This is a genomic window from Pseudomonas sp. DSP3-2-3 (genome assembly GCF_049898225.1).
GTDB lineage: Bacteria > Pseudomonadota > Gammaproteobacteria > Pseudomonadales > Pseudomonadaceae > Aquipseudomonas.
Map to the genome: position 1 here is coordinate 57,058 of NZ_JAFCXH010000014.1, position 114,615 is coordinate 171,672.

At 58.4% G+C, this 114,615-nt stretch carries 108 protein-coding genes (2 of these 108 cut by a window edge); 58 read left to right on the top strand and 50 right to left on the bottom strand.

What is annotated here, in order from left to right; genetic code table 11:
• Together pyrE and ACP7E4_RS17265 are read left to right on the top strand one after the other, a co-directional pair.
• Positions 1-97: the end of an orotate phosphoribosyltransferase gene (gene pyrE / locus ACP7E4_RS17260; RefSeq protein WP_426116677.1), read on the top strand. 545 nt of this gene lie to the left of the window's left edge; 97 of the gene's 642 nt are visible here — the last part of the coding sequence; its start codon lies beyond the left edge, outside the window; the stop codon is at positions 95-97.
• Positions 98-152: 55 nt separating this feature from the next.
• Positions 153-758 (top strand): DUF4124 domain-containing protein, encoded by a 606-nt coding sequence (locus tag ACP7E4_RS17265; RefSeq protein WP_426116675.1) that lies wholly within the window; start codon positions 153-155, stop codon positions 756-758.
• An 11-nt stretch (positions 759-769) separates the two neighbouring features.
• On the opposite strand, the gene ACP7E4_RS17270 is transcribed toward ACP7E4_RS17265, so the two are convergent.
• The 5 genes from ACP7E4_RS17270 to coaBC all read right to left on the bottom strand — a co-directional run bounded on the left by ACP7E4_RS17270 (position 770) and on the right by coaBC (position 8,812).
• Complete coding sequence (locus ACP7E4_RS17270; protein ID WP_426116673.1) at positions 770-3,316, bottom strand: hypothetical protein; 2,547 nt, start codon at positions 3,314-3,316, stop codon at positions 770-772.
• Positions 3,317-3,528: 212 nt separating this feature from the next.
• Entirely contained in the window at positions 3,529-4,434 is a 906-nt protein-coding gene (argB, locus tag ACP7E4_RS17275; RefSeq protein WP_426116671.1) for an acetylglutamate kinase, read from the bottom strand.
• Positions 4,435-4,462: 28 nt separating this feature from the next.
• A complete protein-coding gene (locus tag ACP7E4_RS17280) occupies positions 4,463-7,042 on the bottom strand; it encodes a phosphomannomutase/phosphoglucomutase (RefSeq protein ID WP_426116669.1) in 2,580 nt (859 codons plus the stop codon).
• 99 nt (positions 7,043-7,141) lie between these two features.
• Positions 7,142-7,597 carry a dUTP diphosphatase gene (dut, locus tag ACP7E4_RS17285; protein WP_426116667.1) on the bottom strand — a complete coding sequence of 152 codons (456 nt, stop codon included), beginning with the start codon at positions 7,595-7,597 and terminating at the stop codon, positions 7,142-7,144.
• Between the two features lie 6 nt (positions 7,598-7,603).
• Positions 7,604-8,812: a bifunctional phosphopantothenoylcysteine decarboxylase/phosphopantothenate--cysteine ligase CoaBC gene (gene coaBC / locus ACP7E4_RS17290; protein ID WP_426116665.1), complete on the bottom strand. Its 1,209-nt coding sequence runs from the start codon at positions 8,810-8,812 to the stop codon at positions 7,604-7,606.
• Between the two features lie 131 nt (positions 8,813-8,943).
• Here coaBC and radC point away from each other — a divergent pair, with 131 nt between their 5' ends.
• On the top strand, positions 8,944-9,618 hold the full coding sequence (gene radC, locus ACP7E4_RS17295; protein WP_426116663.1) for a RadC family protein: 675 nt from the start codon (positions 8,944-8,946) through the stop codon (positions 9,616-9,618).
• A 296-nt stretch (positions 9,619-9,914) separates the two neighbouring features.
• Here the strand turns inward: radC and ACP7E4_RS17300 are convergent, their stop codons facing one another.
• Positions 9,915-11,504 carry an ABC transporter substrate-binding protein gene (locus tag ACP7E4_RS17300; protein WP_426116661.1) on the bottom strand — a complete coding sequence of 530 codons (1,590 nt, stop codon included), beginning with the start codon at positions 11,502-11,504 and terminating at the stop codon, positions 9,915-9,917.
• 364 nt (positions 11,505-11,868) lie between these two features.
• Between ACP7E4_RS17300 and rpmB the strand changes: the two genes are divergently transcribed.
• Positions 11,869-12,102 (top strand): 50S ribosomal protein L28, encoded by a 234-nt coding sequence (gene rpmB / locus ACP7E4_RS17305; protein ID WP_007920377.1) that lies wholly within the window; start codon positions 11,869-11,871, stop codon positions 12,100-12,102.
• A gap of 11 nt (positions 12,103-12,113) precedes the next feature.
• Entirely contained in the window at positions 12,114-12,269 is a 156-nt protein-coding gene (rpmG, locus tag ACP7E4_RS17310; protein ID WP_003437824.1) for a 50S ribosomal protein L33, read from the top strand.
• Between the two features lie 74 nt (positions 12,270-12,343).
• Here rpmG and ACP7E4_RS17315 read toward each other — a convergent pair whose 3' ends face one another.
• Together ACP7E4_RS17315 and ACP7E4_RS17320 are read right to left on the bottom strand one after the other, a co-directional pair.
• Entirely contained in the window at positions 12,344-12,577 is a 234-nt protein-coding gene (locus ACP7E4_RS17315) for a hypothetical protein (RefSeq protein ID WP_426116658.1), read from the bottom strand.
• A gap of 84 nt (positions 12,578-12,661) precedes the next feature.
• A complete protein-coding gene (locus tag ACP7E4_RS17320) occupies positions 12,662-13,024 on the bottom strand; it encodes a cupin domain-containing protein (RefSeq protein WP_426116656.1) in 363 nt (120 codons plus the stop codon).
• A gap of 259 nt (positions 13,025-13,283) precedes the next feature.
• On the opposite strand from ACP7E4_RS17320, the gene ACP7E4_RS17325 reads away from it, so the two are divergent.
• Both ACP7E4_RS17325 and ACP7E4_RS17330 read left to right on the top strand, forming a co-directional pair.
• Positions 13,284-14,777 (top strand): aldehyde dehydrogenase, encoded by a 1,494-nt coding sequence (locus ACP7E4_RS17325; RefSeq protein WP_426116654.1) that lies wholly within the window; start codon positions 13,284-13,286, stop codon positions 14,775-14,777.
• Positions 14,778-15,076: 299 nt separating this feature from the next.
• A complete protein-coding gene (locus ACP7E4_RS17330) occupies positions 15,077-16,222 on the top strand; it encodes an MFS transporter (protein WP_426116652.1) in 1,146 nt (381 codons plus the stop codon).
• On the opposite strand, the gene ACP7E4_RS17335 is transcribed toward ACP7E4_RS17330, so the two are convergent.
• Positions 16,219-17,802 (bottom strand): phospholipase D family protein, encoded by a 1,584-nt coding sequence (locus tag ACP7E4_RS17335; RefSeq protein WP_426116762.1) that lies wholly within the window; start codon positions 17,800-17,802, stop codon positions 16,219-16,221. The genes ACP7E4_RS17330 and ACP7E4_RS17335 overlap by 4 nt on opposite strands.
• 69 nt (positions 17,803-17,871) lie before the next feature.
• Positions 17,872-19,290: a PLP-dependent aminotransferase family protein gene (locus ACP7E4_RS17340; protein WP_426116650.1), complete on the bottom strand. Its 1,419-nt coding sequence runs from the start codon at positions 19,288-19,290 to the stop codon at positions 17,872-17,874.
• Between the two features lie 172 nt (positions 19,291-19,462).
• Here ACP7E4_RS17340 and ACP7E4_RS17345 point away from each other — a divergent pair, with 172 nt between their 5' ends.
• Positions 19,463-19,696, top strand: a complete 234-nt coding sequence (locus ACP7E4_RS17345) for a DUF1127 domain-containing protein (RefSeq protein ID WP_426116648.1) — start codon at positions 19,463-19,465, stop codon at positions 19,694-19,696.
• Between the two features lie 102 nt (positions 19,697-19,798).
• Here the strand turns inward: ACP7E4_RS17345 and ACP7E4_RS17350 are convergent, their stop codons facing one another.
• A complete protein-coding gene (locus ACP7E4_RS17350) occupies positions 19,799-21,112 on the bottom strand; it encodes an FAD-dependent oxidoreductase (protein WP_426116646.1) in 1,314 nt (437 codons plus the stop codon).
• Positions 21,113-21,258: 146 nt separating this feature from the next.
• Between ACP7E4_RS17350 and ACP7E4_RS17355 the strand changes: the two genes are divergently transcribed.
• Positions 21,259-21,612: a YkgJ family cysteine cluster protein gene (locus ACP7E4_RS17355; RefSeq protein ID WP_426116644.1), complete on the top strand. Its 354-nt coding sequence runs from the start codon at positions 21,259-21,261 to the stop codon at positions 21,610-21,612.
• A 133-nt stretch (positions 21,613-21,745) separates the two neighbouring features.
• Here ACP7E4_RS17355 and ACP7E4_RS17360 read toward each other — a convergent pair whose 3' ends face one another.
• Complete coding sequence (locus ACP7E4_RS17360; RefSeq protein WP_020291984.1) at positions 21,746-22,234, bottom strand: Lrp/AsnC ligand binding domain-containing protein; 489 nt, start codon at positions 22,232-22,234, stop codon at positions 21,746-21,748.
• 155 nt (positions 22,235-22,389) lie between these two features.
• Between ACP7E4_RS17360 and dadA the strand changes: the two genes are divergently transcribed.
• From dadA to ACP7E4_RS17385, 5 genes are all read left to right on the top strand, one after another.
• A complete protein-coding gene (gene dadA / locus ACP7E4_RS17365; protein WP_426116642.1) occupies positions 22,390-23,688 on the top strand; it encodes a D-amino acid dehydrogenase in 1,299 nt (432 codons plus the stop codon).
• A complete protein-coding gene (locus tag ACP7E4_RS17370; RefSeq protein ID WP_426116640.1) occupies positions 23,663-24,016 on the top strand; it encodes a RidA family protein in 354 nt (117 codons plus the stop codon). The genes dadA and ACP7E4_RS17370 overlap by 26 nt, the downstream gene beginning before the upstream one ends.
• Positions 24,017-24,159: 143 nt before the next feature.
• Positions 24,160-25,233, top strand: a complete 1,074-nt coding sequence (gene alr, locus ACP7E4_RS17375) for an alanine racemase (RefSeq protein WP_426116638.1) — start codon at positions 24,160-24,162, stop codon at positions 25,231-25,233.
• 206 nt (positions 25,234-25,439) lie between these two features.
• Positions 25,440-25,988 carry a cupin domain-containing protein gene (locus ACP7E4_RS17380; RefSeq protein WP_065832805.1) on the top strand — a complete coding sequence of 183 codons (549 nt, stop codon included), beginning with the start codon at positions 25,440-25,442 and terminating at the stop codon, positions 25,986-25,988.
• Between the two features lie 182 nt (positions 25,989-26,170).
• Complete coding sequence (locus ACP7E4_RS17385) at positions 26,171-26,596, top strand: c-type cytochrome (protein ID WP_426116636.1); 426 nt, start codon at positions 26,171-26,173, stop codon at positions 26,594-26,596.
• A 287-nt stretch (positions 26,597-26,883) separates the two neighbouring features.
• On the opposite strand, the gene ACP7E4_RS17390 is transcribed toward ACP7E4_RS17385, so the two are convergent.
• A complete protein-coding gene (locus tag ACP7E4_RS17390; RefSeq protein WP_426116634.1) occupies positions 26,884-27,945 on the bottom strand; it encodes an aminopeptidase in 1,062 nt (353 codons plus the stop codon).
• A 92-nt stretch (positions 27,946-28,037) separates the two neighbouring features.
• On the opposite strand from ACP7E4_RS17390, the gene ACP7E4_RS17395 reads away from it, so the two are divergent.
• The gene (locus ACP7E4_RS17395; protein ID WP_426116632.1) at positions 28,038-28,451 is read left to right on the top strand and encodes a hypothetical protein; all 414 of its coding nucleotides are present in this window, start codon (positions 28,038-28,040) and stop codon (positions 28,449-28,451) included.
• Here the strand turns inward: ACP7E4_RS17395 and ACP7E4_RS17400 are convergent.
• Complete coding sequence (locus ACP7E4_RS17400; protein WP_426116630.1) at positions 28,448-28,681, bottom strand: DUF1161 domain-containing protein; 234 nt, start codon at positions 28,679-28,681, stop codon at positions 28,448-28,450. The two genes, ACP7E4_RS17395 and ACP7E4_RS17400, sit on opposite strands and share 4 nt — an antisense overlap.
• Positions 28,682-28,857: 176 nt before the next feature.
• On the opposite strand from ACP7E4_RS17400, the gene ACP7E4_RS17405 reads away from it, so the two are divergent.
• Positions 28,858-29,517: a hypothetical protein gene (locus ACP7E4_RS17405; RefSeq protein WP_426116628.1), complete on the top strand. Its 660-nt coding sequence runs from the start codon at positions 28,858-28,860 to the stop codon at positions 29,515-29,517.
• 52 nt (positions 29,518-29,569) lie between these two features.
• Here ACP7E4_RS17405 and ACP7E4_RS17410 read toward each other — a convergent pair whose 3' ends face one another.
• Positions 29,570-30,001, bottom strand: a complete 432-nt coding sequence (locus ACP7E4_RS17410) for an OsmC family protein (protein WP_426116626.1) — start codon at positions 29,999-30,001, stop codon at positions 29,570-29,572.
• 234 nt (positions 30,002-30,235) lie between these two features.
• Between ACP7E4_RS17410 and ACP7E4_RS17415 the strand changes: the two genes are divergently transcribed.
• Entirely contained in the window at positions 30,236-31,237 is a 1,002-nt protein-coding gene (locus ACP7E4_RS17415) for an LLM class flavin-dependent oxidoreductase (RefSeq protein ID WP_426116624.1), read from the top strand.
• Between the two features lie 159 nt (positions 31,238-31,396).
• Here the strand turns inward: ACP7E4_RS17415 and ACP7E4_RS17420 are convergent, their stop codons facing one another.
• Positions 31,397-31,621, bottom strand: a complete 225-nt coding sequence (locus ACP7E4_RS17420; RefSeq protein ID WP_426116622.1) for a DUF1161 domain-containing protein — start codon at positions 31,619-31,621, stop codon at positions 31,397-31,399.
• A 146-nt stretch (positions 31,622-31,767) separates the two neighbouring features.
• A complete protein-coding gene (locus tag ACP7E4_RS17425; protein WP_065832798.1) occupies positions 31,768-31,983 on the bottom strand; it encodes a dodecin in 216 nt (71 codons plus the stop codon).
• A 167-nt stretch (positions 31,984-32,150) separates the two neighbouring features.
• Here ACP7E4_RS17425 and ACP7E4_RS17430 point away from each other — a divergent pair, with 167 nt between their 5' ends.
• Complete coding sequence (locus ACP7E4_RS17430; RefSeq protein ID WP_020291998.1) at positions 32,151-32,477, top strand: DUF883 family protein; 327 nt, start codon at positions 32,151-32,153, stop codon at positions 32,475-32,477.
• A 7-nt stretch (positions 32,478-32,484) separates the two neighbouring features.
• On the opposite strand, the gene ACP7E4_RS17435 is transcribed toward ACP7E4_RS17430, so the two are convergent.
• Positions 32,485-33,387 (bottom strand): LysR family transcriptional regulator, encoded by a 903-nt coding sequence (locus ACP7E4_RS17435; protein ID WP_426116620.1) that lies wholly within the window; start codon positions 33,385-33,387, stop codon positions 32,485-32,487.
• 123 nt (positions 33,388-33,510) lie between these two features.
• Here ACP7E4_RS17435 and trpB point away from each other — a divergent pair, with 123 nt between their 5' ends.
• From trpB to ACP7E4_RS17450, 3 genes are all read left to right on the top strand, one after another.
• Positions 33,511-34,740 carry a tryptophan synthase subunit beta gene (gene trpB / locus ACP7E4_RS17440; RefSeq protein ID WP_426116618.1) on the top strand — a complete coding sequence of 410 codons (1,230 nt, stop codon included), beginning with the start codon at positions 33,511-33,513 and terminating at the stop codon, positions 34,738-34,740.
• Positions 34,737-35,549, top strand: a complete 813-nt coding sequence (gene trpA, locus ACP7E4_RS17445; RefSeq protein ID WP_426116616.1) for a tryptophan synthase subunit alpha — start codon at positions 34,737-34,739, stop codon at positions 35,547-35,549. The genes trpB and trpA overlap by 4 nt, the downstream gene beginning before the upstream one ends.
• A 123-nt stretch (positions 35,550-35,672) precedes the next feature.
• Positions 35,673-36,179: an anti-virulence regulator CigR family protein gene (locus tag ACP7E4_RS17450; RefSeq protein ID WP_426116614.1), complete on the top strand. Its 507-nt coding sequence runs from the start codon at positions 35,673-35,675 to the stop codon at positions 36,177-36,179.
• Between the two features lie 144 nt (positions 36,180-36,323).
• Here the strand turns inward: ACP7E4_RS17450 and ACP7E4_RS17455 are convergent, their stop codons facing one another.
• Positions 36,324-36,656, bottom strand: a complete 333-nt coding sequence (locus ACP7E4_RS17455) for a DOPA 4,5-dioxygenase family protein (RefSeq protein ID WP_426116612.1) — start codon at positions 36,654-36,656, stop codon at positions 36,324-36,326.
• Positions 36,657-36,749: 93 nt separating this feature from the next.
• On the opposite strand from ACP7E4_RS17455, the gene ACP7E4_RS17460 reads away from it, so the two are divergent.
• Positions 36,750-37,370 carry an NAD(P)-dependent oxidoreductase gene (locus tag ACP7E4_RS17460; RefSeq protein ID WP_426116610.1) on the top strand — a complete coding sequence of 207 codons (621 nt, stop codon included), beginning with the start codon at positions 36,750-36,752 and terminating at the stop codon, positions 37,368-37,370.
• A gap of 4 nt (positions 37,371-37,374) precedes the next feature.
• On the opposite strand, the gene ACP7E4_RS17465 is transcribed toward ACP7E4_RS17460, so the two are convergent.
• The gene (locus ACP7E4_RS17465; protein ID WP_331152190.1) at positions 37,375-38,325 is read right to left on the bottom strand and encodes a choline sulfate utilization transcriptional regulator; all 951 of its coding nucleotides are present in this window, start codon (positions 38,323-38,325) and stop codon (positions 37,375-37,377) included.
• Between the two features lie 115 nt (positions 38,326-38,440).
• Between ACP7E4_RS17465 and betC the strand changes: the two genes are divergently transcribed.
• The 3 genes from betC to ACP7E4_RS17480 all read left to right on the top strand — a co-directional run bounded on the left by betC (position 38,441) and on the right by ACP7E4_RS17480 (position 42,648).
• Positions 38,441-39,946 (top strand): choline-sulfatase, encoded by a 1,506-nt coding sequence (betC, locus tag ACP7E4_RS17470; RefSeq protein ID WP_426116608.1) that lies wholly within the window; start codon positions 38,441-38,443, stop codon positions 39,944-39,946.
• Positions 39,947-39,981: 35 nt separating this feature from the next.
• Entirely contained in the window at positions 39,982-40,908 is a 927-nt protein-coding gene (choX, locus tag ACP7E4_RS17475; protein ID WP_426116606.1) for a choline ABC transporter substrate-binding protein, read from the top strand.
• Between the two features lie 171 nt (positions 40,909-41,079).
• Positions 41,080-42,648 carry a SulP family inorganic anion transporter gene (locus ACP7E4_RS17480; protein ID WP_426116604.1) on the top strand — a complete coding sequence of 523 codons (1,569 nt, stop codon included), beginning with the start codon at positions 41,080-41,082 and terminating at the stop codon, positions 42,646-42,648.
• Positions 42,649-42,711: 63 nt separating this feature from the next.
• On the opposite strand, the gene aroE is transcribed toward ACP7E4_RS17480, so the two are convergent.
• Both aroE and hemF read right to left on the bottom strand, forming a co-directional pair.
• Positions 42,712-43,533 carry a shikimate dehydrogenase gene (gene aroE / locus ACP7E4_RS17485; protein WP_426116602.1) on the bottom strand — a complete coding sequence of 274 codons (822 nt, stop codon included), beginning with the start codon at positions 43,531-43,533 and terminating at the stop codon, positions 42,712-42,714.
• Between the two features lie 134 nt (positions 43,534-43,667).
• Complete coding sequence (gene hemF, locus ACP7E4_RS17490; RefSeq protein WP_426116600.1) at positions 43,668-44,585, bottom strand: oxygen-dependent coproporphyrinogen oxidase; 918 nt, start codon at positions 44,583-44,585, stop codon at positions 43,668-43,670.
• A 172-nt stretch (positions 44,586-44,757) separates the two neighbouring features.
• Here hemF and ACP7E4_RS17495 point away from each other — a divergent pair, with 172 nt between their 5' ends.
• Positions 44,758-45,735 carry a quinone oxidoreductase family protein gene (locus ACP7E4_RS17495; RefSeq protein WP_426116598.1) on the top strand — a complete coding sequence of 326 codons (978 nt, stop codon included), beginning with the start codon at positions 44,758-44,760 and terminating at the stop codon, positions 45,733-45,735.
• A gap of 117 nt (positions 45,736-45,852) precedes the next feature.
• Here ACP7E4_RS17495 and ACP7E4_RS17500 read toward each other — a convergent pair whose 3' ends face one another.
• From ACP7E4_RS17500 to ACP7E4_RS17510, 3 genes are all read right to left on the bottom strand, one after another.
• Positions 45,853-46,410, bottom strand: a complete 558-nt coding sequence (locus tag ACP7E4_RS17500) for an L-threonylcarbamoyladenylate synthase (protein ID WP_426116596.1) — start codon at positions 46,408-46,410, stop codon at positions 45,853-45,855.
• Positions 46,411-46,448: 38 nt separating this feature from the next.
• Positions 46,449-47,561 (bottom strand): DNA-processing protein DprA, encoded by a 1,113-nt coding sequence (gene dprA / locus ACP7E4_RS17505; RefSeq protein ID WP_426116594.1) that lies wholly within the window; start codon positions 47,559-47,561, stop codon positions 46,449-46,451.
• Between the two features lie 122 nt (positions 47,562-47,683).
• The gene (locus ACP7E4_RS17510; RefSeq protein ID WP_426116592.1) at positions 47,684-48,709 is read right to left on the bottom strand and encodes a LysM peptidoglycan-binding domain-containing protein; all 1,026 of its coding nucleotides are present in this window, start codon (positions 48,707-48,709) and stop codon (positions 47,684-47,686) included.
• Between the two features lie 141 nt (positions 48,710-48,850).
• Between ACP7E4_RS17510 and def the strand changes: the two genes are divergently transcribed.
• The 4 genes from def to trkA all read left to right on the top strand — a co-directional run bounded on the left by def (position 48,851) and on the right by trkA (position 53,317).
• Positions 48,851-49,357, top strand: a complete 507-nt coding sequence (def, locus tag ACP7E4_RS17515) for a peptide deformylase (protein WP_426116590.1) — start codon at positions 48,851-48,853, stop codon at positions 49,355-49,357.
• Between the two features lie 146 nt (positions 49,358-49,503).
• A complete protein-coding gene (gene fmt, locus ACP7E4_RS17520) occupies positions 49,504-50,463 on the top strand; it encodes a methionyl-tRNA formyltransferase (RefSeq protein ID WP_426116588.1) in 960 nt (319 codons plus the stop codon).
• Positions 50,460-51,776, top strand: coding sequence for a 16S rRNA (cytosine(967)-C(5))-methyltransferase RsmB (gene rsmB, locus ACP7E4_RS17525; RefSeq protein WP_426116586.1), 1,317 nt, complete (start codon positions 50,460-50,462; stop codon positions 51,774-51,776). Before fmt ends, rsmB begins: the two co-directional genes overlap by 4 nt.
• Before the next feature lie 167 nt (positions 51,777-51,943).
• On the top strand, positions 51,944-53,317 hold the full coding sequence (gene trkA, locus ACP7E4_RS17530; RefSeq protein ID WP_020292018.1) for a Trk system potassium transporter TrkA: 1,374 nt from the start codon (positions 51,944-51,946) through the stop codon (positions 53,315-53,317).
• A 271-nt stretch (positions 53,318-53,588) separates the two neighbouring features.
• On the opposite strand, the gene ACP7E4_RS17535 is transcribed toward trkA, so the two are convergent.
• A complete protein-coding gene (locus ACP7E4_RS17535; RefSeq protein WP_426116583.1) occupies positions 53,589-54,476 on the bottom strand; it encodes a lysophospholipid acyltransferase in 888 nt (295 codons plus the stop codon).
• A 38-nt stretch (positions 54,477-54,514) separates the two neighbouring features.
• Entirely contained in the window at positions 54,515-55,066 is a 552-nt protein-coding gene (locus tag ACP7E4_RS17540) for a DNA-3-methyladenine glycosylase I (protein WP_426116581.1), read from the bottom strand.
• Between the two features lie 80 nt (positions 55,067-55,146).
• On the opposite strand from ACP7E4_RS17540, the gene glyQ reads away from it, so the two are divergent.
• Genes glyQ through ACP7E4_RS17560 form a run of 4 tightly spaced genes read left to right on the top strand, consistent with a single transcriptional unit; the run spans position 55,147 to position 59,539 of the window.
• Positions 55,147-56,100: a glycine--tRNA ligase subunit alpha gene (gene glyQ / locus ACP7E4_RS17545; protein WP_020292021.1), complete on the top strand. Its 954-nt coding sequence runs from the start codon at positions 55,147-55,149 to the stop codon at positions 56,098-56,100.
• Positions 56,097-58,151, top strand: a complete 2,055-nt coding sequence (gene glyS / locus ACP7E4_RS17550; protein WP_426116579.1) for a glycine--tRNA ligase subunit beta — start codon at positions 56,097-56,099, stop codon at positions 58,149-58,151. The genes glyQ and glyS overlap by 4 nt, the downstream gene beginning before the upstream one ends.
• Positions 58,152-58,168: 17 nt before the next feature.
• Complete coding sequence (gene gmhB, locus ACP7E4_RS17555; RefSeq protein WP_426116577.1) at positions 58,169-58,720, top strand: D-glycero-beta-D-manno-heptose 1,7-bisphosphate 7-phosphatase; 552 nt, start codon at positions 58,169-58,171, stop codon at positions 58,718-58,720.
• Positions 58,721-58,768: 48 nt separating this feature from the next.
• The gene (locus ACP7E4_RS17560) at positions 58,769-59,539 is read left to right on the top strand and encodes a lysophospholipid acyltransferase family protein (RefSeq protein ID WP_426116575.1); all 771 of its coding nucleotides are present in this window, start codon (positions 58,769-58,771) and stop codon (positions 59,537-59,539) included.
• 194 nt (positions 59,540-59,733) lie between these two features.
• On the opposite strand, the gene ACP7E4_RS17565 is transcribed toward ACP7E4_RS17560, so the two are convergent.
• From ACP7E4_RS17565 to dnaA, 5 genes are all read right to left on the bottom strand, one after another.
• A complete protein-coding gene (locus ACP7E4_RS17565) occupies positions 59,734-62,373 on the bottom strand; it encodes an MGH1-like glycoside hydrolase domain-containing protein (RefSeq protein ID WP_426116573.1) in 2,640 nt (879 codons plus the stop codon).
• Between the two features lie 165 nt (positions 62,374-62,538).
• The gene (gyrB, locus tag ACP7E4_RS17570; protein ID WP_426116571.1) at positions 62,539-64,956 is read right to left on the bottom strand and encodes a DNA topoisomerase (ATP-hydrolyzing) subunit B; all 2,418 of its coding nucleotides are present in this window, start codon (positions 64,954-64,956) and stop codon (positions 62,539-62,541) included.
• A gap of 4 nt (positions 64,957-64,960) precedes the next feature.
• Positions 64,961-66,064: a DNA replication/repair protein RecF gene (recF, locus tag ACP7E4_RS17575; RefSeq protein ID WP_426116569.1), complete on the bottom strand. Its 1,104-nt coding sequence runs from the start codon at positions 66,062-66,064 to the stop codon at positions 64,961-64,963.
• A 34-nt stretch (positions 66,065-66,098) separates the two neighbouring features.
• Positions 66,099-67,202, bottom strand: coding sequence for a DNA polymerase III subunit beta (dnaN, locus tag ACP7E4_RS17580; RefSeq protein ID WP_065832768.1), 1,104 nt, complete (start codon positions 67,200-67,202; stop codon positions 66,099-66,101).
• 38 nt (positions 67,203-67,240) lie between these two features.
• The gene (gene dnaA, locus ACP7E4_RS17585; protein ID WP_426116567.1) at positions 67,241-68,749 is read right to left on the bottom strand and encodes a chromosomal replication initiator protein DnaA; all 1,509 of its coding nucleotides are present in this window, start codon (positions 68,747-68,749) and stop codon (positions 67,241-67,243) included.
• A gap of 588 nt (positions 68,750-69,337) precedes the next feature.
• On the opposite strand from dnaA, the gene rpmH reads away from it, so the two are divergent.
• The 5 genes from rpmH (at position 69,338) to mnmE (ending at position 73,263) form a co-directional block, all read left to right on the top strand.
• Positions 69,338-69,472, top strand: a complete 135-nt coding sequence (rpmH, locus tag ACP7E4_RS17590) for a 50S ribosomal protein L34 (protein WP_003213577.1) — start codon at positions 69,338-69,340, stop codon at positions 69,470-69,472.
• Between the two features lie 16 nt (positions 69,473-69,488).
• The gene (gene rnpA / locus ACP7E4_RS17595) at positions 69,489-69,890 is read left to right on the top strand and encodes a ribonuclease P protein component (protein WP_426116760.1); all 402 of its coding nucleotides are present in this window, start codon (positions 69,489-69,491) and stop codon (positions 69,888-69,890) included.
• Positions 69,883-70,128, top strand: coding sequence for a membrane protein insertion efficiency factor YidD (gene yidD, locus ACP7E4_RS17600; RefSeq protein ID WP_020292031.1), 246 nt, complete (start codon positions 69,883-69,885; stop codon positions 70,126-70,128). The genes rnpA and yidD overlap by 8 nt, the downstream gene beginning before the upstream one ends.
• 2 nt (positions 70,129-70,130) lie before the next feature.
• A complete protein-coding gene (gene yidC / locus ACP7E4_RS17605) occupies positions 70,131-71,813 on the top strand; it encodes a membrane protein insertase YidC (protein ID WP_331151298.1) in 1,683 nt (560 codons plus the stop codon).
• Positions 71,814-71,892: 79 nt separating this feature from the next.
• On the top strand, positions 71,893-73,263 hold the full coding sequence (mnmE, locus tag ACP7E4_RS17610) for a tRNA uridine-5-carboxymethylaminomethyl(34) synthesis GTPase MnmE (protein ID WP_426116564.1): 1,371 nt from the start codon (positions 71,893-71,895) through the stop codon (positions 73,261-73,263).
• A gap of 52 nt (positions 73,264-73,315) precedes the next feature.
• Here mnmE and ACP7E4_RS17615 read toward each other — a convergent pair whose 3' ends face one another.
• The 3 genes from ACP7E4_RS17615 to ACP7E4_RS17625 all read right to left on the bottom strand — a co-directional run bounded on the left by ACP7E4_RS17615 (position 73,316) and on the right by ACP7E4_RS17625 (position 77,322).
• Positions 73,316-75,691: a TonB-dependent siderophore receptor gene (locus tag ACP7E4_RS17615; protein ID WP_426116758.1), complete on the bottom strand. Its 2,376-nt coding sequence runs from the start codon at positions 75,689-75,691 to the stop codon at positions 73,316-73,318.
• A gap of 177 nt (positions 75,692-75,868) precedes the next feature.
• Positions 75,869-76,816 (bottom strand): FecR domain-containing protein, encoded by a 948-nt coding sequence (locus tag ACP7E4_RS17620; RefSeq protein WP_426116756.1) that lies wholly within the window; start codon positions 76,814-76,816, stop codon positions 75,869-75,871.
• Positions 76,813-77,322 carry a sigma-70 family RNA polymerase sigma factor gene (locus ACP7E4_RS17625; protein WP_426116562.1) on the bottom strand — a complete coding sequence of 170 codons (510 nt, stop codon included), beginning with the start codon at positions 77,320-77,322 and terminating at the stop codon, positions 76,813-76,815. The genes ACP7E4_RS17620 and ACP7E4_RS17625 overlap by 4 nt, the downstream gene beginning before the upstream one ends.
• 556 nt (positions 77,323-77,878) lie before the next feature.
• Between ACP7E4_RS17625 and mnmG the strand changes: the two genes are divergently transcribed.
• The 16 genes from mnmG (at position 77,879) to glmS (ending at position 93,716) form a co-directional block, all read left to right on the top strand.
• Entirely contained in the window at positions 77,879-79,771 is a 1,893-nt protein-coding gene (gene mnmG, locus ACP7E4_RS17630; protein WP_426116560.1) for a tRNA uridine-5-carboxymethylaminomethyl(34) synthesis enzyme MnmG, read from the top strand.
• Entirely contained in the window at positions 79,768-80,412 is a 645-nt protein-coding gene (gene rsmG / locus ACP7E4_RS17635) for a 16S rRNA (guanine(527)-N(7))-methyltransferase RsmG (RefSeq protein WP_426116558.1), read from the top strand. The genes mnmG and rsmG overlap by 4 nt, the downstream gene beginning before the upstream one ends.
• Positions 80,413-80,430: 18 nt before the next feature.
• A complete protein-coding gene (locus tag ACP7E4_RS17640) occupies positions 80,431-81,222 on the top strand; it encodes a ParA family protein (protein WP_020292039.1) in 792 nt (263 codons plus the stop codon).
• A gap of 9 nt (positions 81,223-81,231) precedes the next feature.
• Entirely contained in the window at positions 81,232-82,104 is an 873-nt protein-coding gene (locus tag ACP7E4_RS17645) for a ParB/RepB/Spo0J family partition protein (protein WP_020292040.1), read from the top strand.
• Between the two features lie 146 nt (positions 82,105-82,250).
• The gene (locus ACP7E4_RS17650; protein WP_020292041.1) at positions 82,251-82,658 is read left to right on the top strand and encodes a F0F1 ATP synthase subunit I; all 408 of its coding nucleotides are present in this window, start codon (positions 82,251-82,253) and stop codon (positions 82,656-82,658) included.
• A gap of 16 nt (positions 82,659-82,674) precedes the next feature.
• The gene (atpB, locus tag ACP7E4_RS17655; protein ID WP_426116555.1) at positions 82,675-83,544 is read left to right on the top strand and encodes a F0F1 ATP synthase subunit A; all 870 of its coding nucleotides are present in this window, start codon (positions 82,675-82,677) and stop codon (positions 83,542-83,544) included.
• A 149-nt stretch (positions 83,545-83,693) separates the two neighbouring features.
• A complete protein-coding gene (atpE, locus tag ACP7E4_RS17660) occupies positions 83,694-83,951 on the top strand; it encodes a F0F1 ATP synthase subunit C (RefSeq protein WP_002555987.1) in 258 nt (85 codons plus the stop codon).
• Positions 83,952-84,008: 57 nt separating this feature from the next.
• Positions 84,009-84,479: a F0F1 ATP synthase subunit B gene (locus ACP7E4_RS17665; protein WP_020292043.1), complete on the top strand. Its 471-nt coding sequence runs from the start codon at positions 84,009-84,011 to the stop codon at positions 84,477-84,479.
• A gap of 12 nt (positions 84,480-84,491) precedes the next feature.
• Positions 84,492-85,028, top strand: coding sequence for a F0F1 ATP synthase subunit delta (locus tag ACP7E4_RS17670; protein ID WP_341521927.1), 537 nt, complete (start codon positions 84,492-84,494; stop codon positions 85,026-85,028).
• Between the two features lie 21 nt (positions 85,029-85,049).
• Positions 85,050-86,594 carry a F0F1 ATP synthase subunit alpha gene (gene atpA / locus ACP7E4_RS17675; RefSeq protein WP_020292045.1) on the top strand — a complete coding sequence of 515 codons (1,545 nt, stop codon included), beginning with the start codon at positions 85,050-85,052 and terminating at the stop codon, positions 86,592-86,594.
• 50 nt (positions 86,595-86,644) lie between these two features.
• On the top strand, positions 86,645-87,505 hold the full coding sequence (gene atpG, locus ACP7E4_RS17680; protein ID WP_020292046.1) for a F0F1 ATP synthase subunit gamma: 861 nt from the start codon (positions 86,645-86,647) through the stop codon (positions 87,503-87,505).
• Positions 87,506-87,532: 27 nt separating this feature from the next.
• Positions 87,533-88,912 (top strand): F0F1 ATP synthase subunit beta, encoded by a 1,380-nt coding sequence (atpD, locus tag ACP7E4_RS17685; RefSeq protein WP_426116552.1) that lies wholly within the window; start codon positions 87,533-87,535, stop codon positions 88,910-88,912.
• Between the two features lie 44 nt (positions 88,913-88,956).
• A complete protein-coding gene (locus ACP7E4_RS17690) occupies positions 88,957-89,382 on the top strand; it encodes a F0F1 ATP synthase subunit epsilon (protein ID WP_426116550.1) in 426 nt (141 codons plus the stop codon).
• Positions 89,383-89,498: 116 nt separating this feature from the next.
• Positions 89,499-90,866 carry a bifunctional UDP-N-acetylglucosamine diphosphorylase/glucosamine-1-phosphate N-acetyltransferase GlmU gene (glmU, locus tag ACP7E4_RS17695; protein WP_426116548.1) on the top strand — a complete coding sequence of 456 codons (1,368 nt, stop codon included), beginning with the start codon at positions 89,499-89,501 and terminating at the stop codon, positions 90,864-90,866.
• A gap of 236 nt (positions 90,867-91,102) precedes the next feature.
• A complete protein-coding gene (locus ACP7E4_RS17700) occupies positions 91,103-91,870 on the top strand; it encodes a DeoR/GlpR family DNA-binding transcription regulator (RefSeq protein WP_426116754.1) in 768 nt (255 codons plus the stop codon).
• Between the two features lie 10 nt (positions 91,871-91,880).
• Positions 91,881-93,716 carry a glutamine--fructose-6-phosphate transaminase (isomerizing) gene (gene glmS / locus ACP7E4_RS17705; RefSeq protein WP_426116546.1) on the top strand — a complete coding sequence of 612 codons (1,836 nt, stop codon included), beginning with the start codon at positions 91,881-91,883 and terminating at the stop codon, positions 93,714-93,716.
• A 1-nt stretch (position 93,717) separates the two neighbouring features.
• Here the strand turns inward: glmS and ACP7E4_RS17710 are convergent, their stop codons facing one another.
• Positions 93,718-95,196, bottom strand: coding sequence for a PLP-dependent aminotransferase family protein (locus ACP7E4_RS17710; RefSeq protein WP_426116544.1), 1,479 nt, complete (start codon positions 95,194-95,196; stop codon positions 93,718-93,720).
• A 90-nt stretch (positions 95,197-95,286) separates the two neighbouring features.
• Between ACP7E4_RS17710 and ACP7E4_RS17715 the strand changes: the two genes are divergently transcribed.
• The 3 genes from ACP7E4_RS17715 to ACP7E4_RS17725 all read left to right on the top strand — a co-directional run bounded on the left by ACP7E4_RS17715 (position 95,287) and on the right by ACP7E4_RS17725 (position 96,839).
• Positions 95,287-95,745: a GNAT family N-acetyltransferase gene (locus ACP7E4_RS17715; protein ID WP_426116542.1), complete on the top strand. Its 459-nt coding sequence runs from the start codon at positions 95,287-95,289 to the stop codon at positions 95,743-95,745.
• Positions 95,738-96,340 (top strand): FMN-dependent NADH-azoreductase, encoded by a 603-nt coding sequence (locus ACP7E4_RS17720; protein ID WP_426116540.1) that lies wholly within the window; start codon positions 95,738-95,740, stop codon positions 96,338-96,340. The genes ACP7E4_RS17715 and ACP7E4_RS17720 overlap by 8 nt, the downstream gene beginning before the upstream one ends.
• Positions 96,341-96,407: 67 nt before the next feature.
• The gene (locus ACP7E4_RS17725; protein ID WP_426116538.1) at positions 96,408-96,839 is read left to right on the top strand and encodes a carboxymuconolactone decarboxylase family protein; all 432 of its coding nucleotides are present in this window, start codon (positions 96,408-96,410) and stop codon (positions 96,837-96,839) included.
• A gap of 180 nt (positions 96,840-97,019) precedes the next feature.
• Here the strand turns inward: ACP7E4_RS17725 and ACP7E4_RS17730 are convergent, their stop codons facing one another.
• The 14 genes from ACP7E4_RS17730 to ACP7E4_RS17795 all read right to left on the bottom strand — a co-directional run.
• Positions 97,020-98,915, bottom strand: a complete 1,896-nt coding sequence (locus tag ACP7E4_RS17730; protein ID WP_426116536.1) for an acyltransferase family protein — start codon at positions 98,913-98,915, stop codon at positions 97,020-97,022.
• Positions 98,916-98,948: 33 nt separating this feature from the next.
• Positions 98,949-100,271: a hypothetical protein gene (locus ACP7E4_RS17735; RefSeq protein ID WP_426116534.1), complete on the bottom strand. Its 1,323-nt coding sequence runs from the start codon at positions 100,269-100,271 to the stop codon at positions 98,949-98,951.
• A gap of 10 nt (positions 100,272-100,281) precedes the next feature.
• Positions 100,282-101,589 (bottom strand): hypothetical protein, encoded by a 1,308-nt coding sequence (locus ACP7E4_RS17740; RefSeq protein ID WP_426116532.1) that lies wholly within the window; start codon positions 101,587-101,589, stop codon positions 100,282-100,284.
• 418 nt (positions 101,590-102,007) lie between these two features.
• Positions 102,008-103,627 (bottom strand): glucan biosynthesis protein D, encoded by a 1,620-nt coding sequence (locus tag ACP7E4_RS17745; protein WP_426116530.1) that lies wholly within the window; start codon positions 103,625-103,627, stop codon positions 102,008-102,010.
• Positions 103,628-104,124: 497 nt separating this feature from the next.
• Complete coding sequence (gene lpdA, locus ACP7E4_RS17750) at positions 104,125-105,525, bottom strand: dihydrolipoyl dehydrogenase (protein WP_426116528.1); 1,401 nt, start codon at positions 105,523-105,525, stop codon at positions 104,125-104,127.
• A 194-nt stretch (positions 105,526-105,719) separates the two neighbouring features.
• Positions 105,720-106,649, bottom strand: coding sequence for a phosphatidate cytidylyltransferase (locus ACP7E4_RS17755; RefSeq protein ID WP_426116526.1), 930 nt, complete (start codon positions 106,647-106,649; stop codon positions 105,720-105,722).
• Positions 106,649-107,269: a lysophospholipid acyltransferase family protein gene (locus ACP7E4_RS17760; RefSeq protein ID WP_426116524.1), complete on the bottom strand. Its 621-nt coding sequence runs from the start codon at positions 107,267-107,269 to the stop codon at positions 106,649-106,651. Before ACP7E4_RS17760 ends, ACP7E4_RS17755 begins: the two co-directional genes overlap by 1 nt.
• A 9-nt stretch (positions 107,270-107,278) precedes the next feature.
• Complete coding sequence (locus ACP7E4_RS17765; RefSeq protein ID WP_426116522.1) at positions 107,279-107,737, bottom strand: hypothetical protein; 459 nt, start codon at positions 107,735-107,737, stop codon at positions 107,279-107,281.
• Positions 107,727-109,112 carry a phosphatase PAP2/dual specificity phosphatase family protein gene (locus ACP7E4_RS17770; RefSeq protein WP_426116752.1) on the bottom strand — a complete coding sequence of 462 codons (1,386 nt, stop codon included), beginning with the start codon at positions 109,110-109,112 and terminating at the stop codon, positions 107,727-107,729. The genes ACP7E4_RS17765 and ACP7E4_RS17770 overlap by 11 nt, the downstream gene beginning before the upstream one ends.
• Before the next feature lie 5 nt (positions 109,113-109,117).
• Entirely contained in the window at positions 109,118-110,875 is a 1,758-nt protein-coding gene (locus ACP7E4_RS17775; protein ID WP_426116520.1) for a bifunctional alpha/beta hydrolase/class I SAM-dependent methyltransferase, read from the bottom strand.
• 30 nt (positions 110,876-110,905) lie between these two features.
• A complete protein-coding gene (locus tag ACP7E4_RS17780; protein ID WP_426116518.1) occupies positions 110,906-111,538 on the bottom strand; it encodes a CDP-alcohol phosphatidyltransferase family protein in 633 nt (210 codons plus the stop codon).
• Between the two features lie 464 nt (positions 111,539-112,002).
• A complete protein-coding gene (locus ACP7E4_RS17785) occupies positions 112,003-113,187 on the bottom strand; it encodes a DUF6708 domain-containing protein (protein ID WP_426116516.1) in 1,185 nt (394 codons plus the stop codon).
• Positions 113,188-113,193: 6 nt separating this feature from the next.
• Entirely contained in the window at positions 113,194-114,378 is a 1,185-nt protein-coding gene (locus ACP7E4_RS17790; RefSeq protein WP_426116514.1) for a DUF6708 domain-containing protein, read from the bottom strand.
• A protein-coding gene (locus tag ACP7E4_RS17795) for a toxin VasX (protein ID WP_426116512.1) crosses the window boundary here: on the bottom strand, positions 114,368-114,615 show its final stretch. The gene runs 3,160 nt beyond the window's last position; only the last 248 of its 3,408 coding nucleotides appear in the window; its start codon lies beyond the right edge, outside the window — the gene reads right to left on this strand; the stop codon is at positions 114,368-114,370. Before ACP7E4_RS17795 ends, ACP7E4_RS17790 begins: the two co-directional genes overlap by 11 nt.

Sequence of the window (114,615 nt, forward strand, 5' to 3'; positions counted from 1 at the left end):
GTCGCTGAATCAGGTGCTGCAATTTTTGGCCGATGATCCGCAACTCAAGCAACATTTGCCTGCGGTCGAGGCCTACCGGGCTCAATACGGGATCTAAAGGACGCTTATGCCAACTGGCTTTGAGCTTGTGATCGCGACGTCGAAGGAGCGCCATGCGTAGATTGCGCGTCATGTGCTTCTGTTTATCGCTGGGCCCATTGCTTTCGCCGTTCGCGATCCAGGCTGCAGAGGCACCTGAAATTCTGCTCTATCGCTATGTGGACAGCCGCGGCGTGACCGTCCTGGATCGTCAGGGCGTGCCGCCGGAATATGCCGCCAAGGGTTATGAAGTGCTCAACGCGCGCGGGCGGGTGGTGCAGGTTGTGCCACCGCCGCCGACTGCTGCGGAACTGGAACAGGAGCAAGCCGCCAAAGCCAAGGCGGCCGCCGATGCGCAATTGCTGCGGCAGTACAGCAGCGTCGACGACGTGGACCGAGCCAAAGCGCGCAAGCTTGCCGAGCTGGATGCGCTGGTCGAGGTGGCCAAGGGCAATATCCTCAATCTCAATGCGCAGCAGAGCGGCCTGCAAAAGCAGGCCGCCGATCAGGAGCGGGCAGGGCGGCCGGTACCGCAGACCTTGATTGACCAGCTTGCCGATCTGCGCGCTCAGCAGCAAAGTTTGCGCGCGGACATCCAGCGCAACCAGGCCGCACGCGCTCTGGCCGAGGTGCAGTTTGCCGTGGAGCGGGCAAGGATCATTAAACTCTTAAGCCATTGATTTCGATTTCTTCACGATTTTGACTGGCTTTTGGCGCTCGGCAACCCCTCCTCCAACACCGGGCCGTACGGATTGCCGGACGCCGTATTGATGAGATAGCTTCTGACGCGATTGTCAGCGCCAGGAACATCGCGCACAGCAACGTGATGCACGTCGTGGATCATCGTGAGCCTGTCGCCCAAGGCAATGGGACGCCATTTATGAGGGTTGGCGGCAGACTCCAGGCCGTTGACGTATGCAAACTCCCCCGGCTTACCCAAGGTATTTCCGACTGACTCGTTGAGTTTGTAGGCCAGCTTGATCATAAAGCCCACACCTCCAACGACTGACCCGGCCCGGAACAAAAGTCCTTCGAAAGGGTTGAAGCCACTGCGGTAAGAGTTTGCTGAAGAGACCAGGAGTTTTTTGGTTAGCGTCCCCAATACCGGAAGGCTCAGACTTACCGATGGCAAGCCTGCCTTCGCCATCAACTTTACGAAACCCCGGAAGAAGCTGAATACAGGCTTTGCCAGTACAAGCCCGATATCGATTGTGCAGGCAAGCACCGGGCGCTCGTCCGTCTGGAGCGCGTTGATACAGCTGAGGCCAGGAACAATCACTTCCAGTAACCGCAACACCGGCGGATAGGTATTGCCAACAAACTCTGAACCGGTTTGATGTTTGTGTTGATCGAATAGTGCGCGCTCATCAAAAAACAGATTTCTTCTGGCAATAAGAGCACCAATGCTTTTAAACCTTGGCGATGACAAGGGGCTGGCAGAAGGCGCGGGATGCACCACGGTCCGTGGAGCATGACCAATATGAACGGTAACAACATGGCTGGTGATATTTAACCTGGGCTGCGCAAGCGTTTCATACGCGTTCCAGTCCACAGCGAGATCAATACCGCCTCGATGCATCTGATTGGAAACGGTTTTAGGTATACCGTCAGGCGGCAATGGGTGCAGGTCTGTACGCCGCTGCACAACCCCTGACAGAGGGAAGACCTCATACGCAAACGTGTTGCCGTTATAGCTACAGACAACAATGAAGCCTTGCCTGCCCTGACATAACGCCCTTTGTCGCTCGGTTTCCAACACCATTGGTATACCGGTCTCCCGCCGCAGCAGGTAGAAATCCACTCGTCCATATTCAACAGCCAATCGATCCTGAAATGGAAGTCCAGACAAAAGCAGTTCAATTATAAAAGCGTAGGCAGTTTCAACCTCACGCCTGTAGTCGGCGAACGCTTTGCGGTACATCTCGTTAATGTCGATGCCCTTCAGCTGCTCAATATCGGAGGCATAGATATCGGCCCAGAAATGTTCATCATCCTTAAGATGGGGCTCGAATTTGTCCACACCCTCTTTCATGAACCCTGCTACGAATAGATCGAATAAATAAAACCTGCCTGCACGAGCAGAGGGATCAGGGTTCCTCAGTGAGTATTCCAGCTCTTTTCCTAGCGTAGTAGGCCGCATGATCAACAGCTGCAATGCCCTGCCGTTATGACCAAGCACCGCATTGAATTTTGCCAGGCCAATTTCCAATCGGTCAGGCACTTTGCGTAACAGCACTTCAATCGCAGCGGTCAGTTTCAGTTGATGCTCGTCAAGTGCCGTGGAGGCTATCTCGATTTCACCGACTGAATAATCAGCCAACGCCTTGATGGGTAATACGTTATTGGCAATCGCCCAATGAAGTGTCGGAGCCAGGCGCATTTCAATGATGAGCTGCCTCTCGCTATCCGTTGCCAGGTGACTCAGATTGAGAGGGATATCGATCAGCTGTTCGTAGTTGAGCCGCTGCGACGAGCCCGGAAAGAGCCTTTCCGCCATCGCTACGCCGTGGGCAAAGTTCACCCATAACCCAGTGCCAAAGCGCAGCTCCTCGGGCGGTTTGCGCAAGGCCAACTCCGGTCGCAAAGGCGCCAGAATACGCGTGGCGATCCGGGCTGAACTCCTGGAGCGCCCGCCCTGAAGGTCACGCGCACCCCACGCAAGGACGTTTTCAAACTCCTCCTGAATAGCAGACAGGCGTCTGCCCCAGTTTTCCGGTTTTGCAAGTTCATACCCGGCGATACTCCCGGGTTTTGCGAGATCGGCCGGATCGAGCTCCAGAATCAACGCCTTCCATACCAGTTGCCGAACAATCATGGGATCAGCCCGTTCGCTTTGCGCAGCGCCGTACCAGCCCAGCGCGACGATCAGACGCTGGCCAATCTCGCTGGCTGTCTCGCTGCTCAACATGCTTTCGAACAGCAGGTCGAGCTGTTCTTCCGACAGCAAGGCGTCGCCAGCGACAGTCAGACGCTCCCAGGACAATAGCTGCAGCAGCGTCGCCAGCTCGAAACGGACTGCCGCCACGCCGCCGCTTTGCGCCTCGAGAATGGGCAACGCTTGCCTACGTGTGCCAGCGCTCTGTTCCTGCACATAGGCGCGGACGGTTTTCTGGATCAGCTCGATTTGCGGTGGTTTCAACAACGGCGCCAACGCACCGACTCCGTAACCCTGATTGACCGGTCCTTGCGCCTGTAAATGAGCAAGCGCGGGAGATGCAGGGAGTGTTTCGATCGACATGGCTTTTTCTCTAAGGGGAACATCCCTGGACGTTCCCTGATCGGAAAAAAAAGAAATGCAGGCAGGGTCTCTCATCGACATCAGACAGTTCGCAGCACTGAGACAGGTGCTTCCTCCTGAGCGGTCATCCCCTTCTGACACGCAAAAAAAACCCCACCGGATTTCCCGGCAGGGTTTTTGATGAAGGAGCTAAGCGTCAGACGCTCAACCTATCAATGCCGCTTGCGATTGGTGATCTGCGTGCCCACGCCGCTGTCGGTGAAGATCTCCAGCAGCACTGCGTTCGGCACACGACCATCGATGATGTGCGAGCTGTTGACGCCACCCTGGACCGCTTCCAGCGCGCAACGAATCTTGGGCAGCATGCCGCCATAGATCGTGCCGTCGGCGATCAGGCTGTCGACTTGTTCGGTATTCAGCCCGGTCAGGACTTCGCCCTGCTTGTTCATCAGACCCGCGATGTTAGTCAGCAGGATCAGTTTCTCGGCCTTGAGGGCCTCGGCAACCTTGCCCGCCACCAGATCGGCGTTGATGTTGTAGGACTCGCCTTCAGGACCTACGCCGATAGGCGCGATGACTGGAATGAAGTCGCCTTTGACCAGCATGTTCAGCAGATCAGTGTTCACCCCGACAACTTCGCCAACCTGGCCGATATCGATGATTTCGGGCTTGGTCATTTCCGGCGTCTGGCGCGTGACGGTGAGTTTCTTCGCGCGAATCAGCTCAGCGTCCTTGCCGGTCAGGCCGATAGCGCTGCCGCCATGGCGGTTGATCAGGTTGACGATGTCTTTGTTGACCTGGCCGCCCAGCACCATTTCCACGACGTCCATGGTCTGCGCATCGGTAACGCGCATGCCGTCGATGAAGTGGCTTTCGATGGACAGGCGTTTGAGCAAGTCACCGATTTGCGGCCCGCCGCCGTGAACGACCACCGGGTTGATTCCGACCGCCTTCATCAACACGATGTCGCGCGCGAAGCCGGTTTTCAGCTCGTCGCTCTCCATGGCGTTGCCGCCGTACTTGATCACCAACGTCTTGCCGACAAAGCGGCGGATGTAGGGCAGCGCTTCGGACAATACCTTGGCGACGTTGGCTGCGGAATCACGTTCGAGGGTCATTCAGGGCTCCAGTCAAAGGGAAAAACAATCAGAAAGGCAGTTCGAGGTCCGGCGCGACTTTCTTCAGCTCGCCGTGGAACACGTCTTTGATGCGCTGCAGCTCGGCCTCGGTTTCAGCTTCGAAACGCAGCACCAGCACCGGCGTGGTATTGGAGGCGCGAACCAGACCCCAGCCTTGCGGGTAATCCACGCGAACACCGTCGATGCTGGTCAGTTTGGCATCGCCCCATTGAGCGTCTTTTTCCAGCGCTTCAATGATGGTGAACTTGGTGACGTCTGTAACCTTGATGTTGATTTCAGGGGTCGAGATGTCGTTCGGGAAGGTTTCGAACAGCTCTTCGGCGGTCTGCGATTCCTGGCTGAGGATTTCCAGCAGGCGTGCAGCGCTGTAGATGCCGTCGTCGAAACCGAACCAGCGTTCCTTGAAGAAGATGTGGCCGCTCATTTCGCCAGCCAGCAATGCGCCGCTTCTGCGCATTTCCTTCTTGATCAACGAGTGACCGGTTTTCCACATCACCGGACGACCGCCATGCTTACTGATCAGCGGCGTCAGACGACGTGTGCATTTCACGTCGAAAATGATGTCGGCGCCCGGATTGCGCTTCAACACATCCAGGGCGAACAGCATCAGCAGGCGGTCCGGGTAAACCACATTGCCCTTGTTGGTCACGACACCTACGCGGTCGCCGTCGCCGTCGAACGCCAGGCCCAGATCGGCGCCGGTTTCCTTGACCTTGGCGATCAGGTCCTGCAGGTTTTCCAGCTTGCCTGGATCCGGGTGGTGATTCGGGAAGTTGCCGTCGACTTCAGCGAACAGCGAAATCACTTCACAGCCCAGCGCTTCGATCAGTTGCGGAGCAATGACGCCAGCAGCGCCGTTGCCGCAATCCACGACGACCTTCATTTTGCGCGCCATGACGATGTCGTCCTTGATCTGCTTGTAGTAGCGATCAAGGATGTCGACTTTGGTCACGCTGCCTTTTTGCGAGGTCAGGTTGCCGGTCTTGATGCGCTCGTGCAGCGCCTGGATCTGCTCGTTGGCGAGGGTGTCGCCCGCGATGACGATTTTGAAACCGTTGTAGTCTTTCGGGTTGTGGCTACCGGTGAGCATGACGCCGGTTTTGCCCGCCAGCACGTTGGCGGCGTAATACAACGCCGGCGTCGGCACCAGGCCGACATCGCTGACGTGACAGCCACTGTCGTGCAAGCCCTGGATCAATTGCTGTACCAGCTCAGGGCCGGAAAGACGGCCATCGCGGCCAACGCTGACGTTTGGCTCGTTCTGCGCCAGGCTTTCGGAGCCGATGGCGCGACCGATCCAGTACGCTGTTTCAGCGCTGAGGGTGTCCCCGACCACGCCACGGATGTCGTAGGCGCGAAAGATATCGTCAGGGAATTTTGGTGCCACGGATGCTGGGGTGTTCATAACTGGGGGGTGCTCCGATCTCAGGAAGTCCTGGTTTTCGTCGAGGATGTCGATATCGAGAATGTCGGTATCTTGAAACAGCGGATCGGTCCAATCGCTTAGTGCTGCGGAAGGAGCCGGTGCTGAAGCACTGCTTTGTTCAATGTCCGGTATTGCGCCTGATTGCCCACCGACCACATCGACAGCCGGGGCCGAGGACTGGTTGCGCGGTGAGAAGCGGGCGAGGCTCTGGGCCAGGCTGTGAAGCGCGGGCAGGTCCAAACCGAAAGGTTTGACGGCTTTTCCGCTGGAGAGTTCTTCAAGCAGCTGATTGAGCTGACGGGCGTCAGCCTGAATCCGTCGCTGCAAGGCCCGGTCATTGAGGTACAAGCCCAGCACAACGCCCGCCAGAGCGATCAAGGCCGCCAGCACCAGCAGCAAAAAGGGCGGCGAAGATTTCAACGCCGGCCCGGGGGTAAATTCCAGTTTCCAGTTGGCAAAGCCGGTATCGATGCGTTCGGGCTTACCGCCATCGGCCTGCCCACGCTGCAAAAACACCTGCTCGGGACCGTTGCCGAACTGCTGGATCAAGCGAACCTGGCCCACCGACTCAGGGATGACCGGCAGCGCATTGAGCAGGCGTTGCGGATCGTAGGCCAGCAGCAAAGTCCCGCTGATCGGCGCTGTCGGACCGGCACGCAGCGGTGCCGCGCTGTAGATCATCCAGCGCTCACCGACCTTGCGCGCCTCGGGCGCCGCCTGCTGACCGCGAGCGGCCTGGCTCAGCATGTCCAGCGTCGAAAAGCTGATCGGCACCGCGCCTTGGGCATCAACGTCAGTCATACCCGGCGGATTGACTCGCGCACCCAGCACACCGTCCCAGAAGTGCAGCGGACTGACCGCAGCCTCAAGCAGCGCAGGATTATTGGCTTGTAGCGCCACCACCAGACCGGCGTTCAACGCTGCCGCCTGGGTGTTGGCATTCATTTGCCTGAGCGCCACGCCGACCGATGCCGCCTGCGCGCTACCCCAGACCTGCTCGGCCTGAACCTGCTGCTGCGGCTTGTCGATGAGCGCGATGCACACCAGCACGCTCGCCGCGCCCAGCCCGATAACGGCGGGCCACAAACCCGGAGAGAGGGCGCGCAGGCGCGCAGCCACAAGCTGGGTACCTTGATTCTCGGAACGCTGGGTGGCTGTCACCTGACCTCTCTCCACGAATTCATCCTGAACTGCTCATCCCTTGGTCGCTTGAGCGCAGCCCGCATCACGCGCGCCGCTATCAAGCATTCGGGTCAAGAATCAGTGGCTGCCGGAATGACCGAAACCGCCAGTGCCACGCTGGCTGACGTCGAACTCTTCGACCAGTTCGAAATGCGCCTGCACCACCGGCACCAAGACCAATTGGGCAATGCGTTCGCCGATGGCGATCTTGAATGCGGTCTGGCCGCGATTCCAGCACGACACCATCAGCTCGCCCTGGTAATCGGAGTCGATCAAACCGACCAGATTGCCCAGCACGATGCCGTGTTTATGACCCAGACCCGAGCGCGGCAGGATCAACGCGGCAAGGCCGGGGTCGCCGATGTAGATCGACAGGCCGGTCGGGATCAGGATGGTCTGGCCCGGCTCCAGCGTGGTGTCTTCCTGAAGCATGGCGCGCAGGTCAAGGCCCGCGGAGCCAACGGTGGCGTAGCCCGGCAGCGGGAATTCGTTGCCAATGCGAGGATCGATAATCTTGGCTTGTAGAGCGTGCATTCGTGATTAAACCTGATTCATTCGTTCGGCGATAAAAGTGATCAGCTGGCGGGCAATCTTGCCCTTGCTGGTCTGGGCAAAGAGCGTTGCGTGCAGCGCCCGGTCGATCACGCTGCAAGCGTTCTCTTCGCTGTTGAAGCCAATGCTCGGATTGGCAACGTCGTTGGCGACGATCAGATCAAGGTTCTTGTCCTTGAGCTTGCGGGCAGCGTAATCGAGCAGGTGTTCGGTTTCAGCGGCAAAACCGACGCTGAAAGGGCGATCCGGACGGCCTGCGATAGTGGCCAGAATGTCCGGGTTGCGCACCATCTGCAGCAGCAGGCCGTCACCGGTTGAAGGATCTTTCTTGAGTTTGTGCGGGGCAACGACTTCCGGGCGGTAGTCCGCCACGGCAGCAGAGGCGATGAACAAGTCGCACGGAATCGCGGCCTCACAAGCGGCCAACATGTCCCGAGCGCTGACCACGTCGATGCGCGAGACGCGATCCGGCGTCGGCAAGTTGACCGGTCCGGTGATCAACGTGACGCGGGCGCCAGCCTCAACGGCAGCTTCGGCCAGGGCAAAGCCCATTTTCCCGGAGCTGTGGTTGGTGATGTAGCGCACCGGATCGATGTTTTCCTGGGTCGGGCCTGCGGTAATCAGCACGTGCCTGCCGGTCAGCGACAAACGCTGGAAGCAATCGGCAGCACACTGGGCAAGGTCGGTGGCTTCGAGCATACGGCCGAAGCCCACGTCACCACAGGCCTGGCTGCCGGTCGCCGGGCCGAACACGCGAAAATCGCGCTCTTCCAGCAAACGAGTATTGGCCTGGACCGACGGGTCGCGCCACATTGCCTGATTCATGGCCGGAGCAATCGCCACGATAGCGTCGGTGGCCAAGACCACGGTGGTCAGCAAGTCGTTGGCGATGCCTTGGGCGAGCCGGGCGATCAGATCGGCCGTCGCCGGGGCGATCAGGATCAGATCGGCCCACTTGGCCAGCTCGATATGCCCCATTGCCGCTTCAGCGGCCGGGTCGAGCAAATCCATGTGCACCGGGTGCCCGGACAATGCCTGCATGGTCAGAGGCGTAATGAACTCAGCCCCACCACGGGTCATGACGACCCGAACTTCGGCACCCTGGTCGCGCAAACGCCTGACCAGCTCTGCGCTCTTGTAGGCCGCGATGCCGCCGCCGACGCCGAGAACGATGCGTTTTCGATACAGCCGCTGCATAGGCCTGCCTTTTAGTCGAGTTATACGCGACGGCGATGACGTTCCCCAGGCCAATCGCCGCGCAAAAAAGATGGGCTAAGATAGCACAGCGACCGCACTGGAACAGCGGCGCCCACACACATGGAGGTGCTATGAGTATTCGTGATTGGCCTGCGGCGGAGCGCCCGCGGGAGCGGCTGTTGGAACTGGGTGCGGCAAGTCTTTCCGACGCCGAATTGCTGGCGATCTTTTTGCGCACTGGAGTCGCCGGAAAAAGCGCTGTAGATCTCGCGCGTCATCTGTTGAATCAATTCGAAGGACTGCGCGGGCTACTGGAGGCGGACCTGGCAACATTCAGTTCACATTTGGGTCTGGGATCCGCGAAATTCGCCCAGTTACAGGCCGTAATGGAAATGTCGCGCCGGCACATGGCCGAGTCCCTGAAGCGCGATTCCGCACTGGAAAGCCCGGCCCAGGTACGCAATTACCTCAAGGCCCGTTTGCGCCACGAACCCCATGAAGTCTTCGGCTGCCTGTTTCTGGACAACAAACACCGCGTGCTGTGCTTTGAAGTGCTGTTCCACGGTTCGATCAACACCGCGCATGTGCATCCCCGGCAGGTGGTCAAGCGCGCGATGGTGCATAACGCCGCCAGCCTGATCCTGTGCCACAACCACCCCTCCGGCATCACCGACGCCAGCCAGGCCGACATCGAGCTGACCAGACGACTCAAAGACGCCTTGTGGCTGATCGACGTGAAGGTGCTCGACCACGTGATCATCGGCGACGGTGATCCGCTGTCGATGGTGGAATGTGGGTTGATGTAAAAAGCGCTCAAAATCTGTTGGAGATTCTATGTCTGGGGGCAACCGCCAGGCGCCGCAGATGTATTGTCTGAACCGACGCCTTCCCGGCTAAAGCCGGTCCCACTGGATCGCGCTGATTGTGTGGGACCGGATTTATCCGGGAAGACGGCATTCCAGTAGACGCAAATACAGCGGCTGTACGTCCTATCGTGAATGTTGCGTAGATCCGTTGGCGAGGCTTGCCCGCGAATCGCCGTATCAGGCATGCAGCTTCGCGAGCAAGCTCGCTCCCACACAAGTTGGCTCCTAAACGGGTATTACTTCACCTGCACCTTGAAGAAATCCTGCCGACCGAACGGGCTGACTTGATAACCCGTCACATCCTTGCGGGTCAGCGCGGCGGCGGTTGGGTGGGCCAATGGCAACCACAAAGCCTGCTGCTGGATCTGCGCCTGCGCCTGGTGGTACAGCTTGCTGCGGGCCGCCTGGTCACTGGTGGCTTTGCCGTCGCTGATCAGCTTGTCCAGCGTCGGGTCGCAGTAGCGGGCGAAGTTGGTGCCTGACTTGACTGCCGCACAGGAAAACTGCGGCGTCAGGAAGTTATCCGGATCGCCGTTATCACCCGCCCACCCCATGAACAACAGGTCATGCTCGCCCGCTTTGGCGCGACGGATCAGCTCGCCCCACTCAATCACTTTGATCTCGGCACTGATGCCTACCTTGGCCAGATCCGCCTGGAGCAATTGCGCGCCAAGGCTTGGATTGGGGTTGAGCAGGCTGCCAGATGGCCGCGTCCAGATTGTGGTCTTGAAGCCATCCTTCACGCCAGCCTTGGCCAGCAATTCCTTGGCCTTGGCGATGTCCAGCTTGTAGCCGGGCAAATCTTTGGCATAGCCCCAGGTATTGGCCGGATACGGCCCGTTGGCAGCCTCGGCAGTGCCTTCGAACACGGCCTTGAGATAGGTCGGCTTGTCGAAGGCCAGATTGATGGCCTGACGCACTTCAGCTTTGTCGAATGGCGGATGCTGGCTGTTGATCGCCAGGAATGCAGTCATGAACGCCTCGGTCTTTTCGACTTTCAGCGCAGGATCTTTCGCGGCTTCCTGAATATCCAGCGGCTTGGGCGACAAGGTGATCTGGCATTCATTCTGACGAATTCGCTGCAGACGCACGTTGGCGTCCGGCGTGATCGCGTAGACCAACGCATCGACGCCAGGCTTGCCAGCGAAATAATCAGCGTTGGCCTCATAACGCACCACGGCGTCCTTCTGGAAACGCTTGAACACAAACGGGCCGGTGCCGATTGGCTGGCTGTTGAGCTTTTCAGGCGTACCGGCCTTGAGCAATTGCGCGGTGTACTCAGCCGAATAAATCGACGCGAAGCCCATGCTCAACGTAGCCAGGAAAGTCGAATCCGCATGATCGAGGGTAAAACGCACGGTCAGCGGGTCCGGGGCGTCGATTTTCTTGATCAGCGCCGGGAGTTGCATGGACTGCGCGTGAGGGAAGCCGCTTTGGGCGACTTTATGCCATGGGTTTTGCGGATCAAGCATGCGCTGGAAGCTGAACACCACGTCATCAGCGGTCAGTTCGCGGGTCGGGGTGAAGTAATCGGTGTGGTGGAATTTCACCCCCGAGCGCAACTTGAACTCATAGGTCAGGCCGTCCGGGGAAACCGTCCAACCCTGCGCCAGGCTTGGCACCAGCTTGCCGCTCTTGGCGTCGAAATCCACCAGACGGTTCATCAACACGTCCGCCGAGGCGTTGGTGGTTGTCAGGGAGTTGTACTGCACGACGTCGAAACCTTCGGGGCTGGCTTCGGTGCAAACACTCAAAGTCGTCGCGGCCTGGGCCAGCAGCGGGACGAACAAAGGAGCGAGCAAAAACGGTATCGCAGCAAGACGCATGGCTGTATTCCTGTCAGAAAAGGGCCCCATCTGCAGGCGCAGTCTGGTAAGGGAGTAACCCTAGACCATGCATCGGCTCAGAACAATCGCTGTAACACGACGAGCGGTAGATTTGCTATCGTCCCCGCTGGCGCGCCATCGCTGGGCTGAACAGCCTGCGATATGCACAGGCAAAGCGCATTGCCTGTTGTTGCATGCCAGCCTTTCTGGTATAAAGCAGCGCTCTTTTCTAGGGGCCCGGTTCCTTCACTGTAGGTGTAGCCGGTAAGACCCTTAAAGAAACGCGGCGCCTGGCGCCAAATGACTGAGAGATTAAGCGGCCAACCCATGCCGGGTTGGGCATGTGGTTTTAGAGGGCTGAGGCATGTCGAGAGTATGTCAAGTTACCGGTAAGGGTCCGGTGACTGGGAATAACATTTCCCACGCAAACAACAAAACCCGTCGTCGTTTCCTGCCAAACCTGCAGCATCACCGCTTTTGGGTTGAAGAAGAGAAACGTTTTGTTCGTCTGCGCGTATCTGCTAAAGGCATGCGTATCATCGACAAGCGTGGCATCACTGTCGTGCTTGCTGAACTCCGTCGCGACGGCAAAATTTAAGGGAGAAAGTCATGCGTGAATTGATCCGTTTGGTGTCGAGCGCTGGTACAGGCCATTTCTACACCACCGATAAGAACAAGCGCACCACTCCGGACAAAATCGAAATCAAAAAATTCGATCCGCGGGTTCGCAAGCACGTGATCTACAAAGAAGCCAAAATCAAGTAATTGATTTTTCTTCTACAAAAAAGGCCCACATCTCACGATGCGGGCCTTTTTTGTGGGCGTTGTCCCGCCCTTTGTCAGCCGATGAGAAAGTCGAGAATCATCCCCTGCTCATCCGTATCGATGGTGATGCGCTGGGGATCGTACTCAAAACTCTCGGACGAGGAGTCGAAGGCAGGAATGAACATCACGCTGTCCGGACCTGCGACGCTGGTCCTGCCGGTCAGGCAACTGATATAGCCTTTGACGCAAGGGTGGTACGGGTTGCCAATCATGTGTTTGATTCGTTCGTAAGCGGCTTCGTTGGTCATGCGCATCTTCCTTGTTTGCTGGGGGATTTCCTTGAGTGGAAACACTATTCTCAACCCCGACAAACGACGCCGCGCGGTACAAGCCTATATTTTTGGCTCGAACACCACGTAGATCTTGCGGCACGGTTCCAGCACTTCCCAAGTGCCTTTAAATCCCGCCGGGATGACAAAGCGGTCACCGGCGCGCAAGGTTTTCGAGCTGCCTGCTTCGTCTCGCAGCACGGACACGCCCTGGACGATTTCGCAGTACTCATGCTCGGTGTAGTTGACCAGCCATTGCCCGACCCGACCTTCCCAGACACCCGCACTCATCTGTCCGCACGGGCTGTTGTAGTGGTTGTAGAGCGTCTGTTCAGGATCGCCCTTGAAAATCCTTTCTGGCGCGGGGCGGTAGTGTTCGGCGGTCGTGCCGGCTTCGCTGAAATCCACGATGCTTTCGATGGTCATTTTTCATTCTCGCGGTAGAGGCAATGCTGGTTTGACGAAGAGCCGTGGCAATAGTGCCCGGCGCTTTCGGCCATGTTGAATAAAACGAACATCGCGGAGCCGTTCAGGTCGTTTCTGTCAAATATATTGGAAATCGCCCAGTCACTGGTTTAGGGTGGCGAATGCCGTTATTTGATCTCATCGTATTCTCAAAGCGTGCGTTTGCGGCCTTGTTTGCCGATTCGAGCATGCTTCAACCTATCTAGCGGAGGACATTCGTATGACCACCCTGACTCATGCTGACTGGGAAAAACGCGCCCAGGATCTGAAGATCGAAGGCCGCGCCTTCATCAATGGCGAATACACCAACGCCGCTTCCGGCGAAACGTTCGAATGCCTCAGCCCGGTTGATGGCCGCTTGCTCGCCAAAGTCGCCAGTTGTGACGTCGCCGACGCCCAGCGTGCCGTGGAAAGCGCCCGCACCACGTTCAATTCCGGGGTCTGGTCGCGCCTGGCACCGGTCAAGCGCAAGGCCGCGATGATTCGCTTTGCCGCGCTGCTCAACAAAAACGTCGAAGAACTCGCCCTGCTGGAAACGCTGGACATGGGCAAGCCGATCAGCGACTCGTTCGGCATTGATATTCCCGGCGCCGCGCAAGCCTTGAGCTGGAGCGGCGAGGCCATCGACAAGCTGTATGACGAAGTCGCCGCCACTCCGCATGACCAGCTTGGTCTGGTGACGCGCGAGCCGATTGGCGTGGTCGCGGCCATCGTGCCGTGGAACTTCCCGCTGCTGATGGCCTGCTGGAAACTCGGCCCGGCGCTGTCCACCGGTAACTCGGTGGTGCTCAAGCCGTCGGAAAAATCGCCACTGACCGCCATTCGTGTTGCCCAACTGGCAATCGAGGCGGGCATTCCAGCCGGCGTGCTCAACGTCGTGCCGGGTTACGGCCACACTGTGGGCAAGGCGCTGGCCTTGCACATGGACGTCGACACCGTGGTGTTCACCGGCTCGACCAAAATCGCCAAGCAGTTGCTGGTGTATTCGGGCGAATCGAACATGAAGCGCGTCTGGCTTGAAGCCGGCGGCAAAAGCCCGAACATCGTGTTTGCCGATGCGCCGGACCTGCAGGCCGCAGCCGAGTCCGCCGCCAGCGCCATCGCCTTCAACCAGGGCGAAGTCTGCACCGCCGGCTCGCGTCTGCTGGTGGAGCGTTCCATCAAGGACACCTTCCTGCCGCTGGTCATCGAGGCGCTGAAAGCCTGGAAGCCAGGCAATCCGCTGGACCCGGCCACCACGGTCGGTGCGCTGGTGGATACCCAGCAGATGAACACCGTGCTGTCTTACATCGAGTCCGGCCACAGCGACGGCGCCAAACTGGTCGCGGGCGGCAAGCGCATCCTCCAGGAAACCGGCGGCACTTACGTTGAGCCAACGATTTTCGACGGTGTGACCAATGCCATGAAGATCGCTCAGGAAGAGATTTTTGGCCCGGTTCTTTCGGTGCTTACGTTCGATACGGCCGAAGAAGCCATCCAGATCGCCAACGACACGCCGTACGGCCTCGCTGCTGCGGTATGGACTGCCAATCTGTCCAAGGCGCACCTGACCGCCAAAGCGTTGCGTGCCGGCAGCGTGTGGGTCAATCAGTACGACGGCGGCGACATGACCGCGCCGTTCGGTGGCTTCAAGCAATCGGGCAACGGTCGCGACAAGTCGCTGCATGCGTTCGACAAGTACACCGAGCTCAAGGCGACGTGGATTAAGTTGTAGGCCTACAGACTTACGACTTGTGGGACCGGCTTTAGCCGGGAAGAGGTCAGTACATTCTCCACATGTGCGTGTTCATACATGCCGCCTTCCCGGCTAAAGCCGGTCCCACGAGATCGCGCCAGTTTCGAAATTGTGGGAGCAAGCTTGCTTGCGAAGACAATATTTCAGACCACGACGCTGTGGTGGATGTACTGGCCTCTTCGCGAGCAAGCTCGCTCCCACAGTAACTGCTACGGCCGGGCTCCTCCCGAGGAATCCGGCCGTGTTGTTTCAGCCCTTTGATCCACAGGAGCGTGGCAATGCGTTGGGGGACTTATTTTGCGGTGCTGGCTTCGGTGCTGAGCGTCGGGCTCGCACTGGGCGTCAGCATGCCGCTGGTGTCATTGCGCCTGGAAAGCTGGGGCTACGGCTCGTTCGCGATAGGCGTGATGGCGGCGATGCCCGCCATCGGCGTGTTGCTCGGCGCGAGCCTGGCCAGTCAGCTTGCCGCACGCTTCGGCACGGCGGCGCTGATGCGCCTGTGTCTGTGGGCGGGCGCGCTGTCGGTAGGCTTGCTCGCGCTGCTGCCGTATTACTCGGTCTGGCTGGTGCTGCGCCTGATGCTCGGCGTGATCCTGACCATCGTGTTCATTCTGGGCGAAAGCTGGATCAACCAACTGGTGGTCGAGCGTTTGCGCGGCCGCCTGGTGGCGCTGTACGGCAGCACTTACGCGCTCTGCCAGCTGGCCGGACCCTTGCTGCTCGGCGCGCTGGGCACCGAAGACGATTACGGCTTCTGGGGCGGCGTGGCGCTGCTGGTCAGCTCGCCGCTGCTGTTGCTCGGACGCAGCGGGGCGCCCAGCGCTGATTCCTGCAGCGTGACCTTTATCGATCTGTTCGGATTCTGCCGCTCAATGCCTGCCATCGCCTGGGCTGTGGCGCTGTTCGCGGCGTTCGAAGCCTTGATCCTGACGCTGCTGCCGATCTATTGCCTGCGCCAGGGTTTCACCGCAGAAATCGCCCTGGCGATGGTCAGCACCGTGGTGGTCGGCGACGCGCTGCTGCAACTGCCGATTGGCGCGCTGGCCGACCGGATTTCCCGGCGTACGCTGTTTTCCGGTTGCGCGCTGGCGCTGATGATTTCCAGCCTGCTGGTGCCATTGATGGTCGATACGCTATTGATCTGGCCGCTGTGGGTGCTGTTTGGCGCCAGCGCAGGTGGTTTGTTCACCTTGTCGCTGATCCTGATCGGCGAGCGTTTTCGCGATGACTCGCTGGTCCGCGCCAACGCTCACGTCGCGCAACTTTGGGGGATCGGTTGCTTGATCGGGCCATTGGCGGCCGGTGCGGGCAGCCAATGGGTCAGCGGGCAGGCCCTGCCGTTGTTGATGGCGGCGGGCGCATTCGGGTTGGTGCTCTTGTCGCAACGGCGCGGCGCTTTCGGCGTGCAGCCGGTCGCGGCCTAGAGCATTTTCTCAAGGCCCACGGCGCTGCTGAACCACGCATTGAAGCGGCGCCAGGCGTCGCCCGGTTCCTTGTGCAGGGTGTGGATCTTGCCGTCGTCTTCGGTTTCCCACACCACTTTGCCGTCCTCCAGCTTCGCCTGATAACTCAACGCTGGCGCCATGCCTTGCAGGGTCAGTTCACGCAGGTATTCAGTGAGCTGCGGGCTGTCGACCAACACGCCGACTTCGGTATTCCACAGCACCGAACGTGGATCGAAATTGAACGAGCCGACAAAGATTTTCTGCCGATCAAAAATCATCGCCTTGCTGTGCAGGCTGGAATCCGAACCGCTGGTGATGAACGCGGCTTTCTTGAACAGATGCGGGCCGCTGCCGCCGCTGGTTCCGGTATCACCCGGTTGGCGACGCATTTCGAACAGTTTCACGCCATGTTCAAGCAAGGCCTTGCGGTAGGGCGCGTAACCGCCGTGTACCGCAGGAACGTCGGTGGCTTCCAGGGAGTTGGTCAGCAAGCTCACCGCGACGCCCGCATCGGCGCGCCCCGTCAGGTAAGTCAGGCCTTCTTTGCCGGGCACGAAGTAGGCCGAAATCAGCACCAATTCTTCATGAACGTTGAGCAGTTCCGGGGCCAGCTGCGTGGTCAGCAGCAAGTGCGGGTCCGGCTCGTCCCGGGCCAGCACCTTGGTTGGAGCATCCCACAACGCCTGGTTATGTGCCCAGATCAGCTCGTTGAGCCAGGTTTTCATGCGTGGGCTGGTTTTATAGCCCATTAAACGGTCGTACAAAGCGCGGTGTTGCTGGTGCGACTTCTCCAGCGAGTCTTCAAGCTGAACCCGCGCCTTGGCCAGATCGCGCACGGTTGGCAGAAAGTACATGAATTCGGCGATGGGTTTGCTCAGCGCGCTGTTCCAGTATTGATCGAAGCTGTGCCCCAACTGCTGCGCGACCGGGCCGACGCTGAGCATGTCGATATCGGTGAAGTTGAGGTTTTCCTCGGCGTCGAAATACTCGTCGCCCAGATTGCGCCCACCGACAATCGCCACGCTGCTGTCGGCCAGCCACAGTTTGTTATGCATGCGTCGATGTTGCCGGGACAGGTTGAACAGGCGGCCCATGCTGCGCGTCACGCCAGTTTCACGGCCCAGCTCTTGCGGGTTGAACAGGCGGATCTGAATGTTCGGGTGCGCGGCGAGGGTGGCAATGGCTTGATCGAGGCCGTCGCTGGTGGTGTCATCCAGCAGGATGCGCACCCGAACCCCGCGATCTGCCGCCTTGAGCAGTTCGTCGATGAGCGCGCGAGTGCTCAGGCCGTCGTGAACGATGTAGTACTGCAAGTCCAGGCTGGTGCGCGCATTGCGGATCAGCTCGGCCCGGGCCATGAAGGCTTCGGTGCTGTTGGGCAGCAGGCGAAATCCGGAACGGCCTTCGTGGGGCATGGCCATGGACTGTATCGAGCGGCCGAACGCCGAATCCGTGGGCGGCAACGCCTGACTCGGTTCATTGGGAATGCTGACATGGGCACAGCCACTGACGCACAACGCAAATAGCAGACTAAGGGACGACGCCCACGCTCTCTTCAAACTCACCACCCGCACACTTCGATATGGCGATATGACCCTCGAAACCCGATAAAAGTTACGGCAGGCGTGTTACTGCTGGGCGATCAGTTGCGAAATGGTCTCGCCGACGGTGCGCACGGCCGCCTCGACATCAGCCGTGGGCTTGGCGGCGTAGTTCATTCGCAGGCAATTGCGGTACTTGCCGGAGGCGGAAAAAATACTGCCCACCGCGATCTGTACGCCTTGGGGCAGCAATGCCCGATTCAGGCGCTGGGTATCGAAATCCTCGGCCAGCTCGACCCACAACATGAAGCTGCCCTGCGGCCGACTGACCCGCGTGCCCGCCGGGAAGTAACGCGCCACCCAGTCGATCATCAAGTCGCGGCTGCGCTGATACTGGCTGCGCATACGCCGCAGATGCGGTTCGTAATGCCCGCCCTGCAAAAACTCAGCAATCGCCAGTTGCGGTTGCGGCGCGGTGGAACCGGTGCTGATGTATTTCATGTGCAACACCCGCTCAAGGTAGCGCCCCGGTGCAACCCAACCAATGCGCAGCCCCGGCGCCAGCGTCTTGGAAAACGAACTGCACAGCAGCACCCGGCCATCTTCGTCGAAGGACTTGATGGTGCGTGGTCGCGGGTAGGTGTAGGACAGATCGCCATACACATCGTCTTCGATGATCGCTACGTCAAAGCGCTGGGCCAGAGTCAGCAGCGCCTTCTTGCGCGCTTCGGGCATGACGTAGCCCAAAGGATTGTTGCAGCTGGGCGTCAACTGTATGGCTTTGATCGGCCACTGCTCCAAGGCCAGCTCCAGTGCGTCGAGGCTGATCCCGGTCAGCGGATCGGTGGGGATTTCCAGGGCTTTCATGCCCAGGCCTTTGAGGGTCTGCATGGCGCCGAAGAAGCTCGGCGAGTCCACCGCCACGATATCGCCGGGATCACAGATGGCGCGGATGCTGGACGACAGCGCTTCATGGCAGCCGGTGGTGATCACCAGGTCATTGGCGGTGAGGTTGCAGCCCGAATCCAGCAGCAGACGCGCGACCTGCTCGCGAAGTGTCTGGGTGCCGTAGATGTTGTCGTAATACAGACCGGGCATGTCCTGCTTCCGGCTGATCCTTGCCATAGCCCGCAGCAAGGGCCGCAGCGTGGGGCTGGTCACGTCCGGCATGCCCCGTCCCAGTTGCTGGAGCTTGGGATCGGTCTTGGCGCGAATCAGCTCCAGCACCTGATCCCACTGGGAAATATCCACCGGCCGCTGCGCCGGACGACCGATCACCGGCAGCGCCGGAACCGTGCGGCTGGCGGGCACGAAATACCCGGACTTGGGTTTCGGCGCCGCGAGGCCGTTGTCTTCCAGCATTCGATACGCCTGCTGCACCGTGCTCAGGCTGACGCCATGTTCGACACTCAAGGCGCGCACTGAAGGCAGCCGGTCGCCAGGACGATAAAAACCGTTTTCAATCCGCGAGCCGAGTAATTCGGCGAGGTTGACGTAGAGGGTCATGGCGTAATTCCAGCTGCTAAAAAATGAAAACCATACAGATGCGTGAAAATTACAGCATTCAGGACGAGTTTGAAATCATCTGTATGCAAATTAATAGATTTGTTTGGATCTGTAACGGCTTGCCCCGCGCCGCCATCATGTAGCCACAGACAACGTGATGAGGGTTTGAACAATGAACGGGTTCAGTGATGTGCGGTTGGCGCTTTACAGCCAGGAACTGAGTGAAGGGCAAGCAGTTGTCATCAAGACAACTTGCGCACCCAAGCTGAGTCGCTGGGCACTGTATGGCCATCGCTGGACGTCACGCAAAGTGCTGCTGAACCTGACCATGGATGAATTGCAGGATATTGGCATCACGCCGGGGCAAGCAAGGACGGAAGGGTTGAAGCCGTTTTGGCGGGAGTGAGCAAGACTTGTGGGAGCGAGCTTGCTCGCGAATAGGCCAGCACTTTCAGCACATCTGCGCGAGAGGATGATCGACTTCGCGAGCAAGCTCGCTCCCACGGATTTAAAGAATTTCTTTGAACCGATGCCACAACATCCCCAATGCCAGTAGCGGCGAGCGCAAGTGTTTGCCGCCGGGGAAGGTCATGTGCGGGACTTTTGCGAACAAATCGAAGCCATCGCTGTGCTGCCCGGCGATGGCCTCGGCCAACAACTTGCCGGCCAGGTGCGTAGCGTTCAGACCATGCCCGGCATACGCCTGGGCGTAATACACATTGGGCTGATCGGGAAGCCTGCCAATTTGCGGCAGGCGGTTGGCGCCGATGCCGATCATCCCGCCCCATTGATAATCGATCTTCACTCCAGCCAGCTGCGGGAACACCTGAAGCATCTTGGGCTGCATATAAGCCGCGATGTCCTGTGGATCACGCCCGGAGTAATGACAGGCACCGCCGAACAGCAGACGGCGATCCGCCGAGAGGCGGAAGTAATCCACCGTGACGCGCTGGTCGCAGACCGCCATGTTTTGCGGCAACAGGTCATGGGCCTGAGCTTCGCTCAAGGGTTCGGAGGCAATGATGTAGCTGCCAGCGGCCAGGATTTTGCCGCTCAATTGCGGGTTGAGGTCGTTCAGGTAAGCATTGCAGGCCAGCACCAGAGTTTTGGCAGCGACCGAGCCTTGTGCGGTGTGTACTTTAACCTGCGGGCCGTATTCAATCCGGGTCACCGCTGAGTGTTCGAACAGCCGAACGCCCAATGCCTGCGCTGCAGCCGCTTCACCCAGCGCCAGGTTCAGCGGATGCAAATGTCCGGAACCCATGTCGATCATCCCGCCGACATAACGATCTGATCCCACCACGCTGTGCATTTCACTGGCTTGCAGCAATTGCAGATGATGGCGGTAACCGAGGCTGCGCAGCTCTTCGGCGTCTTCGGCCAGACTGACCAGATCGCGCGGTTTGTTGGCGAGATCGCAGTAACCCCAGGTCAAATCGCAGTCGATGGCGTAATGCTCGACCCGCTGGCGCACGATCTCCACGGCTTCCAGCCCCAGCAGTTTCAACTGGCGCACGCCGTCGTTGCCAATCACATTGGCGAACTGCTCAAGGCCATGGCCGACGCCACGAATCAACTGGCCGCCATTACGCCCGCTCGCGCCCCAACCGATCTTGCGCGCTTCGAGCAGCACGACGCTCAGGCCGCGCTCGGCCAGTTCGATGGCGGTGTTGAGCCCGGAAAACCCGCCGCCCACCACGCACACATCAGCCTGCAGCTCGCCCTGCAGCGGCGAATGATCCGCTTGCGGATGGCTGCTGGCGGCGTAATAAGAAGCGACGTGTTCAGCGGTCGCGGCAAAGGGTCGGGCGCGGGCGTCCATGGCGTGGGTTCCGTTGGCGGTATTTGAAAAACTTCACGGAGGATAAGCCGCAGGTTCCGACGCGGGCAAGGATCGGTCCGACGGCGCTGTCCTGAGGTGGGCAACTGAGGCAGAATCGCGCCCATTCACACGGGGTCATCCAGCCAATGAGTTGCAACAGTCAGAAAATCCGCTCGCTGCGTCAGCAGATTCCGTCTTTCGAGTGCGTTCCTGGCTGCCATGACTGCTGCGGGCCGGTGACGACGTCGCCGGAAGAAATGTCCCGCTTGCCGCGCAAGACGGCAGCCGAGCAGGAAGCGGCCATGGATGAACTCAACTGCGTGCATCTGGGCCCCAACGGCTGCACCGTCTACGACGAACGCCCGCTGATCTGTCGCCTGTTCGGCACCACGCCGACGCTGCCATGCCCCAACGGCCGCCGCCCCGTGGAGATGATCCACCCGCGGGTCGAGAAGCAGATTCATGCGTATATGGCTTCGACGCGGCAGGTTTTGGTGTAGTGCGCCCATCAACATGAACCCTGTGGGAGCGAGCTTGCTCGCGAAGGCAATGCAGCGGTAAGGATGGGTAGTGGTTGCACCGGCCTCTTCGCGAGCAAGCTCGCTCCCACAAAATATCCATTGCGTATCGACATCACTCCGCAATCGGCAAATTCAGACTCTCCTTTACCTCTTCCATCACGATATAACTCTTGGACTCGCGCACATGGGGGAGTTTGAGGAGGATGTCGCCCAGCAGCTTGCGGTACGACGCCATTTCCGAAATCCGCGCCTTGACCAGGTAATCGAAGTCGCCTGACACCAGATGGCATTCCAGTACATGGGGCAGTTTCAGCACGGCGCGGCGGAATTCTTCGAAGGTGTCGCCGGATTTGTAATCCAGGCTGATCTCGACGAAAACCAGCAGGCTGGCTTTGAGTGCCTGCGGGTTGAGCCGGGCGTTGTAGCCCATGATGATGCCTTCACGTTCCAGCCTGCGGACCCGCTCCGTGCAAGGCGTGGTGGACAAACCGACGCGTTCGCCCAGCTCGGTGAACGAAATCCGGCCATCGGCTTGAAGGATGCGCAGAATGTTGCGATCGATCTTGTCCAGCTCACGTTTTGACTGATGTTCTGTACGCAAGGGAAACCCCCTCTATCAAAGCGTTCTTTACCGAGAATTTCCGCCGAATATAGGCGTTTATATGGTGAAAAGCACTGCCAGATGCTGCATATACTGCCCACATCCTTGCTTAAAACTTCAAAACGTCAGCGGATATCCGCGATGAGGTCATCGACATGCGCGTTCTGGTCCTTGGTAGTGGTGTGATCGGTACGACAAGTGCCTATTATCTGGCGCGTGCAGGTTTCGAGGTCACGGTTGTCGACCGTCAGCCTGCTGCCGCCATGGAAACCAGTTTCGCCAACGCCGGCCAGGTTTCGCCGGGTTATGCGTCGCCCTGGGCGGCACCTGGCGTGCCGCTCAAGGCCATCAAATGGCTGCTGGAACGCCATGCGCCTCTGGCGATCAAGGCCACTGCCGATATCGATCAGTACCTGTGGATGGCGCAAATGCTGCGCAACTGCACAGCCAGCCGTTATGCGATCAATAAAGAGCGCATGGTGCGCCTGTCCGAATACAGCCGCGATTGTCTTGATGAACTGCGCGCCGAAACCGGCATCGCCTACGAAGGCCGCACGCTGGGCACCACCCAATTGTTCCGCACCCAGGCGCAGCTGGATAACGCTGCCAAGGACATTGCCGTACTCGAACAGTCCGGCGTACCTTACGAATTGCTCGACCGCGCCGGCATCGCCCGGGTCGAACCGGCCTTGGCCAGCGTGACCAATATCCTCGCCGGTGCATTGCGCCTGCCCAATGACCAGACAGGCGATTGCCAGCTGTTCACCACCCGTCTCGCCGAGATGGCGGTGAACCTGGGCGTCGAGTTCCGCTTCAATCAGTCCATCGAGCGCATCGATTTTGCCGGTAACCGCGTCAATGGCGTGTGGATCGATGGCAAGCTGGAAACGGCTGATCGCTACGTGCTGGCGCTGGGCAGTTATTCGCCGCAGTTGCTCAAGCCGCTGGGCATCAAGGCGCCGGTTTATCCGCTCAAGGGTTACTCGCTGACCGTGCCGATCACCAATCCGGCCATGGCGCCGACGTCGACGATTCTCGACGAGACCTACAAGGTCGCGATCACCCGTTTCGACAACCGCATCCGCGTCGGCGGCATGGCGGAAATCGCCGGTTTCGATCTGTCGCTCAATCCTCGTCGGCGCGAAACGCTGGAGATGATCGTTGGCGACCTCTATCCTCAAGGCGGTGATCTGACCCAGGCCAGTTTCTGGACGGGCCTGCGTCCGACCACGCCGGACGGCACGCCGATTGTCGGCGCCACGCCGTTCAGCAACCTGTTTCTCAATACCGGCCACGGCACACTGGGCTGGACAATGGCCTGTGGTTCGGGCCGTTTGCTGGCCGATCTGATCTCGCGCAAAACGCCGCAGATCAGTGCCGAAGGCCTGAATATTTATCGTTACGGCAATACCAAGGAGATCGCCCAACATGTCAATCCAGCGCCAGCTCACTAACGAGCGCATGAGCCAGGTCGTGGTCAACAACGGCACCGTGTATCTGTCCGGTCAAGTGGGCGACGATATGACCGCCGGGATCGAGCAGCAGACCCGCGAGACGCTCAACAGCATCGAGCGCTTGCTGGATCTGGCCGGCACTGACAAAAGCCGCATCCTGTCAGTGACGATCTACCTTAAAGACATCGACGCCCACTTCGCCGGCATGAACAGCGTGTGGGACACCTGGCTGCCAAAAGGCGTTGCGCCAGCGCGTGCCACGGTTGAAGCCAAACTGTGCGAGCCGGAAATTCTGGTGGAGTTGTCAGTGATTGCCGCGTTGCCGTAAACAACAAATCCGCTGGAGCGGGGCTTGCCCGCAAATCGGCCGTAGGAGCGACTTTAGTCGCGAAGGCGTGAATTGCCTTCCCGGCTAAAGCCGGTCCCACACCAAGCCTCCAACAATCCTAACCTACCTATCAGAACCCCATCATGCGTCCAGCTCGCGCCTTAATCGATCTTCAAGCCCTGCGTCACAACTACCGGCTCGCCCGCCAGGCCACGGGAGCCAAGGCGCTCGCGGTGATCAAGGCCGATGCTTATGGTCATGGCGCGGTACAAGTCGCCCAGGCCCTGGAGGCCGAGGCCAACGGTTTCGCCGTGGCTTGCATCGAAGAAGCGCTGGAACTGCGCGAAGCGGGGATTCGCGCGCCGATCCTGCTGCTGGAAGGCTTTTTCGAGGCCGATGAACTGGCGCTGATCGTCGAGCATGATTTCTGGTGTGTGGTGCATTCGTTGTGGCAACTTGAAGCCATCGAACAGGCCAGCTTGCGCAAGCCGATCACTGCCTGGCTCAAGCTGGATTCGGGCATGCACCGCGTTGGCCTGCACCCCAAGGATTTCCGGGCCGCTTATCAGCGCCTGCTGGCCAGCGGCAAAGTGGCGAAGATCGTCCTGATGAGTCACTTCGCCCGCGCTGACGAACTGGACAATCCGTGCAGTCAGGACCAATTGGCGGTGTTCGAAGCCGCACGCCAGGGTTTGGCCGCCGAAATCAGCCTGCGCAATTCACCGGCCGTGCTTGGCTGGCCGAATATGCCCAGCGACTGGATTCGCCCCGGCATCATGCTCTACGGCGCGACACCCTTCGATCAGCCGCAGGTGCTGGCCGATCAGTTACAGCCGGTCATGACCCTGGAATCGAAAGTGATCTGCGTGCGCGAGTTGCCAGCCGGTGAACCGGTCGGTTACGGCGCGGCATTTATCACCGAGCGCGCCAGTCGTGTCGGCGTGGTCGCCATGGGTTATGCCGACGGCTATCCGCGCGAGGCGCCCACCGGCACGCCGGTCTGGATTGACGGCCAGCCGAGCCAACTGTTGGGTCGGGTGTCCATGGACATGCTGTGCGTCGATCTGACCCATTTGCCCCAGGCCGGGCTGGGCAGTCGCGTCGAGCTGTGGGGCAAGAACGTTCTGGCCAGTGATGTGGCCGCCCGCGCCGGAACCATCCCCTATCGGATTTTCTGCAACCTGCGCCGGGTGCCAAGGCTCTATCAGAACGCCTGATGCCCCGTGGGACCGGCTTCAGCCGGGAAAGCAGAAACACAATGCCACTGAATGTGCCGGCCTATTTCCCGGCTAAAGCCGGTCCCACGAAGCCGCTAGTCTCCTCAGTCAGTCCCTTGCCCGTCGAAGTGTTGTAAATACTGAACGCTGTTGCCATCATGGCGTTCATCTCGACCTTACCAGACTGAATCAGGAGGACTGCCGCATTGGACGTCGGTGAACGACTGCAATCCATTCGTAAACTCAAGGGCCTGTCCCAGCGCGAACTCGCCAAGCGAGCCGGCGTGACCAACAGCACTATTTCCATGATCGAAAAAAACAGCGTAAGCCCATCGATCAGTTCCCTGCGGAAAGTGCTCGGCGGTATTCCGATGTCCATGGTGGAGTTCTTTTCCGAAGAGCTTGAGCAAGAAAATCCGACGCAAGTGGTTTACAAGGCCAGCGAGCTGATCGATATCTCGGACGGCGCGGTCACCATGAAACTGGTGGGCAAGGCGCACCCGAGCCGCTCAATCGCATTCCTCAACGAAATTTATCCGCCGGGTGCCGATACCGGCATCGAGATGCTGGTTCATGAAGGTGAAGAAACCGGCATCCTCGTCGAAGGACGACTGGAACTGGTGGTCGGCCTGGATACGTATATTCTCGAAGCAGGCGACAGCTACTATTTCGAGAGCACCAAACCGCATCGTTTTCGCAATCCGTTTGATGTTCCGGCGCGACTAATCAGCGCAGCTACACCGGCCAATTTCTAAGATGAGCACGCGGATCGCCCCGTAGCTACGGGGCAGCGACAAATGCGCCGGAAACGCTAGACTGTCAGGGAATAACCCTTCTTGTTATAAGGGTGTTTCGGACTGACAGGCTAAACGCTATACTTGCGCCCGCCTGCTAAACCGTGGCTGCGGGCGTGAATAGTCACCATGAGGGTGTAAGCGTGAACCTAACTAATAAGATTCTGGCAGTTGCTGCTACGTTGACTTTTTGGGCGTTCTCCGCTCAGGCAGCAACCAATGACGAAATCGCTAAACGGCTGGAGCCGGTGGGCCAGGTTTGCGTTCAGGGCAAGGAATGCGCAGGGATGGAAGTCGTGGCTTCAGCGGGTGGCGCCGGTGGTGCCAAGTCGCCGGATGACGTGATCGCCAAACACTGCAATGCGTGTCACGGCACCGGTCTGCTGAACTCGCCGAAAATCGGTGACGCTGCAGCCTGGAAAACCCGCGCCGACAAAGAGGGCGGTGTTGACGGCCTGCTGGCCAAGGCCATTACCGGCATCAATTCCATGCCGCCAAAAGGCACCTGCGCCGACTGCTCGGATGACGATCTCAAAGGCGCCATCCAGAAGATGTCCGGGCTGAAATAAGCTGGCATCAGCAACGTCGCAAATACCGTGGGAGCTTGCTTGCGGAGGCAGCATTTCAGCCAACAAAAAATGTTGGCGGAATGAGCATCGCGAGCAAGCTCGCTCCCACAACAGTTCGTGTCTGCAGCGACGCCTTCCCGGATAAATCCGGTCCTACCAGATGACCGCATTTCACTTGTGGGAGCAAGCTTGCTTGCGAAGGCGTCCGGGAAGCTTGCAAAGATGTCGAACGGGCAAATGTCTTCGCGAGCAAGCTCGCTCCCACACAAGCCATCTCCCACAAGTTGTCAGTCAGTCCGGAATAGCCCGCGAAGTGCTGTTTTGCGCTCCGCCATCGGCAATCCTCCCAAGCGTTCCACCTCCGCATAAAACGCCGTCCAATCCCCATTGACCTGTTTGAACAGCGCTGCAAACGCCGGCACCCATTGGTCATAAAGTCCGAAGGGCAGCAGCTTGGCGTTGTTCAGCGGTGCATTGATCCACGCGTCATAGCGCTTGTCGCCAGCCCATTGGGTATCACGCAGTGCGCGGTAATTTTTGCGCAGCAATTCGAATTCCGCCGCTTTGCCTTCGCGCATCTGCTCAGCATTCAAGGTCTGGCTGTAGAGCCGCTTCAGGCGTTCCCGTGTGTCGAGCACCAACTGCGTGAACTGATCGCGCTGCCTGGATTGCGACAGGCGCTCGGCAGGCAAGCCTCGTGCGGCGCGCCATTGGCGAGTGCCTTCCTGTTCGACAAAGCTGGCGAAAGACTCATTGAACTCGCTGTCGTCCTTCACGTAGAACTGCTGATGCGCCAGCTCATGGAAGATCAAGGTCGCCAGGCGTTCATCACCCCAGCCCAGCATTGAGCTGAGGATCGGATCGTCAAACCAGCCCAGAGTCGAATAAGCCTCGACACCGCTGACGTACACATCCTGCCCGGCCTGACGCTGCAACGCCGCCGCGCCGCGGGCCTCGCCGACGCTGTAATAGCCGCGATACGCCACACATCCGGCAATCGGGAAGCAATGGGTGACCGGTTCCAGCGAGAACTCGCCCGTGGCGAACACATTCCACACTACGTACGGGCGGCCCAGGTCGGCATAAAGGCGATAGCTGCGATTGTCCGGCAGGCGTAACTGACGGCTGGCGAAGGTCCGGGCTTCCTGCGACTGCTCCAGCATCTGGCGCAGACGCGGGCTGCGCGTCGGATCGGCAATGACTTGCGTCACCGGCTGCCTGGCGCGCAGCAACTGCAACTGACCGCTCACCAGCTGGTCGTAATAATTGACGCTGGAACAGCCGCCGAGCAACAGGAATGCCATTAACGGCAAGCTGCGCGTCAGGTGGGAAAGGGTAATACTGGGCATGGACCGCCTCAACATTCGAAACATCACGCGTTATGCCGGACAGCACTGCCGTTGCGCAACTATCATCGCTGTCCGTCCATACGGAGCCAACCATGCGCAACCTTTCGATCATCCTCGCCCTGACCGCCTTGACCGCATGTGCCGGACCCATGCCAGCGGTGGACCCGCAACAAGCCTGGGTCGATATGCGCACCATCACCGGCAAGATGGTGATGGCCGATAAAGTCGACGGCGTCACCACCTATGACGGTCGCTACTTCCAGGTTTCGCCCGGTAGCCACGAGCTTCAAGTGCGCTATGACTACGAAATCAATTACGGCGGTTTCAGCGCGATGAGCGACGATTTAACGGAGCTGACCTGTTACATCGACCTGAAATACGACCACTTCGCGGCGGGGCAACGCTACATGATCGAGGTGCGCTCGATGCACAATTCCATCACTGCCTGGCTGTTCGACGCGCAGCGCAATGAGCTGGTCGAGCAAGAGGAAGCACACTGCATCTAGCGATCATTTTTCTGATAGATGATTTTTTTCGTGCCGTTGTCGCACGTACCGACGACCATATTCTGATCATGGACTTCGTCATTGCTGACGATTTCCAAAGTGTAGGAATTGACGTTGTTGGCCTGGATCTTGGCTTCGATCTCGGCCTTCAGCTCTTCGCATGATTTAGGTGCAGCCAGGACGCCGGTGGCCATTACTGTCCCTATCACGGCTAATGCAAAACGTTTCATGCTCGACTCCTTCGATACGGTCCGCAGCGGGACATCAGGCAGATTACCGCGCCAGCGCTGCAGTGATTCATAGACCTCAACGCACCCGTGCAAGTTCGTTCTACGTTGGTCGCGCGGGTCGAACTTCTGGGCGCAAGGTCTATCAGAGCGGGACGACCATCCGACAGCGAGTAGTAATGAATTCTTCTTTTATCCAGTGGGTTATCCAATATAAAGACGCTCTGACGGTCATGATCAGCATCGGTACGCTGATCGTCTGGGTCATGTACGCACAGTTACTGCTGAACAATTACCGCCGCCAGCGCAGGCCGCGCATCATCATCAATCGTGGCGCTGGCAAAGGCATCGGTTCGCTGTGCCTGATCAGCAACATGAGCGCCGAACCGATCTTCATCAATCAAATCGTGCTGCTGCTCGACACCAATCAGGGCCGGCTGTGCTGCGACGTCACCGATATCCGCGAAGAGAGCAAAGGCGAGATTGATCAGGATCTGGTCCTGCATAACGCAACGCGCCAAGGCCCGCTCGGAACGGGGGATTTCACTCATATCGGCACGTTCGGTGCCTTGATTCAACGCCTGGCCACGCTTCACGCAATCCCGATGACCGGCCATTTACCAGGCGACGACTGGACCTTTTCCGGTCTGGAAATTCGGGTCATTGCCTTCTATGGCTCGGACGAGGACCCCGTCGGTGCATCACGAACGTTCCGCTTGGGTGAAGCCGGTGAAGGCGGCTGCGAGTTGGCCGCTCACATGCGCGAGAGCCGCCAGTACACGTCCTGGGGACAGCGTCGGGAAGTGCGACGTCACTGGATGATGGACGTCGAGGGATAAAAAATGACCCGGTCGGCTTAGCTGAGCGGGTCATCGAGTGCTACGGAGCCAATCAGCTGATCAACGTCGCGTCCAACGTGATTTTGGCGTTCAGGACTTTGGAAACCGGGCAGCCTTCTTTAGCCATGGCGGTCAGTTTGTCGAACTGCTCCTGAGTCGCGCCCGGCACTTTGGCCTTGAGGGTCAGGTGTACCGCAGTGATGGCGAAGCCGCCGTCGACCTGGTCGAGGGTCACGTCAGCGGTGGTGTCGATGCTTTCTGCGGTCAGGTTTTCGCCGCCGAGGATCATCGAGAGCGCCATGGAGAAGCAGCCCGCGTGAGCTGCGCCGATCAATTCTTCAGGGTTGGTGCCTTTGCCGCCTTCGAAACGGGCTTTGAAGCCATATGGGGCTTCGCGCAGAACACCGGTTTCAGTCGAGATGCTGCCGATACCGGTTTTCAGGTCACCTTCCCAATGGGCGGATGCTTTCTTGACGATGCTCATGATGTCTCCTCATGGATGCGTGCGAGGTTTCGCACATGGACGAAGGTTCTGAGGATAGCTGGCTTTATAAAGTTCAACGTAGAGGAAAAACCTAGCTATTTAGTAGGATATTTCCTGTCTGGGCATTGAATCTGGAGCATATGCCCTCATTTTCATTCACAGCTGTGGGCTTTTGGTCATCTGCGTCCCATGGGCCAGGCCTGCAAAACCACTGATGAGGAGATGTAGCGGCCTATGAAACGTCTTGCCGATGTAAAAATCTCAGTCCTGGATCTGGTGCCCGTGCGCCACGATAAAGGCCCCGCAGAATCCCTGCGCAACTCGCTGGATCTGGCGCAACACGTCGAAAAACTCGGTTACAACCGCTTCTGGGTGGCCGAGCACCACAACATGGATGGCATCGCCAGTTCCGCAACCGCCGTGTTGCTGGGCTATCTGGCGGGCGGCACCTCGACGATTCGTGTCGGCGCTGGTGGCATCATGCTTCCCAACCACGCGCCACTGGTGATTGCCGAACAGTTTGGCACCTTGGCGAGCCTGTATCCCGGCCGCATCGATCTGGGCCTTGGCCGCGCGCCGGGTTCCGATCAGCAGACCGCACGCGCCCTGCGTCGGGAACGCTCCGGCAGCGCCGATGACTTCCCGGAAGACGTTAGCGAACTGATGGCTTTCCTTGGCCCGCGCACGCCGGATCAACGCGTAATCGCGGTACCGGGTTCTGGCACCAATGTGCCGATCTGGTTGCTGGGTTCGAGTCTGTTCAGCGCGCAACTTGCCGGGCAGCGCGGTTTGCCGTACGCCTTCGCCTCGCACTTCGCCCCGCGTTACATGCACGAAGCGATTCGCGTCTATCGCAATCACTTCCAGCCTTCGGCGGTACTCGACAAGCCGTACGTGATGCTCGGGATTCCCTTGGCCGCCGCCGACACCGATGAACACGCCGAATACCTGGCGACCTCGGTGTATCAACGCATCCTGGCGCTGATGCGCGGCCAGTCGCTGATGCAGCGTCCACCAGTAAAGAGCATGGAAGGCCTGTGGCTGCCCCATGAACGCGAAGCAGTGGGTGATTTCCTCGGTCTGGCGATGGTCGGCGGCCCGGAAAAAATCCGCGCCAAGCTGGATGTGCTGCTGGAACAGACCGATGCGGATGAGCTGATCTTCACCTGCGACATGTACGATCACGCCGATCGGTTGCGCTCGTATGAAATCCTTGCGGAGACTGCACGCGGCTGACAGCCCTATTGGAGCGAGGCTCGCCCGCGAAGGCGGTGGTTCTGACCCGGAAAATTTAGAGGCTGTTCCGGCCTCTTCGCGGGCAAGCCTCGCTCCCACGGGTTACTGCATAAAAAAACCGACTTCAACGAGTCGGTTTTTTTGTGTTCCGCAATCTGATCAGCCGCGCTGATACACGATTTCCCTGGCGCCGCCATCACAGCTGCCGACAACTTTCTTGTCGGTCACGCTGCCTTTTTCGACGACTTCAAGCGTGTAGGACGTAGCGCCGTTTGCTTTGATCTTTGCGTCGATTTCCGCTTTCACGTCATCGCATGGCTTACCGGCAGCCATTGTGGTGCCAGCAATGCTCAACAGACCTACCGCCAACAGTAACTTCTTCATTGGTCTCACTCCTTCGTCAGCCAAAACAGGTCGCTTCAGCACAGTACACAGCACCTGGAAGGACCTGAACACATTAGCCACGCCAACGATTTCGCGACAGCGGGCGGAGCTTATGGCATTGCGCCAGCGTAAAAGTTCAGGCCGGATCAGCTATTGACGATGCGAAAGCCGACTTTGATGGTGACCTGGTAGTGAGCGACCTTGCCGCCCTCGATGTGACCACGGGTTTCCAGGACTTCAAACCACTCCAGGTGCTGAAGGCTTTTGCTTGCCTCGGCCAGAGCGTTGTTGATCGCGTCTTCGATAGTGGTGGTCGACGAGCCAACCAGCTCGATCTTCTTATACGTGTGGTGATCAGTCATGGCAGTTCTCCGAAAAGGGTCAATACGAGCGTAGCAGTGATCACGCTCCATACCTCTGTGGGGAATTTCTGCGGAAAAGTTCAGCGAATTCCGAAAACAGCACCGCACTTTCTGAAAGCGCTGTAGTCGGAAACAACACACGCCACTCACCTTGCAGGAGAAACACCATGGCTAGTAATTCACTCAGTAAAGCCTCGTTGAAAAGCATGGAAGCGGAAATCGAAAGTCTGCTCAAGTCCCTCGAAAGCCTGAAATCGGATGCTTCGGACGAGTCGCGCAGAACGCTGAAAAGCCTGAAAGCCAACGCGGAAAGTGCCTTGAGCCATTCGCGCAGCCTGCTCAGCGACGTGTACGAAGACGTCAAGGTCAAGACTCGCGAAACCAGCGTTGCGACCCGTGACTACGCTCAAGAACACCCATGGACTACCGCTGGCGTAGCCGTTGGTGCAGTTGGCCTGCTGGCCGCTTACCTGCTGTGCAAACGCGGTAACTGATCGGTCGTTATTGCGGGTTCCCCGAACGCCTCAGCTCATTTTTTAGCCACTTCGCTAGTGATTGAGCGCGCCCGTCAACGGCACGTTTGGGGACCCACAACGCCAGTTGCGCCGGGGTTTCGCTGAAACCCCACGGCGCGACCAGGCGTCCCGCCTTAAGGTCATCTGCAACCAACGGTTCAGGTGCAATCGCAACACCCAGGCCCGCAACGGCCGCCTCAAGCAAATAATACAAATGCTCAAACCCTTGCCCATATCGCAGCGTTTGCGGATCGATGCCGTTTTGCTGCGCCCAGCTGGGCCAGGCTTGCGGGCGCGACGTGGTCTGCAGCAAAGTTTCGTCGAGCAACACCTTGGCCGGCGCATCCTGCAAGCGTTCAAAGTGGGCGAAGCGCGGACTCAATACCGGACCAATCCGCTCGCTGGCCAGCTCGAAGACCTGCATGTCCGCCGGCCATGGCGGTTCGGCGAAAATCAGCAGCGCATCGAGCCCGGGACGACGCGGATCGAGATCGCCTTCCCCGGCCGACAAATGCAGCCGCAGGTCCGGCAGCTCGGCGTTCAGTCGTCCGAGCCTGGGGATGAACCACCGCGCCAGCAAGCTTCCCGAACAGCCCAGCACGAACGGCGCGTCCGCTCCACCCTGGCTTAATTCAGCGCAAACACTGCGCAGGCGGTCGAAGGCATCACTGCTGGCGTCGCGCAGTCGAATTCCGGCATCTGTGAGTTTCAGGCCACGCCCGTCCTTGATAAACAGCACCACGCCCAAGTGCTCTTCGAGGACTTTCAACTGGCGGCTGACTGCGCCGTGCGTGACGTGCAGCTGTTCAGCCGCCTGACTGACGCTGTTCAGACGGGCTGTCGCTTCGAAAGCGCGCAGGGCGTTGAGGGGAGGAAGATCGCGGCTCATGGTATCTGTGAGTTTTCCTGACAGGTTACGTCGATCTTATCGGTTTTCATCCGGGCTGGCGCTGGTTAAAGTGTGTTCATTGCCGATTCGGCTCCCTCATTCGCTCAACGACCTGGAGGTCCCATGACCCAGTCCAAATTCAGCGCTGGCCCAGATGCAAACGGCCTGTTCGGCTCCTTCGGCGGCCGCTACGTTGCAGAAACCCTGATGCCGCTGGTTCTCGATCTGAACCGCGAATACGAAGCCGCCAAGGCCGACCCTGAATTCCTTGAGCAGCTGGCCTACTTTCAGCGCGATTACATCGGTCGCCCGAACCCGCTGTATTTCGCCGAGCGCCTGACCGAGTTCTGCGGCGGCGCGAAAATCTACTTCAAGCGCGAAGAGCTCAATCACACCGGCGCGCACAAGATCAATAACTGCATCGGCCAGGTTCTGCTCGCCATGCGCATGGGCAAAAAACGCCTGATCGCTGAAACCGGCGCAGGCATGCACGGCGTGGCGACTGCCACCGTTGCGGCGCGTTTCGGTTTGCCGTGCGTGATCTACATGGGCGCCACCGACATCGAGCGCCAACAGGCCAACGTGTTCCGCATGAAGCTGCTGGGCGCCGAAATCGTCCCGGTGACCTCCGGTACCGGAACCCTGAAAGACGCGATGAACGAAGCGCTGCGCGACTGGGTAACCAACGTCGATGACACCTTTTACCTGATCGGCACCGTCGCCGGTCCGCACCCGTACCCGGCCATGGTCCGCGACTTCCAGTCGATCATCGGTAAGGAAACCAAAGTGCAGATGCAGGAGAAGGAAGGCCGCCTGCCGGACAGTCTCATTGCTTGCGTCGGTGGCGGTTCCAACGCCATGGGCCTGTTTCATCCGTTCCTCGATGACGCCAGCGTGGAAATCGTCGGCGTGGAAGCCGGCGGTCACGGTGTGGACACCGACAAGCACGCCGCCAGCCTGAACGGCGGTGTTCCCGGCGTGCTGCACGGCAACCGCACCTATCTGCTGCAAGACACCGACGGCCAGATCACCGACGCGCATTCCATTTCCGCCGGTCTGGACTACCCAGGCATCGGCCCGGAACACGCGTTCCTGCATGAAGTGAAGCGTGTCGAATACGTCAGCATCACCGATGAAGAAGCGCTCGAAGCCTTCCATCATTGCTGCCTGCTCGAAGGCATTATCCCGGCGCTGGAAACCGCCCACGCGCTGGCTGAAGCCATGAAGCGCGCCACCAACCTGCGCGACGATCACCTGATGGTGGTGTGCCTGTCCGGCCGTGGCGATAAAGACATGCAAACCGTCATGAATCACATGGCCGCCGCTGAAAAGAATCAGGAGATCCTGGCATGAGCCGCCTCGAACAACGTTTTGCCCAGCTGAAAACCGAAGGCCGCGCCGCCCTGGTGACGTTCATCACCGCTGGGGATCCTGGCTATGACACTTCGCTGAAAATCCTCAAGGGTTTGCCAGCGGCAGGCGCTGACGTGATCGAGCTGGGCATGCCCTTCACCGATCCGATGGCGGACGGTGTTGCCATTCAGCTCGCCACGCTGCGCGCTCTGGATGCCGGGCAAACACTGCCGAGAACCCTGAAGATGGTTGAAGAATTCCGCATCGACGATCAGACCACGCCAATCGTGCTGATGGGTTATTACAACCCGATCCACCGGTTTGGCGTTGAGGCCTTTGTCGCCGCAGCCAGGCAAGCGGGCGTTGATGGCTTGATCATCGTTGACCTGCCACCTGAGCATGACGCTGAACTGGCCACTCCGGCGCAGGCATCCGGCATCGACTTCATTCGTCTGACCACGCCAACCACCGACGACGTGCGCCTGCCGCGCGTGCTGGAGCGCAGCTCCGGTTTCGTCTACTACGTGTCGGTTGCCGGTGTGACGGGCGCGGGCTCGGCCACCACGCAACACGTCGAAGGCGCCATCGAACGTCTGCATCGCCATACCAGTCTGCCGATTTGCGTCGGTTTCGGTATCCGCACGCCCGAGCAAGCCGCCGCAATCGCGCGCCTGGCAGACGGTGTTGTGGTCGGTTCGGCACTGGTTGATCAAATCGCCAACGCCGCTTCACCGGAGCAGGCGGTGGACGGCGTATTGAGCTTGTGCGCCGCGCTGTCGCAAGGCGTGCGTAACGCTCGAATCAGCTAAAGGTAAAGTTCCTGATACAAAGGAATCAACGCCTGGGCGCAGGTTCCAAGTAGTTAGGCAAAGGGGTTCAAGGCTGATGTCTTGAACCCCTTTTTGCTGACTTGAATTATCCAGGAGCTACACATGAAACTGCCGAACCGTTTGATTGCAGGGCTGGGCATCTTGATGATCAGCGCCAGTCCGCTGTTGCAAGCAGCGCCGCAAGATCAGCGCGGTGACCATGACGATAACCGTCCGGGCCAGCAACAAGGCCAGGGTCCGCAGAACAATGGCGGACACGATCAGGGCAACGGCAAAAACAATGGCCGCGGTAACGATAACCGTCCGCAGCAGCAAGCCCATCAGGACAACCGTGGCGGCAATCGCCCGCCCGAGAATTTTGATGACGTGCGCCACACCATTCAGCAACACCGCGACGTGATCGGCCGTGGCAAGCCGCTGCCGCCGAACATCCACGTGGTCAAAGGCCATCGCCTGCCGCCAGGCTACGGCAAACGCCTCGACGCGCGTTCGCTGCAACACCTGCCGCATTACGAAGGCTACGAATGGCGCCGCACCGGCACCGATATCGTGCTGATCGCCGTGGGTACCGGGATTGTCTATGCGATTCTGGACGGTGTTCTTAACTGATCATCTGAGGCCTCTTCGGGGACAAGTCCCCTCCTACCGGGTTGTATAGCGTTCGGTAGGACCGGACTTGTCCGCACAATTTTGAAATCGGCGCGATCCTGTGGGACCTGATTTATCCGGGAAGACGCCGGTGCAGACAATACATCAGCGCTTGAACATCCCCACATCCAAAGGCCGCACAGCCCCCATCCACAGGGCATGCTCGGTATGGTCCGCCAGATCATCGCCGGTCAGCGGATGAATCAGCACCACCAACCCCTGACGATTCAGCGACAACCACAGCATCAGGTCCGCGAACTGCCCGTGATCGAAAGCCAGCTGGCAGCTCCAGTCCACATGCGGACCGACCAGCCGCTCGTGAATCCGCCCCATCTTCACCCCGAACCGCTCAGCCGCTGCCTCGCATAAGGTGCGCGCGTGTTCGATGGTGTCTGCGTCGAAATAGACATGGGCGTGATAGCCCTGAATCTCTGGCATTTGCCTGGTCTCCCCTGGAAATTGGCTGAACGCTGCATACCGCTGCGAGTCTGAATCTTTGCGAGAGTTATCCACAGACCTGGATCAATTCCTATGAAGAATGCAGAAACGCCTGTCACAAAAATCGTCCTGTTCGGCGCGCTCAGCAGCCTGGGCAGCGCGCTGATGGCTGAAATGCTGCGCCGCCAGCATGAAGTCATCGCCATTCTCGACGACCTGAACGCTCTGGCGCCACGACCGGGATTGCGTAGCAAAGTCGGCAGCCTGTTCGATGCCGAGCGCGTCAGTGAAAGCATAGCGGGCGGCTCGGCGGTGATTTGTCTGCTGGATGCCAAGGTCTTGCCGGTCGGCGCAGAACATCACCGGCCTGACCGCGATCTGGATCTTCTGGAGCAGACGCGCGCCACGCAAACCTTGCTCGCCTGCATGCAGCGCATGGACATCAAGCGCTTGATCCTGGTGGGTGATTTTGCCGGCATGGACGACTCACTGCCGATGTTCCAGTCCCTGCGCGCCAGCGAGGTGAACTGGACACTGGTCAACGCCCCGCAAGGCGTCGCGGGCTTGAGCATCGAGCACTTCAGCCAGGTCAGCAGCACCCTCGAACCCGGACTGGCCGAACCACTGGAACGCCTGGCGCGCGTAGCAGCGGGGATCGCCGATGAATTGCGGTTGAATCTGCATGTGCGCGAGTTGGTGAATTTTGTGGTGTGACTTCTTACACCGCAATTGAAGGCAACGGCCGTCCCGCCAATCCATCCCCACTGCGCGCTTGTTCACTGGCCAGCCAGTCCACGAACTGCTGCACCACCTGCACGCGGCGTTTGCGTTGCGGCAGGACGACGTAATAGCCGAAACCGGAAATAGCCGAAGCAGCAATGGGTCGGCAGAGCAGCGCCTGATCAATCAGCGCGTCGACCAGATGCCGCCAGCCGATGGCCACGCCTTGCCCGGCAATCGCTGCCTGGATCAGCAGCGTGTAGTTATCGAAGCGCAACTGGCCGGGCGCCGGGGCCTGCGGGATGTTGAGGGCGCGGAATACGCCGGCCCAGTCAAACCAGTTGCTGCTGCCTTCGCCGCGTAAGTGCAGCAGCGGAAACTCGCGCAATACGTTGGTCGGCAGCGGCGGCTCGCGACCGGCCAGCAATTGCGGGCTGCACACCGGGAACACTTCTTCGCTGAACAACCAGCGACTTTCGCCTTGTTTGAAGCGCCCGTCGCCGAACAGGATCGCCACGTCGATATCGGCGCGCAGCATGCTGTGCGTGCGCTCGCTGGTGACCAGGCTGACGTCCACATCCGGATTGGCTTTATGAAACCGGTGCAGGCGCGGCATCAGCCAATAAGCGGCGAAGGCGAAGTCGGTGGCGACCTGCAACACCTCGTGCTGGCTCTGATGGGTTATCGCGACCAGCCCGCTGTCCATCGATTGCAATCCGGTCTGCACATGGCTGAACAGCACTTCGCCCGCTTCGGTCAGCTCGATGCCGCGATAGATGCGGTCGAACAGCCGCGTCGCCAGTTGTTCTTCCAGACGCTTGATCTGCTGGCTGACCGCTGGCTGAGTGGTGCCCAACTCGATTGCCGCAGCGGTAAAGCTGCGTAAACGAGCGGCAGCTTCGAAGGCGCGGAGCAGATCCAGCGACATATCACCAAGGGCTTCAAACATAAGCTGGGCTTATCCTAGGTATTGTTTTGCATGGGCTTTACCATAACGGCCATGGGTCCCATCCTCAAGCGCAGCACTTTCGCATAAATATTCACTATGGGATGCCGCGAACTACATGAAGCGCAAAAACATACTTTTTATCATGGCCGATCAAATGGCCGCGCCGATGTTGCCGTTCTACGCTTCGTCTCCTGTCAAAATGCCCAACTTGAGTCGCCTCGCCGCTGAAGGCGTGGTGTTTGACGCTGCTTATTGCAACAGCCCGCTGTGCGCACCATCGCGTTTCACTCTGGTGAGCGGCCAGCTCCCGAGCAAGATTGGCGCCTACGACAACGCTGCGGATTTCCCCGCCGATGTCCCGACTTACGCACATTACCTGCGTCGCCTTGGCTACAAGACGGCGTTGTCCGGCAAGATGCACTTCTGCGGCCCGGATCAACTGCATGGCTACGAAGAACGTCTGACCAGCGACATTTATCCGGCCGATTACGGCTGGTCGGTGAACTGGGATGCGCCGGACGTGCGCCCGACCTGGTATCACAATATGGCGTCGGTGCTGCAAGCCGGGCCGTGCGTGCGGACCAATCAGCTGGATTTCGACGAAGAAGTGGTCTTCAAGGCCCAACAGTATTTGTTCGATCACGTGCGCAACGATGGCGATCAGCCGTTTTGCCTGACCGTTTCCATGACCCATCCGCACGATCCGTACACCATTCCGAAACCGTTCTGGGACCTGTACAGCGACGAAGAAATCCCGCTGCCGGAATTCCAGCCGGATCAAGCCGATCAGGACCCGCACTCCCAGCGCCTGATGAAAGTCTATGATCTGTGGGACAAGCCGCTGCCGGATGACAAGATTCGCGATGCGCGACGGGCTTATTTCGGTGCGTGCAGCTACATCGACAGCAACGTCGGCAAGCTGGTGCAGACCCTTGAAGAATGCGGCCTCGCCGAAGACACCATCATCGTGTTCTCCGGCGATCACGGCGACATGCTCGGCGAGCGCGGCCTCTGGTACAAAATGCACTGGTTCGAGATGTCAGCGCGGGTGCCGATGCTGGTGTATTCGCCAGGTCAGTTCAAAGCCGGGCGGGTGAGTGCTGCGGTTTCTACCGCCGACCTGTTGCCGACGTTCGTGGCCATGGCCGAAGGTGAGCTCAATGCAGGCTTGCCGCTGGATGGCCGCTCGCTGCTGCCGCATTTGCTCGGTGAAGGCGGGCATGATGAAGTGTTCGGCGAATACATGGCCGAAGGTACCAACAGCCCGTTGATGATGATTCGTCGCGGCGCTTACAAATTTATTTATTCGGAGCAGGACCCGTGCCTGCTGTTCGATATTCATAACGATCCAAAAGAGCGGGAAGAGCTGAGCCAGTCGGCCACTCACCAGCAACTGTTCAATGATTTCCTGGCCGAAGCACGGGCTAAGTGGGATATACCGGCGATACACCATCAGGTGCTCGCCAGCCAACGCCGGCGGCGCTTTGTCGCTGAGTCGCTGGCACTCGGCAAGCTGAAGAGTTGGGATCACCAGCCGCTGGTAGACGCCAGTCAGCAGTACATGCGCAACCATATCGATCTAGACGATCTGGAGCGCAAGGCACGTTATCCACAACCTTGACCCTGCCAAAAAAAACGAGAACCTAGGGGAAGTTAATGAAGACGATATCCACAACACTTGCAATGGGTGTCCTGGCGCTTAGCAGCTGGTCGGCGTTTGCGGCCGATGAAAGTTGCAGCACCGTGAAGATGGCCGATCCGGGCTGGAGCGATATTGCGGCCACCAACGCCATCGCCGGTATTCTGCTCGAAGGCATGGGCTATAAGGCCAAGGTCGACACGCTGGCGGTGCCAATTGCCTACGGCGGCCTGAAGGACGGCAAGATTGATGTCTTCCTCGGCAACTGGATGCCTGCGCAGCAGGGTTTCTATGACAAGTTCGTTGCCACCGGCGACGTGACGCAATTGTCGAAAAACCTCGATGGCACCGAGTTTACCCTGGCCGTGCCGGACTATGTCTGGGATGCCGGTGTGCATAACTTTGCCGACCTGAACAAATTTGCCGACAAGTTCGGCAAAAAGATCTACGGCATCGGCTCCGGCGCTCCGGCCAATCTGTCGTTGCAGGAAATCATCAAGAAAAACGAATTCGACCTGGGCGGCTGGAAGCTGGTCGAGTCCAGCGAGCAGGCGATGCTTGCCGAAGTGAATCGCAACGTGAAGAAAGGCACGTTCGTGACCTTCCTCGGCTGGACGCCGCACCCGATGAACGTGCAGATCAAGGGCATGCATTACCTCAAGGGCGGCGAGAAATACTTCGGCGACACCGGCACGGTTCACACCCTGACCCGCAAGGGTTACGCTGCCGCCTGCCCGAACGTGGGCAAGTTGCTGACCAACCTGACGTTCACTCAGGACATGGAAAACAGCATCATGGCTGACGTGACCAACAACAAGGTCAGCAATGCCGCTGCTGCAAAAGCCTGGATCAAAGCCAACCCGGCGGTGCTGGACAAGTGGCTGGATGGCGTGAAAACCATCGACGACAAAGATGCGTTGCCAGCGGTGAAGGCGACGTTGTAAACGCCGCTGACTTTGGCTTTTGTGGGAGCGAGCTTGCTCGCGAAGCCCGTCAATCCGACGCATCTTTTGCGTCTGATAAATTGACTTCGCGAGCAAGCTCGCTCCCACAATTGCGCTGGCTTCGCTGACACCGCACCCTTGCACCCTCCGCAATCCTTCAAAGAGAGTTTCATGGGTTGGCTCAATCGCCACACATTCCTGCCTTTTCTCGCCTGGCTCCCCCGGCAGACCCGCGCCAGCGTGGGCCGCGATGCCGTGGTGGGGTTGAGCGGGGCGGTTCTGGCCTTGCCGCAATCCATTGCTTACGCCTTGATCGCCGGACTGCCTCCTGAATACGGTTTGTACGCCGCTATCGTTCCGGTGCTGATCGCGTGCTTATGGGGTTCGTCCTGGCATCTGATCTGCGGGCCGACCGCTGCAATTTCCATCGTGCTGTACGCCAGCATCAGCCCACTTGCGGTTCCGGCCAGTCAGGACTACATCGGTCTGATTCTGTTACTGACGTTCATTGCCGGAGCATTCCAGCTGTTGCTCGGCATGCTGCGCTTCGGTGCGCTGGTCAATTTCGTCTCCCATTCCGTGGTGCTGGGTTTCACCCTCGGCGCGGCGGTGGTCATCGCCCTGGGGCAAATGCCGAATTTGCTGGGCATCGATCTGCCCAGCCAGACCACGGCGCTGAAAAGCCTGATGGCCGTGCTGGATCATCGTGCAGAACTGGATAAACCATCGCTGATTCTTGGATTGCTGACCCTGAGCCTCGGCGTCGGCTTGAAAGTTCTGGTACCGCGCTGGCCAACGCTTCTCATCACGCTGGTGTCAGCGAGCCTGTTGGTCTGGTTGTGGCCGGCGATGTTCGGCCATGTGAAAACCGTCAGCGCGTTCGTGGGTCATTTGCCGCCGTTCAGCCCGCTGCCGCTCGACCTGGAACTGATCCTCAAATTGCTGCCGACCGCCGTGGCCGTGGGCATGCTCGGGTTGGTCAACAGCCTGTCGATTGCCCGCTCACTGTCGGCGCGTTCCCAGCAGATGCTCGACGCCAATCAGGAAGTCCGCGCTCAGGGCCTGTCGAACATGGTCGGTGCGCTGTTCTCCGGTTATCTGTCGGCCGGGTCTTTCACCCGCGCGGCGTTGAGTTTCGAAGCCGGGGCGAAATCGCCTTTGGCAGGCGTGTTTTCCGCGTTGTGGGTCGCGCTGTTCGCGGTTGCCGGCGCATCGTTGATTTCGCACATTCCGATCCCGAGCATGGCGGCGTCGATCCTGCTGATTTGCTGGGGGCTGATTGATCGGCGCGGCATCCGGGCATTGTTCCGGGTCAGCCGAGCGGAGTTTCTGGTGATGGCGCTGACTTGCCTGGCGACGCTGCTGCTGGAGCTGCAGACGGCGATTTATGCGGGTGTGCTGGCGTCGCTGTTCTTCTACCTCAAGCGCACCTCGCAACCCCGCGTGCAGCAGTGGCGCGACGGCGACGAAGACATCATGCGCGTCGGCGGTTCGATTTTTTTCGGCGCCAGCCACTACCTGCAAACGCGGCTGCAACGCACCGAAGGCAAGCATGTGGTGATCGACGCGCAGCAGATCAACTTCATCGACTATTCAGGCGTCGAGATGCTGCATCAGGAGGCCCGCCGCCTGCGCATTCATGACCGTACCCTGACCCTGCGCCGCGCGCGGCCGCAAGTTATCGAAGAGCTGCAAAAACTGGAAGGGGCGGACAAGTGCCCCATTCGATTCGAGGATTAATATGTAAGACCGGCTTCAGCCGGGAGGACGTTCTCCCGGCTGAAGCCGATCCTATGGAATGTATCAGCCCCCCAACTGACGTCGCAGTTCAGCCAGCACCGGCGCTGAATCCGGCCGCACGCCGCGCCAGAGCAGGAAGGCTTCGGCAGCCTGTTCGACCAGCATGCCCAGACCATCCACTGACTGCGCCGCGCCATGCTCGGTTGCCCAACGGCAGAACGCCGTGGGTTCCTTGCTGTACATCATGTCGTAGCAGAACGTATGGCCAGTCTGAATAAGGCTCGGCAAAATCGGCGGCAGCTCACCGGCAAGGCTCGCAGAAGTGGCGTTGATGATCACGTCGACCGACTCTTCCAGCCAATCGAAACCACTGGCGAACACCGGGCCCAGATCGGCGAACTGTTGCGCCAGTTGCTCGGCTTTCTCGACCGTGCGGTTGGCGATGACCAGCACCGCCGGGCGTTCGGCCAACAAGGGTTCCAGCGCGCCACGCACCGCGCCGCCAGCGCCCAGCAGCAACACGCGTTTGCCACGCAGGCTGATGCCGCAGTTGACGGTCAAGTCGCGAACCAATCCCGCGCCATCGGTGTTGTCGCCGAGCAAGGTGCCGTCAGCCAGTTTGCTCAAGGTGTTGACCGCGCCGGCACGCTGGGCGCGCTCAGTCAGTGTGTCGGCCATGCGGAACGCCTGCTCCTTGAACGGCACGGTGACGTTGGCGCCGCGTCCTTCATTGAAAAACGCCTGGGCAAACGCCGTGAAGTCATCCAGCGGCGCCAGCGCAGTCCGGTAATCCAGCGCCTGACCGGTTTGCTCGGCGAACAGGCTATGGATCAGCGGGGATTTGCTGTGGCCAATCGGGTTGCCGAAGACGACGTAGTGATCCATTTGGTGTTCCTGAAGCATGACTGGTGAATATTGGATCTGTGGGAGCGAGCTTGCTCGCGAATGGCCCGCAGGAGGGGCGTCAATCGCCTTCCCGGCTAAAGCCGGTCCCACAGCAAGCCTTCCACAGAGTTGAGTCAACCCAACGCCAACCAATCCCGATCCTGCAGGAAATACTCGGTCAGGCGTGCTTCTTCGCTGCCTGGCGCGGCTTTCCAGTCGTAGCCCCAGCGCACTTGCGGCGGCAGCGACATCAGGATCGATTCGGTACGCCCGCCCGATTGCAGGCCGAACAGCGTGCCACGGTCGTAAACCAGGTTGAATTCCACATAGCGGCCACGGCGGAATTCCTGGAATTCGCGCTGCTGCACGGTATACGCGGCGGCCTTGCGACGGCGCACGATGGGCAGGTAAGCGTCGATGAACGCGTCACCGATGGCGCGGATGAACGCGAAGCTGGTGTCGAAGTCCCACTGATTCAGGTCATCGAAGAACAAGCCGCCAATGCCACGCGGTTCATTGCGATGCTTGATGTGAAAGTAGGTGTCGCACCAGGCTTTGTAGCGCGGGTAGACATCGGCCCCGAACGGCGCGCAGGCCTTTTCGGCGACGCGATGCCAATGCACGCAATCGCTTTCGACGCCGTAATAAGGCGTCAGATCAAAACCGCCGCCGAACCACCAGACCGGCTCTTCGCCGTCTTTTTCAGCGATGAAAAAACGTACGTTGGCGTGAGAAGTTGGCACGTGCGGGTTGTGTGGATGGATCACCAGGGAAACCCCCAGCGCCTCGAAGCCACGCCCGGCCAGCTCGGGCCGATGCGCACTGGCCGAAGGTGGCAGGCCGCTGCCGAACACATGGGAGAAGTTCACCCCGCCTTTCTCGATGACCGCGCCGTTCTCGATCACCCGGGTTCGACCGCCGCCGCCCGCCGGCCGCGTCCAGGCATCTTCGACAAAATGTGCGCTGCCATCTTCATGCTGCAAAGCGGCACAGATTCGGTCCTGCAAGTCGAGCAGGTAGGCTTTGACGGCGTCGGTGCGAGTAGATGACATGTCGATCCCTTTGAAAGCTGCAAACGACTGAGCGCCCGTTCTGAAAGGGCCACAGCGAAATTGGGGCGTAGCATACCACCGGCCCGCCGCGCGCCGCAGTTGACGAAGACCAAGTGAAGGAGTCCGATAGGCTCTTTTACATTCTTGTTTCGATTCATTACGGAGAGAGCAAATGGCAAAGCGTATCCAGTTCAGCACTATCGGCGGCCCGGAAGTTCTCGAGTATGTGGACTTCGAACCGGCCGAGCCAGGCCCGCAACAGGTACGTGTGCGCAACAAGGCCGTTGGCCTGAATTTCATCGACACCTATTACCGCAGCGGTCTGTATCCAGCGCCGTCGATGCCATCGGGCCTGGGCAATGAAGGGGCGGGTATCGTCGATGCGGTAGGCAGCGAAGTCACTCGCTTCAAAGTCGGCGACCGCGTGGCTTACGGCACTGGCCCGCTGGGCAGCTATAGCGATTTGCACACATTGCCCCAGGATCATCTCGTGCATTTGCCGCAAGCGATCAGCTTCGAACAAGCCGCTGCCGTGATGCTCAAGGGCCTGACCGTGCAGTACCTGCTGCGCCAGACCTATGACGTGAAAGCGGGCGATACCATTTTGTTCCACGCGGCCGCCGGTGGCGTCGGATCGCTGGCCTGCCAGTGGGCGAAGTCGTTGGGCGCAAAAGTGATCGGCACCGTCAGCTCGGCAGAGAAAGCCGCACACGCCAAAGCCCTGGGCGCGTGGGAAACCATCGATTACAGCTATGAAGATGTCGCCAAGCGCGTGCTGGAACTGACCGACGGCAAGAAATGCCAGGTGGTCTACGACGGCGTGGGTCAGGACACCTGGCTGACCTCGCTCGATTGCGTGGCGCCGCGCGGCCTGCTGGTCAGCTTCGGCAATGCGTCCGGGCCAGTAGCCGGGGTTAATCTGGGAATTCTCGCGCAGAAAGGCTCGTTGTACGTGACGCGTCCGACGCTGGGTACTTACGCCAATAACGCCGAAAACCTGCAGCGCATGGCTGACGAGCTGTTCGATATGGTCGCCAGCGGCAAACTGAAGGTCGACAACATCCAGCAATACGCCCTGAAGGACGCCGCCAAGGCGCAAATCGAATTGTCGGGGCGACGCACCACTGGCTCGACAATTCTGGTACCTTGATCAAGCGCCAAAACCGGTGGGAGCAAGCTTGCTTGCGAAGGGGCCAGAGCATCCAGTGCGTCTTTCCGCGTTCAGAGGATTGCCTTCGCGAGCAAGCTCGCTCCCACAAAAAACCTGCTACCCCGCGCGGACCACCTGCCCGGTGGCGATGTCGCGTATCACGCTAGGGTTTCGGCGGCCGCCCAGGTTGCCGCCGAGCACGCCATCGATCTGCCCACGGAAATACTGCTCGACACGAATCCGTGTGCGGGCAGCCGGGCGGCCGGCAGGATTGGCCGACGTCGAAATCAGCGGGCCGACCAAGGCGCACAGTTCGCGCACCGTCGGGTGATCGCTGACGCGCAAGGCCACGGTTTCATGAACGCCGGTGATCCACTCAGGCAACAGGTTTTGATGAGGCACCAGCCAGGTATTCGGTCCCGGCCAGGTGCTGGCCATGCGGTCGAGCCACAGCTCGGGGAAGTCCTCGAACAGGAAGTCGAATTGCCGGATGTTGTCGGCGACCATGATCAGACCCTTGTCCACAGGCCGCGACTTGATCGCCAGCAAGCGATAGACCGCCTCTTCGTCCCATGGATCACACCCCAAACCCCATACCGCCTCGGTTGGGTAGGCAATTACCGCACCGGTGCGAATCGCTCGAGCGGCTTGTTGCACACGCCAACTGCTGACCATTGGTTACATCTCCGATAAACACTGCGAGCAGTTTAACCTCAGCGTGCGCGGCCAAACCATCGTCCCGCTTCACTGGCGATATGGCCGTCCAGCTCAAGCTCGGTCAACGCCGCCAGGACTTTGGGTAAAGGCCAGCCACTGGACATCGCCAGTGCTTCGCTGGTCTGCGGCGCAGCGTAAAGAAGCGCGAGCAGCGGATGGCTCGGCGCGACCTGGGCCTCGGACGACGCGCAGGTAGGCGCTTGAACCTGCCAGCCGCGCAACGCTTCAAGAATATGCTCGACCGTTTCCACGAGCACAGCGCCATCACGGATCAGTTGATGACAGCCCCGCGCGCCGGGGTGATGAATCGAGCCGGGAATGGCGTACACCTCGCGCCCTTGCTCGGCCGCCAGCCGCGCCGTAATCAACGAGCCGCTGGCGACGCTGGCCTCGACCACCAGCACGCCGAGGGACAAACCACTGATGATCCGGTTGCGGCGCGGGAAGTTGCTGGCGACCGGTCCGGCGTCCAGCGGGAACTCGGAAACCACCGCGCTGCCTTCGGCGGCCATCCGTGCTGCCAACTGCCGATTGCGCTGTGGATAAAGTTTTTCGAGGCCGGTGCCAAGTACGCCGATTGTCGCTCCGCCGACATCCAGCGCGCCTTGATGCGCGGCAGCGTCGATGCCCAGCGCCAGGCCGCTGGTAATCACAAATCCGGCGCCAGCCAGGCTGCGTGCGAAAGCGGTGGCGGTATCCAGCCCAGGCCGTGAGGCTCGCCGGCTGCCGACCATGCCCAGCTGCGGACGTTCCAGAATGCCGACGTCGCCTGCGACGAACAGCAACGGCGGTGGATCGGAAATTTCCGCGAGCAATGCAGGGTACTCGGGATCGTCCCACATCAGTAAATGCTGGCCCGGACGCTCCAGCCAGGCTAATGCCGCGCTCGCGCCGTCGCGAACGTTCGGCTCACGTCGCGCCTCTGCGCACGCCGCTGGCAGGCCCAGTGCGCGCCATGCACTGGCCGGCGCGGACAGGGCCGAGGAGGCGGAACCAAATGCATCAATAAGCTTACGAAAACGCTTGGGGCCGACTTCCGGCAAGCGATGCAAGCGCAGGCGCGCTTCGAGTTCAGCAGGCGAAGGGACAGCTTTTTCGAACAGCGGCATGAGATCTTCCTTGATCTGCAGCCCACCTCAAGGGGTGGGCGAACCTGTGGATAACTCTGTTGACAACTATTTGATAACTGCCATTCTGGAACGCGTATTTGTATCAATTCTGCAACATACGGCTAGGGATTGCGGACCTTGTCCATAATCGCCAAAGATCGGTTGGCATGCAAAACCAGACCGTAGCTGAGTTTGTCGTAGGTGCGGAAGATCATCAGCAACCCGGAACGCTCATCCGGAATTTTGACTTGTTCACCGGTGATGCGATCCCGAACCATCTCGCCTGTTTTGAATATTGCCAGGACGTTGCCTTCTTCCAGACCGTCGCGCTTGCCCTTGTCCAGGGTGACCACGTCAAACACCCCGATCTGCGTGACGCCCCGCGGGACATCCAGGATCAGACCGTCGATGTTGGTCTTGGGGGCACTCGGCAAGAAGCTTGAATTGATCGCGCGCTCTTCGCTGACGAACAAACGATCGCCAAGACGGACTTCCTGAACTGCACGACGCAGCGTCAGGGTCGATATGTCACCTTCTGTCGCAATTATTTCGCCGCCGCCGATATCGTCAGCGTTGATGCCGAGCACTTCCTTGGTCACCGGATCGGTGTACGTCTTGCCCTGTCGGAAGATGCCATACACCGGATGCGCAGGGTCGAACGTGCCTCGGGCATAGATTCGATCACCCACGCCACTGAGCACGCGCTCGGCGTTGCCGGCAACAATGTAAGGTGCTTCATCGAACTGCGCGGGCTCGTCGACGATGCGGTTGCTGAGCAGGAACGCATTGATCGCGCCCAGCGGAATGCTCGGGATGGCCTCGATCATTGGCGTGCTGCGTATGCTCGGCGAGAGCTTGATCGTGCCACGCGATTCGCCTCGATTGAGCACGATGCGCGGCTGGCCATCGACGTACACCAGCGAGAGTGAGTCGCCGGGATAGATCAGATCGGGGTCGTGGATCTGCGGGTTGGCTCTCCAGATTTCCCGCCATTTCCACGGCTCGCTGAGAAATTTGCCGGAAATGTCCCAAAGCGTGTCACCCGCGACAACCGTATAACGCTCCGGATGGCCTTCCCTGAGTTGCACTTGCGCCTGCACGAGACCGGTCGAGGCCAACAGCAGCAGGGCGAGTAGTGATTTCCTCATGCAGTGAATCCCTTTATCATGTTGCTTTGCGTGAACATAGAGCCCCATCAGGCTCGGTTTCAAAAACTGGTTGCTCCGCTTCGACGTCCAAAGCCCGGCAGCCGATTTTGACTTTACCCTACAAGTGCAGCTCTTACGTATATGGCTATTTTAAACATCCTCGAATTTCCCGATTCGCGCCTTCGCACCGTCGCCAAACCAGTGGCTGAGGTAGACGACGGCATTCGCCAGTTGGTCGACGACATGTTTGAAACCATGTACGAAGCGCCAGGCATCGGTCTTGCTGCAACGCAAGTGAATGTGCATAAGCGCGTCGTGGTCATGGACCTGAGCGAAGACCGCAGCGAGCCACGGGTTTTCATTAATCCGCAGATCGAAGTACTGACCGACGAAGTCGATCAGTATCAGGAAGGCTGTCTGTCCGTGCCGGGCTTCTATGAGAATGTCGACCGCCCGCAGAAAATCCGTATCAAGGCTCTGGATCGTGACGGCAAGCCGTACGAGGAAGTCGCCGAAGGTCTGCTGGCAGTGTGCATCCAGCATGAATGCGATCACCTCAACGGCAAACTGTTCGTCGATTACCTGTCCAACCTCAAGCGCGACCGGATCAAGAAAAAGCTGGAAAAACTGCACAAGCAGAACGCTTAAACATCCACCGCCTTGTGGGACCGGCTTTAGCCGGGAAGAAGTCGATACATTCACTGCGTCTGCATCGTCCGAATGACCGCCTTCCCGGCTAAAGTCGGTCCCACAAAGGGCCCCATGGTTTCACCCCCCTTTCCTACGAGAAGCCCATGACTGAGCCACTGCGCATCGTCTTCGCCGGCACCCCCGAATTTGCCGCCGAACACCTCAAGGCCTTGCTCGACAGCCCTTACCAGATCATCGCCGTCTACACCCAGCCTGATCGCCCGGCAGGTCGTGGACAAAAGCTGATGCCCAGCCCGGTCAAGCAGCTCGCCTTGCAACATGACATCCCCGTGCTGCAACCGCCGACCCTGCGCGATGCAGCGGCCCAGGCCGAACTGGCGGCGCTCAAGCCGGATCTGCTGGTGGTCGTTGCTTATGGCCTGATCCTGCCGCAAGTGGTGCTGGATATTCCGCGCCTGGGTTGCATCAACAGTCATGCCTCGCTGTTGCCGCGCTGGCGTGGGGCGGCACCGATTCAGCGTGCGGTTGAAGCCGGCGATACCGAAAGCGGCGTGACCGTGATGCGCATGGAACTGGGTCTGGACACCGGCCCGATGCTGCTCAAGGCCGTGACACCGATTACCGACGAAGACACGGGCGGCACGCTGCATGATCGCCTTGCCGAACTTGGCCCACCGGCGGTTCTGCAAGCCATTGCGGGCTTGGCCGACGGTTCGCTGGTCGGCAAATTGCAGGATGACAGCCTCGCCACTTACGCCCACAAATTGAACAAAGACGAAGCGCGCATTGACTGGAATCGTCCGGCCGTTGAGCTGGAACGACTGGTGCGCGCCTTCAACCCCTGGCCAATCTGCCACAGCACGCTCAATGGCGAAGCCTTGAAAGTGCTGGCCGCTGATATCGCCGAAGGGCAGGGCGCGCCGGGTGAAATTCTCGCTGCCAGCAAGGATGGTCTGATTGTTGGCTGTGGTGCAGGCGCCTTGCGCTTGACCCGCCTGCAATTGCCCGGTGGCAAGCCGCTGAATTTCACTGATCTGTTCAACAGTCGCCGCGAGAAATTCGCCGTCGGCACCGTGCTGGGCCAACCGGTAGTGGGCCAATGAACCCGCGTCTGGCCGCCGCCAAGGCTCTGGCTGCCGTGCTCAGCGGCAAAGCGTCGCTGAACAGTTCGCTGCCGACCCAGATGGATAAAGTTGAAGTTCGCGATCGCGGCCTGACGCAAGACCTCGCGTTCGGCACTGCCCGTTGGCAGCCACGACTCTCGGCGCTGGCGGAGAAACTCCTGCAAAAACCATTCAAGGCCGCCGATGCCGACGTCGAAGCATTGTTGCTGGTCGGCCTGTATCAGCTGCTCTACACGCGCATCCCCGCCCACGCCGCCATCGGTGAAACCGTCGGTTGCGCCGACAAGCTGAAAAAGCCCTGGGCCAAGGCGTTGCTCAACGCCGTGTTGCGCCGCGCCCAGCGGGAAAGCGAGGCGCTGTTGGCCGAGCTGGAACATGATCCCGTGGTGCGTACTGCTCACCCGCGCTGGCTGCAAAAGGCATTGAAAGCCGCCTGGCCAGAACAATGGGAAGCGATCTGCGCCGCCAACAATGCGCATCCGCCAATGATCCTGCGGGTCAATCGTCGACATAACAGCCGTGATCAATATCTGCAGTTGTTGGGTGCCGCTGACATTCAAGCCAGCGCCTGCACCTTCAGTCAAGACGGCATTTTGCTGGCTGAACCTTGCGACGTGCGCAATTTGCCGGGCTTTGCCGAAGGCTGGATCAGCGTGCAGGACGAAGCTGCGCAACTGGCCGCGGATCTGCTGGAGCTGGCGCCCGGTCAACGTGTACTCGATGCCTGTTGCGCACCCGGCGGCAAGACTTGCCATTTGCTGGAAGTCCAACCGGCGCTGGCCGGAGTGGTCGCGGTTGATCTGGAAGCCAAGCGTCTGGTTCGCGTTCGGGAAAACCTCACACGTCTGGGCCTGAGCGCCGAGTTGATCGCTGCCGATGCCCGGGAAACCGCGCAGTGGTGGGACGGCAAGCAATTTGATCGCATCCTGCTCGACGCACCTTGTTCGGCAACAGGCGTGATTCGCCGCCATCCGGACATCAAGCTGACCCGTCAGGCCGATGACATTCCGGCCCTGGCGACGCTGCAAGGCGAGCTGCTCGACGCGTTGTGGCCAACATTGCAAGTCGGCGGCGTACTTTTATATGCCACCTGCTCGACGCTGCCGATGGAAAATACCGAAGTCATCGCCGCTTTCCTCGCCCGGACTTCCGGCGCGCGGGAGCTGGACATCGCCGGGCAGCTGGGCCAACAGCCTCCCGGCCTGAAACAGCCCCACGGCCGCCAGTTATTGGCGCAGGAAGGCGGGCATGACGGGTTTTATTACGCCAAACTGATCAAGATTACGGCGTGAGGCTGCTACGCCGGATGACCTGGGTTTGTGGGAGCGAGCTTGCTCGCGAAGAGGCCGGTATATCCAGTAAATCATCTAGACCAGACAGATCGTCTTCGCGAGCAAGCTCGGCTCCCACAGAGTGCGTATTTGGCTTGCGATCACGTCGCGCTTCAAGGAGCAACTGATTGAAAATCATCATCCTCGGCGCAGGACAGGTCGGCGGGACGCTGGCGGAACATCTGGCCGGTGAAGCCAATGACATCACAGTCGTCGACACCGACGGCGATCGGCTGCGTGATCTGGGAGACCGCCTGGATATCCGCACCGTGCAGGGCCGAGGCTCGTTCCCGACCGTACTGCGTCAGGCCGGCGCCGAGGATGCCGACATGCTGGTTGCCGTGACCAGCAGCGACGAAACCAACATGGTTGCCTGCCAGGTGGCGTACACGCTGTTTCATACCCCAACCAAAATCGCTCGGGTGCGCGAAGCGGCTTACCTGACGCGCGCCGGTCTGTTCGACAACGACGCGATTCCGGTGGACGTGCTGATCAGCCCCGAGCAAGTGGTCACCAACTACATCAAGCGCCTGATCGAATACCCCGGTTCCCTGCAAGTGATCGACTTCGCCGGTGGCAAGGCGCAACTGGTCGCGGTGAAGGCGTATTACGGCGGGCCGCTGGTGGGCCAGCAATTGCGTCAACTGCGTGAGCACATGCCCAACGTCGACATGCGCGTGGCGGCGATCTTCCGTCGCGACCGGCCAATTCTGCCTCAGGGCGATACCGTCATCGAAGCCGACGACGAAGTGTTCTTCATTGCTGCCAAGGCCGACATTCGTGCGGTGATGGGCGAGATGCGCCGGTTGGACGAGAACTACAAACGCATTGTCATCGCTGGCGGCGGACACATCGGCGAGCGTCTGGCCGAGGCTATCGAAAGCCGTTATCAGGTCAAGATCATCGAGATGAACCCGGCGCGCTGCCGCTACCTTTCGGAAACCCTCAACAGCACCGTGGTCCTGCAAGGCAGCGCCTCAGACCGCGATCTGTTGATGGAAGAGAACATCGCCAACACCGATCTGTTTTTGGCGCTGACCAACGACGACGAAGCCAACATCATGTCGTCATTGCTGGCCAAGCGCATGGGCGCGCGCAAGGTAATGACCATCATCAACAACCCGGCTTACGTCGATCTGGTGCAGGGCGGGGAAATCGACATCGCGGTCAGCCCGCAACTGGCGACCATCGGCACCTTGCTGACCCACGTGCGTCGCGGCGACATCGTCAGCGTCCACTCGCTACGCCGGGGCGCGGCAGAAGCCATCGAGGCCGTGGCCCATGGCGATGCCAAATCCAGCAAGGTGATCGGCAAAGCCATCAAGGACATCGCGCTGCCGTCAGGCACCACCATCGGCGCGATCATCCGCGCCGACGAAGTGATCATCGCCCACGACGCCACGGTGATCGCTTCGGGCGACCATGTGATCCTGTTCCTTGTGGATAAAAAATACATCCGCGATGTCGAGCGGCTGTTTCAGGTGGGGTTGAGTTTCTTTTAGTCGCTGTGGGACCGGCTTTAGCCGGGAAGGCGGCGTTCCTGACGACAAAAATACTGCGAATGCACTGGCCTCTTCCCGGCTAAAGCCGGTCCCACACAGAGCGTGTGAAAACCTCGGAGACGAGTTAGCTGGCTAAAAAACGAACTAAAAACCGCGCTTCTACGTGAATTTTAGGTCTGCACACACCACGCGAACTTTTAGAGAATTCACGTGAGAGCGCGCAGCTCGTTTTCAGTCGAGGGTTTTCACACAGCCTGCACAGATGCGAACTTCAATACCAGCGGGCTTCCCCGGCCGGGCGCTTCTTGAAGCGTTTCATCGTCCACATGTATTGGCTCGGATACGCCCGCACGTATTTCTCGACGACCTTGCTCATGGCCGCCGCCGAGGTTTCGGCGTCGGTGCTGTACATCGCTTCCGGCGCGGCTTCCAGGACTACTTTGTAACCCGAACCGTCTGGCAGGCGCATCGCATGCAGGAACACGCCGACGGCTTTGCCGCCCGCCAGCATGTTGGGGACGAACTTGCTGGTCAGGGCCATGGTGGCGAAGAACGGCACGAAGATGCCGGCTGATTCCGCAGGCTCCGGATCAGCCGGAATGCCCACCGAGCCACCTTTGCGCACTTCCTTGATGACACTGAGAATGCCTTCCTTGGTGGACGCGGCGACGCGGTTGCCCAGTTGCACGCGCTGTTTGCGCAGCAGATCGTCCACCGCCTTGAGCTTCGGCGGCCGGTAGAAAATGATCGGCTTGCACTGGCTGCAATAGAAGTGATTGAGCACTTCCCAGTTGCCCAGGTGGCTGGTGATGCCGACTACGCCCTTACCGGAAGCCAGCGCTTCCTTGAGCACATCAAGACCTTCGACTTCACGCACCAGATCGATGGATTTCTGCGCAGGCCAGATCCAGGCGCAGGCGCTTTCGGTCAAGGTCTTGCCGATGCCCATCAAGCTCTGCCCGACCAGACGCTCGCGTTCGGCGGCGTCCATTTCCGGGAAGCACTTGGCCAGATTGATCCGCGCCACTTCGCGGGAACGGTTCGGCAGCTTCCACATCAGCCAGCCGATAGCGGTGCCAACCCATTGCACAACACGCCACGGCAGCAGGGCAAACAGGCGCAATGCGCCAACCATCAGGGCGCCTTTAAACTTTTCCACAGATCACTCCCTAAATCTCAAGGCGGCCATTGTAACCATCAGCGGGTCAGAACCGCGTAGCGATCACAGTCAATGGTGTGATCCATGACCATGCCGCTGGACTGCATGTACGCATAACAAATGGTCGGTCCGACGAACGTGAAGCCGGCCTTTTTCAGGGCTTTGCTCATGGCCTCGGCCTCGGGCGTGATAGCCGGAACCTCGCTGCGATCCTTGAAGTGATTGACCTTCTGCTGCCCGCCAACGAAGGACCAGAGAAACGCCACCGGATTGTCCAAAGCCAGCCAGGCTCTGGCGTTGCGGCGCGCGGCGTTGAGTTTCAGACGGTTGCGAATGATGCCCGGTTCGAGCATCAGCGCTTCGATCTCTGCGTCGGTCATGTCGGCGACGCGCTGCACGTCAAAACCGAACATCACCTCTCGATAACGCGGGCGTTTCTTCAGAACCGTGATCCATGACAGGCCCGCCTGGAACCCTTCGAGTAAAAGTAACTCGAAGAGCTTCTGCGCATCGCGCAGCGGTACGCCCCACTCCAGATCGTGATAATCGATGTAAACAGGGTCATCGTTGCACCAAAAGCAGCGTGCCATAGGGCTCCCAAGGGTGGAGGTGCGGCCGAATCGGGTATACTCCCGCTCTTTAAATCGCAGCCCCAGTACAGGTGAATTTTGTGAGCCAGCCTACGCCAGCCGTGCGTACCTTCCAAGACTTGATCCTCGCCCTCCAGCAATACTGGGCCGAGCAAGGTTGTGTGGTACTTCAGCCCTACGATATGGAAGTAGGCGCCGGCACTTTCCACACTGCCACGTTTCTGCGCGCCGTCGGCCCGGAAACCTGGAACGCAGCCTACGTACAACCAAGCCGTCGTCCTACAGATGGCCGTTATGGCGAAAACCCTAACCGCTTGCAGCATTACTACCAGTTCCAGGTGGTGCTCAAGCCGAACCCGGACAACTTCCAGGAGTTGTACCTGGGTTCGCTGAAGCATGTCGGCCTGGACCCGCTGGTCCACGACGTGCGTTTCGTCGAAGACAACTGGGAATCGCCGACACTCGGCGCCTGGGGTCTGGGCTGGGAAATCTGGCTCAATGGCATGGAAGTCTCGCAGTTCACCTACTTCCAGCAAGCGGGCGGCATCGAATGCTACCCGGTGACCGGCGAAATCACTTACGGCCTGGAACGTCTGGCCATGTACCTGCAGAACGTCGATTCGGTCTATGACCTGGTCTGGGCTGACGGTCCATTCGGCCGCGTTACCTATGGCGATGTGTTCCACCAGAATGAAGTGGAGCAATCGACCTACAACTTCGAGCACGCCAACGTCGACAAGCTGTTCGAACTGTTCGACTTCTATGAAAGCGAAGCCAAGCGCCTGATCGAACTGGATCAGCCGTTGCCGCTGCCCAGCTATGAAATGGTCCTGAAGGCGTCGCACACCTTCAACTTGCTGGATGCGCGTCGGGCAATTTCCGTCACTGCACGTCAGCAATACATCCTGCGTGTGCGCACCCTGGCCCGTTCGGTTGCCCAGGCCTATCTGATGGCTCGCGCCAAACTGGGCTTCCCGATGGCACCGCCTGATTTACGTGATGAAGTGTTGGCTAAGCTGGAGGCGCAACAATGAGTGCTCAAGATTTCCTGGTTGAACTGGGCACCGAAGAGCTGCCCCCGAAAGCGCTCAACACCTTGGCCGATGCATTTCTGGCCGGTATCGAAAAAGGCTTGCTCGCTGCAGGCCTGACGTTCAGCGCCAAGCAAGTGTACGGCGCGCCGCGTCGTCTGGCTGTGCTGATCACCGATCTGTCGACGCAACAACCGGATCGCAGCGTCAACCTCGACGGCCCGCCACGTCAGGCGGCCTTCGATGCTGAAGGCAATCCGACCCAGGCTGCACTGGGCTTCGCTAAAAAATGCGGCGTCGATCTGAGCGAAATCGATCAGAGCGGCCCCAAGTTGCGCTACAGCCAGAGCATCGCCGGCAAAGCGACCGCGAGCCTGCTGCCGACCATCGTTGAAGATTCGCTGAACGACCTGCCGATTCCCAAGCGCATGCGCTGGGGTGCTCGCAAGGAAGAGTTCGTGCGTCCAACCCAATGGCTGGTCATGTTGTTCGGCGATCAAGTGATCGACTGCACGATCCTGGCCCAGACTTCCGGTCGCGAATCCCGTGGTCACCGCTTCCATCACCCGGAAAGCGTGCGCATCACTTCGCCCGCCAGCTACCTGAGCGACCTGCGGGCCGCGTATGTTCTGGCCGACTTCAATGAACGTCGCCAGATCATCACCAAGCGCGTAGCAGAACTGGCGACTCAGCACGAAGGCACCGCCATCGTGCCGCCAAGCCTGCTGGACGAAGTGACCTCGCTGGTCGAGTGGCCGGTGCCGCTGGTGTGTTCGTTTGAAGAGCGCTTCCTTGAAGTACCGCAGGAAGCCTTGATTACCACCATGCAGGACAACCAGAAGTATTTCTGCCTGCTGGATGCCGACGGTAAATTGCTGCCGCGCTTCATTACCGTCGCGAACATTGAAAGCAAGGACCCGCAACAGATCGTCCTGGGTAACGAGAAAGTCGTTCGCCCGCGCCTGACCGATGCCGAGTTCTTTTTCAAGCAGGACAAGAAGCAGAAGCTGGAAACCTTCAACCAGCGCCTACAGAACGTCGTGTTCCAGGCGCAGTTGGGCAGTGTTTTCGACAAGGCCGAGCGTGTTGCCAAACTGGCGGCATTCATTGCCCCACGCATTGGCGGTGACGCACAACGCGCCGCGCGCGCCGGGCTGCTGTCCAAGTGCGATCTGGCGACAGAAATGGTCGGCGAATTCCCTGAAATGCAGGGCGTTGCCGGTTATTACTACGCCAAGGCCGACGGCGAAGCAGAAGATGTCGCTTTGGCGCTGAACGAGCAGTACATGCCGCGTGGCGCTGGCGCCGAACTGCCGACTACGTTGACGGGTGCTGCGGTTGCCATCGCGGACAAGCTGGACACTCTGGTCGGGATCTTCGGGATCGGCATGTTGCCGACCGGCAGCAAAGACCCGTATGCACTGCGTCGTGCGGCGCTGGGCATCCTGCGCATCCTGATCGAGAAACAACTGGATCTGGATCTGATCGAAACCGTGAAATTCGCAGTCAATCAGTTCGGCGCCAAGATCAAACCGGCCGGTCTTGCCGAGCAAGTGCTGGAGTTCATCTTCGACCGTCTGCGTGCCCGCTACGAAGACGAAGGCGTCGAGGTTGCGGTTTACCTGTCGGTGCGTGCCCTGCAACCGGGTTCTGCACTCGACTTCGATCAACGCGTGCAAGCCGTTCAGGCGTTCCGCAAGTTGCCCGAAGCCGCAGCGTTGGCCTCGGTCAACAAGCGCGTGTCGAATCTGCTGGGCAAGGCCGAAGGCAAGATTGCCCAGACCGTCGAACCCAAGTATTTCGACAACGCTCACGAGTTCTCCTTGTACTCGGCGATCCAGCAAGCGGACCAGGCCGTCGCGCCAATGGCCGCAGCGCGTCAGTACAGCGAAACCCTGGCACGTCTGGCTGCCTTGCGTGAGCCGGTCGACGCGTTCTTCGAAGCCGTGATGGTCAACGCCGAAGATGCCAGCGTGCGGGCCAACCGCTATGCGTTGCTGGCACGTCTGCGCGGGCTGTTCCTGGGCGTTGCGGATATCTCGCTGCTGGGTTGATCGCTAAGGGGCGAATCGTGAAGCTGGTGATCCTTGATCGGGACGGAGTCATCAATCATGACTCCGACAGTTATATAAAGTCGGTGCAGGAGTGGCTTCCGATCCCCGGATCGATCGAAGCAATTGCACAACTGAGCAAGGCCGGCTGGACGGTGGCAGTGGCCACCAACCAGTCCGGCATCGCCCGGGGCTATTACGACATTGCCACGCTTGAGGCCATGCATGCGCGCTTGCGCGAACTGGTGGCCGGGCAGGGCGGTGAAGTCGGTTTGATCGTTTATTGCCCACATGGCCCGGACGAAGGTTGCGCTTGCCGCAAGCCAAGGCCGGGCATGTTGCAGACCATCGCAAATCACTACGCTGTGGATCTGGCGGGTATATGGTTTGTAGGTGACAGCAGCGGTGACCTGCAGGCCGCGCTGGCCGTCGACTCTCAACCGGTTTTGGTAAAGACCGGCAAGGGCAGCAAGACGCTGGCTGGAACACTGCCCACGGGTACTTTGGTTTTTGACGATCTGGCGGCAGTTGCCGCAGAACTTATCCACAAGAGCGCTCCGCAGAACCAATAGCGGTACGCTTCATTGAGCGGGCATAAGTCCCGTACGGTAAAAGTAGCTATGTCGATCATGCAGGCAATCAGAACCTTTGTCTTTTACCTGCTGCTGGGCACCAGTTCGCTGCTGTGGTGCACCTTGAGTTTCTTTATCGCGCCGTTCCTGCCGTTTCGCGCACGCTATCGTTTCATCAACGTGTACTGGTGCCGCTGCGCATTGTGGCTCACGCGGGTATTTCTCAACATTCGAGTCGAAGTGATCGGCCAGGAAAACGTCCCGGCGACGCCCTGCGTGATCATTTCCAACCACCAGAGCACTTGGGAAACTTTCTTCCTGTCCGCACATTTCGAGCCTCTGAGCCAGGTGCTCAAGCGTGAATTGCTCTACGTACCGTTCTTTGGCTGGGCCATGGCCATGCTGCGACCTATCGCAATTGATCGTGAGAATCCCAAGGCGGCGCTGAAGGAAATCGCGAAGAAGGGTCATGAGCTGCTCAAGGATGGCGTCTGGGTGTTGATCTTCCCCGAGGGCACACGCGTCCCGTTCGGTCAGGTCGGCAAGTTCTCCCGAGGTGGCACTGCCTTGGCGGTCAATGCCGATCTGCCCGTGCTGCCGATTGCGCACAACGCCGGCAGGTATTGGCCGAAGGAAGGCTGGGCGAAAAAGCCCGGCACGATCCAGGTTGTGATCGGTGCGCCGATGTATGCCGAAGGCACAGGACCGCGCGCCATTGCTGAATTGAATGACCGTGTGCAGGCCTGGAATGAAGCGACGCAGGTGGCGATGGGCTCGGTGGCTGCACCAACGACGAGCAACGAAAAAGCGGCGGTCTGATTTTGTGGATAACCTGTGCACCGTTTTCGCAAAAACTGCAAAAAACGCTGCCAACCCCTTAATTTTTCTGCTTATTTCGAATACTCATTAATGAGCCAAAAACGTGCATAAGTTTTTCTGAGCAGAAAAAACCGACTTCATGGAAGTCGGTTTTTTTATGGCTGTTGAGTCAGTCTTAGCGGTCTCATTTGTCGCTATTTTTTCGGCTGTAAAAGCAGCGCAACCAACGCGCTCCATCCCGTCTGATGAGACGCACCCAAGCCGCGTCCGGTTTCGCCATGGAAATATTCGTGGAACAACAGCAGATCGCTACTCTGCGGATCAGCTTGCAGTTGTGGATAACCCACCATCGAGGGCCGACTGCCGTTGGCGTCCTTGAGGAACAGACGGGTCAAGCGCGCGCTGAGATCATCAGCCACTTCGTCAAGCGACGCCAGATAGCCTGAATGGGTAGGAAACTCGATGGAGAAGTTCTCGTCGTAGTAGCGATGAAACTCACGTAGCGACTCGATCAGCATGTAGTTGACCGGCATCCACAATGGCCCACGCCAATTGGAGTTACCACCGAACAGCCGTGACGGCGATTCGGCGGGCTGGTAGTCAGCACACAGCGAATCGCCATTCATGCGCATCTTGAACGGGTTGGCCGCATAGGCCTTGGAAACCGAACGCACCCCGAACTCGGAGAGAAACTCAGACTCGTCGAGCATGCGCTTGAGCAGATCTTTGGTGCGCTGGCCTCTGAGCAACGCCAGCAGCAGGCGATTACCTTTGCCCGGCTCTGTCCAGCGCGAAACCAGCCGGGCGAGGTCCGGACGGTGTTTGAGGAACGCCAGAAGCCGGTCGCGCAATCCCGGCAAACCTTCATGCTCGCGCTGTTCCAGAACCTGTACTGCGAACAACGGCATCAAGCCCACGATGGAGCGAAAGCGCACTGGCTGGCGTTCGCCGTTCGGGTTGCGCAGCATGTCGTAGAAGAAGCCGTCCTGCTCGTCCCAAAGACCTTCCGCATCGTCATCAACCGAGTTGATCGCGCCGGCGATATACAGGAAGTGCTCGAAAAACTTCACCGAGATATCCACATACGCCGCATTGCGCTTGGCCAACTCCAGCGCGATGCGCATCAAGTCCAGCGCATACGCGGCAATCCAGGCGGTGCCATCGGCTTGATCCAGCTGATAACCCGGTGCTAAATCAGCAGAGCGGTCGAAGAGAGCAATGTTATCCAGCCCAAGGAAACCACCCTGGAAAAGATTACGGCCTTCGGCGTCCTTGCGATTGACCCACCAAGAGAAATTCAGCAGCAACTTGTGGAAAATTCGCTCCAGAAAATCAGCATCGCCCTCGCCCTTTAACGCCTGTTCCATCTTGTAGACCCGCCAGGTCGCCCAGGCATGCACCGGCGGATTAGCGTCATCGAAGCGCCATTCATAGGCCGGAAGCTGCCCGTTAGGGTGCGTGAACCGATCCTGGACCAGCATCAACAATTGCTGTTTGGCGAACTCGGTATCGATCAGTGCGATTGCAACGGCCTGAAACGCCTGATCCCAAGAGGCATACCATGGGTATTCCCATTTATCCGGCATGCACACGATGTCGAAATTGGCCAGGTGTCGCCAATGCTTGTTGCGCACGTTGACGCGTTCGGGGGAGGGCGGCGGTTGCGTGGGGTCGCCATTGAGCCAGCAATTCACATCGAAATAGTACAGCTGCTTCGACCAGAGCAATCCCGCCAAGGCCTGACGCTGCACGTTGCGCGCGTCGGCATCAGCCAATTCATGTTGCAGCGCCGCGTAGAAGTTATCCGCCTCGGCTCTGCGCTTTGTGAATAACCTGTCTGCATCAACCGCAGGTGCATCAGCTGGACTGAAACGCAGGTAGATGACCTGACTGGCGTGGCCTTCCAGGTCGAGTAAAAAGTGCGCAGCGGCGCGGGTGCCGGAGTCGCGGCGGATGGCCTGCTCGTTGCCGGTCAACAGATAATCATTGATGCCGTCCTTGAATGGCCCGACTGCCGGATTGCCTCCCAGCTTGTTCGTATTGGTGTCGTTGTTGCAGAACAGCCATTCACATTCCGCCTGCGGACTCCAGGTGTTGGCGACCTTGATGTCTTGTTCGGGATGCTCCGCCACCAGGTGTTGATCCTGAAGACGCAATGAAGGCATCGCGGCGTTCTCAGTCCAGCTCCAGATATTGCGTGCCCAAAGCTGCGGCAACACATGCAGCCGGGCCGCTTGATCGCTGCGATTGTGCACCGTGACGCGCATGAAAATGTCGTCGGGTTGATGCTTGGCGTATTCAACCGTCACATCGAAATAGCGGTCCTCGTCGAACACTCCGGTATCAAGAATTTCGTATTCAGTATCGGCCAGCCCTCGCTGGGCGTTCTCCTTCACCAGGTCTTGGTAGGGAAAAGCCGCATGCGGATACTTGTAGAGCATGCGCATGTAGGCATGACTCGGCACACCGTCGACGTAAAAATAGAGTTCTTTAACGTCCTCGCCATGGTTACCTTCTGCGTTGTTCAGCCCGAACAAGCGCTCCTTCAGGATGGCATCCTGCTCGTTCCACAAACCAAGCCCCAGGCACCAGTGCTGGGACTTGTCCGAGAATCCGGCAATCCCGTCTTCACCCCAGCGATACGCTCGACTGCGCGCATGGTCATGGGGGAAATAATTCCATGCATCGCCATTCGCGCTGTAGTCCTCGCGAACCGTTCCCCACTGACGTTCGCTGAGATACGGCCCCCACTCGCGCCATCGCTCAGCATCAACGTCATTCAGCCGCTGACCTTCGGCGGTGTTCAGAATGCTGGGCTCAGGCTTAGCAGGCATCGGGAGTTCCAAAGGTGAAAACAGATTGGGGAAGTGTAGGGCGCTCGTAACTGAACGGCACAGAGGGTTATTGATTATTCAGGTGTTGTTCAGCCTTTTACGCCGCCCACAAAAAAGGCCAACGCTGGATCAACGTTGGCCTGATTTGTTTAGTGGTGCAACCTCTTAGAAATCGAGGTTAGACACCGCCAGGGCATTGCTTTCGATGAAGTCACGACGAGGCTCGACCGCATCACCCATCAGGGTGTTGAAGATCTGGTCGGCACCGATTGCGTCTTCGATGGTGACCTTGAGCATGCGGCGTACAGACGGATCCATCGTGGTTTCCCACAGCTGATCCGGGTTCATTTCGCCCAGACCTTTGTAGCGCTGGATGGTGTGACGCTTGGTGCTTTCGGCCATCAACCAGGCAAGGGCTTCCTTGAACTCAGTGACCGGCTTCTTGCGTTCGCCACGCTGCACGTAGGCCCCTTCTTCCAGCAACGTACTGATCTGCAGACCCAAAGCAGTCACAGTCTTGTAATCGTTGCTGCCGAAGAAGTCGCGGTTGAAGGTCACGTAGTTGGACAGCCCGTGGGAGATCAGTTCGACCTCTGGCAACCAGACGTTACGCTCGCGATCTTCACGCAGGCTGGCTTTGTAAACCAGGCCGGACTTCTCACCAACCCGCAGACGCGCGTCGAGCAGCGCAAGCCAGGCTTGCATGCCTTCGTGATCGGAAAGCTGTTCCAGGGTTACCGGCGGCAGGTAAACGAAATGCTCGGTCAGTTCCTGAGGATACAAACGCGACAGGCGCTTGAGGGTCTTCATGACCATGCGGAAATCGTTAACCAGACGCTCCAGTTGCGGACCGGAAATACCCGGCGCCGATTCGTTCAAGTGCAGGCTGGCATCTTCAAGAGCCGATTGGGTCATGTACTCTTCCATGGCCTCATCGTCTTTGATGTACTGCTCTTGCTTGCCTTTCTTGACCTTGTACAGCGGCGGTTGAGCGATGTAGATGTAGCCACGCTCAATCAGCTCCGGCAACTGACGGAAGAAGAAGGTCAGCAGCAAGGTGCGGATGTGCGAACCGTCGACGTCAGCATCGGTCATGATGATGATGTTGTGGTAGCGCAGCTTGGCAATGTTGTATTCGTCGCGACCAATGCCGCAGCCGAGCGCGGTGATCAAGGTGCCCACTTCTTGCGAAGAGATCATCTTGTCAAAACGGGCTTTCTCGACGTTAAGGATCTTGCCTTTGAGTGGCAAAATCGCCTGGGTTTTACGATTACGCCCCTGCTTGGCTGATCCGCCAGCAGAGTCCCCTTCCACCAGATACAGCTCGGAGAGGGCCGGGTCTTTCTCTTGGCAGTCAGCGAGTTTGCCCGGCAAGCCTGCGATGTCCAACGCGCCTTTACGGCGAGTCATCTCACGAGCCTTGCGCGCAGCTTCACGAGCACGCGCGGCGTCGATCATCTTGCCCACAACGGCTTTGGCTTCGTTCGGGTTTTCCAGCAGGAAGTCGGAGAAGTGTTTACCCATCTCCTGTTCGACTGCGGTTTTCACTTCCGAAGAAACCAGCTTGTCTTTGGTCTGCGAACTGAATTTAGGGTCCGGCACTTTCACCGAAATAATTGCCGTCAAACCTTCACGTGCATCATCACCGGTGGTCGCGACCTTATGCTTCTTGGCCAGACCTTCCTGCTCGATGTATGTGTTCAGGTTACGCGTCAGTGCAGAACGGAAACCCACGAGGTGAGTACCGCCGTCACGCTGAGGAATGTTGTTGGTGAAGCACAACAGGTTCTCGTTGAAGCTGTCGTTCCACTGCAACGCGATCTCAACGCCAATGCCATCTTCGCGCTGAATGTTGAAGTGGAACACTTGGTTGACCGGAGTCTTGTTGGTGTTCAGGTATTCAACGAACGCACGCAAACCGCCTTCGTATTTGAACAGTTCTTCCTTGCCGCTGCGTTCGTCTTTGAGGACGATGCCGACACCGGAGTTCAGGAAAGACAGTTCACGAATGCGCTTGGCCAGGATGTCCCAGCTGAAATGGATATTCTTGAAGGTGTCAGCCGATGGCTTGAAGTGAATCTCAGTACCGGTGGAATCGCTCTCGCCAACGATGCGCATAGGTTCTTGTGGAACACCATGGATGTAGGTCTGTTCCCAGATCTTGCCGCTGCGACGAACAGTCAGCAGCAACAATTCGGAAAGGGCGTTAACAACCGAAACACCTACTCCGTGCAGGCCGCCGGATACTTTGTAGGAGTTGTCGTCGAACTTTCCGCCAGCGTGAAGCACGGTCATGATGACCTCTGCTGCCGATACGCCTTCTTCTTTATGCACGTCTACCGGAATGCCGCGACCGTTGTCACGGACGGTAATCGATTCGTCTGGGTGGATGATGATGCTGATGTCGTCGCAGTGGCCAGCCAAAGCTTCGTCGATCGAGTTATCAACCACCTCGAACACCATGTGGTGTAGACCGCTGCCATCGTCAGTGTCACCGATGTACATACCGGGACGCTTGCGTACGGCATCTAGCCCTTTCAGCACTTTGATGCTGGAGGAGTCGTACGTGTGGTTTTCGCTCATGCAATCACTCCCGATGGTCGTGGGTCTGGGTGATACGGCCTTGTTCCACGTGGAACAAAGCGACTGGCGTTTCCGTCTGCCAGCCGTCCCTCAATAATTCGTGGTCTACACAGGTGATAAACACCTGGCAGCGTAATTCTTCCAGCAAACGGCAAAGTGCCTGTCGGTGACGCTCATCGAGTTCCGACGGCAAGTCATCCACCAAGTAAATACATTGGCCGCGTCGAGCCTGGCTAACGAGATGTCCTTGGGCAATACGCAACGCACAGACCACCAACTTTTGCTGACCCCGGGACAAAATATCCGCGGCGTTATGTGCGCCTAATCTAAGACGCAAATCAGCGCGTTGTGGTCCGGCCTGTGTATGGCCCATCTGCTGATCCCGATGGAGAGAAGAAGCGAGCACCGTGCTCAGCTCTTTTTCTTTATCCCATCCTCGGTAGTAGCTCAGGGTCAAACCTTCGAGCTCAACCAGCTCGCTCAAGGTTTGTTCAAAGACCGGCTTCAAAGCCTTGATGTATGCTCGGCGAAACTCATCTATTTCATCGCTGGCCAGGCATAACTCTCGATCCCATGCCGCTTGCGAAGCGACGTCAAGTGTACCATGCCGCAGCCATGAGTTTCGCTGCCGCAAGGCCTTCTGCAGGCGCTGCCACGTCGACATGAATCGAGGTTCCACGTGGAACACTCCCCAGTCGAGAAACTGCCTGCGGATCTTTGGCGCACCTTCGAGCAGGCGGAAACTGTCCGGATTGATCAGTTGCAGCGGCAATGTCTCGGCAAGTTGTGCGGCGCTACGTGCGTTCTGCCCATCAATCCGAATTTGAAAGTCGCCTTGGCGATCCCGTGACACACCCAAACTGCTATGTCCGCCTTCGGCAAGTTCGACCTGGCCGAAAACCGTGCACGACGGTTGTTCGTACTGGATGACGGGAAGCAAGCGAGCACTGCGAAAGGACCGGGCAAGACCAAGCAAATGGATGGCTTCCAGCACGCTGGTTTTGCCACTGCCATTTTCACCGTGGAGGATGTTGATACGCGGGGATGGGGAGAAGGTCACCGGGTGCAGATTGCGCACCCCGGTGACCGAGACGCGGCTGAGAGACATCTAGGTTCCGCTGAACATGAGCATGCTGGTTACGTTACAGGCGCATCGGCATAACGACATAGGCGGAATCGTCGTTGTCCGATTCTTGCACCAGGGCGCTGCTGTTGGAATCAGACAGAATCAGTCGAACCTGTTCAGTGGTCATCACACCCAAAACATCCAGCAAGTAGCTGACATTGAAGCCGATTTCCAAAGAACCACCGTTGTAGTCAACGCTGATCTCTTCTTCTGCTTCTTCCTGCTCCGGGTTATTCGCCTGAATCTTCAACTGACCAGCGGCCAACTGCAGACGGATACCGCGATATTTCTCGTTGGAAAGAATCGCCGTACGGCTGAACGCTTCACGCAGCGCCTGACGATCGCCCAATACCAGTTTGTCGCCGCCTTTTGGCAGAACGCGCTCGTAATCGGGGAATTTGCCGTCAACCAGTTTTGAGGTGAAGGTGAACTCACCGGTGGTGGCACGGATATGATGCTGACCCAGCACGATGCTGACGATACCGTCTTGCTCAGTCAGCAGACGCGCCAGCTCCAGAATACCTTTGCGCGGTACGATGACCTGGTGACGATCTGCCTGTTCGATGTCGGCTGTCATCGAGCACATCGCCAGCCGGTGACCGTCGGTGGCAACAGCGCGCAGAATTCCGGCACTGACTTCCAGCAACATACCGTTGAGGTAGTAGCGCACATCCTGTTGAGCCATGGCAAAACTGGTGCGTTCGATGAGGCGGCGCAACTTGCTCTGCACCAGGTTGAACGTCAGGGAGCCCGGACCTTCTTCCACGGTTGGGAAATCGTTGGCTGGCAACGTCGACAAGGTGAAGCGACTGCGGCCAGCCTTGACGACCAACTTGGCATCATCAAGCTTGATGTCAATCAGAGCGTCATTGGGCAGGCTTTTGCAGATGTCCATCAGTTTGCGGGCTGGAACGGTAATCTCGCCCGGCTCAGCAGGTTCTTCCAGCTGCACACGGCCGACGAGCTCGACCTCAAGGTCGGTACCGGTCAGCGAGAGCTGTTGGCCTTGAACAACCAGCAGCACATTGGAGAGCACCGGCAAGGTCTGGCGGCGTTCAACCACGCCGGCGACCAATTGCAGGGGTTTCAACAGGGCTTCGCGTTGAATGGTGAAATGCATGGTCTAGTCCCTTGCCTTAATAAGCTGCGCTGGTGTCATCAGGTAGTCAGAGTACGCAGCAGGTTCTTGTAGTCCTCGCGAATGTCCGCGTCGGATTCCTTAAGCTCGTTGATCTTGCGGCACGCGTGCAAGACCGTCGTATGATCACGGCCGCCAAACACATCGCCAATCTCGGGCAAGCTGTGGTTGGTCAGTTCCTTGGACAACGCCATCGCCACCTGGCGCGGGCGAGCCACAGATCGCGAACGACGCTTGGACAACAGGTCGGATATCTTGATCTTGTAGTACTCCGCGACGGTGCGCTGAATGTTATCCACACTCACCAGCTTGTCTTGCAGAGCCAGCAAGTCTTTCAGCGATTCGCGAATCAGCTCGATGGTGATATCGCGGCCCATGAAGTGCGAGTGGGCAATGACACGCTTGAGCGCACCTTCGAGTTCGCGGACGTTGGAGCGGATGCGCTGGGCAATGAAGAACGCGGCGTCGTGTGGCAGATCCACTTTCGCCTGATCCGCTTTCTTCATCAAAATCGCGACCCGGGTTTCAAGCTCAGGGGGCTCGACTGCAACGGTGAGGCCCCAGCCGAAACGCGACTTCAGACGTTCTTCCAGGCCTTCGATCTCTTTCGGATAGCGGTCACTGGTCAGGATGACTTGCTGTCCACCTTCCAGTAACGCATTGAAAGTATGGAAGAATTCCTCCTGGGAACGCTCCTTGCGGGCGAAGAATTGAATGTCATCGATCAGCAGTGCGTCTACCGAACGATAGAAGCGCTTGAACTCGTTGATGGCATTCAGTTGCAGCGCCTTGACCATGTCGGCCACGAAGCGCTCCGAATGCAGGTACACAACCTTGGCATTCGGATTCTTCTTTAACAGGTGGTTACCCACAGCGTGCATCAAGTGGGTTTTACCCAAGCCCACACCACCGTAAAGAAACAGCGGGTTGTAGCCGTGCTTGGGATTGTCCGCGACTTGCCAGGCAGCAGCACGCGCCAGCTGGTTGGACTTACCTTCGACGAAGTTTTCAAAGGTGAAGGTTCGGTTCAGGTAACTGGTGTGCTTGAGCGCACCTTCTACCTGGACCGTGCGTTGCTCGGCACGCGCCGGAGCTTGCTGGGAACTGGCCCCAGCCATCGGATCAAAACTGGCCCGCGACGGCTCGTCATGGACCGGCATCGAATGCACAGGTGCCGGCGTCGCAACGTGAGCCGGCGCGGAAGCAGCGACCTGGTTTGAAGCCATTGCTTGAGAAGCAGCGGCGGCCAGCGGCGCGTTGGGTGCGGCGCGGGGAGCAGAGCTGCGCTTGCTGCCTATTAATAAAGAAAGCGCAGGTGCCAGACCCTGGCCGTGTTCACCCAGCAGCTCAAGCAAGCGACTCAGGTATTTTTCATTGACCCAATCGAGAACAAAGCGGTTCGGCGCATAGACGCGCAACTCGTCGCCTTCGGCTTCGACCTGTAGCGGACGGATCCAGGTGTTGAATTGCTGGGCAGGCAGCTCGTCGCGCAAAAGCTCCACGCACTGCTGCCAAAGTTCCACTGACACGGATATCCCCTAAGTCGAAAGCCGGTGAGGCAAAAAACAAGCGGCCATTGTAACGATCAGAGCGAGACTTATCCACATGTAGCTTGCTTACAGAACGCTTGAAATCGGGCTTTCATGGGGAAATTACGCGACGGACGGCACGTGGATAAGCTCTGTGGATAACCGTGTCTCAGCTCATTGCATAAGTCGGGTCGAAAGTCTGTGGATAACCAGCCTGTGGATAACCAGGCATTCCATGCACAGCTTTTCCGACAGCGCAGCACAGGCAGAGCACCGTTTCTCGACAGTGTTGTCATTCTCTGTACGCTACGTTTTTACTGGGCTGAGGGCAGTTATCCACAGACAGATGCCTCCCTAGCTTTAATAAGCTTTATAAAGAAGCTTTAAATACTTTCCTTCTTTATTTCTATATCTAGCGCCGTCATCCATTTCGAATCAATCTGAGGGATCGGCAAAAAACGCCCTGAAGAAGTAAATGAAGGAAACGTTGGTTGGAAATTGACCTAGACGCGCGGTTTCTCTAGAATCCCCGGTCTCTTAAAACGGGGGCCATTCCGGCCCGTTGTGGACGAACCAGGTAACACGACAATGAAACGTACTTTCCAACCAAGCACTATCAAACGCGCTCGTACTCACGGTTTCCGTGCTCGCATGGCTACCAAGAACGGCCGTGCCGTCCTGTCGCGTCGCCGCGCCAAAGGTCGTGCGCGTCTGGCAGTTTGATAATCCGGCACTGGAGGTGAGTCAGGACTTCAGTCGGGAAAAGCGTTTGCTTACTCCCCGGCATTTCAAGGCAGTCTTTGACTCCCCTACCGGCAAGGTTCCGGGGAAAAATCTCCTGCTCCTTGCGCGCAATAACGACCTTGATCATCCCCGTCTGGGGCTGGTTATCGGTAAAAAGAGCGTCAAACTCTCCGTTGAGCGCAACCGCTTGAAACGCCTGATGCGCGAATCATTTCGTCAACACCAAGATAATTTGGTCGGTTGGGATATCGTGATTGTCGCGCGCAAAGGGTTGGGTGAAATAGAAAACCCCGAATTGATTCAGCATTTCGGCAAGCTCTGGAAGCGTCTGGCGCGTAGTCAGCCGGCTCCTGCTGCAAACACCGAAACTGTAGGGGTAGACAGTACCGATGCGTAAACTGGCGCTCGTTCCGATCCAGTTCTACCGCTATGCCATCAGCCCGCTGATGGCCAGTCACTGTCGCTTCTACCCCAGTTGCTCCTGCTACGCGTATGAAGCCATTGAAAATCATGGCCTTCTACGCGGTGGCTGGCTGACCTTTCGTCGATTAGGTCGCTGTCATCCGTGGAATGCCGGTGGCTATGACCCGGTTCCACCTGTCCCCACCTCCCGTTCTTCTTCGATGGCCGAGTAATCATGGATATTAAACGCACGATCCTGATCGTCGCCCTGGCAATCGTGACCTACGTCGGGGTTCTGAAATGGAACCAAGACTACGGCCAGGCCGCCCTGCCGACTCAGAATGTTGCTGCCAGCACCACCGCACCGGCTATACCGGATACGGCTGCAGGTACGAATGCTTCTGCAAGTGCCGATGTTCCTAGCGCCAGCGGCGATGCGACTGCTCCAATCGAAACCCCGGTTGCAACCAGCAAAGATCTCATCCAGGTCAAAACGGATGTGCTCAATCTCGAAATCGACCCGGTTGGTGGCGATGTCGTTCAGCTGCGACTGCCGCTTTATCCACGTCGTCAAGATCATCCAGACGTTCCGTTCCAGCTGTTCGATAACGGCGGCGAGCGTATCTTCCTGGCGCAAAGTGGTCTGACCGGCGTAAACGGCCCGGACGCTCGACCTGCTGGTCGTCCTGTTTACTCGACAGCACAGAAGTCTTATCAACTGGTTGATGGTCAGGACCAATTGGTCGTTGATCTGAAATTCACTGATAACGGCGTCAACTACATCAAGCGCTTTACCTTCAAGCGCGGCCTGTATGACCTGGTTGTCAGCTATGTGATCGATAACCAGAGCGCTCAGCCATGGTCCGGTAACATGTTCGCGCAACTCAAGCGTGACGCCAGTTCCGATCCATCGTCGACCACTGCTACCGGTACCGCGACTTACCTGGGTGCCGCTCTGTGGACACCTTCGGAACCCTACAAAAAGGTGTCGATGAAAGACATCGACAAGGGTTCGATCAAGGAAACCGTACAAGGTGGTTGGGTTGCATGGCTGCAGCACTACTTCGTAACGGCCTGGATTCCCGACAAGAACAACAGCAACGCTGTTACCACTCGTAAGGATAGCCAAGGCAACTACATCATTGGTTTCACTGGCCCGGCGTTGACCGTTGCGCCAGGCGCCAAAGGTGAAGCGACCGCTACGTTGTATGCCGGCCCGAAAAGCCAGGCGGTGCTCAAAGAGTTATCCCCAGGCCTGGAATTGACGGTCGACTACGGCATTCTGTGGTTCATCGCTCAACCGATCTTCTGGTTGCTGCAACACATCCACGCCATTGTGGGTAACTGGGGCTGGTCGATTATCTTCCTGACCATGCTGATCAAAGGGCTTTTCTTCCCTCTGTCGGCTGCCAGCTACAAGTCCATGGCTCGCATGCGTGCAGTTGCACCGAAACTCGCCATTCTGAAAGAACAACATGGTGATGACCGGCAGAAAATGTCGCAGGCCATGATGGAGTTGTACAAGAAGGAAAAGATCAACCCGCTGGGTGGATGCTTGCCTATTCTTGTACAAATGCCGGTGTTCCTGTCGCTGTACTGGGTTCTGCTTGAAAGCGTTGAAATGCGCCAGGCCCCGTGGCTGTTGTGGATTACCGACCTGTCGATCAAGGATCCGTTCTTCATCCTGCCGATCATCATGGGCGCCACGATGTTCATCCAGCAGCGTTTGAACCCAACACCTCCGGATCCGATGCAGGCCAAGGTCATGAAGCTGATGCCAATCATCTTCACGTTCTTCTTCCTGTGGTTCCCGGCTGGTCTGGTTCTGTACTGGGTTGTGAACAACACCTTGTCCATTACGCAGCAGGCGTACATCACTCGTAAGATCGAAGCGGCTGCCAAGAAAGCCGAAGCCTGATCTAACCTGTGAATAAGTTGTGCAAGGCGCCCCCTAGTGGGGCGTTTTGCTATCTGTCATTTGCTCCAGGAGCCGGACCATGAATGTCCCACGTGAAACCATTGCTGCCATCGCCACTGCCCAGGGCCGTGGCGGAGTCGGCATTGTGCGTATATCCGGCCCCTTGGCGAGCAAGGCGGCGGTCGCCATTACCGGCCGCGAACCTAAACCGCGTTTTGCGCATTACGGGCCGTTTGCCGACGAGTCCGGGCAGGTCATTGACGAAGGCATCACCCTGTATTTTCCGGGGCCAAATTCATTTACGGGCGAAGATGTTCTTGAATTGCAGGGCCATGGCGGGCCCGTAGTCCTGGATATGCTGCTGCAAAGATGCCTGCAACTGGGCAGTCGCCTGGCTCGGCCAGGTGAATTCAGTGAGCGAGCATTTCTCAACGACAAACTGGACCTTGCCCAGGCCGAGGCCATTGCTGACCTGATCGAAGCCAGTTCGGCCCAGGCCGCGCGCAATGCTTTGCGTTCGTTGCAGGGCGCATTTTCCCGGCGTGTGGATAACTTGACCGAGAAATTGATCAGCCTGCGTATCTATGTCGAAGCGGCAATCGACTTTCCCGAGGAAGAAATCGACTTCCTCGCCGATGGCCATGTGCTGAATATGCTGGATGCAGTGCGTGATGAGTTATCCACAGTGCAGCGCGAAGCCGGGCAGGGCGCGCTATTACGTGACGGGATGACCGTGGTCATCGCCGGTCGACCGAATGCGGGTAAATCAAGCCTTCTGAACGCGCTGGCAGGTAAGGAAGCGGCCATCGTCACCGAGATTGCCGGCACCACTCGGGATATCCTGCGCGAACATATCCACATCGATGGCATGCCGCTGCACGTCGTAGACACGGCCGGTTTGCGCGATACCGAAGATCAGGTGGAGAAAATCGGCGTGGAACGCGCGCTCAAGGCTATCGGTGAGGCCGATCGGATTCTGTTGGTGGTCGATTCCACCGCCCCGGAAGCTGTGGATCCTTTTGCATTATGGCCCGAGTTTCTCGAACAGCGGCCTGATCCGGCCAAAGTCACCCTGATTCGCAACAAGGCGGATTTGAGCGGCGATCTGATCGAGATGCAAACCAGCGCCGATGGCCACGTGACCATCAGTCTCAGCGCCAAGGCGGAAGGGCAAGGCCTGGAGTTGCTGCGCGAACATCTCAAGGCCTGCATGGGCTACGAGCAGACCTCTGAGAGCAGCTTCAGCGCACGTCGACGCCATTTGGAGGCGCTACGTCATGCCAGTGGCTCGCTTGAACACGGCAGGGCGCAGCTGACGCTGGCGGGTGCCGGCGAGTTATTGGCCGAAGATCTGCGTCAGGCACAGCAATCCCTGGCGGAAATTACCGGTGCATTCAGCTCGGACGACCTGTTGGGTCGAATATTTTCCAGCTTTTGCATCGGCAAATAGTTATTTGCGGCCAGGCCGTCGAACCCTGGCCGCCAATAACTTATCCACAGGTCTACCAGTTGTAGCTCACCGAACCCAGCAAGGTTCGGCTGTCGCCCCAATAGCAGCGACCGGCATCGTTACAGCCCGATACATATTCCTTGTCGAACAGGTTCTTGGCGTTCAGATCCACCGACCAGTTCTTGTCGATCTGATAACCGATTGCCGCGTCCACCAGCGTCACGTCACCCGAATCGAGCTTGCCGTACAGCGAACTCGCCGTGTAGGCAAAGGTGCTGTCGAAGTAGCGAATGCCGCCACCAACGTGTAATCCGTTGAGATAACCGTCAAGAAAGCGGTATTTCGCCCAGGCCGACGCCTGATTACGCGGCACGCCGGTGATTTGATGGCCTTCGATCAACGAGCCCGCAGTGTCCTTGATCACCCGCGCATCGGTATAGGTGTAGGAAGCGGTCAGATTCAGGTTGCGATTGATGTCGCTGTTGACCTCCAGTTCCACGCCCTTGGAGCGGCTTTTGCCCACTTGCCGGTAACTGGCGCTGGTCGAATCGAAATAGGTGTCGTCCTTTTTGCGCAGGTCGAAGACCGATGCGGTCATGGTGGTATTCCAGCCCGCCGGTTCGTATTTCAAACCTGCTTCATATTGTTCGCTGGTAATCGGGTCCAGCGGCGAACCGCCGTTGGAAATCTGCTGCACCGGGACGAATGCGGTGGAATAGCTGACATACGGCGTCAGGCCGTTGTCGAACTGGTACATCACCCCGCCTTGATAGGTGAATTTCTGATCGTTGGAGTGGATACCGCCGGCAGGTGCCAGCTTGTTGCGGAAATCACTCTCGACCCAGTCCTGACGCCCGCCCAACAGGAAGATCCAGTTGTCGTACTTGCTCTGGATCTGCGCATACAAACCCTGCATTTTCTGTTCGAGCAAGGTGTTCTGCACGGCGATAGAGGTCACCGGGTCCTGTGGATAAATCGGGTTGAAAATATCAATGCGTCCCGCCGAACCCGCATCCCAGTCCTGACTGAACGAAGTGCGGTCAAAACTGGCGCCGAACAGCACGGTGTTTTCCAGCCCGCCCGCGTTGAATTTGCCTTCGAGCTGGTTATCCAGCGAATAGACCATCGACTTGTTGTACCGGTCGTAAGCGGTGACGTTCAACAAGGTGCCGAAGCCAGCGTTATTCAGATTGCCTGGCCAGGTCTCGTGGCGGGTAATCCGCGACTGCAAATAGCGCGAATTCTGCCGGAACTGCCAATCGTCGTTGAAGCTGTGGCTGAACTCGTAACCGGCACTCCAGGTTTCACGCTCGAAGGTGTTCCAGTCCGGCACGCCGAGCATGGTGTCCTTGTCCAGCTTGCCATTGGGATTGCGCAGCAAAGTGCCAGCGGCAGGCAGTCCAAGCTCCATGTTGGTGTGATCTTTCTGATAGTTGGTCAGCAAGGTCAGGGTGTTGTAATCGTCGAAATTCAGGGTCAAGGAAGGCGCGATGTAGATACGGTCGTCTGGCACGTGATCGGTTTGCGTATCGGCGTTGCGCCCCATCATGACCACGCGACCCAGAATATTGCCGCTATCGTCCAACGGGCCGGAGATATCCACACCCAGCTGACGGCGGTTGTTCGAACCATAACTGAGCTGCACTTCGCCCTGGGGAATGGCGGTCGGGCGTTTACTCACCACATTGACCAGCCCACCGGGCGCGTTTTCCCCATACAGAATTGAAGAGGGGCCGCGAAACACTTCGACCCGCTCCAGCCCGTAAGGCTCGGTAGTGGTGTCATAACGATTGCCCTGTACACGCAAGCCGTCACGCAGCAGGCCGTAGCCATAGTCGGTAGCGTTAAAACCGCGAATGAAAAAAAGATCGCCCGCCAGGTTATCCCCAGCCGCGAAGGGTGGCGCGAAAATGCCCGGCACGTAACCGAGGGCTTCAGTGAGGGTTTGGGTCTTCTGATCTTTCATGCGTTGGCCGGTCACCACGGACACCGAGCGCGGCGTCTCCGACAACGGCGTGTCGGTCTTGGTGCCGACGCGACTCTTTTCAGCCTTGTAACCAACATCCAGCGTGCGGCCCTGACTGGCATCATCGGTCTGGAAACTGTTGACGTTGGTGGGGCCGAGCACCACTGAACCGTTCTCCGGAACCGGCTGCAGGATGTAACTTCCCGGCGCCTGCGCTGCAACTTGCAGCCGCGAACCCTGCAGCAACACGGCGAAACCCTGCTCGACCGAATAGCTTCCTTGCAGCCCGGCGCTGCGGCGATTGGCGGTCTGCTCCGGAGAAAACGACAAAATCACATTGGCCGCCGAGGCAAACTGACTCAACGCGCTGTCCAGCGGCCCGGCACTGATATTGAAATTTTGCGTAACGCTGGCAGCAATAGCGCTGTTTGCTGTCAAAGCGAATCCGACGCCGCTGGCCATCAACAGGCTGTAGCTGAAGCATTGTCGGAAAAGACGCTGGCGAGCAGGAAGCGGAAGCGGTGGAAAGCGCATGGTCTTGAAGGCCCTGAAGGATTGAAATTCGCGTTTACCTGTAGGGCCGTGCCATGCAAAAAAAAGATAACCCTGTGGATAGATTTATTTTCAGGCGGGATTCGATCAGACCGTGCTCTTGACCGAAACCCAATAACGCGTGAAATGGCTGATGCGAATCGGCAGTGTCGCCTGCAAGTTGGCCAGCACCGCATCGATGGCATCAAGACGGAAGGCTCCCGAAACCCGCAATCGAGCAGCGTGCTCATCACAGTGCATGACGCCCGGACGATAGCGGCTCAGCTCATCAATCAGATCCCCGAGCCGGGCGTTGAGCACCACCAGTTGCCCGTCAACCCAGGCCACTTCGGCAGGCGTGTATGTGCGCCCCGGAGTAGCGCGATGCTCGTCAAACTCTGCGCTTTCCCCTGCCTTGAGCAGAAGCGGATTGCCGGTGGGTTCCTTGGGCAGAAGGCTGACCTGATCTTCCAGGACGCCGACCCGAGTCGTGGTTTTCAGTTGCCTAACCGAGAAACGCGTACCTAACGCCTGAACCCGGCCTTGATGGGTTTCGACGAAAAACGGCCGGGTGTCGCCACGTTTGCCGGTCTGGATCAGAATTTCGCCTGCGCGAAGGCGGATCAGGCGCTGCTGAGCGTCAAACACCACGTCGATAGCGGTATCGGTGTTCAGCTCGATCTGACTGCCATCCGCCAGTTCAATATGTTGCCGCTGACCGACAGGCGTCCGGTAATCCGCCCAGACATTGCCCAGGCTGGTGTGCTGCTTGATGTTCCAGCCCACGTAGCCGGCGCCGGCGATAACCAGCATCAATTTGAGAATGTCGCGACGCTGGCGCGGCTCGGACAACGTGCGCCGCGTCAGATCAGCCGGTAACGCACCAAGCCCGCGTTGCAATTGCTCCATCTGATTCCACGCTGCCTGATGGGCCGGGTCGCTAGCCAGCCATTCCTGCCAGGCGCGTTGCTCGGCGGGCGTCGGCTGCTCAACCTGAAACTGCACGTACCAACTGGCCGCCGCCTGGAAAACCTTGCGATCCGGCACATTGATCATGCCAACCCCGCCAAGAGCATTGAGCATTCCGTGAACGCGCGAATCATGTGCTTCTTAACAGTGGTCAGGGAGACCTGCAGTTGCTCGGCGATCTGTTGATAAGTCAGGCCATCGATCTGCGACAGCATGAAGATGCGATGAACCCGCGGGCCTAGACTCGCCAGGGTTTTATCCACAGCCACCAACGTTTCGATGATCAGTGCCTTGTCCTCTTCACTAATGACCGTGAGTTCAGGGCGAGCAGCCAGGGATTGCAGATAAGCCTGCTCAATGGCCCGCCGTCGATACCGGTCAATCACCAGGCCTCTTGCCACGGTCGCCAAGTAATCCCGGGGCTCACGGATCTGCGCGGCATTGGCCGAGCCGAGAATCCGCACGAACGTATCGTGAGCCAGATCGGCCGCATCGCACGCATTGGACAGCCTGCCCTTGAGCCAGCCATGCAACCACGAGTGATGCTGCTCATAAATGCGCTGGACTGCGGTCGTGTGGGATTGAGAGGACATAGGCAAGGAGAGAGAGTTAATGATAATGCCTATTATTAGCTTTTGTTTCTGGAACTCACAAGAGCGCCGATACGCGCGCTTTTCAGAATTTATTGACGGCCCTTAATGAAAGTCCCGCTAACCACGAGCTCGTCGATACTATTTTTTTTTCCCAATTTCGAAGAATTTCGCGATTAAGCCCTGTGCATAACGCACCTTTAGCTCGGTTGATAAGCGGGGGTTAAAGCTGAGGAAAAACCTGCCTGTGGACAAGTACCGTTTTAATCCACAGGCTCAAGGCACTTATCCCAACCCTCCATTGGCACATGACCACAGACTTTTTAATCTCTGTACACATTGATATATATGGCTTGTAGAGTTCTATCCACAGAAAAGGTGCTCAGTATAAATAAACATAAAAACAAAGATTCTATAAATCTTCTCTCTTTTAATTTCTATATCTGAGAGTTTTCCACAGCTGGTTAAATTTTGTTCAACGGGTTCCTTTCAGGGGGGTGAAGTCCCTATACTTGTCAGCTATCCCAAATTCCCATCTACAACAGGCACGAGGTGCGTGGTGGATTTCCCTTCCCGTTTTGAAGTGATCGTCATCGGTGGCGGTCATGCCGGTACCGAGGCCGCACTGGCGTCGGCACGTATGGGTGCAAAAACCCTTCTGTTGACCCATAACGTGGAAACGCTGGGTCAGATGAGCTGCAACCCGGCGATCGGTGGCATCGGTAAAAGCCATCTGGTCAAGGAAATCGACGCCCTTGGCGGCGCCATGGCGATGGCCACGGACAAAGGCGGTATTCAGTTCCGCGTTTTGAACAGCCGCAAAGGCCCGGCAGTACGGGCCACCCGTGCTCAAGCAGACCGCGTCCTGTACAAGGCCGCGATCCGTGAAGCCATTGAAAACCAGCCGAACCTGTGGATATTTCAACAAGCCTGTGACGACCTGATCGTCGAGCAGGATCAAGTTCGTGGTGTCGTGACCCAAATGGGCCTGCGCATCATGGCCGACTCGGTTGTCCTGACCACCGGCACCTTCCTCGGCGGACTTATCCACATCGGGATGCAGAATTATTCGGGGGGTCGCGCCGGAGATCCGCCGTCGATTGCCCTGGCACAACGCTTACGTGAATTACCGCTGCGCGTGGGTCGCCTGAAAACCGGTACGCCGCCGCGCATTGACGGTCGTTCGGTAGATTTCTCGGTGATGACCGAGCAACCGGGTGATACGCCGATCCCGGTCATGTCGTTCATGGGGTCCAGGGAACAGCATCCAGCCCAGGTCAGTTGCTGGATCACCCATACCAACGCCCGTACCCACGAAATCATCGCGGCCAACCTTGATCGTTCACCGATGTATTCGGGGATCATCGAAGGTGTTGGCCCGCGCTATTGCCCATCGATCGAAGACAAGATCCACCGCTTTGCCGACAAGGAAAGCCATCAGGTCTTCATCGAACCGGAAGGGCTGAACACGCACGAGCTGTATCCAAACGGCATTTCCACCTCTCTGCCGTTCGACGTTCAGCTGCAAGTGGTGCGCTCGATTCGCGGCATGGAAAACGCCCATATCGTGCGTCCCGGCTATGCCATCGAATACGACTATTTCGACCCTCGTGACTTGAAATACAGCCTGGAAACCAAGGTCATCGGCGGTCTGTTCTTCGCTGGGCAGATCAACGGCACCACCGGTTACGAAGAAGCCGGAGCCCAGGGTTTGCTGGCTGGAGCCAACGCCGCGCTGCGCGCCCAGGGCAAGGAGAGCTGGTGCCCGCGACGTGACGAGGCGTACATCGGAGTGCTGGTTGACGACCTGATTACCCTGGGAACCCAGGAACCGTACCGGATGTTTACGTCCCGGGCGGAATACCGTTTGATCCTGCGTGAAGACAACGCCGACCTGCGTCTGACCGAAAAAGGCCGTGAGCTGGGTCTGGTCGATGACCAGCGCTGGGCCGCGTTCTGCACCAAGCGCGAAAGCATCGAGCGCGAAGAACAACGCCTGAAAAGTACCTGGGTTCGTCCCGGCACCGAACAGGGCGAAGCGATTGCCAGTCATTTCGGCACGCCGCTGACTCACGAATACAATCTGCTCAACCTGTTGACTCGTCCGGAAATCGATTACGCCAGCCTGGTGTCGATCACTGGTGATGGCTGCGTGGATCCGCAAGTGGCCGAACAGGTCGAGATCAAGGCCAAGTACGCCGGTTACATCGACCGTCAGCAGGATGAGATTGCCCGGTTGCGGGCCAGTGAAGACACTAAGCTTCCTGAAGATATCGACTACACCGGCATTTCCGGGCTGTCGAAAGAAATTCAGGGCAAGCTGGGGATAACCCGGCCGGAAACCCTCGGACAGGCTTCACGCATTCCCGGCGTTACCCCGGCGGCGATTTCCCTGTTGATGATTCATTTGAAAAAACGCGGCGCGGGCCGTCAGTTGGAGCAAAGCGCTTGAGTTCTATGGTCACCCCGCAACACGCCGAAGAGTTGTCCCGTGGCGCCCAACAACTGGGTGTAAAGCTCAGCGAAAGCCAGCACACCCAGCTGCTGGCTTACCTGGCGCTGCTGATCAAGTGGAACAAGGCCTACAATCTCACTGCAGTGCGTAATCCCGATGAGATGGTTTCGCGGCATTTGCTCGACAGTCTGAGCGTCGTCCCCTTCATCGATGGCCCGCGTTGGCTCGATGTCGGCAGTGGCGGCGGCATGCCAGGCATTCCATTGGCTATCCTGTTTCCGGAGATGAAAGTCACCGTACTGGACAGCAATGGCAAGAAAACACGATTTCTGACCCAGGTTAAACTTGAGCTCAAGCTCGACAATCTGGAAGTTATCCACAGCCGTGCAGAGTCTTATCAGCCCGCAGTACCGTTTACCGGGATTGTTTCCCGGGCGTTCAGCAGTCTCGAGGACTTTACCGGGTGGACCCGTCACATGGGGGACACCGATACGCGATGGCTGGCGATGAAAGGGCTGCATCCTGCCGATGAGCTGGTAGCATTACCGGCAGATTTTTACCTCGATAGCGCACAAGCCTTGACCGTCCCCGGTTGCCAAGGCCAACGCCATCTGCTGATACTGCGCCGCACGGCATGACTGGGAACACAAGCAAGAATGGCTAAGGTATTCGCGATAGCGAACCAAAAGGGTGGTGTGGGCAAAACCACCACCTGCATCAACCTCGCAGCGTCACTGGTCGCGACCAAGCGCCGCGTCCTGTTGATCGATCTCGACCCGCAAGGCAACGCTACGATGGGTAGTGGTGTGGATAAGCACGGGCTGGAAAACTCCATTTACGACGTACTGATCGGCGAATGTGATCTGGTGCAGGCCATGCAGTTTTCCGAGCATGGCGGTTATCAGCTGCTGCCGGCCAACCGCGACCTCACGGCTGCGGAAGTCAATCTGCTGGAAATGCAGATGAAGGAAAGTCGTCTGCGCAATGCGCTGGCGCCGATCCGCGAGAATTACGACTACATCCTCATCGATTGTCCGCCGTCGCTGTCGATGCTGACGTTGAACGCTCTGGTTGCAGCCGACGGGGTGATTATCCCGATGCAATGCGAATACTTTGCCCTCGAAGGGCTCAGTGACCTTGTGGATAACATCAAGCGCATTGGCGAACTGCTCAACCCGCAGCTGAAAATCGAAGGCCTGTTGCGAACCATGTATGACCCTCGCCTGAGCCTGATCAACGATGTTTCTGCCCAGCTCAAGGAACACTTTGGCGAACAGCTGTACGACACGGTGATTCCGCGCAACATCCGTCTGGCCGAGGCACCGAGTTTCGGCATGCCGGCGCTGGCGTATGACAAGTCATCGCGCGGTGCGCTGGCCTACCTGGCTCTGGCCGGGGAAATGGTTCGTCGTCAACGGCGCACTACGCGCACAGCTCAGCCAACTTAAGGGAATCCCATGGCCGTCAAGAAACGAGGTCTCGGACGTGGGCTGGACGCACTTCTGAGCAGTCCAACCGTCAGTTCGCTGGAAGAACAGGCCGTCAAGGCCGATCAGCGCGAATTGCAGCACGTACCCCTGGACCTGATCCAGCGGGGCAAATATCAACCGCGCCGTGACATGGACCCGCAAGCCCTCGAAGAGCTGGCCCAGTCGATCAAGGCGCAAGGCGTGATGCAGCCCATCGTAGTGCGTCCGCTTGCCGACAACCGTTTTGAAATCATTGCCGGCGAGCGCCGCTGGCGTGCCAGCCAGCAGGCCGGGATGGAGACCATTCCCGCGATGGTGCGCGATGTGCCGGATGAAACGGCCATCGCCATGGCGCTGATCGAGAATATTCAGCGCGAGGACCTCAATCCCATCGAGGAAGCGGTCGCCCTGCAGCGTTTGCAGCAGGAGTTCCAGCTGACCCAGCAGCAAGTCGCCGACGCGGTGGGTAAATCCCGCGTCAGCGTGGCCAACCTGTTGCGTCTGATTGCGCTGCCGGAAGTTATCAAGACCATGCTGTCCCATGGCGACCTGGAAATGGGTCATGCCCGCGCTTTGCTCGGTTTGCCGGAAGACAGGCAGGTCGAAGGGGCGCGACACGTTGTCGCACGTGGCCTGACTGTGCGTCAGACAGAAGCCCTGGTTCGCCAGTGGCTGAGCGGAAAACCGGCCGCTGCGGAACCGGTAAAAACCGATCCGGACATCAGTCGCCTGGAACAGCGATTGGCCGAACGGCTGGGCTCCGCGGTGCAAATTCGCCACGGGCAGAAGGGAAAAGGTCAATTGGTCATCCGATATAACTCGCTGGATGAGCTTCAGGGCGTGCTCGCACACATCCGCTGAAACAATTGCTGTGTAGCGTGTAGTCGGAAATCACTACCTTACGGTTGAATAGGGGCTTAAGCGCCCCTATACTCTGCGCGCATTTTGTCGGCACATTTTATGCCAAGTTATTGATTTTGGCGGCCGACGCACCAGGAGCAGTTGTGATGGAATCACGCATGCCAAACCGCTTGCCGTTCCATCGCCTGGCGGTTTTTCCGGTACTGCTGGCTCAATTTATTGTCCTGCTGCTGGCAGCCTTGGCGCTGTGGCAGTGGCACGGGGTCGTAGCTGGATATTCAGGGCTGTGCGGAGGCCTGATAGCTTGGCTCCCCAATTTGTATTTCGCTCATAAGGCTTTCCGGTTCACCGGGGCTAGAGCAGCGCAAGCCATTGTCCGGTCTTTTTATGCCGGCGAGGCGGGCAAACTGATTTTGACGGCAGTGCTGTTTGCACTGACGTTCGCAGGTGTGAAGCCATTGGCGCCGCTGGCTGTATTCGGCGTCTTCATGCTGACCCAACTGGTCAGCTGGTTCGCACCGGTGCTTATGAGAACAAGACTTTCGAGACCTTAGGGCGTTTGAGGCAACCATGGCAGAGCAAACAGCTTCGGGCTATATCCAGCACCACTTGCAGAACCTGACCTTTGGTCATTTGCCGGACGGCACTTGGGGCTTCGCCCACGATGCGGCCGCGGCGAAGGAAATGGGTTTTTGGGCTTTCCACGTCGATACTCTCGGCTGGTCGGTCGCACTGGGTCTGATCTTCGTCCTGATTTTCCGCATGGCGGCAAAAAAGGCGACTTCAGGTCAACCAGGCGCACTGCAGAACTTCGTTGAAGTGCTTGTCGAATTCGTCGACGGCAGCGTGAAGGACAGCTTCCACGGTCGTAGCCCGGTGATTGCACCGCTGGCGCTGACCATTTTCGTCTGGGTTTTCCTGATGAACGCCGTCGACCTTATCCCGGTCGACTGGATTCCTCAGCTGGCGATCATGATCACCGGGGATCATCACATTCCGTTCCGTGCGGTATCGACGACTGACCCTAACGCGACCCTGGGCATGGCCCTGTCGGTGTTTGCGTTGATCATCATCTACAGTATCAAGGTCAAGGGCATCGGTGGTTTCATCGGTGAATTGACACTTCACCCGTTCGGCAGCAAGAACATCTTTGTTCAGGCGCTGTTGATTCCGGTGAACTTCCTGCTTGAATTCGTGACTCTGATTGCCAAACCTATTTCGTTGGCACTGCGTCTGTTCGGCAACATGTACGCTGGCGAGCTGGTGTTCATCCTGATCGCCGTCATGTTCGGCAGCGGCCTGCTCTGGCTCAGCGGCCTGGGCGTGGTTCTGCAATGGGCGTGGGCTGTATTCCACATCCTGATCATCACCTTGCAGGCGTTCATCTTCATGATGCTGACCATCGTTTACCTGTCGATGGCGCACGAAGACAACCATTAAGACTCGCCTGGCGCGTCTGGATGTACCTCTCGTTTCGGCGAGAGGATAGCCGCAAGCGGGTAACCGCAAGGGCTGATGCTGGAAACGATTTGTTTTACCGCTTTAATCTAAAAAACCTAACCAATACGACGTAAAAGTCGGGAGGAAAGATGGAAACTGTAGTTGGTCTAACTGCTATCGCTGTTGCACTGTTGATCGGCCTGGGCGCACTGGGTACTGCAATCGGTTTCGGCCTGCTGGGCGGCAAGTTCCTGGAAGGCGCTGCTCGCCAACCAGAAATGGTTCCAATGCTGCAGGTCAAAATGTTCATCGTTGCCGGTCTGCTCGACGCCGTGACCATGATCGGTGTTGGTATCGCTCTGTTCTTCACCTTTGCGAACCCCTTCGTTGGTCAACTCGCTGGCTAATCTCTCGAATATTCGAGGTGATTGGTGTGATGGACAACGAACGAGCGAGGTGTTGGCGTGAACATTAATGCAACCCTGATTGGCCAGTCCGTTGCGTTCTTCATTTTTGTGCTGTTCTGCATGAAGTACGTTTGGCCTCCGGTCATTACGGCTTTGCACGAACGTCAGAAGAAGATCGCGGATGGACTGGACGCTGCCAGCCGAGCAGCTCGCGACCTGGAGTTGGCCCAAGAGAAAGCGGGTCATCAACTGCGCGATGCAAAAGCTCAGGCAGCTGAAATCATTGAGCAAGCCAAGAAACGCGGTACTCAGATTGTCGACGAAGCCCGGGAACAGGCTCGCGTTGAAGCTGAACGTGTGAAGGCTCAGGCTCAGGCCGAGATCGAGCAGGAACTGAACAGTGTCAAAGATGCGCTGCGCGCCCAATTGGGTAGCCTGGCAGTCAACGGCGCAGAGAAGATCCTGGGTGCCACAATCGATCAAAACGCGCACGCGGAGCTGGTTAATAAACTGGCTGCTGAAATTTAAGCGAGGGCGATCATGGCAGAACTGACCACGTTGGCCCGACCTTACGCTAAGGCAGCCTTCGAGTACGCCCAGGCTCACCAGCAACTGGCCAATTGGTCAGCCATGCTCGGCCTGGCTGCAGCGGTGTCGGAAGACGACACCATGCAGCGCGTACTCAAGGCCCCGCGACTGACGAGCGCAAACAAGGCCACCACTTTTATTGAAGTGTGTGGCGACAAGTTCGATGCCAAGGCACAGAATTTCATCCACATCGTTGCTGAAAACGACCGTCTCCCGCTTTTGCCGGAGATTGCCGAACTGTTCGACCTGTACAAGGCCGAGCAGGAAAAATCAGTCGATGTCGATGTCACCAGTGCTTTTGCATTGAACCAAGAACAGCAAGACAAACTCGCCAAGGTTCTCAGTGCACGGCTCGGCCGGGAAGTGCGCCTGCACGCTGCGGAGGATGCCACCCTTATCGGTGGTGTCGTAATCCGCGCCGGCGACCTGGTTATCGATGGCTCAGTTCGCGGCAAACTCGCGCAACTAGCCGAAGCATTGAAATCTTGAGTTTGAAGGGGCAGCAGAGCAATGCAGCAACTCAATCCTTCCGAAATAAGTGAAATCATCAAGGGTCGCATCGACAAGCTCGATGTAACCTCCCAAGCCCGTAACGAAGGCACAGTCGTCAGCGTATCTGACGGCATCGTGCGGATTCACGGTCTGGCCGACGTAATGTACGGCGAGATGATCGAGTTTCCGGGCGGCGTCTACGGTATGGCGCTGAACCTTGAGCAAGACTCTGTAGGTGCTGTGGTACTGGGCGCTTACACGACTCTGGCTGAAGGCATGAGCGCCAAGTGCACTGGCCGCATCCTAGAAGTTCCGGTTGGTCCGGAACTGCTTGGCCGCGTAGTCGATGCACTGGGTAACCCAGTTGACGGCAAAGGCCCTCTGAACAACGTCATCACTGACGCTGTCGAGAAGGTTGCACCGGGCGTGATCTGGCGTAAGTCGGTCGACCAGCCTGTGCAGACCGGCTACAAAGCCGTCGATGCCATGATTCCAGTCGGCCGTGGCCAGCGTGAGCTGATCATCGGTGACCGTCAGATCGGTAAAACCGCTCTGGCCATCGACGCAATCATCAACCAGAAAGACAGCGGCATCTTCTGCGTCTACGTAGCAATCGGTCAGAAACAATCGACCATCGCCAACGTGGTTCGCAAACTCGAAGAAAACGGCGCGTTGGCTAACACCATCGTCGTTGCTGCCAGTGCTTCCGAATCCGCTGCGCTGCAGTTCCTTGCACCGTACTCGGGTTGCACCATGGGCGAGTATTTCCGCGACCGCGGTGAAGACGCGCTGATCGTTTATGACGATCTGTCCAAGCAAGCAGTGGCTTACCGCCAGATTTCCCTGCTGCTGCGCCGTCCACCAGGCCGTGAAGCTTACCCAGGCGACGTGTTCTATCTCCACTCCCGTCTGCTGGAACGCGCATCGCGTGTTTCCGAAGAATACGTAGAGAAGTTCACCAATGGCGCAGTGACCGGCAAAACCGGTTCCCTGACCGCGTTGCCGATCATCGAAACCCAGGCAGGCGACGTTTCCGCGTTCGTTCCGACCAACGTGATTTCCATCACCGACGGTCAGATCTTCCTGGAATCGGCCATGTTCAACTCCGGCATCCGTCCGGCTGTGAACGCTGGTGTTTCGGTATCCCGTGTGGGTGGTGCTGCGCAGACCAAGATCATCAAGAAGCTCTCCGGTGGTATCCGTACCGCTCTGGCTCAGTACCGTGAACTGGCGGCATTCGCCCAGTTCGCTTCTGACCTGGACGAAGCGACCCGTAAGCAACTTGAGCATGGTCAGCGCGTTACCGAGCTGATGAAGCAGAAGCAATATGCACCAATGTCGATTGCTGACATGGCGCTGTCGCTGTATGCCGCTGAGCGTGGGTTCCTGATCGACATCGAAATCGCCAAGATTGGCAGCTTTGAACAAGCGCTGATTGCTTACTTCAACCGCGATCACGCCGATTTGATGGCGAAGATCAACGTGAAGGGTGACTTCAATGACGAGATCGACGCTGGCATGAAAGCCGGTATCGAGAAGTTCAAGGCCACCCAAACCTGGTAAGCCGCAGCGGGGGTCGAAAGGCTCCCGCTTGCTAACCTGATAGGTGTTACATGGCAGGCGCAAAAGAGATTCGCAGCAAGATTGCGAGCATCAAAAGCACGCAAAAGATCACCAGCGCCATGGAAAAAGTGGCGGTCAGTAAAATGCGCAAGGCTCAAATGCGCATGGCTGCTAGCCGTCCTTACGCGGAGCGCATCCGCCAGGTGATTGGTCATCTGGCCAACGCCAACCCGGAATACCGCCACCCGTTCATGATCGAGCGCGAAGTAAAGCGTGTCGGTTATGTCGTAGTGAGCAGTGACCGTGGTTTGTGCGGTGGCTTGAATACCAACCTGTTCAAGGCTTTGGTCAGGGACATGGCGGTAAACCGTGGAAACGGCGTAGAGATCGATCTGTGCGTGGTTGGCAGCAAAGGTGCGGCATTTTTCCGCAACTTCGGCGGTAACGTCGTCGCTGCGATCAGCCACTTGGGCGAAGAGCCGTCGATCAATGATTTGATCGGCAGCGTCAAGGTGATGCTGGATGCCTACCTGGATGGCCGTATTGATCGCCTGTCCGTGGTATCCAACAAGTTCATCAACACCATGACCCAGCAGCCAACGGTGGAACAATTGATTCCGCTGGTGGCAACCCCGGATCAGAAACTCAAGCACCACTGGGACTATCTCTACGAACCGGACGCCAAAGAGCTGCTTGACGGCTTGATGGTTCGCTACGTTGAGTCGCAGGTGTACCAGGCGGTGGTCGAGAACAACGCAGCTGAACAAGCAGCGCGGATGATCGCGATGAAGAACGCCACAGACAACGCCGGTGATTTGATCAGCGATTTGCAGCTGATCTACAACAAGGCGCGTCAGGCAGCGATCACCCAAGAGATCTCGGAAATCGTCGGCGGCGCTGCCGCGGTTTAACGGTTCAAATATTAGAGGAACCAGCTAATGAGTAGCGGACGTATCGTTCAAATCATCGGCGCCGTGATCGACGTGGAATTCCCACGCGATAGCGTACCGAGCATTTACAACGCGCTGTTGGTTCAAAGCGCGGCAGCGACCACCCTGGAAGTTCAGCAGCAGCTGGGCGACGGCGTGGTTCGCACCATTGCGATGGGCTCCACCGAGGGCTTGAAGCGTGGTCTGGAAGTTACAGACTCTGGCGCAGCCATCTCCGTACCGGTCGGTAAAGCGACTCTGGGCCGGATCATGGACGTGTTGGGCAACCCGATCGACGAAGCCGGTCCAATCGCCACCGAAGAACGCTGGGGCATTCACCGTCCTGCGCCATCCTTCGCTGAGCAAGCGGGCGGCAACGATCTGCTGGAAACAGGCATCAAGGTTATCGACCTGGTTTGCCCGTTCGCCAAAGGCGGTAAAGTCGGTCTGTTCGGTGGTGCCGGTGTAGGCAAAACCGTAAACATGATGGAACTGATCCGTAACATCGCCATCGAGCACAGCGGTTATTCCGTGTTCGCCGGTGTGGGTGAGCGTACCCGTGAGGGTAACGACTTCTACCACGAGATGAAGGACTCCAACGTTCTGGACAAAGTGGCACTGGTTTACGGTCAGATGAACGAGCCGCCGGGTAACCGTCTGCGCGTAGCACTGACCGGTCTGACCATGGCCGAGAAATTCCGTGACGAAGGTAACGACGTTCTGCTGTTCGTCGACAACATCTATCGTTACACGCTGGCCGGTACTGAAGTATCCGCACTGCTGGGCCGTATGCCTTCCGCAGTAGGTTACCAGCCGACCCTGGCCGAAGAGATGGGTACTCTGCAAGAGCGTATCACTTCGACCAAGAATGGTTCGATCACTTCCATCCAGGCGGTATACGTACCAGCGGATGACTTGACTGACCCGTCGCCAGCGACCACGTTTGCCCACTTGGATGCAACCGTCGTACTGTCCCGTGACATCGCTTCCCTGGGTATCTACCCAGCGGTAGATCCACTGGATTCGACTTCGCGCCAGCTGGACCCGAACGTAATCGGCCAGGAACACTACGACACCGCTCGCGGCGTACAGTACGTGTTGCAGCGCTACAAAGAACTGAAGGACATCATTGCGATCCTGGGTATGGACGAGCTGTCGGAGACCGACAAACAGTTGGTTAACCGTGCTCGTAAGATCCAGCGCTTCCTGTCGCAACCGTTCTTCGTGGCTGAAGTCTTCACTGGTGCATCGGGTAAATACGTTTCCCTGAAAGACACCATTGCCGGCTTCAAAGGCATCCTCAACGGTGACTACGACCACTTGCCAGAACAAGCGTTCTACATGGTCGGCGGCATCGAAGAAGCGATCGAGAAAGCCAAGAAACTGTAATCCCAGCGCCCGGCAACGGGCGCTAATCAGGTCGAGGCAAGCAAATGGCTATGACAGTCCATTGCGATATCGTCAGCGCGGAAGGAGAAATTTTCTCCGGTCTGGTCGAGATGGTGATTGCGCACGGCAACCTGGGTGATATCGGTATCGCTCCAGGCCACGCGCCGCTGATCACTGATCTGAAACCAGGTCCGATCCGCTTGATCAAGCAGGGCGGAGCAGCCGAGGTGTTCTACATCTCTGGTGGTTTCCTCGAGGTTCAACCGAACATGGTCAAGGTGCTTGCCGACACTGTGCAACGTGCTGATGACCTGGACGAAGCCTCTGCTCAGGCAGCCGTAAAGGCAGCCGAGAAAGCTCTGCACGAAAAGGGCGCAGATTTCGATTACGGATCTGCAACCGCTCGTCTGGCCGAGGCCGCAGCCCAGCTGCGTACCGTTCAGCAAATTCGTAAGAAGTACGGCGGCTAACCCCGTCGTCATTCTGCGCGATTGAGTAAAAGGGTAGCCTCGGCTACCCTTTTTCTTTTTTCAGGATCAGCCCACCCGGATTCACGGGTTCGCGGCTCGCTCAGTTGGAAGCCCTCATGTCTCTCGATATCGTTATCCTCGCCGCTGGCCAAGGCACTCGCATGCGTTCGGCGCTGCCCAAGGTTCTTCATCCGGTCGCTGGCGACTCCATGCTCGGGCATGTTATCCACAGCGCCCGACAGCTTTCGCCGCAACGCATCCATGTCGTGATCGGACATGGCGCGGATGTCGTGCGTGAGCGCCTGGCGGCAGATGATCTGAATTTCGTCTTGCAGGACAAACAGCTGGGTACCGGCCATGCGGTTGCACAGGCGCTGCCGCAACTGACTGCCGAGAACGTGCTGATCCTTTACGGCGATGTGCCGCTCATCGAAGTCGAAACCCTGCAGCGTCTGCTGAAAAGGGTCAATGCCGAGCAACTGGGCCTGCTGACCGTCAATCTCGACGACCCGACAGGTTACGGCCGCATCGTGCGCGACGAGCAGAATCGTGTCTGCGCCATCGTCGAACATAAAGACGCAACTGACGCCGAGAAAGCTATTACCGAAGGCAACACCGGAATTCTGGCTGTACCGGGCAAGCGCCTGGCGGACTGGCTGGGACGACTGTCGAACAACAACGTCCAGGGCGAGTACTACCTGACGGACGTGATCGCCATGGCGGTCGGCGACGGTCTGGTGGTGGCGACCGAACAGCCTCACGACGCGATGGAAGTGCAGGGTGCCAACGACCGCAAGCAACTGGCGGAACTGGAGCGTCACTATCAACTGCGCGAAGGCCGTCGCTTGATGGCGCAAGGCGTTACGTTGCGTGACCCGGCGCGCTTTGACGTGCGCGGCGAGGTGACCGTGGGTCGCGACGTGCTGATTGATATCAACGTGATCCTCGAAGGCCGGGTGATTATCGAAGACGACGTGGTGATCGGGCCGAACTGCGTGATCAAGGACAGCACCTTGCGCAAAGGCGTCGTCATCAAGGCCAACAGCCATATCGACGGCGCGATCATGGGTGAGGGCAGCGATGCCGGTCCGTTCGCTCGTCTGCGTCCGGGAAGCGTGCTGGAAGCCAAGGCGCATGTGGGTAACTTCGTCGAGCTGAAGAATGCCCATCTAGGCGAAGGCGTGAAAGCCGGCCATCTGACTTACCTTGGCGATACCGTGATTGGTGCGCGCACCAACATCGGCGCCGGAACCATCACGGTTAACTACGACGGGGCCAACAAGCATCAAACCCTGATTGGTGAAGATGTGTTCATCGGTTCCAACAACTCACTGATTGCACCGGTGAGTATCGGCGACGGCTCGAACACCGCCGCCGGTTCGACCATCACCCAGGATGTGGATAAGTCGCAACTTGCCGTCGCCCGCGCTCGCCAGCGCAATATCGAAGGCTGGAAGCGCCCGGTGAAGATCAATAAGTCCTGAAGTTATCCACAGGACAGGGGCTAATGAGGATCCGTGGGACCGGATTTATCCGGGAAGAAGCCGGTACATTCACTGCATATTCGCCGTCAGGAATACTGTCTTCCCGGATGAATCCGGTCCCACAGCGCAGCGTATAGAACACATTTGATTTCCTAAAATTCAAATCGCTTGACCATCCTCGCCCAATAGGTTTTGATTGCCTTCGTTATCTTTCGAAACGAAACAAATCCGTGTCCATATCGAAACGCAACACACCTCAGCGTCGCCACAACATCATCGCCTTGCTCAACGAGCAGGGCGAAGTCAGCGTGGATGAGCTGGCGAAACGCTTCGAAACTTCCGAGGTTACGATCCGTAAGGATCTGACCGCTCTCGAAAGCAACGGCTTGCTCCTGCGGCGTTATGGCGGTGCGGTCACGTTGCCTCAGGAGCTGATCACTGAAAGCGGTCAGCCGGTCTCGAAATACAAGCAGGCCATCGCTCGTGCTGCCGTTGTCAGGATTCGCGAGCACGCGCGAATCATCATCGACAGTGGCAGCACCACCGCAGCGATGATCCCGGAATTGGGCCAGCAGCCGGGACTGGTGGTGATGACCAACTCCCTGCATGTCGCCAGCGCCCTGTCCGAGCTGGAACACGAGCCTGTGTTGTTGATGACCGGCGGAACCTGGGACCCGCATTCCGAGTCCTTTCAGGGCCAGGTCGCCGAGCAAGTGCTGCGTTCCTACGATTTCGATCAGCTATTCATCGGTGCTGATGGCATCGATCTGAATCGTGGCACCACCACCTTCAACGAATTGCTGGGCCTGAGCCGGGTGATGGCTGAAGTGGCCCGAGAAGTGGTGGTGATGGTCGAAGCCGACAAAGTCGGACGCAAGATACCCAATCTGGAACTGCCCTGGAGCAGTATCCACACCCTGATTACCGATGATCGCCTGCCTATTGAGGTACGCGAACAGATTGAAGCCCGCGGCATAACGTTGATTTGCGCCGCCGTCAGCTAGGAGAAAACTTATGTGTGGAATCGTTGGTGCCGTCGCGGAACGTAATATCACCGCCATCTTGCTCGAAGGCCTCAAACGCCTGGAATACCGCGGCTACGACAGCGCCGGTGTAGCGGTTTTCAGCAACGCGGGTGTGCTTGAGCGCCGTCGTCGCTCGGGCAAGGTCAGCGAGCTGGAACAGGCTTTGGCCGGTGAGCCGCTGGTAGGCCGTCTCGGCATTGCGCACACCCGTTGGGCGACTCACGGCGCGCCTTGCGAACGCAACGCCCATCCGCATTTCTCCGGCGAGGAACTGGCGGTCGTTCACAACGGCATCATCGAAAACCACGAAGCCCTGCGCGAGCGCCTCAAAGGTCTCGGCTATGTGTTCGTTTCCGATACCGATACCGAAGTCATCGTTCACCTGCTGGCCCACAAGCTCAAGGACACGCCGGACCTGACCGTCGCCCTGAAAGCGGCAGTCAAGGAATTGCATGGCGCTTACGGCCTGGCCGTGGTCAGCGCGAAACAACCGGATCGCCTGCTGGCCGCCCGCAGTGGCAGCCCTTTGGTGGTCGGTCTGGGTCTTGGAGAAAACTTCCTCGCCTCCGACCAAATGGCCCTGCGCCAGGTCACTGACCGCTTCATGTACCTGGAAGAGGGCGACATCGCCGAGATCCGTCGCGACAGCGTGCAGATCTGGTCGGTTGACGGCCTGCCGGTTGAGCGTGAAATCGTGCAATATCGCGAAGGTGCGGAAGCCGCTGACAAGGGCGCATTCCGCCACTTCATGCTCAAGGAAATCCACGAGCAGCCTAAGGTCGTGCAACGTACGCTTGAAGGCCGCCTCGGCCAGCAGCAAGTATTGGTTCAAGCCTTTGGTCCGCAGGCCGCCGAATTGTTCGCCAAAGTTCGTAATGTGCAGATCGTCGCCTGTGGCACCAGTTATCACGCCGGTATGGTGGCGCGTTACTGGCTGGAAGGCTTGGCCGGCATTCCGTGTCAGGTCGAAGTCGCCAGTGAGTTCCGCTATCGCAAGGTCGTGGTGCAGCCGGATACGCTGTTCGTTTCCATCTCCCAGTCCGGCGAAACCGCCGACACCTTGGCCGCCTTGCGCAATGCCAAAGAGCTGGGCTTCCTGGCGAGTCTGGCAATCTGCAACGTCAGCATCAGCTCACTGGTGCGTGAATCGGACCTGACGTTGCTGACTCAGGCCGGGCCGGAAATCGGCGTTGCGTCCACCAAAGCCTTTACCACCCAATTGGTCGGCCTGCTGCTGCTGACCCTGTCGCTGGGCCAGGTGCAAGGCACTTTGGCTGAAGGCGTTGAAGCCGAGCTGGTGGAAGAGCTGCGTCGTCTGCCAACCCGTCTGGGTGAAGCACTGGCCATGGACCACACCATCGAGAAAGTCGCCGAACTGTTCGCCGAGAAGAACCACACCCTGTTCCTCGGCCGTGGCGCGCAGTTCCCGGTTGCCATGGAAGGCGCGCTCAAGCTCAAGGAGATTTCCTACATCCATGCCGAAGCCTACCCGGCTGGCGAGCTCAAGCATGGTCCTCTGGCGCTGGTGGACAGCGATATGCCAGTGGTCACCGTTGCGCCGAACAACGAGCTGCTGGAAAAACTCAAATCCAACCTGCAGGAAGTCCGCGCCCGTGGCGGTGAGTTGATCGTGTTTGCTGACGAGCAAGCCGGCATGACCAATGGCGAAGGTACCCACGTCATCGCCATGCCGCACATCATCGATGCGCTGGCACCGATCCTCTACACCATCCCCTTGCAACTACTCTCGTATTACGTGGCAGTACTCAAGGGGACGGACGTCGATCAGCCGCGCAACCTGGCCAAATCGGTGACTGTGGAATAAGTTATCCACAGATACCCGATTCGCTCCTACGGATCTTCGCGTACACCGCGATGTCGGCTGGCACATTAGATCCTACGGCATCCATCACCCGCGCCAGACGCTCAGCCAGTTCCGCTGCCTGAGCCTCGCTGGTCACGTTGGTAAAACTCATCAACAGCCCGCGTTCGGTGGGTGAGGTGAGGTACCAGTCGGACAATGCCTGAACGCCAAGCCCGGCCTGTCTTGCCGCAGCAGCGATTACCTGATCGTCCAGGCTTTCGCTCAGTTGCGCGCACAGGTGCATGCCACCCAGTTGGAGATTGACCGATAAGCGCGTGCCAAGCCTGGCGCTCAGGGCATTGGTCAGCAACATTCGCCGATGGGCATAGAGGCTGCGCATCTTTTTCAGATGCCGGGAGAAGTGGCCTTGCTCGATAAAGGTTGCGACGGTGGATTGCCAAAGTTGCGGGCAATGGTTGTGCATGTCGTCGGCCATTTTGCGGAAGCGGTTGACCTGGGCTTCGGGCACCACCAGATACGCGAGTCGCAAGCCGGGCACCAGCACCTTGCTGAAGGTGCCGCAGTACAAAACCCGGCCGTGTTCGTCCAGGCTCTTGAGCGCCGGGATCGGCCGACCCTTGTAGCGGTATTCGCTGTCGTAGTCGTCCTCGATGATCCAGCTGCCCTGGCGATTGGCCCAGTCCAGCAGAGCCTGACGGCGGTTTAGCGACAACGAAACGCACAGCGGACTCTGATGCGTCGGCGTGACCACGGCAAAGCGTGCTTCAGGGGCGCGCTGGATGCCGGCCTGGACCACCAGGCCATCACTGTCCACCGGCACCGGGACCAGCTGCATGCCGGCTTCGCCGAGAAACTGGTGGGCCATGAAATAACCGGGATCTTCGAACCAACAGTGATCGTCTTTGTGCATCAGGCTGCGGCAAATCAGATCCAGACAGTCTCGATAGCCGGCGCAAATGAAGATCTGTTCCGGCAGGCAATTGATACCCCGCGAAATCCCCAGATAACCCGCCAGCGCAGTGCGCAGCGCCAGATCCCCGTGGCTGTCGGGATAGTTGAGGGCGTCCAGCCCGCCTTGACGCAAGGTGCGGCTGGCCAGTCGATTCCAGAGCTTGCGCGGAAACGCATCCAGCGCGGGCATGCCCATCTGCAATGGCATGGGAGCTGTGCCCGGATGCACGACAGCAGATTGCGGCTCCTGAGTTGGCCGGATTGGCGGCGCGCTCGCAACGGCGTCGACCAGCTGCGAAACCACTGTGCCAGCCGGTCCACGTGCGAGCAGGTAGCCTTCGCTGATTAACAGTTGATAGGCGGTTTCTACCGTGCCGCGCGCCAGGTTCAATTCGGCGGCCAGCGCGCGCACCGATGGCACTCGATCCCCCGGTTTGAGGTGGCCGTCGGCGATGGACTGGCGAAAACGCAAATAGATCTGCCGATATAACGGCGCGTCCGGGGTTGTGTCGGGCAAGGATTTATTCACCGCATGTCCTAGTCATTTTTGCACTTCTTGGCTCTATAGAGTAGGCCATGTGGCGCATACAGTAGGCACACATTTGAAGGAGAGTGTGCCATGCAACCCCCCATGTTCAGACTGTTGAGTCGCGGCGCCGAGCAGGCGGCAGGCTTCAAGCTAATGCAGCAACTACGCCCGCACTTGAGCGATCTTGAATCGTTCTCCATGCAGCTGGATCGCCAGGCCTGGCATGGCTATCGGTTGTGGGGAATGTGGCAGGGCGACCAGTTGGCCGGGTTGATCGGCTTTCGTGAGCTGGAAAACCTGATCTATGGCCGGTTCATCTACGTTGACGATCTTATCGTCGATCCGGCGATGCGTCAGTCTGGATTGGGCATGGCGTTGCTGGATAAGGTCCGCGAAGAAGCCCGGCTGCGAGGCTGCGCTCATCTGGTCCTGGATACCGGCCTGCACATGGCGCTGGCACAACGCTTTTATTTCCGTGCCGGGCTGCTGGCCCGAGGCATGCACTTCGTCCAACCGCTGGAAGCCGTTCAGGAGTCCGCCCATGCGTGAATTATTGCTGCTCAATGCCAGCCCTCACGGGGAAACGTCAGCCGGTTATGGACTGGCCGTTGAATGGGTCGACTCGCTGCGATCCAGGCACGCGCAATTCTCCCTGACCCAACGTGACCTGGCCGCACATCCGCTGCTGCCCATAACTGATGCTTACGCCACCGCGCTGACCCAGCGCAATCCTGTCGCCCAACCAGCACTTGAGCTGTCCGAGCAGCTGATTGGCGAGCTGGAGCGTTGCGACCTGCTGCTGATCTCGACGCCAATGCATAACTTCACGGTGCCTGCCGCGTTGAAGCTATGGATCGATTACGTGGTGCGCATCGGGCGCAGCTTCGAAGCCAGGCCCGACGGCAAGTTCGGCCTGCTGCGCGATCGCCCGGTCTACATCATCGTCAGCTCGGGAGGCTTTCATCTCAAGCCGCGTGGGCAGCAACCCGATTTCCTCACGCCGTACCTGCTTGAAGTGCTGAAAGCGATCGGCCTTCTCGATGTCCATTTCGTCTATCTGGAAGGCATGGTCCTCGGCGAAGAAGTGAGCCGCGCGGCGTTTGCGGCGGCGGCACAACAACTGGCCGGGAGTGGCCTGTCTTGAGCATCAGGGCTGGATGCGCAGTTTTTCAAATTCACAGTAATCTCATCCATTCATTCGGGAGTATCCAATGAGCAAGCTTCGTCTTCCATTTTCAGACCTTTCTCCAGCGGCTTATCAAGGTCTGGTGAGCACCAGTCAGGCCCTGGACAAGAGTCCACTCGGTCAAGAGTTGGTCGAGCTGGTTTACCTGCGCGTCTCGCAAATCAACGGCTGCGCGTTTTGCCTGGACATGCATGCCAAGGCGCTGCGTGCTGCAGGTGTTTCGCAGCGCAAACTGGACTGCCTGGCCGGTTGGCGCGTCAGCGAACTGTTTGATGCGCGTGAGCAGGCGGCGTTGGCCTGGTCGGAATCGCTGACCCATATCTCCAGCCAGGACGCATCGGAGGAACAGTACGCTGCGCTAAAAGCCACCTTCAGCGACACCGAAATCTCCGATCTGACCTTTGCCGTATCGCTGATCAATGCCTTCAATCGGCTGGCGGTCGGTATGCGCCTCTGATCTGGCAAGCAATCCTTGTGGGAGCGAGCTTGCTCGCGAAGGGTTAGTACATCCGGCAGAGATTCAGCGCCTGATATGGCTTCGCGAGCAAGCTCGCTCCCACACAGGATGGCCCCGCCGTTTCCAGCAAAAAAAAGCCCGCAATGGTCACGCCATGCGGGCTTTTTGATTGGGGTTCAGTTATCGGGCGCTGATTTTGTTCAACTCCGGCATCACAAAGTTTTTGACGATGTACAGCGAGCCTTTTTCGCTCAAATGCCCGGAATCGATTTGCAGCAGGGAGTCGTCCTGCAGGCGCACCAGACAGGAATTGGCGACACACAACTTGTCGATCAGCGAGACGAAATCCACCGATTGCGGATCGATCTGGCGTCGGATCGCCTGGTCGGCGGCCATCACGCTCTGGTCCAGCGCGGCGTCGGTGATGTGCGATTCATTCAGGCCCCAATGGCGGTTGGCGATGACGCTGGGCAGCGACGGGTTCCATTGCGGCAGCGGTCCCAGCAGCACGATGTGTTTCACTCCATAGCTCTTGAGCCGCGCGGCAATGTCGCTCCAGTGGGTTTTGTCGTGTTCATCCTTTTGTGCGATGACCACCACGTCAGGCCGCAGCTTCTGGATGCTTTCCAGGGCCTTTTTGTTGGAATAGTTGCAAGTGACGCGCGGCGGGGTGGCGCGGCCGTTGTCCAGGGTCAGGCTGGGCCGACAGCTGGCCGAGGCGACTTGATAAAACGGCGTGCTTGCGGGCAGCGACTTGCGCAGCCCCAGGGAAAGCGCCTGGGCATGGGAATCACCCCACAAAAACACGCCGCCGTCGCCCTGTTTGTGAGTGCAGGACTCATCGATGCCCGACAGGCCGCGCTGGGTGAAGGCCGAAAAGGCATCGCACTTGAGCCAATACGACTCGTACAGATTCTTCTGCCGATCCGCATAGTCCTGAACGAAGCGCGCCTTGTCCGAGATGCTCACGGTGCGCAAGGGTGAGATTGCGCCTTCAGTCGCGCTGACTGCAGTGGCGGCGGCGAAGACCATGGTGATCAGGCCGCTGGCGGTGGCGAATTTCCAGCTGCGTTTGGGTTTGGGCGCTTTTGCTGGCGATTTTTCGATCAATTCGTACGACGTCAGTCCCAGTGCAAAGGCGCAGGCAATACCGAGGAAGGCATTGAACGTGTTGCCCAGATAACCGGCGTAACTCATCAACACCACGACCGGCCAATGCCAGAGATACAGCGAGTAGGAAAGCTTCCCGGTCCATTGCGAGAACGGGTTGCTGGTCATGAACGAGTCCTGACGAGCCGAGATAATCACCGCGAGGGTTCCCAGGACGGGCATCAATGACAGATAACCGGGCCAGACGTCCTTTTCGGAGAGCAGCACGAAACTGGCGAGCATCAGGCCCAGACCGGTCGCCTCCAGCAGGCGTTGTGGCAGCGCACGCAGCTTGACCGGAAACACGCAGGCGACGCCGCCAACCAGCAATTCCCACGCCCGGGTCGGCAGCAGGTAAAACGCCGGTTCCGGCCACAGGAACGAGGCGACCACGCAGAAACCGAAGCCCAGCAGGCAGCCGGCGAGGATCCACCAGCGCAGATTGCGCTGGGCAATGAAGCGACTCAAGGCCAGCAGCACCAGCGGATAAATCATGTAGAACTGCCATTCCACCGAGAGTGACCAAGTGTGCAGCAGCCATTTCTCGTGGGCGCTTGCGGTGAAATACCCGGCTTCGGCCCAGTAAACAAAGTTGGAGACAAACCCCAGGCTGCCGGCGATGTGTTTGCCCAGCTCGCTGTATTCCAGCGGCAGCAGATAGAACCAGCCCGCCAGTAACAGCACAAAACACAACGCGGCCAGTGCCGGAATGATCCGTCTGGCCCGGGATTTGTAGAAGGCGATCAGGCTGAAATTACCCTTGTGCAGGCTGCGCACGATAATGCCGGTGATCAAGTAGCCGGAGATCACGAAGAATATATCGACGCCCGCAAATCCGCCCGGCAGCCAGCCAGGGTTGAAGTGAAACAGCAGCACCGCGATGACCGCGATAGCGCGTAGTCCATTGATGTCTTTTCTGAAGTCCATGGCGTTTTTTCACGTAGGAGCGAGGAGGGCGATTCAGGGCGTGGCCACTGTCTCCTCGGGGCTCAGGCTGATGATCTTGGGGAAATGGGTCAGGGTGACGGAGACCGAGCAACCCTGATCCGCGCACTGCCATTGTTCGCCCGACAGACTGCCTTTCTCGGGCTCGGCGGTGTCGGTCAAACGCACCGCTCCGGTCATGCGCGCGGCGCTGACAATGTCCTGTTGCAACGTCGGACCAGTCGTCCAGCCAACCGCCACGCGCTCCGGGCCTTTGTCGAAATACAGCAGGTAAATGGTGTCCGCCTGGCGACTGGCCTTGGCGTCGTAGCTGAAGTCCCTGATCACCGGGGCGATGACTTTCATGACCTGATAGGCCGGTTTGGGCGAAAGGTCCTCATTGAGCAGCCCGAAGTTGTGTTCCTGATCGGTCCGGTCGGGGCCATCGTTGACCAGGTCGTACCACCACATGCCTTTGACGTTAGGCAGACTGCGGGCGAGGAACAGAATCCGCGCCATGTACACCGCCTGTACCGCTGGCGTGAAGCCACAATTGCCCTGATGACTGGGCCAGGCCATTTCCGTGATGTAGATCGGCACATCGCGCCCGGCCTTGGCGCGGATATGCTCTTCATAAGCGCGCATCCACACCACCCAGGCTTCGGGGTTGGGCTTCACGTTTGGCAGGCAGTGGGCGTAAGGATGCACCGACAGACCGTCGACCAGATCCAGCATGCCGGCATCGATCAGGCGGTCAGCGAAACCGTAGTCCATGCCTTCCGGCGTAACCGATCCGGCGAGGATTTTTGCCGGTGTGCCTTCAGCGTTCTGCGTGTTTTTGCGCACCAGTGGCACCACATCGCGCACCAGCGCGGCATAGTCGGCGCTGAGTTGCGGGTCCTTGGGTGCCTCGATATCCCACTCGTTCCAGATCTCATAAAAGTCCACGCGATTGCCCAACTGGCCGCTCACGTAGTCCACATACCTGAGGAAACCCGCCTTGACCTCGCCGCCGCGTGGCTTGGCGTTGTCATGAAACCAGGTGCTGTAGTCGAGAATCGTCAACCTGGTCAGGCCCAGGCTCTGGGCGTTGGTCAGGTAACTGCGCCACGACGGCACGATGCGCAGTTCGTTGGCGTTGGGCGCTGCGGTGGACCAATGCGCGTCATCCTTGACCGAGGCGATGCCCGCATCGGCAGCCAGTTGCAGCGCTGGCCGCGACGGCGTCGGGTAATTCATCAGGTGCGTGCCGATGCCGAGAATGAACGGCTCTGGCGAGTTTTCCTCGGCATTGGCCGAGCCGCCGCTCAGGCATCCGACACATAGCATGCTTGCTGCAAAACGTAGACTGACCTTCATGCGCAATCACTCAGTTCATGTTGGGCAGGGTGGACAGCTGGTATTGCGCAGGCCGTGCGGTCTGTCGACTGTCCAGCTGCTTGCCGGTCAGCACATGACCGATTGCCAGGCCCAGGAACAGGTTGGCCACCGCGATCTCGAACATGTCCGTGGTCCAGCTGATCAGGCAGCAGCAGAAGGTGATTGCCAGCAAAGCCCGGGCAATACGCGAATCATCGTTGCTCAGGGCGAAGAACAGCGGAATTTGCATGGCGTACAGCAAGGGCCCGAACACCCCGAACAATCCCCACACGTACATGAAGGTGCTGTCCGAGCCGACCAGCAATTCGCTGCCGGGAACCGGGAAAATGATCACTGAACTGCCGAACATGCCAAATCCCGCACCGGTATAGCCGTAGCCTGCCTGAGTCATGGCATGAACCACGTTGGGCCAGGTGTTGTTCAGCCGGTCGTACAACGACGTCAGCGATGAACCGGCGCTGCTTACAGTACGAGCGTCGAAGTCATAGATCAGCCCGATCAGCGGCAGCACCATGCCGATTACCACGGCCCCGACACACGCGGCGCGAGTGGTCCAGCGCATGCGGGCAATCAGCAACAGGCCCATGGTCAGCAAATAGCCGCCGGCCGGCGCCTTGCTGGTGGTCAGCACAATGCCGTACAGAGCGACAAGGCTCAGCGCCAGAATCAGCAGGCGCGAGCGCAGGAACATCGCGATGTACAGGCTGTAGATTGCGATCAGGATCGACAACGTGTTGGATACCCGGGCGAAACCGGCGCTGCGGTCCTCGTCACCGACGGACCAGGTGGTGTTGGCGCTCAGCTGCGTTTCGCCAATGGCGTAGCTATAACCTTTCCACGGCACCGTGGTGACTTTGTCCAGGGCCAGACCGACAAAGCAAGCCACGAGGCATAAGCCGATGACCCACATCAGCAGCCGACGGCGATGGATCAGGTGGTCGCTGCAAACCATGCCGAACAATATCGGGCTGAGCGCGAACAGGGTGAAAGCGACGTTATTGATGGTGGCGCCATGCAACATAGCCAGGACGGCGGAAATCACCAGCATCAGCAGGCTCAGCCACACGACGCGACCGGCCTTGTAAGTGCGCAGCTCCATGAGCAACAGAATCAGGCAGGCGATCTTGGGCAGGTACAGCGCTGGCGACAGTCCTGCCTGGTCGAGGTAAAAGCGCAGCGCACCGGAAAAGGTCTCGACCACAATCAGGCTGATGGCGGCCCAGACCATGGCCGTCGATTTGTTGAAGGAAAGCAACGACGCGTTATCGTCGGCCCTGTTCGCAGAGTTCAACATCATGTTTTCTGCCTCTGAAGCGCTTGTTGAGAGATACCACGTAGGAGAATCGGGGGGGATTGGGCAGGCGCAACGCTACCGCCCATCGACTGTCGAAAACGGTCAATAGAGGTATCAATCAAGGTAGGAAAATGGCCGCTGAAGAAGTGGGCGGCATTCAGGTCTGGAGCGAACGCTCCAACTGCGCGACAAGGGCTATATCAGCCTGACTTCGGAGGCCTGTCAATCAATTCGTCAAAAATTAATCAATCGCCGACCAGCGTTGCAATAGGTGAGATGTAAGTCATTGAATTAGTTAAGCGGTATAAATTTGACGTTTCATAGGGTGCTGAAATTGGCACGTGCGATAGCGAACTTGAAAGCGAAACGGCAAGTTCCGAGTCACCGCGAAACTTGCCGCTTGAAGCTTGCTGCTTAAAGCTTACGGATACTTACGTTTATCAGCCGTTGGCGGGAAGTACTGATACAACCAGGTTTCACTCAGCGTGCGATCCTGGGACTTGATGAACATGCGCATCTCGACCGGTTCGGCACCATCATTGGTTGGGTACCAGTCGAACGTCACGCGATAACCCTGGATATCCGGCAGCACCAGAATGTTGAAATCCTGAACCTTGCCGTTGGAAACCGTGACGATCGGCTCGATGGCCGTGCCTTCCGGCAAGCGTTCCAGACCGCCGCCATTGAAGTCCACCGCGAAGCGTCGCGCCCAGACTTCCGGGTAATGCTCGCCCGGTGCCCAGCCTTCGATGAAGCCACCCATGCCGGAACGGGTCGCATGAACCTGCGCCAATGGCGTGCTCACCGGAGGCAGTGGGCTCCAGTACAGTTTGTAGCCAAAATTGAGCGTATCGCCGGCCTTGACCGGATTTTTCGGTGTCCAGAACACCACGATGTTGTCCATCGTTTCGCCGGTGGTGACGATCTCCACCAGATTCACCGAACCCTCGCCCCATGGCGTGGTGGGCTCGACCCACAGGCTCGGGCGGCGGTGATACCAATCGACCGTGTCCTGGTAGCTGGTGAAATTATGATCAGTCTGCACCAGACCAAAACCTTTCGGGTCTGTGTCGGCAAAGGCGTTGAACTGCAATTTCGGCGGATTGTTCAGCGGACGGCAGATCCACTCGCCGTTGCCGCGCCACATGGCCAGGCGGTCCGAGTCGTGGATTTCCGGGTGAATGGTGTCGCACATGCGGCGTTCGTGGGTGCCGCAGCTGAACATGCTGGTCATCGGCGAAATACCCAACTGAGCGATATCGGCACGCGCATTTACCGTGGCATCGATGTTCATCACCACTTGCCCGGACTGGCAGTCGATATCGAAGCGATAGGCGCCGGTCGCGCTGGGCGAATCCATCAGGGCGTAGACCACGAAGCGGGTCGCGTTCTTGTCTGGCGTTTCAAACCAGAACTTGGTGAAGTCCGGGAATTCTTCCTGACGCGTCGAGTACGTGTCGATGGCCAGGCCGCGAGCGGAAAGGCCGTACTGCTTGTTGCTGTCCACGGCGCGGAAATAGCTGGCGCCCAGGAACGACACCACGTCGTTGATGGCGATTTCCGGGGCCTTGAACAGCTTGAAGCCGGCAAAACCCAGATCGCCCTTGACCAGCGACTTGTCGATGCCGCTGGACTCGTAATTGAAGAGTTCGTGGCGGAAGTGCACTTCCCGCGCCTGCTTGGTCGTCGGGTCGACGCTGTACATGCGCACCGGCGTCTTGAAGCCCATGCCTACGTGGAAGAAATGCACGTCCAGCTGGCCTTTGACGTCGTGCCACAAGGAATGTCCGGCGTCATATTTGATGGCGTTGAACTGTTGCGGCGTCATGTTCGCCAATACGGGCGGCAGGACTTGCTTGTTGCTGACATAGCCACGGCCAGCGAGTTGTTTGGCGTGGGTTTTCAACGTATCGAAGTCGAAATTTTCGATCTCGCCATCGGCGGCGGCGGCAAAAGCACGTGCAACATAAAGCCCCGAGGCCGGCACGCTGCTATAAGCCGCCAACGCCATGGATGCTTTAAGGAGATTCCTGCGATTCATAAGGTGAAGCCTCTGACTAGTGCTGTGCGTCCTGCACAAGAGAAATGCGCGCTACGACTCCTTGCTGAACGCCAAACTACCCACAACAGATAACAAACACAGCAACCGGTTCGAAAAAAACATAAATAATTACGATTTAGTTCCATTGAATCGTATCAATGGCTGTCTGGGCGGGGCTTCTGGAGTCATCGCTGATTTTGTCACCGTGCCAGCATGACAAAATTTTCACAATAGCGCCGGTACAAGGCGCGGAAATCGTTGGCGGCGGTTTGATAGAAATCTCGTTGGAGCGAGGCAACATTCACGATAGGACTTACAGCCGCTGTATTTGCGTCACTGGAATGCCGTCTTCCCGGATAAATCCGGTCCCACACAATCAGCGCGATCCAGTGGGACCGGCTTTAGCCGGGAAGGCGTCGGTTCAGACAATATGTCTGCGGCGCCTGGCGGTTGCCCCCAGACATAGAATCTCCAACGAGGGCCGGTGTTGCTACGGGTTATGACTGCGTTGGCAACCCAATCACGCTCATCGCCGCCTGACGCAACGCTTCGGAGCGGGTTGGATGTGGATGGCTGGTCAAGGCGATGTCCTCGGAAGACGCCGCAAACTCCATCGCCACGCAGAATTCGCCGATCATTTCGCTGACGCTTGGCCCGACCAGATGTACGCCGAGGATTTCGTCGGTGCGCTCGTCGGCCAGGACTTTGGCGAAGCCTTCGGTTTCATGATTGACCTTGGCCCGGCTATTGGCGCTGAACGGAAACTTGCCAACTTTGTAGGCGCGGCCATCGGCCTTGAGCTGCTCTTCGGTCTTGCCGACGCTGGCCAGTTCCGGACGGGTATAAATCACGTTGGGGATCAGGTTGTAATCAACCTCGCCCGCCTTGCCGACAATGCGTTCCACGCACACTGAGGCTTCGTCTTCAGCCTTGTGCGCCAACATCGGACCGGAGGTGACATCACCGATCACCCAGATGCCTTCTGCTGCGGTGCGATGCCCTTTGTTTTCCAGCATGCCGCGCTTGTCCAGCTCCAGGCCGACCGTTTCCAGCCCCAGGCCTTTGGTGAAGGGCCGACGTCCAATGGACACCAGCACGTAATCCGCTTCGATCAACTCAGCCTGGCCGCCCGCTGCCGGTTCGACGCTGAGACTGACGCCGTCTTCCGAGGTCGTGGCTGTGGTCACCTTGGAGCTGAGCTTAAAGTTGATGCCCTGACGCGACAGCGAGCGGTGCAGCGTCTTGCCCGCTTCCAGATCGCTGCCGTGGGCGACGTGATCGAGAAATTCGACCACCGTCACTTGCGCGCCCAAGCGCCGCCACACTGATCCCAGCTCCAGGCCGATCACTCCGGCACCGATCACCACCAGATGCTTGGGCACTTCAGCTAGCGACAGCGCGCCGGTGGAATCCAGAATGCGCTGGTTATCGATGTCTACGCCGGGCAATGGCGTCGGCTCGGAACCGGTGGCAATGATGATGTCTTTGGCTTGCAGCTCGGTTTCGGTGCCGTTGGCGTCGGTGACGATAACCTTGCCCGGCCCGGCAATACGGCCCCAGCCCTTGATCCATTCGGCCTTGTACTTGCGAAACAAAAACTCGATGCCCTTGGTCAGGGCCGTCACGCTTTCGCCTTTCTGTTTCATCATCTGCGCCAGATTCAAGGTCGGCGTGACCTCAATGCCCAGCTTGGCAAACTCTTCGCCGGTGGCTGCTTCGTACAGTTCCGAGGCATGCAGCAACGCCTTGGAAGGGATGCAACCGACATTCAGACAAGTCCCGCCCAATGTTTCGCGGCCCTCGATACAGGCAACGCTCAAGCCCAGCTGGCCAGCGCGGATGGCTGCGTTATAGCCGCCTGGGCCGCCGCCGATGATTACAACGTCATAACTGCTCATGGCCATATGCTCCTGAAGTCGATACCGAGAAAAGTGTATGCCCGTTGATGAGGGTCTGTCATGAAGCTGCGGGCGCTTGGATGATGGTTGTAATATCTCCAGCTACAAGCGTCAAGCCGCAAGCTGCAAGCAGAAGCGACCGAGATCGGCTTAGGCTTTGGCTTGTAGCTAGGAGCTTGCCGCTTGCCGCTGCTTCACACCCACCAATACCGAACAAGGTGGAAGAAGATCGGCGCGGCGAAGCAGACTGAGTCCAGGCGATCCAGCATGCCGCCGTGACCTTCGATCATATGCCCCCAATCCTTCACGCCCCGGTCGCGCTTGATTGCTGACATGACGATGCCACCGGCAAAACCTAGCAGATTGATCAGCAGCGCGATCAACGCCGACTGCCAGGGATTGAACGGGGTGATCCACCACAGCGCGCCGCCGATCAGCGACGCCAGGGCGATGCCGCCGACGAAGCCTTCCACGGTCTTGGACGGCGAAAGATTCGGCGCGATCTTGCGCTTGCCGAACAACTTGCCGCAGACGTACTGCAAGACGTCCGACAGTTGCACGACGATTACCAGATAAGCGATCAGCAGCAGATTGCGGCCGTCGTAACCGGGGATTTCCAGGGTCAGCAATGCCGGCACGTGCGACACGCAGAACACGGCGATCATCAAGCCCCACTGGACTTTCGACGCGCGCTCCAGGAAGTGCGTGCTGTCGCCGCCCAGGGACGCGAGGATCGGCAGCAGCAAAAACACATAGACCGGAATGAAGATTGAAAACAGCCCATACCAGCTCATGGCGATCAGCACGTATTGCAGCGGCAGCGCCAGATAGAACGCCGCAACCAGCGCCGGGTAATCGCTCTTGCGCGTCGGCGTCAGGGTCAGGAATTCGCGCAGCGCATAGAACGACACGGCGTAGAACAGGATGATCACTGCGCTGTAGCCCAACGCGAAGGCGATGCCGATCACGATGACCATCACCCACCACGCGTTGATTCGCGCGTTGAGGTTGTCGATCACCGAATTGGGGCCGCCGGCCCGGCGCTTGAGGATGAAACCGATGGTGGAGGCCAGCAGCAGAATCGCGCCGATCCCCATGAACAACATTTGCGTCTGGTTATCCATCAATGCTGCTCCGGTGCCAGGGCCAGCAGCGCTTCACGGCTGCGCAATAAAAACTGTTCTTTGATTTCGTCACTGCCCAACTGCAAGGGCGTGCCGAAACTGGTTGTGCATAACAATGGCAACGGCAGTACGCGGCCCTTGGGCATGACGCGATTGAGGTTGGCTATCCACACCGGGACCAGCTCCGCTTGTGGATAACATTTGGCCAAGTGATACAAACCGCTTTTGAAGGGTAAAAGACCGTCTTCCAGGTTGCGCGTGCCTTCGGGGAAGATGATCAGCGAATCGCCGTTCTCCAGCGCTTCGAGCATCGGCTGCAATGGGTTGCTGTCCGGCGTCTTGCGCTGGCGATCAACCAGCACGCCATTAAATACGCGATTGATGATGTAACGCCGCAGCGGACTGCTCTGCCAGTAATCCGCGCCCGCAACCGGTCGGGTCAGCTTGCGCAACGCAGGCGGCAGCGAAGCCCACAACAGCACGAAGTCGCCGTGGCTGCTGTGATTGGCGAAATAGATGCGCTGCACCGGTTCTGGCGTACAACCGAGCCAGAGACTGCGCGCGCCGGTCACGCTTCGCGCGCCAGCGGTAATGATCGTCGCGACCAAGGGTTCGAACATGGCGTTTCCTTAAGATGCGGTGAAGGACAACCAAGGGAAAATCAGAATCGCGCCCAGCATCACCAGCAGCTGGACAGCAACAAACAATAATTGCTGGCGCAGCAGCTTCAACGCGCCCTGGCTACGCACTGCCCAAGGTCGACCCGATTTATCCACAGGCTGAAACTGGAGTGCGACTAAGGCTTGATCAAGGGCGAGCGTGCGTTCGGCAAGTCCGGATTCGTCACTGGCAACGGCCTGGAACAGGTCCGCATCGAACGCGACCCGCAGCGCGTAGTACTTTTCGATGAGACCCAGCAGGACGATGGCCGCCGTGAGTATCAGCAGCAAGAGCGTTGTGGGAGTTATCAACAGCTCCGCCAGTCCGAATGCCATACCAAGCAACGTTAGCCCTGTGGATAAATTATCCAGCGTCTTGCCCCGGCGCAGCAGACTGGCGACGATATGCAGCTGCATTTCAGATGACATGATTGGGCCCCGTAGGAGCGAGGCTTGCCCGCGATGACGTTAGGTCAGGCAGATCGCTTTCGCGGGCAACCCTCGCTCCTACGATTTCCTGCAAGGCTTCAACATGCGCGGCGCGCAAGACAACCCCCGGCCTTGCTTGGCGAATGAGCGCAATCGCGTTATCCACAGTCTCGGCGCGACCGCTGTGCAAAAGCCAGGCGGCAACTGCCGTGGCGCTGCGCGAATAACCCAACGCGCAGCACACCAGCAACGGGCCTTCCTGGCGCAGGCTTTCAATGGCCTGGGCGGCGAGCAGACAGGTCTGTGCCGTGGGCGCCACCAGGTCCAGTGTGGGAATAGCCTGGTAACCGCGCTGATCCGGCTTGATCGGTATTTCGGCGCACATATCCACAACAGCGGCGAACGGTTCGAGTTGGTGTTTATCCGGCAACCGACCCAACCAAACGTTATCCACAACTAAATCCGGTTGTGGATGTTTTCTGGTCCAGATCCGCGAATTGATCCACGCGCCGAGCAGGTAAGGTCCGAATAGCCAATAGGCAGCCGGGCTGAGGCTGCCGTCCTGACGTTTCTGGAACCCGGCAGCATCGAACAGCAGATAATTCAGCGCGACCAACAATAGAGAACCTGCTGGCCAGGCCAGCCAAAGCCAGGCGCCGCCCAGCTTCAGGGCCATCGCACCCAGCACGATTGCGCCGATGCCATAAATGGCAGTCAGCTTCAGACGCTTAGGTCCCGAGCTGAAATGCGCCGCGAGCAACGGACTGCGGCCTTCGTCTGGCCAAAGCCATACACAGAACCAACCGGCCAGAGCACCTGTGGGTAAGTCGATAAAGTGATGTTGATAAGTGGTTAGCACCGAAATGCCGATCAAGCTGAACCAGCCATGCAGCAACCAGCGCCAGGCCTGATGGAATTGCCGCAAATAGCGGTCATAGCAGACCCACAGCACCACCAGCAGCGCGATGTGCAGCGAAGGCGCCTGATTGAAGGGCTTGTCGAAGCCCGCCAGCACGGCGAATAGCCAGCCGAATACGCCGTCCAGTTCCGGGCGCTCGAAAGCGAAACGCAACGGCCAGATCAGGAAGCAGCTCACCGCAATCAGCTGCGCGCTGAACAGGCGCAGGGCGTGAGTATCCAGCTGTCGCCGGGTCAGGCACGCCAGCAATGAGAAGCCGTAAAGCAGGTCGATGGACCAGTAGGGCACGATGGTCCAGGCCCAGAATGGCATGTGCGCTTCCCAACCGAAGGCCAGGCTTGGCACGTCGCTGCGCTGGGCCGTCACCCAGGTGGCAAAGCCGTAGCTGGCGAAGAAGAATGGCGCCAGCGCCAACAGCCAGACCACGGCGCGCTTCCACAAACCGGCTTCGCGCATCACGTTCAATTGATCCGCTGCGCCAGCGACACGCTGAAAATCCCCCATTCATCCACACGCTGGGTGATCTTGCGGAAACCCGCAGCTTCCACCAGTTGATCCATTTCCGTCTGACTGCGTCGGCGCATCACCCAGGCTTGCCCTTGACGATGGCTGGTCAGGGCGCGGGCGATCAATTCCAGCTGCGGATGCCACGGCTGGCCGGTGTATACCAGATAACCACCCGGCTCGACCGCTGCGGCCAGACCCGCCAGCGAATCGCCGACCATTTGGTTACTGGCAAACAACTCATATAAGCCGGAAACCACGGCCAACGTCGGTTTCGGGTCGAGGGCGGCAAGGTCGGCGCGATCAAAGGCGTCGGCCTTGATGAAGCGCGCAATGTGACCCAGACCTTTCTGCTCGATCAAGGCGCTGCCATCGCGCACATTGATGTCGCTGTAGTCGCGCAGCAGAATCGACTCCGGCAGCGGATCGACGCCTTGCAGGGATTCGAGAATGTAACGCCCGTGGCCAGCGGCGATATCCACGATGCGCACCGGTTTGCCCTGATTGCGCAAATGTTCCATGGCCAGGCGTAACAACTCTTCGACGTGCAGCTTGCGCTGGCGAATGCCGCGCCAGCCGATGGAATCCAGATAATTCCTGTCGATCATCTCGCCCAGCTTGCCGCTGCCGGTGGGTTGGTTGCGGTAGACATAATCCAGCGTGCTGCCGGAATCGAAACCGGTATCGAAGCCCAGCTTCACGCCTGTGGATAACTTGCTGCCCAGACGCATGCTAGCGCGGGTCATGCGCCAATACAGATCACGCAGCGAGTTATGCGGCAACGGCGCGGCCAGCTCTTCGGATTCGGCACAGGTCACGCCGAGCTTGTCGGCGTCCAGCAGGGAAGGGCGGGTCCCGGGCAGTTCGAAGTTCTGCAGGATAAAACGCCGCGCGCGGCTGACCGCCAAGTGGCGATCCCGCTCGCCGAGGGTGTCGTGGAAGAAGCCCGGCAGGATGTGTTTTTCCTTGCGCACGCTGCCCAGCCGCTCAAAGAAGCGCTCCTGTGGGCCGCGATGCACAACGAAGTCGGAACCGGAGATCAACAGCTGGGTCGGAATCGAAATGGCTTGCGCATCGGCTACAACCCGATCAGCCGCTTCGTACAAACCGAGCAGTACATTGACCGAAATTGCCTTGGTGATCAGCGGGTCGCTGTCGTAGGACGCGATACGCTGCGGGTCATGGCTGAGGAAGCGCGCCTTGACGTAGCTGTTGACGAAAAAGTTGCCTTTGAATTTGCGCAGCAACGCCAGCCCCGGACGGGCGAATGGCACGTACAGCTTGACCTTGAAAGCCGGCGAGGCGAGCACCAGCGCGCGGATCTTCGGCGCATAGTCGTGGGCCCAGGTCGCGGCGATGACTGCGCCAACACTTTGTGCCACCACGGCCATGTTTTCTTCAGCGATGTCGAACGTCGCGCTCAGGTGATCAACAAAGGTCTGCACATCGCGAACGCTGGTGGCAAAGCTCGGGCTATCACCGCGCGCGCCAGGCGATTGGCCGTGGCCGCGTGAATCCCAGGCAAAGAAATCGAAATCCGGCAGGTCCAGCTCATCCACCAGATGCGCGATGCGTCCGGAATGTTCGTGGCCACGATGAAACAACAGCACGGCCTGGCGCGGGACCGTCGGGTCCTGATTCGCAGCGGGCCAGTGGCGGTAGAACAACTCGACCCCATCATGGGTCATGAAGCGCTGATCCTGAGCGTCACGCATGTGGATATCCTTATGCCGGGGTGTCGTTGCCTATTGTTCTTGGGAAGAGCCTTTGGGATCAGGTGTTTCAGCCAGCCCGCGACGCACCCGATTGACGACGGTGTAGACCAGCAGCGCGGTAATCACGGCCAGGACAATATTTATCCACAACCCGGAAAGCCAGCCGATGGCAACTCCAGCACCCAACACGCCGAAGACAAAAGCCCGATCGCTCTTGCCCATCGGCCCGTCATAACGCCGGGAAGCCCCGATCATCGGGCCGAGCACGCCGGCGTACTCACTGAAAATCGCCCACAAAGTGACCATCAGAATCAGCAACAGGTTCACATCGGGAAGCAACGCGAAAGGCAGGAACAACGCGCTGTCGGCAATAACATCGGTCAGTTCATTGAGATAAGCGCCAAGCCGCGACTGCTGACCGAACTCCCGAGCGAGCATGCCGTCGACGGCATTGAGCGCCATGCGCACGATCATCCACAGCGGGATCAACACGAACACCCAATGATGCGCGGCAAACAACGCCACCAATGCGCCGATCACGATAGACACTGCGCAGGCACTCAAGGTGACCTGATTCGCCGTCACGCCCCGGTCGAACAGACGCTGAACCAAAGGCCGCAGCAGGTTTTGAAAGCGTGGTTTGAGCTGATAGATCGAAATCAACGTACAACCGTCCTTGTGTCGTGAAATTCGCAGGAGGCGCCTGTGGATAACTATTACCACGACGCCGGGCTGGCCCGGATGCTAGTGAAACACAACGTAACGCGATTGAGGCGAGGTTCTTTGTGCTGTGGGTCTCAGGGTGGGAAGCTGGTCCCCCCCCGGTGGGAGCAAGCTTGCTTGCGAAGGCGGCGTTATATCCGCAAAAAATGCCACGGATGTTCCCAAGCTTCGCGAGCAAGCTCGCTCCCACAAACAGCAACTGTGAGCCGAGAAATTTCCTTCGTATTTCCCTGTGGGAGAGGACTTGTCCTCGATGGCTTAAATCGACACTGCAGTGCGTCAGGCGGATCAGGATCGTCTGGGCTGGCTGTCGAGGACAAGTCCTCTCCCACAAAGGGCCTCTCTCACACAGCCGGCATTCCGACCATTGAATCTCCAACGGTGATAAGACGCCAATTGCCGCTTCAACCCTTGTGCTCAATCAACTTGCAGGCCTCGATGAAGTTCATCTTCTTCTTGTCCATGGCGTGCTGCACAAGCTGTGTGGCTTTTTGTAGGGCTGGGCTGGGTTTGGCCCATTGATCGGGTGGGACGGGTTGCGACCATTGTTGAACACGCTCGGGCATCACCGGTGTACCCGCTTTATGACCCCATTCGGCGATCATGTAGGGGATTTTCCAGAAGCTTAGTACCCGCCAGATATACCAACGGCGCAGCGGCCAGCGAGAGCGCGGGGTTAGGCCGATTTCTGCACGGCGCTCGTCACTGAAGCAACTGTGCAAACCACCGTCTTCTTCTTTCATCAGCTTCTCGACCTCCCAGGTATGTAACCCTTCATAAGGCCGGAGCTCGTATTCCGTCAGTTCGCGGCCTAGCAGGAGCCTCAGCCATGCACCTGTTTTATCCGTTGGTACACCCTGTTCCATATACAACCGAATCGCCTCCCAAGTTCCGATGGCATGGGCCTGGCTGGGTTTGCCGAACAGAATTGGCTGCACCGTACCTTTCTCTTCGTTTTCCAGAGCCATGCCAAAGGTATAAAAAGTCGTGGCGTTGTATTGGGTCACCATCTGTCCCTGAGAAATCCAGGCGGTGACCTCTTCCCAAGGCACGATCAGGATTTCATGGGTGTTGCTGTCGACAAAACAGACTTCTCGACGTTGGCGATTGAAGCGCAGGGGGTATTGGCGGGCTTGTTCGCGGGTTTGGGAGATTATCGTGTGTACAACGGTGCCTATACATAGTGGAGCCGTAAAGATGCCTAAGTATAAAAACAGCTCAGCTAACATACTTAAATCTTTGGCAAACGTATTATTTGTTCCTTCAGGAGTGATAACCCACAACAGCACGGCAAGAAATAATGGAGAAAAAACATTCATGATAATCATTAGCCAAATAACCCAGGCCAGCATTTTTCCTTGCCATACCGTCCCGATATTACTTCCGCCCACTTGCAGGTAGACGTCATTAACTTCCGGGAAACCTTGCATGCTCACCGGCTGCTGGCCGGTATAGACCGGTAAAGGCGCGAGATATAAGGTTTCTTCCGAACCGATCTTGCGTACTTCTCCTGCTTTGGGGTTTTGGCGTTCCTGCGCCACTGAAGGCGGCGCAGGTTCGGTTTTGCGTTTAAATAGTTTAGTTAGCATTGCCATTCAAGCCTTACGCTCGATTAACTTGCAGGCTTCGATGAAATTCATCTTCTTCTTGTCCATGGCGTGCTGCACAAGTTGTGTGGCTTTTTGCAGGGCGGGGCTGGGTTTGGCCCATTGATCGGGTGGGAGGGGTTGCGACCATTGTTGAACACGCTCGGGCATCACGGGTGTACCCGCTTTATGACCCCATTCGGCGATCATGTAGGGCATTTTCCAGAAGCTTAGTACCCGCCAAACGTACCACCAGCGCAATGCCCAGTAATCGCGAGGGAGAAAGCCATGCTTGGCCCGCTCCTCATCGGTCATATCGACATCAAGGAAGCGGTCCTCGATTTTCATCAGTTTCTCGACTTCCCACGTATGCAACCCTTCATAAGGCCGTAACTCGTATTCCGTCAGTTCGCGGCCTAACAAAAGCCTCAGCCATGCACCTGTTTTATCCGTTGGTACACCCTGTTCCATATACAGCCGAATCGCCTCCCAGGTTCCGATGGCATGGGCCTGGCTGGGTTTGCCGAACAGGATCGGCTGCACCGTACCTTTCTCTTCGTTTTCCAGAGCCATGCCGAAGGTATAAAAAGTCGTGGCGTTGTATTGGGTCACCATCTGCCCTTGAGAAATCCAGGCGGTGACCTTTTCCCAGGGCACGATCAGGATTTCATGGGTTTTGCTGTCGACAAAACAGACTTCTCGGCGCTGGCGATTGAAACGCAGGGGGTATTGGCGGGCTTGTTCGCGGGTTTGGGAGATTAGGGTGTGGATACAAATGCCAATAAGATAAGCCCAACCGGGTACACCGGTGCCACCAAAAAAAAGGAACGATAGACCAAGGTCATTGGAATATGTGTTATTTGTTCCTTCGGGTGTGATGACATATAGCAGCGTCGCGATAATGAATGGGCACATGAATATATAAAAGATCGCTAACCAGATAACCCAGGCCAGCATTTTTCCTTGCCACACCATCCCCATATTACTTCCGCCTACTTGCAGGTAAACGTCATTAACTACCGGAAAACCTTGCATACTCACCGGCTGTTGGCCGGTATAAACCGGTAAAGGCGCAAGATATAAGGTTTCTTCCAAACCGTTTTTGCGCACTTCTCCTGCTTTGGGGTTTTGACTTTCCTGCGCCGCTGAAGGCGGCTCAGGTTCGGCTTTGCGTTTGAATAATCTATTCAGCATCAGATGCTCCCAGATCCACTTCGCGCAGAAGCCAGGGTGGCGTAGCCGATAGCTGCATTGACTCCTCGGTCTCTGCTTTGTAAGCGAAGACGCCCTTGCGCTCGCGCCAGCGACCTTCAACCTGTTGGCGGTGCAGATCCAGGACGTGGAACGTGGACCGGTGGCTTATATCGCGATGCTCTTCCAAGTCATAACTGACCGCAATAGCGAGGCCAAAATGATCGAAGATCAGTGGGC

Coding starts and splice junctions, on each gene's coding strand:
- ACP7E4_RS17415 (WP_426116624.1), top strand. CDS start 30,236: ATGAAACGTCTTGCCGATGTAAAAATCTCAGTCCTGGATCTGGTGCCC.
- ACP7E4_RS17740 (WP_426116532.1), bottom strand. CDS start 101,589: ATGATGTTGAACTCTGCGAACAGGGCCGACGATAACGCGTCGTTGCTT.
- ACP7E4_RS17730 (WP_426116536.1), bottom strand. CDS start 98,915: ATGGACTTCAGAAAAGACATCAATGGACTACGCGCTATCGCGGTCATC.
- ACP7E4_RS17785 (WP_426116516.1), bottom strand. CDS start 113,187: ATGCTAACTAAACTATTTAAACGCAAAACCGAACCTGCGCCGCCTTCA.
- ACP7E4_RS17410 (WP_426116626.1), bottom strand. CDS start 30,001: ATGAGCATCGTCAAGAAAGCATCCGCCCATTGGGAAGGTGACCTGAAA.
- ACP7E4_RS17465 (WP_331152190.1), bottom strand. CDS start 38,325: ATGTTTGAAGCCCTTGGTGATATGTCGCTGGATCTGCTCCGCGCCTTC.
- ACP7E4_RS17720 (WP_426116540.1), top strand. CDS start 95,738: ATGCGTGAATTATTGCTGCTCAATGCCAGCCCTCACGGGGAAACGTCA.
- ACP7E4_RS17320 (WP_426116656.1), bottom strand. CDS start 13,024: ATGACCATCGAAAGCATCGTGGATTTCAGCGAAGCCGGCACGACCGCC.
- ACP7E4_RS17400 (WP_426116630.1), bottom strand. CDS start 28,681: ATGAAACGTTTTGCATTAGCCGTGATAGGGACAGTAATGGCCACCGGC.
- recF (WP_426116569.1), bottom strand. CDS start 66,064: ATGTCTCTCAGCCGCGTCTCGGTCACCGGGGTGCGCAATCTGCACCCG.
- ACP7E4_RS17355 (WP_426116644.1), top strand. CDS start 21,259: ATGAGTTGCAACAGTCAGAAAATCCGCTCGCTGCGTCAGCAGATTCCG.
- ACP7E4_RS17670 (WP_341521927.1), top strand. CDS start 84,492: ATGGCAGAACTGACCACGTTGGCCCGACCTTACGCTAAGGCAGCCTTC.
- radC (WP_426116663.1), top strand. CDS start 8,944: ATGAGTATTCGTGATTGGCCTGCGGCGGAGCGCCCGCGGGAGCGGCTG.
- atpD (WP_426116552.1), top strand. CDS start 87,533: ATGAGTAGCGGACGTATCGTTCAAATCATCGGCGCCGTGATCGACGTG.
- def (WP_426116590.1), top strand. CDS start 48,851: ATGGCTATTTTAAACATCCTCGAATTTCCCGATTCGCGCCTTCGCACC.
- dadA (WP_426116642.1), top strand. CDS start 22,390: ATGCGCGTTCTGGTCCTTGGTAGTGGTGTGATCGGTACGACAAGTGCC.
- ACP7E4_RS17390 (WP_426116634.1), bottom strand. CDS start 27,945: ATGCCCAGTATTACCCTTTCCCACCTGACGCGCAGCTTGCCGTTAATG.
- ACP7E4_RS17435 (WP_426116620.1), bottom strand. CDS start 33,387: ATGAGCCGCGATCTTCCTCCCCTCAACGCCCTGCGCGCTTTCGAAGCG.
- ACP7E4_RS17690 (WP_426116550.1), top strand. CDS start 88,957: ATGGCTATGACAGTCCATTGCGATATCGTCAGCGCGGAAGGAGAAATT.
- atpA (WP_020292045.1), top strand. CDS start 85,050: ATGCAGCAACTCAATCCTTCCGAAATAAGTGAAATCATCAAGGGTCGC.
- rpmB (WP_007920377.1), top strand. CDS start 11,869: ATGTCGAGAGTATGTCAAGTTACCGGTAAGGGTCCGGTGACTGGGAAT.
- alr (WP_426116638.1), top strand. CDS start 24,160: ATGCGTCCAGCTCGCGCCTTAATCGATCTTCAAGCCCTGCGTCACAAC.
- aroE (WP_426116602.1), bottom strand. CDS start 43,533: ATGGATCACTACGTCGTCTTCGGCAACCCGATTGGCCACAGCAAATCC.
- ACP7E4_RS17640 (WP_020292039.1), top strand. CDS start 80,431: ATGGCTAAGGTATTCGCGATAGCGAACCAAAAGGGTGGTGTGGGCAAA.
- ACP7E4_RS17315 (WP_426116658.1), bottom strand. CDS start 12,577: ATGACCAACGAAGCCGCTTACGAACGAATCAAACACATGATTGGCAAC.
- choX (WP_426116606.1), top strand. CDS start 39,982: ATGAAGACGATATCCACAACACTTGCAATGGGTGTCCTGGCGCTTAGC.
- ACP7E4_RS17330 (WP_426116652.1), top strand. CDS start 15,077: ATGCGTTGGGGGACTTATTTTGCGGTGCTGGCTTCGGTGCTGAGCGTC.
- ACP7E4_RS17480 (WP_426116604.1), top strand. CDS start 41,080: ATGGGTTGGCTCAATCGCCACACATTCCTGCCTTTTCTCGCCTGGCTC.
- glmU (WP_426116548.1), top strand. CDS start 89,499: ATGTCTCTCGATATCGTTATCCTCGCCGCTGGCCAAGGCACTCGCATG.
- ACP7E4_RS17455 (WP_426116612.1), bottom strand. CDS start 36,656: ATGCCAGAGATTCAGGGCTATCACGCCCATGTCTATTTCGACGCAGAC.
- ACP7E4_RS17765 (WP_426116522.1), bottom strand. CDS start 107,737: ATGTCATCTGAAATGCAGCTGCATATCGTCGCCAGTCTGCTGCGCCGG.
- betC (WP_426116608.1), top strand. CDS start 38,441: ATGAAGCGCAAAAACATACTTTTTATCATGGCCGATCAAATGGCCGCG.
- lpdA (WP_426116528.1), bottom strand. CDS start 105,525: ATGAGCAGTTATGACGTTGTAATCATCGGCGGCGGCCCAGGCGGCTAT.
- ACP7E4_RS17540 (WP_426116581.1), bottom strand. CDS start 55,066: ATGGCACGCTGCTTTTGGTGCAACGATGACCCTGTTTACATCGATTAT.
- ACP7E4_RS17405 (WP_426116628.1), top strand. CDS start 28,858: ATGAATTCTTCTTTTATCCAGTGGGTTATCCAATATAAAGACGCTCTG.
- ACP7E4_RS17300 (WP_426116661.1), bottom strand. CDS start 11,504: ATGCGTCTTGCTGCGATACCGTTTTTGCTCGCTCCTTTGTTCGTCCCG.
- coaBC (WP_426116665.1), bottom strand. CDS start 8,812: ATGCAGCGGCTGTATCGAAAACGCATCGTTCTCGGCGTCGGCGGCGGC.
- ACP7E4_RS17495 (WP_426116598.1), top strand. CDS start 44,758: ATGGCAAAGCGTATCCAGTTCAGCACTATCGGCGGCCCGGAAGTTCTC.
- ACP7E4_RS17725 (WP_426116538.1), top strand. CDS start 96,408: ATGAGCAAGCTTCGTCTTCCATTTTCAGACCTTTCTCCAGCGGCTTAT.
- ACP7E4_RS17715 (WP_426116542.1), top strand. CDS start 95,287: ATGCAACCCCCCATGTTCAGACTGTTGAGTCGCGGCGCCGAGCAGGCG.
- ACP7E4_RS17770 (WP_426116752.1), bottom strand. CDS start 109,112: ATGCGCGAAGCCGGTTTGTGGAAGCGCGCCGTGGTCTGGCTGTTGGCG.
- yidD (WP_020292031.1), top strand. CDS start 69,883: ATGCGTAAACTGGCGCTCGTTCCGATCCAGTTCTACCGCTATGCCATC.
- rpmH (WP_003213577.1), top strand. CDS start 69,338: ATGAAACGTACTTTCCAACCAAGCACTATCAAACGCGCTCGTACTCAC.
- dut (WP_426116667.1), bottom strand. CDS start 7,597: ATGCACGCTCTACAAGCCAAGATTATCGATCCTCGCATTGGCAACGAA.
- atpE (WP_002555987.1), top strand. CDS start 83,694: ATGGAAACTGTAGTTGGTCTAACTGCTATCGCTGTTGCACTGTTGATC.
- ACP7E4_RS17370 (WP_426116640.1), top strand. CDS start 23,663: ATGTCAATCCAGCGCCAGCTCACTAACGAGCGCATGAGCCAGGTCGTG.
- ACP7E4_RS17350 (WP_426116646.1), bottom strand. CDS start 21,112: ATGGACGCCCGCGCCCGACCCTTTGCCGCGACCGCTGAACACGTCGCT.
- dprA (WP_426116594.1), bottom strand. CDS start 47,561: ATGCCGCTGTTCGAAAAAGCTGTCCCTTCGCCTGCTGAACTCGAAGCG.
- glyS (WP_426116579.1), top strand. CDS start 56,097: ATGAGTGCTCAAGATTTCCTGGTTGAACTGGGCACCGAAGAGCTGCCC.
- ACP7E4_RS17775 (WP_426116520.1), bottom strand. CDS start 110,875: ATGCGTGACGCTCAGGATCAGCGCTTCATGACCCATGATGGGGTCGAG.
- ACP7E4_RS17265 (WP_426116675.1), top strand. CDS start 153: ATGCGTAGATTGCGCGTCATGTGCTTCTGTTTATCGCTGGGCCCATTG.
- ACP7E4_RS17745 (WP_426116530.1), bottom strand. CDS start 103,627: ATGAATCGCAGGAATCTCCTTAAAGCATCCATGGCGTTGGCGGCTTAT.
- ACP7E4_RS17615 (WP_426116758.1), bottom strand. CDS start 75,691: ATGGCCAGCGGCGTCGGATTCGCTTTGACAGCAAACAGCGCTATTGCT.
- rpmG (WP_003437824.1), top strand. CDS start 12,114: ATGCGTGAATTGATCCGTTTGGTGTCGAGCGCTGGTACAGGCCATTTC.
- ACP7E4_RS17560 (WP_426116575.1), top strand. CDS start 58,769: ATGTCGATCATGCAGGCAATCAGAACCTTTGTCTTTTACCTGCTGCTG.
- ACP7E4_RS17645 (WP_020292040.1), top strand. CDS start 81,232: ATGGCCGTCAAGAAACGAGGTCTCGGACGTGGGCTGGACGCACTTCTG.
- ACP7E4_RS17760 (WP_426116524.1), bottom strand. CDS start 107,269: ATGTTCGAACCCTTGGTCGCGACGATCATTACCGCTGGCGCGCGAAGC.
- ACP7E4_RS17625 (WP_426116562.1), bottom strand. CDS start 77,322: ATGTCCTCTCAATCCCACACGACCGCAGTCCAGCGCATTTATGAGCAG.
- ACP7E4_RS17565 (WP_426116573.1), bottom strand. CDS start 62,373: ATGCCTGCTAAGCCTGAGCCCAGCATTCTGAACACCGCCGAAGGTCAG.
- ACP7E4_RS17650 (WP_020292041.1), top strand. CDS start 82,251: ATGGAATCACGCATGCCAAACCGCTTGCCGTTCCATCGCCTGGCGGTT.
- ACP7E4_RS17430 (WP_020291998.1), top strand. CDS start 32,151: ATGGCTAGTAATTCACTCAGTAAAGCCTCGTTGAAAAGCATGGAAGCG.
- atpB (WP_426116555.1), top strand. CDS start 82,675: ATGGCAGAGCAAACAGCTTCGGGCTATATCCAGCACCACTTGCAGAAC.
- ACP7E4_RS17270 (WP_426116673.1), bottom strand. CDS start 3,316: ATGTCGATCGAAACACTCCCTGCATCTCCCGCGCTTGCTCATTTACAG.
- dnaN (WP_065832768.1), bottom strand. CDS start 67,202: ATGCATTTCACCATTCAACGCGAAGCCCTGTTGAAACCCCTGCAATTG.
- ACP7E4_RS17395 (WP_426116632.1), top strand. CDS start 28,038: ATGCGCAACCTTTCGATCATCCTCGCCCTGACCGCCTTGACCGCATGT.
- ACP7E4_RS17735 (WP_426116534.1), bottom strand. CDS start 100,271: ATGAAGGTCAGTCTACGTTTTGCAGCAAGCATGCTATGTGTCGGATGC.
- ACP7E4_RS17460 (WP_426116610.1), top strand. CDS start 36,750: ATGAAGAATGCAGAAACGCCTGTCACAAAAATCGTCCTGTTCGGCGCG.
- fmt (WP_426116588.1), top strand. CDS start 49,504: ATGACTGAGCCACTGCGCATCGTCTTCGCCGGCACCCCCGAATTTGCC.
- glmS (WP_426116546.1), top strand. CDS start 91,881: ATGTGTGGAATCGTTGGTGCCGTCGCGGAACGTAATATCACCGCCATC.
- ACP7E4_RS17340 (WP_426116650.1), bottom strand. CDS start 19,290: ATGACCCTCTACGTCAACCTCGCCGAATTACTCGGCTCGCGGATTGAA.
- ACP7E4_RS17425 (WP_065832798.1), bottom strand. CDS start 31,983: ATGACTGATCACCACACGTATAAGAAGATCGAGCTGGTTGGCTCGTCG.
- trpA (WP_426116616.1), top strand. CDS start 34,737: ATGAGCCGCCTCGAACAACGTTTTGCCCAGCTGAAAACCGAAGGCCGC.
- argB (WP_426116671.1), bottom strand. CDS start 4,434: ATGACCCTCGAACGTGATTCCGCAGCCAACGTCGCCAAGGTATTGTCC.
- rsmB (WP_426116586.1), top strand. CDS start 50,460: ATGAACCCGCGTCTGGCCGCCGCCAAGGCTCTGGCTGCCGTGCTCAGC.
- ACP7E4_RS17345 (WP_426116648.1), top strand. CDS start 19,463: ATGAACGGGTTCAGTGATGTGCGGTTGGCGCTTTACAGCCAGGAACTG.
- ACP7E4_RS17325 (WP_426116654.1), top strand. CDS start 13,284: ATGACCACCCTGACTCATGCTGACTGGGAAAAACGCGCCCAGGATCTG.
- hemF (WP_426116600.1), bottom strand. CDS start 44,585: ATGTCATCTACTCGCACCGACGCCGTCAAAGCCTACCTGCTCGACTTG.
- ACP7E4_RS17420 (WP_426116622.1), bottom strand. CDS start 31,621: ATGAAGAAGTTACTGTTGGCGGTAGGTCTGTTGAGCATTGCTGGCACC.
- ACP7E4_RS17790 (WP_426116514.1), bottom strand. CDS start 114,378: ATGCTGAATAGATTATTCAAACGCAAAGCCGAACCTGAGCCGCCTTCA.
- mnmE (WP_426116564.1), top strand. CDS start 71,893: ATGAATGTCCCACGTGAAACCATTGCTGCCATCGCCACTGCCCAGGGC.
- ACP7E4_RS17450 (WP_426116614.1), top strand. CDS start 35,673: ATGAAACTGCCGAACCGTTTGATTGCAGGGCTGGGCATCTTGATGATC.
- ACP7E4_RS17500 (WP_426116596.1), bottom strand. CDS start 46,410: ATGGTCAGCAGTTGGCGTGTGCAACAAGCCGCTCGAGCGATTCGCACC.
- ACP7E4_RS17510 (WP_426116592.1), bottom strand. CDS start 48,709: ATGAGGAAATCACTACTCGCCCTGCTGCTGTTGGCCTCGACCGGTCTC.
- trpB (WP_426116618.1), top strand. CDS start 33,511: ATGACCCAGTCCAAATTCAGCGCTGGCCCAGATGCAAACGGCCTGTTC.
- ACP7E4_RS17755 (WP_426116526.1), bottom strand. CDS start 106,649: ATGGATAACCAGACGCAAATGTTGTTCATGGGGATCGGCGCGATTCTG.
- gyrB (WP_426116571.1), bottom strand. CDS start 64,956: ATGAGCGAAAACCACACGTACGACTCCTCCAGCATCAAAGTGCTGAAA.
- yidC (WP_331151298.1), top strand. CDS start 70,131: ATGGATATTAAACGCACGATCCTGATCGTCGCCCTGGCAATCGTGACC.
- atpG (WP_020292046.1), top strand. CDS start 86,645: ATGGCAGGCGCAAAAGAGATTCGCAGCAAGATTGCGAGCATCAAAAGC.
- ACP7E4_RS17620 (WP_426116756.1), bottom strand. CDS start 76,816: ATGATCAATGTGCCGGATCGCAAGGTTTTCCAGGCGGCGGCCAGTTGG.